This is a genomic window from Shewanella sp. MF05913 (genome assembly GCF_059758095.1).
Genome location: NZ_JCAYNT010000008.1, coordinates 57,672 through 173,014 on the forward strand (window position 1 = coordinate 57,672; position 115,343 = coordinate 173,014).

Sequence of the window (115,343 nt, forward strand, 5' to 3'; positions counted from 1 at the left end):
GTTTCGTCTGGGTTTTGTGCGTTTGGTGTATTGTTGTCTATCATAACTCTGTCCCCATGGTGAGATGGAAACGGAATGAGCGCGCTACGGTTTCGGTTTCTTTTAAACCAAAACCTAAATCAAGTTTAATCGGCCCGATTGGCGATATCCAATGGACACCACCGCCCACCGCAACCACTGGCTCGAGTTGTCCGGTGTCAAAGGCATTACCTGCATCGACAAAGCTGGCGACGCGCCACGTTGGGGTTAAGTAATACTGATATTCTAGGCTGCCAATAGCTAAATATCGTCCACCAACAACTTGGCGCGATATGCCACCATCGCTGTTTGTGTAGTCAATATAGGGGCCAAGTTCTTGGTAGCTGTAACCGCGAATACTTTGATCTCCACCGGCAAAGTAGCGCAGTGACGGCGGAATAAAACTAATGTCATCTCTACTGGCAATGTTTGCGCCTAAATCGAGGCGTGCGACAAAACGGTGTTTATCAAAAAAGGTTTCAATCCATTTAAACCGTGCTTGAAAACGTGCTAAGCGAATGGTTGAACCCAGTGATGGGTCTGCATATTCCATGCTGTATGTTTGTCGAAAACCCGATTTAGGATCCAAGGTGTTGTCACCGCGAACCGTTTTAGTGAGGTTATAGCCCATTAATAAAAATCGTGGATCGTACTCGGTATCAAGTTGTTCATAAAACTCCCGAATCGACTCAATTGAGTAACCGTATAACCAATTACTTTCAGAGCGTTGTTGACGAGAAAGCCCAATTAAATATTTTTTAGACTCTAATTCGCCCGTATTGTCGAACGAGCGGCTTTCTTCATCATAGTCTTGAGTCACGCCGTAAGTGTCACGTAATATGCCCAATTTAATTTTCAATTGGTCATCTAATGGGTGGCTCAGTGGAATGGTATAGGTTGTTAATATTTTAGGCCTATCTGGTGACCACTCAGCGCTGGTTTCTTGATAATGGCCATAACGGTTAATTTGTGGCGTACGCCACGTGACTCGCACTCGAGGCTCAAAGGTGTCTTCAGTGCTATTGCCAATATCAGCACCTAAGCCGACCTCAATTAAGTGGCTTGGCCTTGGGCTTAACTCCACTTTTATCGGCACCACGCCATCGCTGATTTTATCTATTTGAGGCAATACTTTTATGTTACTAAAGTAGCCTGTATCGAGCAGGTTACGGTTAAATTCAGTAAGTTGTTGTGTGGCATAAGGCGCGTCAGCATCAAACGGGATTAACGCTTCAATAACATCATCATTCAACGTGCTGCCTGCAAAATCAACGTCACCAAATAAGTAACGCTTGCCTGAGTCAAATTGGATATTGATTTGCGCGGTATTAAAGTCGCGGTTAATGCTAATTTCAGATTTAGTGTAGCGACCATCAAAATAACCACGCGCTAACGCTAACGTGACTAATTGAGATTTTAAAGCATCGTAAACACCGTGATTTAGGATATCGCCGGGTTTAATTTTGAGACTGTTTAACCACAATGCAAACCTGTCATCTTGCAGCATATCGCCGCTAAAATTGATGTCGACCCACTGAATGATAACGGGATCCCCTGTGGTGATATTGAGGTTAAGTTTCCAAGGGCCTGATTCGGTTTCTTGTACGTCAATATCAATAATGCCATGGTAATAACCCATGGATTCTAAAGCGTCTTGAGTATTGTCATCAACGGTAAACAAAAAGGCTCTGCGCTGCACGCCAGATTCAGGCAGGGTACCTAAATGGGCGGTAATATTTTTTTCAAGCTTTTTACTGACACCATCAATACGAACGTTAAGCCAACTATTCTCGGCAAGCACAAAGCCTGACATCAATAGGGTCAACGAGAATAACAATAACTGGCTAAATTTAAGTCGTTTAGAGGACAAATTGGGCAAATTTTCCAAAAATAAGGCTAATGATGCTTGTCACCATATCAATATGACTATTGTCGCTATAAAGATGAAAAGTCGCAACAATATGATTGTAATAACATGGATAAATGGTTACAAAGATATACGCCTTTCAAGGACTTGCCGATCATGAATAAATTATATTTAACAATAGCGCTGTGTTTAGGGATGACTTCAGCACAGGTCATAGCACAAGACAACAGCCCTTTTTCGATTGCGATACACGGTGGTGCGGGCACCATTAATGCTGCTGATTTAACGGCTGAACAAGAAAAAGCCATTAGAGATAAGTTAACTCAAGCCATTGATAGTGGCTATGATGTGCTGCAAAACGGTGGCGACAGTATCGAGGCCGTTAAAGCGGCGATTAACATTTTAGAAAACAGCCCATTATTTAATGCCGGTGTTGGTGCGGTATATACCTTTGATGGCGGCCATGAACTTGATGCTTCCATCATGGATGGTAAAACATTAAATGCAGGCGCCGTTGCAGGGGTAAAACACATTAAAAACCCGATTGATTTGGCCATTACCGTCATGCAAAAGTCACCTCATGTCATGCTATACGGTGAGGGCGCGGAAGAGTTCGCCCTGACTCAGCAGTTCAATTTAGTGGCAAACAGTCATTTTGATACACCTCATCGTTATGCCCAACTACTTGATGCTAAAGCCAGTATTATTAAGGCCGAGCAAACTAATGGCGGCGATTATCAAGCGTCAGTAAACCAATTACGCGACAATTATAAATACGGAACTGTAGGTGCTGTTGCTCTGGATAAACAAGGCAATTTAGCCGCAGGCACTTCAACCGGCGGCATGACCGCGAAGCGTTTTGGCCGTATTGGTGATTCACCGGTTATCGGCGCAGGAACCTATGCTGAAAATGGTGTTTGTGCAGTATCGGCGACAGGTCATGGTGAATATTTTATTCGTTACCATGTTGCCGGTGATATCTGTGCCAAAGTGAAATACCAACAACAAGGGATTATTCAAGCTGCAGACGAGGTGATTAATCAAACGTTGGTGAATGCTGGTGGCACCGGTGGTGTGATTGCTATCGACAAGCAAGGTAATATTGCTACGCCATTTAACACCAGTGGTATGTATCGAGCTAGTCGAGTGCATGGCCAAGCCGCAAACGTGATGATTTGGCGAGATAAATAATAGTCAGCAATAACATGACAAATGTGAGTAACATAGCCGACTAACATAATCGTTTAATTTTACTGTCCAGTTAACCAATCTTGACTAAACTTAATGGGTATTGATAACAATCGTACAAATTAAGTTTATTTCGCACGAGAGTCATTTGTGCACTTGGGGGTAATATGGATTCGATAAAAATTAAAGACCACATGGATAGACGTCCAGTTTTATTAACCGCAAATATGTCATTAGCCATTGCTGTAGAGCAGTTACTGGCGAGCAATAAAAGTGGTGCTCCTGTTGTGGATGCAAAAGGGGAGTTAATGGGTTTTCTATCACAGCAAGATTGTTTAGCTGTGATGCTTAAAAGCAGTTACCACTGTGATATGACCAGTACCGTGGCCGATTGCATGAAAAGCCCTGCATTGACGGTTGCACCAGATGACAGCATTTTAGCGTTAGCTGAACAAATGCTTGGTGCTAAACCTAAAATTTATCCTGTAGTGAGCAGTGGTAAAGTGATTGGCACCATTAACCGTACCAATGTACTGAACGCAATGAATACCTATATGCAGCAATGCTACTTATCTCCGGCATAACAATCGTCAAAATCATTATCATTATGCTGTTTTCCTTGCTAGGATCGCTTTTTTTCGATGTAAGCAAGGGAATCAGATTTGAATTCGGACCTTCACCCGCTCTCTAAGGCGTATCTCAATCTTTGTTATCAAACCGATGCGGCTAAAATCCGTCGTCGCTTATTTCGTATTAATAAAGAGGCTGAGTCTGAAAAAAAATCTCAAACCTTAGCCCAGCTTACAGAGGCTGCAAAACAAGCTTACGCTAAAGCGCAGCAACGTTTGCAATCAAGACCTGTCATTAATTACCCAGACGAGCTGCCTGTTTCGCAAAAGCGAGAAGACATTGCCTCTGCTATTGCCAATAACCAGGTGGTGATTGTTGCCGGTGAAACAGGCTCGGGTAAAACCACTCAGTTACCTAAAATTTGCTTAGAATTAGGCTTAGGCACTCGCGGGCTCATTGGTCACACTCAACCGCGCCGTTTAGCTGCCCGAAGTGTTGCAAATCGCGTTGCTGATGAGCTCAACAGCCCACTTGGGGAGGTCGTTGGTTTTAAAGTGCGCTTTGCCGATGCCATTAGTGATAACACTTATATCAAGTTAATGACTGATGGTATTTTATTAGCAGAACTCACCTCAGATCGATTTTTAAATCAGTACGATGCCATCATTATCGATGAAGCCCATGAGCGCAGTCTTAACATTGACTTTATCTTAGGCTACTTAAAACAAGTCCTCAAAAAACGCCCTGATTTAAAAGTCATTATCACCTCGGCGACCATCGATGTAGACCGTTTCTCAAAGCATTTTGATAATGCTCCCGTGATTGAAGTGTCAGGGCGTACCTATGAGGTTGAAACTCGATTCCGACCGCTGGTGCGTGATAATGATGCCGACTTAGATATCAGTGACGGTATATTTTCCGCGGTTGATGAGCTGATTGCTGAAGGCCCCGGCGATATTTTGATTTTCATGAACGGTGAGCGCGAAATTCGTGACACTGCCGATTTACTGCGTAAACAACAATACCGCGACACAGAGATTTTACCGTTATATGCGCGTTTGTCTTACGGCGAGCAGTCAAAAGTGTTTAAAAGCCATATTGGCAGGCGGATTGTGTTAGCCACCAACGTGGCTGAAACGTCATTAACGGTACCCGGTATTCGCTATGTGATTGATCCTGGTACTGCACGAATTAGTCGTTATAGTTACCGCACTAAAGTGCAGCGTTTGCCGATTGAGCCGATTTCTCAAGCCAGTGCTAATCAGCGCCAAGGCCGTTGTGGCCGTGTCGGGCCTGGTATTTGTATTCGTCTTTATGATGAAATGGACTTTATTCAACGTCCTGAGTTTACCGATCCTGAAATTTTGCGCACCAATCTTGCCTCGGTTATTTTACAAATGCTGGCGATTGGATTGGGTGATATTGCCGGTTTTCCGTTTATTCAGCCGCCAGATCAAAAACACATTCGCGATGGTTTTTTACTGCTCGAAGAATTACAAGCCGTTACAAAGCAGCGCAACGATTTAGTGCTTACCCCATTGGGTAAAGATTTAGCCAAAATTCCGCTTGATCCACGCTTAGCCAGAATGGTCATCGAAGCCAATAAATTAGGCTGTTTACATGAGGCGTTAGTGATTACCTCGGGCTTATCCATTCAAGATCCGCGCGAGCGACCCATCGATAAAAAGCAAGCTGCTGATGAGTGTCATCGCCGCTATGCCGATAAAGATTCAGACTTTGTCAGTTGGGTTAAGCTGTGGGATCATGTTAAAGATCAAAAGCATGAGTTGTCGGCCAGTCAGTTTAGAAAACAATGTCGAGATGAATACTTAGCGTATTTACGCGTACGTGAATGGCAAGACTTATACACACAAGTGAAACAAGCTGTCCACGAACTTAAATGGCGTGTGAGTGACAATGTCGCCAGTTATGAGCAATTACATAAAGCCATATTGTCTGGCTTATTAAGCCAGATTGGCTTTAAAGGCGAAAACAACGAGTATTTAGGTGCCCGTAACCGTAAGTTCTTTGTGTTCCCTGGCTCACCTTTAGCTAAAAAGGGCCCTAAATGGATAATGGCAGCCGAGCTCACAGAAACATCACGTTTATTTGCCCGTTGCTGCGCTAAAATAGAACCTGAATGGGCAGAGTCTCTCGCCGCGCATTTAGTGAAGAAGAACTACCTCGAACCGCATTTTGAAGCCAAAGCAGGCAGCGTTGTCGCACTTGAAAATCAAGTGCTATACGGCTTAATTATTGTGAATCGCCGCCGGGTGCAATATGGCCCAATTGATGGCGTTGAAGCTCGCGAGATTTTTGTGCGCAGCGCTTTAGCAGAAGGACAGTTGCAAACCAAAGAAGCGTTTTTTGTTAATAACCAAAAACTGCTTAACGACATCGAATCACTGGAGCATAAATCGCGCCGCCGCGATATTTTGGTCGACGAGCAAGTGCTGGTGGATTTTTATGAACCCCTTATTCCTGCAGGCATTTATAACGCGCCGTTGTTTTTTGCTTGGTGGAAAAAAGCCCGTCAATATACCCCAGATTTATTAGATTACAGCAAAGCGTTATTAATGCAGCGCAACGCCGATCATATTTCAGCGTTGGACTTTCCAGAAGTATGGCATAAAGCCAATTTAGCCTTAACAGTGAGTTATCACTTTGAACCTGGCAATGTCGACGACGGGGTGTCGGTGCATATTCCTGTTGCGTTGATCAATCAAATCGACGACAGCGATTTTGATTGGCTCGTCCCAGGGCTGCGTGAAGAAAAGCTGGTGGCATTGATTAAGTCTTTACCCAAAAACTTACGCCGTAATTTTGTGCCAGCGCCTGATTATGCTCGTGCCTGTTATCAAGCAATGAAACCGTTTGAATTATCAATGCTCGACTCGATGTGCAAACAATTATTGCGTATGAGTGGTGTGCGGATTTCAGCTGACGATTTTGATTTAACCCAAATTACTGAACATCTTAAAATGAATTTTAAGATTGAAGATGATCAAGGTCGCTTAGTGGCTCAAGGGCGAGATTTAGAAACGTTGAAAGGGCAGTTGCAAGGCGTGGTTGCCAAAGCGATACGTAAAGTGGCTGATAAAGGCATTGAGCAGCAAGCTATTACCAGTTGGACATTTGGTGACTTGCCAGTGCAATACCAGCAACGTAAAGGCAACTACGAGGTTAAAGCATATCCGGCCCTTATCGATAACAAAACCGATGTGTCAATTAAGCTATTTGATGATGAGCATGAAGCGAAACGTCATCATCGAGTCGGATTACGTCGGTTATTGCTAATCAATATACCGTCACCCGTTAAACACTTGCAGCAAGCGTTACCCAATAAAGCTAAACTCGCAATGTACTTTAATCCGTTTGGCCAAGTGCAAATATTGATTGAAGATATCATTAATGCGGCTGTGCAACAGTTACTCGATCAAAAGCAGTTAGATATTCGTAATGAGGCGCAATTTGAACAAGCCAAAGATTGGGTGCGCCAAGAACTTAATCCAACGGCTGAGCAAATAGCCTTAAACGTTGAACAGGTGTTAACCATTTACCAGCGGATTAAAAAACGCTTAAAGGGCAAAATTAGTTTAGATATTGCCTTTGCAATGAGTGACATTCAAACGCAACTAGACAGCTTAGTGTATAAAGGATTTGTCGAAGATTGTGGTTGGCAACGCCTAGCTGATGTAGCCAGATACCTCAAAGCGATTGAAAACCGGCTTGAAAAGTTACCCGTAGATCCTACGCGAGACCGTTTGCATATGCACAGTATCAGTAAGGTACAAGAGACACTGACGGCACAACTCGCCAAAGTGCCACGCTCGCAACCAGTGCCTGAGTTGTTAATTGAAGCAAGGTGGATGATAGAAGAGTATCGAGTATCATGTTTTGCTCAAGTATTGGGTACAGCATATCCTATTTCAGAAAAACGTATTCTTAATCATATCAGTCAAGTTTAAGTCGTTATTATGCTCAAAAAAAGCCGATGCACTGCATCGGTTTTTTTGTTTCTCGATGAAAGACTTTCAGTTTTTTCTCTATAAAACACTGTTTTCTGTGTTTTTAAGCCGTTTTTTCATTCAGAACTGAAAGTTTTTCGTAATTTATCGGTGGTTAAGGTTTGAAAGTCGCATGAGTATTGATATACTCTCCGGCAAGAAGAAAGTGATTGTGCTTTTCTCTCTGTTAGGTAAATGTCACCCCCCAGAGACAAAGTAATGTTATCGACACTATGCTACCAGCACGATGTCATTAAGATTAAGTTGTTGAAAAATAAGACAGGCCTTCCCCCTACAAAACGACCTAAAGAAGATTGGAGTTATTATGGAAGTTCATGAATACGAAAATGCTTACTATCAAGTAAAAGATGACGTGTTAGAGTCTTTACCTTCTGACGAAGAATAAGACATTTGAACGAGCATATTAATGCACTGACCTGTGCGTCACCGCATTAAATACTCCGACACCGAATATAAAAATAGCAGCTTAGGCTGCTATTTTTTTGGCTTTTGGCTTTTGGCTATTGGCTATTGGCTATTAGCTATTAGCTATTAGCTATTAGCTATTAGCTATTAGCATAGCGATAAAGTTTAAGCTGGACTTAGTCGTAAAAGACGACTCCACCAAGACCGAGTTAATTTGACTTTCGATGACAATGTCGATTGCAACATCAATTATAGTGTTGATTGTAAAGGGACTATCCAGCTCTGTATTAACGTTCGATTCTGCCTTTTTCCGGTAGAATTTCGACAATTACCCAAGTGCTGCCTTTTTTGTGTAAACGTATTGTGCGGTCATCTACCCATTGTCTACCGCCTTTTAATCCTTCCATCTTAACGACAACGGTAACGTCGTCAGTAAATTTTCGGAAAAAGTCGATATCAATTTCATCGATCGACATAGTGACATCTTTCATTGATAAACCCAGTACATGACGTTGCACTGCTGAAGCAATATGGTAATGTTCCATCACTTCTTTTATGTCGGGTGCGACAAACTGTTTGGCGCTTTCTACATCGTTATCAATATAAATCGCTTGAAAAAAGCCGAGTGACACTTGCTCTGGACTCATTTTGAGTTGCGGCGCATCCTCTGGTGATTGTTCACATGCACTGAGAAAGAAGAGTAATAGTAGGGTAAGGAAAGAAATCGGTTTTATATTTAACATCGGCGAATGACTACTCAATATTTAGATTTATTATATTAACTTAGTATCTCGGTTTATGGCTGGAGTGACAAGCTTAGTGGTTATTTAATTGTTTAAGTGTATAAAAGCTAGGCACTGAGACAATGGGTAAGTGCAGCTCATTGTGATATCTCCTCCTTATATAAATGCTGCCAATAGTGAGTGACTGAGCAATCCGAGTTATTCACTTACTACCTCACTCACATACGCATTCATAAGATGATGGTTTTACTCGCTGCACTTTAATCGATTTGCATTTATACCCATCCGCATCAATAGGTGACATGAGGTGAGTTGTGATTTTGGGTGCAAAAAAAATTAGTATCACTTAAATTAAACGCTGGGCAGTTATATTTTGCGCAGTTAGTCACTATTTCTGTGGCTTAGCGGTACATTTACTTGACGATTCAAACAGCGCGTGTCATATATGAATACATTAGTTAATTAGATCATATTTGATCGCTACGTTAATGCAGTAAACGTGGCCTATTGACCGTGATGCTTGTCGTTGTAGTTTTATAACGAATACAGGCGTCAAAAAAGTTAATGTTATCCACAGAATCTGTGGACAAGTTTGTTGATGACTGTGAGTTGTTATTTTAACTCACTGTAAAATATATTGTTTTTTTTGCGGTTAAAAAGTGCCGCTTCTGTAGTTATGCGTCAATTTCAATCTTAGTTTTAGTTTCCTGTCGCAATGAAAATGACAATAAAAAATTGTAATAAAAAAGCACTGATAATGATCAGTGCTTTTTTTTGCTACATTTTCAGTTACCGCTACTTTTTGCTGTTTTGCGCAGCTTGAATAGCCGTTAATGCGATGGTGTAAACGATATCGTCAACTAATGCGCCACGAGACAAGTCATTTACAGGCTTGGCCATGCCTTGTAGCATTGGGCCAATACTGATCAAGTCTGCACTTCGCTGTACCGCTTTATACGTTGTATTACCGGTATTTAAGTCTGGGAATACAAACACGGTTGCTTTACCCGCCACAGGGCTGTTTGGCGCTTTAGACATTGCCACATTTGGCATTACCGCTGCGTCATACTGTAATGGACCGTCGATGATCAAATCAGGGCGCTTTTCTTTCGCGATTCGAGTCGCTTCACGCACTTTATCCACATCTGAGCCAGTTCCTGAGGTACCTGTAGAGTAGCTAATCATCGCTACACGAGGTTCAATCCCAAATGCTTTTGCTGATTCAGCAGATTGAATAGCGATATCAGCAAGTTGTTCAGCATCTGGATCAGGGTTAATCGCACAGTCACCATAAACCAACACTTGATCTGGCATCAACATGAAGAAAATTGATGACACTAAGCTTGAGCCTGGAGCGGTTTTAATTAACTGCAATGGTGGGCGGATCGTGTGAGCCGTTGTATGTATAGCCCCAGACACAATACCGTCTACTTCATTTTCAGCTAACATCATGGTACCCAGTACCATGTTGTCTTCTAGTTGCTCACGGGCAACCACTTCAGTTAACCCTTTGCTGCGACGCAACTCAAGCATCGGTGCTACGTATTTTTCACGAACGCTTTCTGGTTCTATAATCTCAATGCCGTCACCTAAAACAACATCTTGTTGTGACGCTACACGTAAAATTTCTTCACGGTTACCGATTAATACACAACGAGCAATACCGCGCTCTGCACAAATAGAGGCTGCTTTAATGGTTCTCGGCTCTTCACCTTCAGGTAGCACAATGGTTTTACGTGCTGCACGCGCAAGCTCAGTGAGCTTGTAACGGAAGGCGGGAGGCGACAAACGATGCTCACGTGGAGAGTCTTGAGTCACACTCTCAATCCAGGTTTGATCAATATGGCTAGCCACGTATTCTTGCACACGCTCAATACGCACAGCATCATCAACAGGCACTTCATGATCAAAGCGTTGAATATTAAGCGATGTTTGCCAGGTGTTAGACTCAATTAAAAATACAGGCAAGCCGGTTTCAAAGGCTTGCTCACAGAGCTTCATCACTTCTGGCTCTGGCTGATATCCTCCGGTAAGCAAAAGGGCACCAATTTTTACGCCATTCATTGCGGCAAGACAGGCCGATACGATGACATCTGAACGGTCGCCAGAAGTCACCAGTAACGAGTTGGCTTTAAAGTGCATCAACATGTTTGGAATGCTGCGGGCACAAAATGTCACGCGGCGCATACGGCGAGTGTGCATTTCACCTGCATTAATGATTTTAGCATTTAAGTGTTTAGCTAAATCAGAAGCGCGAGGCGCAATCAGTTCTAAATTGTATGGCACACTGCCTAAAATACGCAGCGGACTTTTACCCGGCAATTGGAACATGCCTGAGCTGTCAGTCGCATGAATTTGTTTATCATCAAATACTTCAGATAAATCTGGGCGTGTACGACCTTCATCATCTACTGGCGCACCAATTTTATTGATGACGGCACCGATAAGACGTTTATTTTTTTGCCCACCCCAAGAGTTGTAAGCAATTTCTAGACGGTTCATTAAACCATTTGGGGTGTCAACACCTGGCGTGGCGATAAAAATCACGTCGGCATCAAGTGCTTTAGCGATTTCATAATTGATGTCGTCAGCAAAAGGGTGGCTACGTGTTGGCACTAAACCTTCAATGATGAGGGTTTCAGTATTGCTTGCACATTCCGCCGCGCGAGCAATAATTTGCTCCATTAATACATCTTGCTGCTCAGAGCGGATTAACGCTTCAGCATGTTCCATGCTGTACGGCTCTAAAGGATTTACTGAAGGCGATGTACTTAAAATAGTGGTTGAACGTTCAGGCCCTTTGTCACCAGAGCGAATTTGTGCAATAGGTTTAAAGAACTGCACTTTAACGCCTTTACGTTCTAAGGCGCGAACCATCCCTAAGCTTAGCGAGGTTAAACCAACGCCAACACCAATGGGAATAAGCATAATATTACGAGACATGAAGACCTCTTAAATATGGGTTAATCAAAAAACAATATCTTGGTTATTTTACGGCTATTAACTTCATAGCATCTTCAGCGATAACCCATTCTTCATTCGTTGGGATTACCATTGCAATCGTACTACCTGCTTTAGTTATCACACCTTGCTGACCAAAACGGGCAGCTTTATTGAGTGTGTCGTCAACGTTAAAGTTGAAGATCTCAAGTAAGTTAAGCACTTTTTCGCGAATAAGATTGGAGTTTTCACCGATGCCGCCTGTAAAGATAATGGCGTCTAGGCGGCCTAATGGCACTGTGTATGATGCAATGTACTTGGCTAAACGGTAACAGAAGATATCTAAGGCTAAAGTAGCGCCTTTATGGCCGTCTTCATAACCTTCTTCGATGCCACGACAATCATTAGTTAGCTCTGAAATACCCAATAAACCACTTTGTTTGTTAAGTAAGTTATTCACTTCATCCAGGGTATAACCCAGTTGCTTCACTAAGTGGAAAATGATTGACGGGTCTAGATCACCACAACGAGTGCCCATGACTAAGCCTTCTAATGGGGTTAAGCCCATTGATGTGTCAACGCTTTTTCCGCCTTTAATCGCCGTCACTGAAGCGCCATTGCCCAAATGAGCACAAATGACATTGGTGTCTTTAATGTCTTTACCTAATACTTTTGCAGCTTCGCGGCTCACAAATAAGTGGCTGGTACCATGCATGCCATAACGGCGGATACCGTGCTCGCGATAGAGCTTGTATGGAAGGGCATACACGTAGGCTTTTTCTGGCATTGATTGGTGGAATGCCGTATCGAACACTGCGACTTGTGGTAGCGCTGGGAACGAGGCAATAGCTGCACGAATACCAATTAAGTGAGCAGGGTTGTGCAAAGGAGCAAGTGAAGCACAATCTTCAATGCCTTGAATCACTTCTGGCGTAATGATGACAGAGCGAGTGAATTTTTCGCCGCCGTGAACGATGCGGTGACCAATGGCTTTAATTTGTGCGGCCAATTGTGGTTGTGTGGCTAAAATTTTATCAACGATAAATTCAACTGCTTCACGGTGAGCGGTAAATGCACCGAGTTTCGCTTCGTTTTTGCCGCCATTAAATTTCCATTTAATGCGTGAATCTTCTAAACCAAAACATTCCGCAAGACCTGAAATTTGTTCATCGCCTGATTGGGCATCAATGATGGCAAATTTTAATGATGAGCTACCGCAGTTGAGCACGAGTACTAATTTGTCTGACATGTTAACGCCTTATAAGTCAATGAAACTAAATGAAATAATAAAATCCATTTTGGCTAAGGTTTATGATCATTCATAAACTTCACACTGAGTGTTCTTACCGAATTGATTGCAACTGCAAAGCGCGACCAATCCAACAGTGTATTTTTGTCAATACACTGTATTATGTTACTGTTAATTCCATGTACTAGGCTGTTTAGGTACCCATATTGAACATGAATTTGATTACGTTATTTGCTGATGGTCGTCGTTATATGAAGACCTGGCCAATGGTGCGACAACTGGGGCTGTATTTCCCTGAATATCGAGTCGTCAAGGCTACCCAATTAGCCATGATAGCGATGCCCGTGCTTGGCATTATTGCTGCTTCGAGCCAGCTGTATGTTTTAGGTTGGAGCTTTTTACCGCAAGCCATCACTGTATTACTTTTTTTTATTAGCTTGCCTATACAAGGTTTGCTGTGGCTTGGATGGCGAGCGCGCCACCCATTACCGTTATCTTTATTCGATTGGGGCAATCAACTCAGTTCAGCATTGACTGAGATGGGTGTTGCTTGCCAACCTCTTGGTGCCAAGGCCTGTTACCTAGACATGGCGACCATTTTAAAACTGGCCTTTGAACGTTTAGACCGACAATATTGGGATGAATTATAAGTCATCTTATACTTAAGTGGTCGCTAATTTAGTGCTGTTGGCCACAATCTTGCTTAATATGTCGCTTTTATGCCACGGTCTAAAAACACTTGCTGTATTTGTTGCATTGTTTGTGCGCTTGGCGCACTCACATTGGCTAACGTGTAATCGTCACCATATGACTGCCACTTGTGTTCACCTAATGCGTGATAAGGCAGTAGTTCTACCTTCTCAACGTTTTGCATTGGCTTAATAAATTCGGCTAATTCAATCGCAGACTCAACATCTTCAGTAAATCCAGCCACTACCACGTAACGTATCCAGGTTTTAATGTTGCGTTTGGCAAGGTATTGAGCAAATTGTAAAGTGCGATGATTACTGACTTTGGTCAAATCGATGTGCTTAGCATCATTCATTTGTTTAATATCAAGCAGGACTAAGTCGGTATTGTCGAGCAGTTCGTCTATGACAGGTTCGTATTTACGCACAAACCCATTGGTGTCTAAACAAGTATGAATACCCTGAGCTTTGCAGGCTTGAAATAGCTCGCTGACAAATTGTGCCTGGAGTATGGCTTCACCACCACTGGCTGTAATGCCGCCGCCACTGGCGTCTAAGAAAGGTTGGTAATCAACCAGCTGGCTCATTATGTCGTCAACTGAAATAAGTTTGCCGCCATCTAGATCCCATGTATCACGATTATGACAATACTGGCAGCGCATTAGGCAACCTTGCATAAAAGCGATATAGCGGATACCCGGTCCATCAACTGTACCGAAAGATTCCACTGAATGTATGCGACCTAACGTCATGGTTATTCCTTAAATGTCGATAAAAAAAAGGCTGTATCGAGAGTGTTGATTCTTCGATACAGCCAATTTTAGCAGAGACTACAGACCTTTAGTGAAAGTACGCGTGATAACATCTTGCTGTTGTTCAGGCGTCAGTGCATTAAAGCGTACTGCGTAACCTGACACACGGATAGTCAATTGTGGATATTTATCTGGGTTCACAATGGCATCTTCAAGCATTTCACGGTTCATCACGTTAACGTTTAAGTGTTGGCCACCTTCACGATTTGGCTTGCTAACAAAATAACCATCCATTAATGAGGCTAAGTTTGTACGGCGACCCATGTCATCTTTACCTAGTGCATTTGGCACGATAGAGAAGGTATAAGAGATACCGTCTTGAGCGTGGGCAAAAGGCAGTTTAGCAACCGATGTTAATGAAGCAATCGCGCCATTTTCATCACGGCCATGCATTGGGTTAGCACCTGGAGCAAATGGCGCACCTGAACGACGACCATCAGGAGTGTTACCGGTTTTCTTACCATAAACTACGTTAGAGGTGATGGTTAAGATTGACTGTGTTGGAATGGCATTGCGATACATTTTCTTATCGCGAATTTTAGCCATAAAGCGTTCAACTAAGTCGCAAGCAATGTCATCTACACGTGGGTCATTATTACCAAATTTTGGATAATCACCTTCGATATCAAAGTCAACTGCAATACCGTCTTCGTCACGAATTGGTTTAACTTTTGCGTATTTAATCGCAGACAATGAGTCAGCTGCAATCGATAAACCGGCAATACCACAGGCCATAGTACGGCGAACATCGCGGTCATGCAGGGCCATTAATGCAGATTCATAAGAGTATTTATCGTGCATAAAGTGAATGGCGTTTAGCGCTGTCACATAGTGAGTTGCTAACCAATCCATTAAGCCGTCTAAGCGTGACATGACATCATCAAACTCAAGTACGTCAGAGGTGATTGCATCTGCTTTTGGTGCAATTTGCAGTTTTAGTTTTTCGTCAACACCACCGTTGATGGCATAAAGCATGGTTTTGGCTAGGTTGGCACGAGCACCAAAGAACTGCATGTGTTTACCGACAATCATAGGGCTCACACAACAAGCGATAGCATAATCGTCAGACTCAAAGTCAGGGCGCATTAGGTCATCGTTTTCATATTGAATAGAGCTGGTGTCAATAGACACTTTGGCACAGTAGCTTTTAAAACCTTGTGGTAATTTTGTTGACCACAATACGGTGATGTTTGGCTCTGGACTTGCCCCCATATTGTATAAGGTGTGTAAGAAACGGAAGCTAGACTTAGTCACTAATGTACGACCATCAATGCCCATACCAGCAATTGATTCTGTTGCCCAAATAGGGTCGCCTGAGAACAATTCATCGTATTCAGGAGTACGTAAGAAACGCACCATACGGAGTTTCATCACGAAATGGTCAACCATTTCTTGTGCTTGTTGTTCTGTTAACAAACCACTTTTGAGGTCACGTTCAATAAACACATCGAGGAAAGTCGATGTGCGACCTAATGACATTGCCGCACCGTTTTGGCTTTTTACTGCAGCAAGGTAGCCAAAATAAGTCCATTGAATGGCTTCTTTGGCATTTTTAGCGGGTACAGAAATATCACAACCGTACTTAGCGGCCATGGTTTTCATTTGGCCTAATGCACGATGTTGCTCTGAAATTTCTTCACGAAGCTGGATAACACTTTGTAAATCATCACCCGCTTCCATTTGAGCTTGTAATGACGCAAATTGGTTGAATTTGTCTTTCATTAGGTAGTCGATACCGTATAACGCGATACGACGGTAATCACCAATAATACGACCGCGGCCGTATGCGTCAGGTAAACCGGTTAAGATACCTGATTTACGACATGCCATGATTTCAGGTGTGTATACATCAAACACACCCTGATTGTGGGTTTTGCGTAATTCTGAATAAGTATATTGCACGTCAGCGTTGAGCTCGCGGCCATAAGCCTGACAAGAACCTTCAACCATGCGAATACCGCCGTTAGGTAACATTGCGCGTTTTAACGGCGCTTCTGTTTGTAAACCGACGATAGTTTCAAGATCTTTGTTGATGTAACCAGCATCGTGCGACGTAATCGTCGACACCATGTCTGTATCGAAATCGACAGGGGCGTGAGTTTGGTTTTCTAACTTGATGCCTTCCATCACTTTATCCCATAAAGATAAAGTCGCATCAGTTGCACCTTCTAAGAATGACTCGTCACCCTCATAAGGAGTGTAGTTTTTCTGGATAAAGTCACGTACGTTAACTTCAGTTTTCCAATCGCCTGCTACGAAACCTTCCCACGCGTTGGCAAATAGTTCGGTTTTATCTGTCATTTACTTAACCCTCTGGTTGTTTAACTACGGATTCGATTGCAAGTGAAACTGGCGTTGTTATCCGTTGAGTATGTACATTCAATGTCTAGGAACATTCGCTAGACTGAGTCGTTTACCGCTTCTGCGACATTCTTGGCAACTTGTGTGCCTAACTCACTTAATGACGCTTCAGATGTAGTAACCGGCTAATGGTTTAAATTGGTAAGACCATTTATCCATGCGTTAATAATAGCACAAGACGTCAGTATTTTCGGCAGAATTCGTTAATGGATTGGTAAAAGTGTTAACTGGTTAACAATCTCGTTTATTATTTGGTGTCAGCCGGACATAAAAAAGCGAAACCAGATTAGTTTCGCTTTTTGATAGTGCTATGCGCTGGTTGAAATTACAACAGCGCAGGGATGCCTTCAATCATGCCCACAGCAAGCATGGCGGCTAAACAAATCACAAATGCAAGCCCAGGGATCACGATACGATCAGCAAATGACAATGTTTTAGGACGCTCTTTATCACCAATTAAGCCATTGTTATCTAATAACATGGTTAATGCCCAGGCTAATACTGGATTGGCAACAAATGCGGCAAAAATACAAATACCTGCAGCTTGGCTGCTAGTGGTATCTTTTACCATTTGTAATCCGGCTTCAAGTAACGGTAAAAATACCCCTACCAGTAACGCAATTGACATCACAGGACGCCACACGGTGATATCCATTGGATAACCCACAATCGCCACAATAATACATAAACTGCCAAGTAAAATTGCACCCGCTGGAATTGGGCGTTTAGCGATAGCGGCTGGGATCATGTATGTCCCCCAAGATGAGGTGATATTACCCCCACCCACAGCGGTCCCGACCATCTGCCTGATTGAACATGTGGTCATAGTGTCATCCACATCCATCAAGACTTTTTCAGCGCCTTTAGGGTAGTTCAGTTCTTGGAAAATACGGTGACCGAGAAAGTCTGGTGACCACATGGCAACCGCTAAAATAGCAAACGGTAACGAGGCAATAAAGTGCGCCATATTCGGTAAGCCTAACATCCAACCGTGTTCGGTAGAGCCCCACCAATACACAGGGTTTAGATTAGGAATACCTGGGGCGGTAGTAAATTGCAGGTCAAGCCCGGCGCCAAGACCAAATGCTAATGCAATGGCGGCAATCGAACATAATGGAATGGCTAACCAACGCTTGCCAAATTTGGCTAACGAGGCGTAGATAATCACGTTGATGACCAAAATAATAAAGGCAACATAACCCAATGAATAATCTAAGCTGTGTTTAGCTTGCAAGCCGCCAGCCCAGTCGAACAAGGAGCCAATTTGGCTTTTTGCCCCCATAAAACCGAGGAAGACTAACAACCCTCCGGCAACCCCGCTACTGGTAAGATTGACCAGTTTTGAGCCGCCTTTAAAGTAACTGAGTATTAATCCAAATATGCCGATTAATATGGCAAGTGCTAGAGGATGCGCACCCGCAAGGGCGATAGTACCAATGAGGGGGATCATGGGGCCGTGGTTACCACCCAGATTGGCGCGTGGATTAATTAAGCCCGAGCTAATAATACAAAAAAGTAAGGCAGGAATGAGCATTTCTACGCGCACAATTTGAATAGCAAATTCGGCACCTAGACTCACATGATCCCACTTTTCACTTAAGCCAGAAGCCCATGCTGCCATTACTGCCGAGTACATAACAGTAATGCCAATGGTACCCGCGATGGCAGGGACTAAATCTTCCCATTCAAAGCGAAAATCACGTCCAGGAAGGTTAAGTCCCCAACGCCTTGGTTTCATTATTTTTAATTCGTTTTCTAAGTAGGCATCACGAGTGGCAAATTCACTGGCTGGGCGGTGAAGTTCGCTGTAACTCGCTTCTGTATCGGTTGTGGCTGAATGACTGGCTTTATCTGACATAATTTCTCATTCTCCGAAAAGAACAGGTTATTTCATCAATTGATGAAGTTGAGTGTGTTCCATTGAAGTGATGGCGGTGTCCATTAGGTCAGCTTGCCAGTGAGCTTAATCAGCTCTAATCACTTTACTCGACTGTGATGCATTGTAATTAAATTGCATCACAGTGATGTCCATATTTACGGCTTAGTTAATGCTTATTTTGTGCTTACACTTTCTTGGTAAGACCAATTTACCTGATGATTTTAGCATAGGCTTGCGTAGTCATCACTTGCTATCAATAAAGTTGATGTTTTGTTTACGCTAAGTGGGAGCTGGTTAACAAGTTGATGGCAAAATTAGATCAATAAATACAGACTAAATCGAGTCAAAAAGTCAAAAAATGTACAGCTTGATACTCAGTATCAATTTTACTGATCGAGTGTGACACTTTTATTTAGCGTAATTGTGGCCCAAATTTAGATGATCACACAGCTTATATTTCGTTTGCAGAGCCAGTAAAGCATCATTAAATAATGCAACATGCTTTTGACTTAGAAACTCAGCGTAGAGGGCTCGCTCGGTCAGATAACGATACATTTAACTTTGATTGGGTTTACTCATTTGATTGGGTTTATAGCAATCCGCATTAATAAGCGAAGGTTTTACCTAATAAAGGGCACAAAAGGGGGAGAGTGGTATTGTTGATTTTTAACGGACAAAGCCATTAATATTAAGTAATGACTTCACGATATTGCAATGTGATTAACCGAGTCGGCTCAAGTGCAACGTGATTCATACAAGGGCTGGATAGCGTTGGTTGCGACAGTAATTTGGTAACTGCAACCTCCTTGATTCAACCTCCTGACACTATTGGGTTTCACAGTGGTAATACTCAAGTCTACTATCAGTATATGAGAGGGGATGATTCACCCGTGGCACATTATTCTCGAGTTAATCTTTTCGCTTCAGCAATGAGGCAATTGCGTAATGGGTTATCGCCTGTGTCTTGACGCCAAATAAACGATAAATGGCGCTTTAAGTTTAGTTCCGGCGTGGTTAATACCACTAATTCCCCTTTGGCGACGTCTTTTTCAACATCTAAATAAGGCAGGCAACTTAAATATACGCCATTTTTGACTAATGCTTTTAATAAGCCGACATGTTCGTATTCTTTCCAAACATTTAATTGAACGATTAATCCGTGAATAGCGGCATCAAAAATGCGTCTTGTGCCGGCTCCAGGCTCTCTTAATACCCATTTTGCTTGTTCTAATTGCGACACACTGGTTTGTTTGTGTTTGGCAAATGGATGATGCGGTGAGGCTACGACCACAAGGTGATCGTCAATCCAGGGCTCTTGGTGTAATCGGCTGTCATCGATACGACCTTCAATAATCCCTAAATCAAATTGGTAATCAAGTACTTCTTTGGCGACGTGGTCACTATTTTCAACGGCTATTTCAATCCTCAGCTCAGGAAAATCATTATCAATTTTACTGATAAGCTTAGGCAATAAATGTTCTGCTGCTGTTTGGCTTGAACACAGTTTAACTGTGCCGCTAATAATATGTTGGTCATGCAGGCCTAAGGCAATTTGTTGTGCATCTTGTAATAACTTTTGTGCTCTTGGGCGCAGCCATTGCCCCCAGTGGCTCATTATTAGCCGATTTCCCTGGCGAATAAATAGCGGCCGTCCTAATAAATGCTCTAGTTGGCTTAACGACATGCTGACTGCAGATTGACTCATCGATAATTTTTTTGCCGCAGCACTAACACTTTCGAAACTGGCGACAGCATCAAAAACAGCGATTTGTTTCAGTGTATAGTGCATAAGTTACCTATTGATTATTCGAGCTTTAAATTTTTATGTTGGTTTATCGTCGTTTATTTTTGTGGTTTGGTACAGTGCTTAATGTTGGTTTTGTGGCGAGGTTAGCAGTAATTTACGTTCACTCAGGATATGGACTGGTGTAAATAGATTATAAATAAAAAAACGGCATCCTAAGATGCCGTTCGAATATCGATCAATAATACGGATTAGCTATCCATATTTAGAACTTGTATGTAGCTGTTGTGTGGAAGTAACGGCCTACGTTGTCATAAGCAGAACTTTCTGCACTAGTCCCTGTTGTGCCGTAAGGTAAGTCACGATTAAATAGGTTATCAATACCAAATTTTAATGAAATACCAGAATCGAAGCTGTAAGACACTGATGCATCGCTGATGTAGTAATCACCATATGCCATCGCGCTGCTTGGATTCGCGTTGTTGTCCAGGCTGTTGTTAGTGTATAAATCTACCGCCTGAATGTAACGGGTTCTCCACGAGTAGTCCCAATTATCGATAGCATAGTTAATGCTCCAGTTAGCTTGCCATTTAGCATAACCTGCAGTTCCGGCAAACTCTTCGAAGGCATCTGGCTCATCTTGGAACAAGAAGTCTTTACGTTTTAATAGACGAGTTGCAACAAGATTTGTGCGAACATCACCATTAAATGCTTCAAAGGTATAACTGATATCAAAGTCGATACCCGCGGCCTCAAGTGCAGAGATATTTAATGATTGCTGTCTAATTTCGGTAATTTCACTGGTGCTTGAATCGCGAGTAATTAACTTACAATACTCATTATCAATACCATTTTTTGAGTCGACGCAGCGGTTAAGAATTTTTTGTGAATCTACAACACTAATGGCATTTTCGATTTCAATGTTCCAATAGTCAGTTGTAATCGATAAACCATCGATAAAGCCTGGCTGATAAACCACGCCTAAGGTGTAACTCTTAGACTCTTCAGCTTCTAATTCTTCATTGCCACTGCTGACACCGTCAAGGGTTTCATCGTCATAATCAGAATCAAAACCCGTTGCCACACCTAAAGCTGTGCAGTTTGCTTGGCGGATTGTTGAATCATTTTGCTCGCCTAAACTGGTTGCACGACAAGGATCTTCTACACTGAAGAAGGTTTGGCTTTCTGCGCCGTAAAGCTCACTGATGTTAGGTGCACGAATGGCTTCAGAGTAAGTAGTACGGACACGAATTTCGTCGTCTACTTCCCAGCTTAAGCCTGTTTTCCACGTTGTTGCATTGCCAATGGTGCTGTAATCAGCAAAACGGATAGCAAGGTCGAGATCTAACTGACGAACCATGGGTACATCAGCAAGTAACGGTAAGGTCATTTCAGCAAATATTTCGCGAACGTTAAACTCACCTTTATCTTCGCCTAGTACGTTAAAGAATGTACCTTCAGCATTATTAGGTTCAAATACTTCACTTTCTTCTTTGCGGTATTCAACACCCGTAGAGAAACCAACATAACCGGCTGGCAATTCAAACAAACCAGAGTTTGTCATGCTGCCGCCTAACACAGTTTGCTTAATAACAGATGTGCCAGTAGACGTGGTATTAATATAATCGATGGCTTCCTGGCTTGGTGCGCCATAACCAAAAATATCAACCGCAACACAACCTGCCGCTCTTGCCGTTTCGTCACGACACACAGCTTCACCATCCACTAAAATCGAATCAAGTGCGTTGCTATAGTTACTATATACAAGGTTGTTTTTATTAATACGTTCAAGATCAGTTTGACCATAAACGGCATAAAGATCGTAGTCCCAATCTTCAAAAACAATACCGTCTAAGCCTAAAACATAACGTTGAGTTTCACGGGTATCATCTTCAATGCGCGCACCTAGGTCAGTCATAAAGCGACGAACATTGATGGTGTCTGTATTATTGTCTCGCATTAGGCTTGCCAGTTCAGGGCTGACAAAGGCGTTATCAATGCTAACGTTGTTCACTGGATTGCTAAAGAAGAATGCAGGCTGACTTTCACCGGTTGACTGACTATTAGCGTATTTAGCTTCAAAATACACATTATGGTCATCGTTCAGTTGATAGTTGGTTTTAAAGTTAACGTTGTAACGCTCAAATTCTGGTTGCAATGTAACAAACTGATTTAAGTTAGTGAAATCACACTCAGCACAACGGATACCATCAACATTTTGACCTAAATACACATCTTTCATTGAACCGTCGGCATTAAAGGTTTTCCAACCATCTAAATCAATCGTACCGGCGTTACTAATGCTGTAATGGCCAGCATTAGGGGTTAGGATTTTGTCTGGGTTAGCCGGGTCGTTATTATCTTCTGTGCGACTTGTATTGGCTAAACTGGCAAAAGAGGTTGACGTTTGATCACGGTCAAATGCACGTAATTGCTCCTGAGAGCTATATTCCACCGCAAAAGCAACGTTACCATCACCTTGTGCAAAGTCTTTACCGTAAGATAACGAAAAGCGATCTTTTTTAAAGTCGCTATCATCGGCCCAGCCTTTAGTGGCTGATACATCTAAACCGTTAACATTTTTCTTTAAAATAAAGTTAACAACACCGGTTACCGCATCTGCACCATAAATTGCCGATGCGCCACCTGTGATCACTTCGACTTTATCAATCCAAACACTTGGGATGGTGTTAACGTCTACAGACGCTGAACCCGCAGAGCTTGATACATGGCGTTTACCATTAACAAGCACCAATGTTCTGGCAGTACCCATGCTTCTTAAATCAAGTATGTTAAGCCCTGACGTGCCAATTGAATTACCTGAATTCGCTAATGAGAAAGTATTACCAAGTGCAGGTAATTGGTTTAGCGCTTCACCAATATTGGTTACACCTGTTGATAATAATTCATCACCGGTAATCACTGTCACAGGCGTTGGTGCAATTGCACCTTCACGAATAATACGTGAACCAGTGACTGAAATACGTTCTACATTTGACGCCGCTGTATCTTCAGCGATGGCATTGATTGATGTGGTGGCAGACAACACGACACCACTCATTAGCGCAATGCGAACCGCATTGGCTAATTTTGAATTAACTTGCATTTTATCACTCCCAGAAATGTTTTTTATTATGATGTAATTAATTGCAGCACTTCGCAGAGTAAGCTGACATCACATTACACGAGCATGGGTATAACGATAAATTCAATAAAAAACAACACTATAAAGATTAGGTATTTAAAAATAAGCGTTAACTCATGTCGTCACTTTAATAAACAAATAATCAACAAGTGAGTGACTAAAATACAAATTTGTCAGGGCGATAATTTACAAAAGCTGAATTTGTTACGGGGTTGTATCGGTTGGGGCGTTTTTGATGGGTTATAGGTGAATGACCAATTTAATCTTGTTGAATATATGTAAAGTAAATTATTTAAAAATTTAGATGAATTTATTTAACGATGTGATTTTTAGATATAAAAATGACGTTAAACAGTCAGATTGAATATTGGATTCAATATATTTTCACTTCGATTAATTTGCTCAAATCAGTGAGTCATAATCACTAAGAGATTCATTTATGCGGTATTTATGCAGAAAATGTCACTATTTATTGCTTATTTAGTGAGTTTTGCGTGTAGACAAGAATGTCACATTAAGTTGAATCTTGGACATGCAATTAACTTTGTATTTTATTGTTTTTCTCTTGTTGATTTAAAAAGTAGAAACAATAGAAGGTTAGCCAAAATAGAAGCAATAAAAAATGCCAACAAGTTCATTGTTGGCATTTTAGGATTGCTTTAGCCTTATTTCAGGCCCAAGTTTTGTATTACTGTACGTTCTCGCTGTCGCTAAATTCGCCAGCAAATAATACTGATGATAAATAACGCTCTGCTGCAGAAGGTAAAATAACCACAATAGTCTTGTCTGCAAATTCAGGTAATGCGGCGATACGGTTGGCTGCCACTACAGCTGCACCAGAAGAAATACCCACTAGGATACCTTCTTCTTTCATTAAACGGCGCGCCATTTCAATTGAATCTTCATTACTCACGGCTTCAACACGGTCGATAATCGACAAATCTAAGTTGCCAGGAATAAAGCCAGCACCAATACCTTGAATTTTATGTGGACCTGGTTGAATCGGTTGTCCTGCTAACGCTTGGGCAATAACAGGTGAATCAACGGGCTCTACTGCAACAGAAGTAATGGTTTTACCTTGCGCTTTTAAGTAGCGGCTCACACCCGTTAACGTACCGCCTGTACCTACACCGGCAACAAATACATCAACTTCACCATCGGTATCGTTCCAGATTTCTGGGCCGGTGGTTTTTTCATGAATTTCTGGGTTAGCAGGGTTACTAAATTGACCCAGCACTAAATATTTTTCTGGCGCTGATTGGCGAATTTCTTCAGCCTTATCGATGGCACCTTTCATGCCTTTGGCGCCTTCAGTCAACACTAAGTTAGCACCTAACGCCTTAAGCAGTTTACGACGCTCTAAACTCATGGTGTTTGGCATGGTTAAGGTGAGCTTGTAACCACGTGCAGCAGCAACATAAGCAAGTGCAATACCTGTGTTACCCGAAGTCGGTTCAATTAACTCGATATCTTTGGTTAGCAGACCTTTCTTTTCAGCATCCCAAATCATGTTCGCGCCAATACGACACTTAACACTGAAGCTTGGGTTGCGTGCTTCTACTTTTGCTAACACTTTGCCATTACTGACACGGTTTAAACGAACTAACGGGGTATTACCTAAAGTGTATGAATTATCTTCGAAAATTTTGCTCATGGATTATTTGCTCCTATGGTTGCATTGTTCAATCATAATCTGCTTGGCAGGATTTAGAAGTGAAAGTTTGTTCTTCTTTATTCCTTTTAGTTATTAGCGTTAATGCTGTTATACTAAAACGACAGTTTTTGGCGGGTTTTCGGGCTTTTCGGCCAAATAAACACCATTCGATGGTCCGACCATCATGCAAATTTAATTTAGTATGACGAAAACAAAATATAAAATACTAGAATAGCTGCAATAAGTTAATTCAGCTCGGTTGAAATGTAACGAGGCAGATGACGAGCGTGATTATTGCGATAGCATTATCATACTTCACTCGCATCATGGGAATGTCTGGTTGCTGATGAGCATTAACTCACTTACTCACTAATAATGGTAGAGCAAAATGAATAAAGTTGTGATTTCTGGCAGTGGTTTATATACCCCTCCTTATAGCGTGTCTAACGATGAATTGGTGACCTGTTACAACAGTTATGTTGATCAATTTAACCAACAGCATGCTGCAGACATTGAAGCAGGCACTACTGCTGCATTGGCTTACTCTTCGAGTGAGTTTATTGAAAAAGCATCAGGTATTAAAAGTCGTTATGTGATGGTAAAAGACGGTATTTTAGATACAGACATCATGATGCCATTGATTGCCGACAAACCTTCTGATGCTTTATCAATGCAAGCTGAAATGGGGATTGCAGCGGCAACACAAGCCTTAGCGCAAGCCAATTTAACCGCAGACGATATTGATTTAGTCATTGTCGCCTGTGCTTATACCCAGCGAGCGTACCCGGCCATTGCGATTGAAATACAACAAGCTATGGGCACTAAAGGCTTTGCGTATGACATGTTAGTGGCGTGTTCGTCTGCGACGTTTGCTATTGTGAATGCGGTTAATGCCATCCGCGGTGGTACGGCTAATCGTGTGTTAGTGATTAATCCTGAGCTGACCTCACCGCAAATTAACTTCCGCGATCGCGATAGCCACTTTATCTTTGGTGATGTGGCGACTGCCTTGGTGGTTGAGCGTGCTGAGCTTTCAACCTCAACAAATGCGTTTAGCGTGTTATCGACTCGTTGTGTTACAGATTACTCCAGCAATATCCGCAGTAACTTCGGTTTTGTTAACCGCTGCGATCCTGCGCAGGCCAACAGCGCTGATAAACTATTTCACCAACAAGGGCGTAAAGTGTTTAAAGAGTTGCTGCCGATGATTTATCAGCACCTTGATTCGCAATTTTCTGATGAACAAATAAAGCCTGAAGAATTTAAGCGTTTATGGCTCCATCAAGCCAACATAAACATGAATTTATTTGTAGTGAAGAAGCTTCTTGGTGATAATGTTGAGCCATCACAAGCACCTATCGTACTTGATGAATATGCTAATACAGCCTCGGCAGGATCAGTGATTGCATTTCATAAATTCAATCAAGATTTTAAAACGGGCGATTTAGGCTTATTGTGCTCATTTGGCGCTGGCTATTCGATAGGCAGTATTGTGCTCGAAAAGTGCTAACTCATTAGTGCACCGATAATAATTAACAAGGTGAAAGTATTGCGAGTATTGATTGTTGAAGACAGCACTACCATATCTAAAATCTTGAAGCATTTAATCGTACAAGATCTTGGTTATCATGTGGACGTTGCGCCAGATATGTCTAGTGCATTGGCGTTATTAGAGCAACATCAATACTTTGTCGTCGTCGCAGACTTAAACCTGCCAGACGCCTCCAATGGTGACATTGTGCGTCTGGTATTAACGTCTTATAAAACGCCTTGTATTGTGCTCACCAGTAATTTAGATGCTCACCAGCGTCGGGAAATTCTCAAGCTTGGTATTGTTGATTATATTCCTAAAGATAATCGATACAGCTATCAATACGTGGTTAAACTTATCGACAGGTTGTATCGCAATCAACAGGTTAAAGTGTTGGTGGTCGATGACTCAGTGGTTAGCCGTAAATTTGTGCGTATGTTGCTTGAACAGCATTTGTTTCAAGTGATTGAAGCAAAGGACGGTGAAGAAGCGTTAACGGTACTTGAGCAAGAGCCTGATATTCAGTTGTTGATTACTGACTACAACATGCCAAAAATTGATGGTGTTGAATTAATATTGCGGGTTCGCGAAAAATATAATCGCGAAGATATCGCGATTATTGGCTTATCGAATGACAACGACGAAAGCTTATCGGCCAAGTTTATTAAAAACGGTGCCGATGATTTCTTGCAAAAACCGTTTGTCCATGAAGAGTTTCATTGCCGGGTACTTAACACTTTAGATTCGCTCGATATGATGCGCAATTTATGGGCTAAGGCTAATCGTGATTATTTAACTCAATCTTACACTCGTCGGTATTTTTTCAGCCAGCATAATAGTAAAGACTCTGATAACGGATTATTGTCGGTGGCATTGTTAGATTTAGATTTTTTCAAAAAAATTAACGATACCCATGGTCATGATGTTGGCGATCAAGTGTTAATTGAATTTGCTCAGCGATTAGAAAATGCTTTTGCAGCAAACTTTACTGTTGCACGTTTTGGTGGTGAAGAGTTTGTGATTGCCTTTAAAGGTTTGGACAGCACTAAAGCCAGTACGTTAGTGAATAAGTTTAGAGAGCAATGCACCACAAGCCCTATATCTACCACGGCGGGGGATTTACAGGTGTCATTCAGTTGCGGCGTATCGACTCGAGATAACGAAACGCTCGATCATGCATTACAACGCGCCGATGAATTACTCTATCAAGCCAAAGCGGCAGGGCGTAACCAGGTGATGAGTCAGTAATACTTATTGTTTAACCCTAAGATACACACACAAACGCCGTTGATCATATTTATCAACGGCGTTTTTGTGTGGCTAATTTATTGGCATGCTTTATAACAACCAGGCGTAACTCAGCTTCATGAAGTAGGTTTTCTCATGTTGCGTTAACGAATCTATGTCATCGTTTGCCACAAATGCGTCAGAATACCCCACATAAAATACACTTTGCGGATTTAACTTATAGCCGTATAGCAATTCGTTGCCTAAGTCTTCGTACAGCTTATCTGGATTTTGGTACAGATATAAATTAGGGTCGCGTTCAATGCGAGTATACACACTGCTTAAGCGGATAAAGCTATTGAGGGTTAATTGCCAATTTAAGCGTACATCACTGAGGTTGGCGGTAAACAAACGGCCATCGGCAACATCTAAGGTTTGGTAACGGTGTGAAAAATCGAGCACTAACGACTCTGTTATCTTCCATTCAATACCCGGATTATACATGTGTACTGTAGCAGGGCGGTTGTTGGCAAAATCGATATCATCACCCAAGTACATATCCAGTTCGAGCTTGAGTGAGCCTACTGGAGTGAAATTGGTGTATAACCAACCTAAGGTTTCTTCAAACAGGGTGGTGTTATCGTTAATATCAATGATGCTCGGGTTATGACGTCTGCCCACTCGTTCGCGCTGAATAATCCCTGTGGCGATATAACTTTGTAAGCCACCTTCAAACTCAATAAACATTTCGGTTTCTTGTTCGAGGCGTTCATTATTTTGGCTATGGGTAATATCCCAGTCTCCGCCCAATTCTATGCGGTTAAAAAAGCTGTTGTCCGGATACCAAATATAACCGCCACCAAACACAAATTTAGCTAAATCAACTTTATCGATAAAGCCTAAATCGGCTCTAAAATCGCTGCCTATTGATTCATAATTAGTAGAGACATACCAGCTTCGACGCTCGTGTTGATAGGCAATGTTGTACATTCTATCATCAAATTTATCGTCTTTATTGGTGCGCAATACTCGCTCGTTAATGGCACAATCACCTATTTCACAGCCATCTAAAGCATCACTACAATCGTCACTACCGCAAAATTGATTGAAAAATTCATCTGGGTATTGTGTTTGCGAGTGAGCATATTGCGCGATAAACGTGTCTTGCTTCGTGGGTTGATATTTAACGTCAACGCTTGCTAAATAGTTATGGTAATCATCCGCTTGCTTTAAGGTGACTAAACCACCAATCGAAAATTGCTTACTTGGGTCAAATCGGTATCGCGTTGCAACGTTATGGCTTTGCTCATTAATGACAGCAATATCGGAGCTTAGGTTACCAGGCACTAAAAATTGGCTTTGAATGTCATTGGCCGCCAACATTGCAAAGGTATGATCGTCAGTTTTGCTGGTGAGCTTTAAACCATAGTCTGGCGAGCCAATATTACGGGTATGCAGTAAATCTAATTGAGTATCAAAATAGTCTTTATTGTCTAAAAAGAACGCGCGTTTCTCTGGGAAAAATAGCGCAAAGGTATTGTTAACATCTAATTGTCCTGCGTCGGCTTCAACTTGTGAGAAATCGGGGTTAATGGTGGCATTAAGTAATGTCGTTGGGGTGATCCCCCAACGTAGGTCAACACCCGCTTCCACGTTGGTATTATCTTGCCACGGGCCTGTTGGTGCAACGTCTCGCTGATGATTTTGGTCTGCCACAAAAGATGGCGTTATTTGGAGATCTTTACCTTGTGTCGCGCCAGCAAGGCCAGAGGCTGTGCCTAATTGGCAAAGCTGGCATGCTACATTACGATCAATTTGATGAGTCGATAATCGATGGGTTTCATTACGAGGATAAAAACGGACTAATTCTATCCCCCACGTTTGTAAAGGGTGGCTGTCATCAAAGTTAAACAAGCGCAGTGGCAGTTGTATTTCAACTTGATAGCCTTGCTCGGTCAATTTACCTTTACTGTACCAAATACCGTCCCAGGCATCACTTTCCTGGCCAGTGAGTTCGTTTTCAATTGAATCACTTTGTACCCCATAGGCATTAATAAAAAATTGATAGGCTAGGCGAGCATTATTAAACGTGTCGAGCTTAATACCGACCATATCGTCGCCCCAGGACTTATCCCGGTCTCTCAGGTTTACCCTGATATTCTCTGGCGATGGATCGTGAGCGATAAAGGCAAAATACAAGCTAGTTTCAGAGGCAAATACTTTGGCATAGGTATTGACTGGGGCGGCAATGTTCTCCCCTGGAGATGTTTCGTATTTTAACATTACCTGTGCTGCTTGCTGCCAAACAGGCTCATTGAAGTCGCCATCGATTTCAACTTCTTGATTGATAGTTGGAATCTCTAAATAAAATTGTTGGCTAGAACCGGCAAAGCAGTCTTGCGATACAGCACCGGACACAACCCCAGACACAATACTGGCAATGAATACACCACGAAAAAAATTAATCACAACCACAGTTTCTCTTTATTGTTATTTTGGCCATTGTCGCAAAAAAGTGGGTTCAGGGTAGGTCTGACATGTAATAAAAATATCAATGAATTGTTACAGAATGTTGGGCAGGCATAAAAAAGCCCGTTCAACAGAACGGGCTCATTGTGGAACATTGCATCAAACCGGCTAAAACGCAGCGATTAACACACTAGTCTGGTGCAATCATTGGGTTTTTATAGGCTTCGCGATATTTGTCTACCCACATTGAGGTTGCACCACAAATGGCCACAGGCATCACAATAAAGTTCACAATCGGGATCATTGAAAACAAAGTGACCGATGCGCCAAAACTATAGCTCGAACCTTTGGTGTTTTTAAGGGCAAACTTCATGTCATCAAAGCTGACTTTATGGTTATCAAATGGGTAATCACAATATTGAATCGCCATCATCCAGGCGGTAAATAAAAACCATAAAATTGGCGCTGCAGTTTGGCCGATCACGGGAACCCAAAATAACACCAAAAATAGCAATGCTCTGGGTAGATAGTACTTAAGCTTTGTCCATTCCCGTCCGAGCACACGCGGTAAGTCTTTAACCATGTCGATAGACGTGCCAGTGTTTAAGTTTTTGCCGGTAAGATGTTGTTCCACTTTTTCAGCGAGTAAGCCATTAAAAGGGGCGGCTAACCAGTTCATTACCGAACTGAATATAAACGACATCACCACTAACATAGTCAGCACTGCCAAGGGCCATAAAAAGAAATGCAACCAACTCAGGTAATCGGGTAATTGGCCATCCATCCAGTCAAAAAGTTGTGTCAGTTGGCCAACAGCAAGATACATCGCTCCAGCAAAAAGCACTAAATTGATCATCAGCGGGATAAACACAAATGAGCGTAACCCTGGCTGTTTAATTAATTGAAAGCCTTGCATAAAATAATTTACACCGCTCTTTTTAACGGTCTGAGTGTTGTTTACCATGTAACTCGCCTATTTTGTGACTCATGACATTGATTTTGACTAGGCAAAGACAATAAAACAAGCGATAAACTGTTTCAAAAGGATAAAAATCGTTACAAAATGCGGCTCAATTGCTAAAGTGAGCTGCTTTTTCCTTTTAATGCGTACCTGAACTGGCAACATGAGATTAAAACAAATAAAACTTGCTGGATTTAAGTCGTTTGTAGACCCAACTAAAATCCCTTTTGATAACGCGTTATCAGCAATTATTGGCCCAAATGGCTGCGGCAAATCCAACGTGATTGATGCTGTGCGTTGGGTGCTGGGAGAAAGTAGCGCTAAAAATCTTCGTGGCGATTCGATGACCGATGTTATTTTCAACGGCTCATCTTCACGCAAGCCTATTTCTGTAGCCGGAGTTGAATTAGTTTTTGAAAACACTCAAGGGCGTTTAGCTGGGCAATATGCGAGTTATCAAGAAATATCAATTAAACGTCAAGTCAATCGCGACAGCGAGTCAACTTACTTTTTAAACGGTCAAAAGTGTCGCCGTAAAGACATTACTGATTTATTTATGGGCACCGGGCTTGGGCCGCGAAGCTATGCGATTATTGAACAGGGAACGATTTCCCGTTTAATCGAATCTAAACCGCAAGAGCTGCGGGTGTTTATCGAAGAAGCAGCCGGTATCTCACGTTATAAAGAACGCCGCCGAGAAACCGAAAATCGCATTCGTCATACGCGTGAAAACTTAGCGCGTTTAAATGACATTAGAGTTGAATTAGGCGCACAACTCGACAAGTTATCACAACAAGCCAAAGCCGCATTACAATACCGCGAACTTAAAAATAGCGAACGTCAACTGCACAGCCAATTACTGGTTATTCGTTATCAAGAGCAACTCGCTCAAACCGATAAACTTGAAGCGGAATTAAGCGGGTTAGAGAGTCAATCTGAACAGCAGCAAAGTACCGCCCAACAGAGTGACACCAGTGTTATGCAACTTAAACAGCAATTGGCTGAGTTAAGCGATGCTGAGCATAAATTAGTTGAGCAATACTATTTAACCGGCAATAACATTACTAAGCTCGAGCAACAGCTTAAGCATCAGCAACAGCAAGACTCGCAGCTGCAACAGCAAATCACGGCTTTGCAACAACAATTAGCCGCAGGTGAGTTGGCTATTGCGAGTTTGAACGACAACTACCAACAGTTAGTTGCACAAGCCGATGCCTTAACTCCGCATTGCGAGCAAGCTCAAGTTGCGCTTGAATTAATTGATGAACAATTATCTGTGGTAGAAGAGGCTTGTGATGATCAGCAATTACAGCTCACACAATATGCTGAAACTCTTGCTGCGAATAAAATGCAATTGGCCTTATCGCAATCAAGCTTAGCGCACCAGCAACAAAGCTTGCAGCAAGACGAAAGCCAAAAAGCGCAACTAACTCAAGAGTTAGCTGCGCTAGAGCAACAAGAAAGTCACTCGCAATTAAGTGATACCCAAACACAACTAAGTCTTGTTGATACGCAGTTAGCTGAAACATTTGCCCTGCAACAACAAGGTGAGCAGCAACTTAGCGCCGCGCAACATGCACTAGAGCTACAAAGAGATACTTACCAAACGCTTAAGCAAACCATGGCTCATCGCCAAGCTCGTTTACAGCTTATTGATGAATTGCTTGCCGGACACACACAATCGTCAGGCCACCAATTGTGGCAAGTGATACAAGTAAAACCTGGCTGGGAAAAAGCCGTTGATATGGTATTGCAGGGATTAAGCCAATTACCGGTTTTATCCGCAGATGAAGCGCCTAGCCAAGCATTGATTGGCTTTGCTCAACAAACCACCCTGAACAATGATGCCTTTACGACAAAGGCTAATTTAGCGCCGTGGCTGTCGTCGGTCATTTGGGCACAAAATCTTGATGAAGCAACGCAACTACTGCCACAAATTAATGATAATCAGTACATTGCCACTCAAGAAGGTTACCTCGTGGGCCACGGTTTTGTATTAAATCACACCCAAGCAGGGCAATCTGCCATCGTACTTAGCCAAGAGCGTGCAGTGTTAAGCAAACAATTGTTAACGTTAGACTCACAGTTGACATCAGCGCAGCAAGCGTTAAGTGAACAGACCCAACAAGCCGCTGAGCAGCAAATACAATTAAGTCAGATACAACAACACTGTCATCAATTGCAAATTAGCCAAACAAAGCTGCAATCGACAGTGGCCAGTGTGCAACAGCAACTCAGCTATAAACAACAAAAACAACAAAAGTGCCATGATACGCTTACCAAGCTTGAGCAAGTCTGTCGTGATAAACAAATGCAAATAGAAGCTTACGAAGCGCAAGTTTTCACTCAAGAAGATGCGTTGTCGACTGCCATTAATCAACATGAAGTCGCGCAATATGCATGGCAAAACAGCCAGGCAAAGCTGAGAGAAACGAAAAGCAAGCGTGCAGAAGCCCTAAGTCAATTAACACAGCAACAAGCTCAGCGACAACAACATGCCACTCAACAAGCGCTTAGCTTGCAACAATTACAACAACAAACTGAAAAACAGACCGAATTATCAAATCAGTACGCTCAGTTACAACAAATGTTGCAAGACAATCAACATCAGCGTGGTGAGCATCAATTAGCACAATTATCCGCTCAATTGACTGACGCACTTGAGCAACAGCAAGCCCTGCAGCGACAATTGCAACAAAATCGTGCTCAGCAAGCCGAGTTGCAAACCAGTGTAGATAGCTCAGTATTGATGCAAAAACAACAGCTTGTAGTGTTACAGGACTTGACTCAAAAGATAAGCGCGTTAAAGTTACGTCGTGAGGGTTTAAAAGGGCAGGCCAATGCACAGCTACAATTGCTGCAAGAGCAACAAATTCAGTTGCAGCAGGTGATTGCCGATATGCCCGAACATGCGAGTGCAAACGTGTGGGCAGAACAGCTAGAAAAGGTTAAACAAAAAGTTGTTCGTTTAGGCGCTATTAACCTTGCGGCAATTGAAGAATTTGAAACCCAGCGTGAACGTAAAGACTATTTAGACAGTCAAGATGATGATTTAAATAAAGGATTGTCTACGCTGGAAGATGCAATCAGAAAAATCGACAAAGAAACGAAAACCCGCTTTAAAGCAACATTTGAAGCGGTAAATCACGATTTAGGGCAATTATTTCCTAAAGTGTTTGGTGGTGGTAAAGCGTATTTGGCGCTCACCGATGATGACTTACTCGAAACGGGGGTCACTATCATGGCCCAACCACCGGGTAAAAAGAATAGCACCATACATTTACTTAGTGGTGGAGAAAAAGCGTTAACCGCTTTATCATTAGTCTTTGCTATTTTTAGACTAAATCCAGCACCTTTTTGTATGTTAGATGAAGTTGATGCACCTTTGGATGACGCTAACGTCGAACGTTTTTGTCGTTTATTGCAAGAAATGTCACAAAGCGTGCAATTTATTTATATCAGTCACAATAAAATAACGATGGAAATGGCTGATCAACTCATTGGCGTTACTATGCATGAACCGGGCGTTTCAAGGATAGTCGCAGTGGACATTGAAGCCGCAGTTGCCTTAGCCGATGCGGTATAAATTAGAAAGACAGGGATACTAATGAAAGATCTACAACTGGTGTTGTTTGTATTAGGCGCGATCGCAATTATTGCGGTGTTAGTGCATGGTTTTTGGTCAATTAGAAAACAACAACCTAAATCAATGAAGCAAAGTCCGATGGCCGGATTTTATAAAAACCAAGCTCAACGTCGTGACACTGAAGGTTTCGATGCGGATGGTATTGGCAAAGTGCGCGTACGCAATGCTGACGAAGTTGAAGCAACGGTGAATAAGCCTATTCTGAAAACAAATTTAAGCCAAAAACCGCTTAACTCACCCCAGATGACTCAAAGTAACACACCGTTACAGGATTCTTTACGCCAACCAGAGCCCGTCGCAGTGACACAACCTGTTCAGCCAACGCTAAATGTTGAAAATGATGCACCAACACCAACACCTACACCTACACCGTCTAGCGTGGCCCAAAGCGTGAACTCAGCCATGAGTTTACCGAAAAAGATTTTTAATACCTCAACCAGCACGGCAAAATTAGAAAGTTATACCGGTAAACCCTTGCCAGCAAAAACAGAACCAGTGAAATCTGCACCTGTTCACGCAGAGCCTGTTAAGCCTCGAGTACAAACGCCAAGTCAATCAGCCGTTAACGCAACAGCTGAACCCGTAACGCAGTCACCTCGCGTTGAGGCTAAGCCTACTGAAGCTGTACAGGTAAAAGCTGAGCCCAAAGCCACGGTAACCGATGAGGCTATTGAACCTACCGACGTATTAGTGCTGCACATTGTGGCAAAGCCGGGTGAGCAAATTCATGGCGCAGAATTATTGCCTAGTTTGTTGTCACTTAACTTTAAGTTTGGCGATATGGATATCTTCCATCGTCATATTGATAATGCAGGGACTGGCAAGGTGTTATTTTCATTAGCCAATATGTTAAAACCTGGCATATTTGACCCAGACAACATGGAGCAATTTGTCACCCAAGGTGTGGTGTTATTTATGACATTACCCGCTTTTGGCGACCCAATGATGAACTTTACCATTATGCTTAACTCGGCCTATCAAATTGCTGATGACCTAGGCGCTGAGTTACTCGATGGCCAACGTCAACCCTGGTCAGATGCCATTAAAAAAGACTATATCAGACGTGTTAACGCCGCATAAATAAGGCGGAATTTGTTGTGTTAACACCGCTTTAAGGCCGCAGCAGCGGCCTTAATTGTTTTACCCCTTTATTGGCATAACATCTCACGCTATGTGATAAAACGACTTTACGTTCAACTTGTATGACGACGGATACTCAAATGCACGCAATTCAAACCGAAATGGATCAACTGACTCAGACCATCAATCAGCACAATATTCGCTATTATGTTGATGATGCCCCCTCGATCCCTGACGCTGAATACGACAGATTAATGCAACGTTTGATCGCGCTTGAACGTGAATATCCGCAATTGACTTTGCCAGATTCGCCTAGCCAACGAGTGGGCGGTGTAGCATTGCAAAAGTTTGCTCAAATTACTCATTTAAAACCCATGCTCAGTTTAGATAATGCCTTTGAGCAAAGCGATTTTGACGCTTTCAATAAACGCATTACCGATAAAGTCGACCAGGTTGACTATGTTTGCGAACCTAAACTAGATGGCTTAGCGGTATCGATTACCTACCGAAACGGCATGCTTGAACGTGCCGCAACACGTGGCGATGGTTCAGTTGGCGAAGATATTACTGAAAACGTACGTACTATTCGTTCTATCCCATTAAAACTACGCGGCGAAGGTTTTCCTGAATTAGTCGAGGTGCGCGGCGAAGTGTTTATGCCTAAAGCCGCATTTGAGGCACTCAACCAACGCCAAATGAGCAAAGGTGATAAAGTCTTTGTTAATCCGCGTAATGCCGCAGCAGGCAGTTTGCGCCAATTAGACAGCAAAATCACCGCGTCACGCGCCTTGGGGTTTTACGCCTATGCGCTTGGGGTTGTTGAAGGTGAATCGCAACAAATGCAAATGACTCACTTTGGCCAGTTAACCCAACTCAAGCAGTGGGGCTTACCGATGAGCTCAGAAGTGAAAGTTTGTGACAGTGTTGAAAAAGTCTTTGCTTATTATCAAGATATTATGACTCGTCGCAGTCAGCTTGACTATGAAATCGATGGCGTCGTGATAAAGGTTAATGACATTACTAAGCAGTTGTCTTTAGGTTTTGTTGCTAAAGCACCACGTTGGGCCATTGCCTATAAATTCCCTGCACAAGAAGAAATGACCTTACTTGAATCAGTTGATTTTCAAGTTGGCAGAACTGGCGCTGTGACACCGGTTGCACGGTTAAAACCGGTGTTTGTCGGTGGCGTAACCGTGTCAAACGCAACATTACACAATGCAGATGAAATTGCCCGTCTTGGGGTCAAAATTGGCGACACAGTCATTATTCGCCGTGCAGGCGACGTTATCCCACAAATTGTCGCGATTGTGTTAGAACAACGTCCTGAAGATGCCAAAGAGATTGTATTTCCGCTGCATTGCCCGGTGTGCCAAAGCATTGTTGAACGTTTAGAAGGAGAAGCGGTTGCGCGTTGCAGTGGCGGCTTATTCTGTGAAGCGCAGCGCAAAGAAGCGATTAAACATTTTGCTTCGCGTAAAGCGCTTAATATTGATGGTATGGGCGATAAGATTGTTGAGCAACTGATTGATAAAGAGCTCGTTAAAACCCCCGCTGACTTATTTTCGCTCACTGCATCGGCTATCACTATGCTTGACCGAATGGCCATGAAGTCGGCCACTAACATTGTTGCCGCCATTAAAGAAGCCAAAGCTACCACGTTGGCGAGATTTTTATACAGTTTGGGCATTCGTGAGGTTGGTGAAGCCACCGCGGCGAACTTAGCTCAACATTTTGCCGACTTTGAACGTATCCGCAGCGCCAATGTTGAACAGCTACTGGAAGTGAGCGATGTCGGTGATATTGTGGCAAAACACATTAGCCAGTTTTTTGCACAACCGCACAATATCGAAGTCATTGAACAATTACTTGCCGCGGGCATTACCTGGCCAGCGATAGAGAAAGCAGATGAATCACAATTAAGCCTTAAAGGCCAAACGTGGGTGTTAACGGGCACTTTGACGCAACTTAACCGTAATGATGCTAAAGCACAGCTACAAGCTTTGGGAGCCAAAGTGGCAGGCAGTGTGTCTAAAAATACCGATTGCGTAGTTGCAGGTGAAGCCGCGGGTTCAAAATTGGCTAAAGCGCAAGAGTTAGGAGTTAAAGTGATCGATGAGCAAGGGTTATTAGACTTACTCAATGCAAGCAATTAATTTACTCAAGATGATCACTGTATTGATGTCTTTGGCTGCCGATAAGAGATTATTGTGAATTTTAGTCATATTACCTGGCTCGATGAGCGCGGACACATTAAGCCGCCATTATTTTTATATTTGATTTTGGTCTTTTTAGCGCGTGGTTGGTGTATCTTTATTGCTTCACTGACTCAATTTAATGACCGTTCAGGTTTAGTGCGTTTGTTTTACCCAGAAAAAAGCGATTTTATTCTGGCATTAATTGCTGGAGTGGGTGCAGTATTACTCTATGGATTAGTGATAGCAGAGCGAAAACGCAGCTGGGTAATGTTAAGGCCCTTATTTAGCCGAAGTATTTGGTTGTTATGGGCTTTACTCATTTTAGATGCGGTATTTTTAATGCAACGGATAGTCCATGACGATTACTTATTTAAAGTGGGTTACTCGCTTGATGCACTTTTTTTATTTTGGTCTGTGATTTATGTACTAAAATCAAAGCGGTTGCATTATTACTTTGCAGATTGGACCTTAGAAGATAACAATGTGGCTCATGCATCGAAAACCGACACTGATACAAACACGTCGTTGTAAGCGATTTAGCAGTGAAATGACGGAGTTATATGTAATGTCAGGACCCAAATATGAGATATAAACGACATAGATAACGACAATGTTAGTGTAATAATGACATTATTACTCAGGCCCGACTTGGCGAATGTGAAAGGAACACGACTTTGGCTAAAGCAGAATTAACACAAATACCTGTTTCTCAAATGGTTATTGGTTTAACCGTTAAGCTGCCTTTGTCGTGGACCAGCCATCCATTTTTCCGCAGTAAAGTGAAATTAGAACAACAAGTACAAATTGAGATGATTAAAGGTCTCGATGTTGATTTTGTTTATGTGATTGCTGGCCATGATTTATTGCCTGTCATTGAAACCCCTATCGAAATAGAGCAACCGCAAGAAGAACCCGTTCAAGAAGTGGATTACCGCCCGCTGGCTAAAAAAAGTATGCGAATTAGCCAACAACGTTTTGTTAAATCGGTCAATGACAGTCGTACAGTGTTTGGAAAAGTGGTGAGCGATCCTGAAGGCACTTATCGTGAAGCGGCAACCTTAGTTGAAGACTTAGTTGAACATTTGTACGAGAGTGAAACCCCGCACTTAACCTTAGTTGGTAGTGGTGAAAAAGACATGAGTGTCACGCAACATGGCATTTCAGTGGCAGTATTGGCCATGATGATTGCCCATACTCTGGAGCTGTCAAAAGCCGAAGTGCGCGACATTGCATTAGGCAGTTTATTTCACGACATCGGTAAGCTTAAAGTGCCAGAAGACATTAGGCGTAAGCGCGGTGAATTAACGGATGTTGAAGCTAACTTTCTCAAAAAACACCCGAACTTTGGTTTTGAAATGTTAAAACGAAGCGGGTTGTTTCCAGATGCGATGCTCGATATTGTTTTGCATCATCATGAGTTTATTGATGGCAGCGGCTATCCCGATGGTTTAAATGAAGTCAAATTGTTAATCACTACCCAAGTCGTGTCATTGGCCAACGATTACGAAACGTTATTGTCCAAATACCACACGCCACAAATAGCACTGGGGATTTTATTTAAAAATCACAGTAGTAAGCACAGTGATAAACTCATTTCGGTATTGGTCAAAATATTAGGCATTTATCCGCCAGGTACCATAGTGCGCTTAACCGATGACAGCATCGCTAAAGTCATGATGACCACCGCTGACGTTAAACAACCGCATGTATGGTCTTGTGATATCACTGGCGGCGAGGCCAGTTTTCGATTTTTAATTAACGAAGATGTGCAGGTTAAAGAAGTCATTAAGTTAGAAGAGTTATCGGAAGGTGCAATTAAAACACTCCAGGCCAATAATTCAATTAGCTTTTATTTTAATCATTTTAATCACTAAAACTGCTCGAGGCTCAATGAATACAATAACCCTTATTGGATGTGGATGGTTTGGGCTTCCTTTGGCAAAGCACCTCATAAACCAAGGTTTTCAGGTTAAAGCCTCAAAACGTCATGTTGATGATTTAGTTTCATTACCGCAAATGGGTATTGAAGGTTATCAGCTAGATTTAGCCAATGTCACCCTTGATGCTAAAGCTTCATCATTGTTTGATGCCGACGCCATTGTGATAAATATTCCTCCTGGGCTACGCCGTGGAGAATCTGACTACATTGCTTATTTAACCGAGCTTAAATCGCTAATGGGTACGAGGCAGTATCAAAAGGTGATATTTATTAGCACTACGGGTGTCTATCCCTCGCTTGACCAAACAGCGAACGAAGATGATGCCAGTGCATTTAATGGCATGAGTGAGACGTTATTACAAGCCGAGTCGATGTTTGCTTCAATGGCTAACAGTTGTATTGTTCGATTCTCTGGCTTGATTGGTCCTAAGCGTCACCCAGGACGTTTCTTTGCCGGTAAATCAGATGTCAGTGGTGCGAATGTCGCGGTTAATTTAGTGCATCTTGAGGATTGTATCGCTGCCGTTAGCTTAATTTTATCAACACAGGATACATTACCAATTTATAATCTAGCGGCGCCAATTCATCCTACTCGTGGTGAGTTTTATGTTGCAGCGGCAAAGCATCTTGGGTTAACTGCGCCAGAATTTAATCAACAATCACAACCGAGTAAAGTGATTGATGGCCAGTTAATTTGTCGTAATTTAGGTTATGTGTATCGTCAACCCAATCCACTCAAAATGCTTGATGCTTGCTAAACAAGCATAGGCTATAATAGCCGGCATATTTTGAATAAAAGGCAATTATTGTGACGACTCAAACTCAAGCGTTTGCATTACTTCCAGGTGATGAATTCGTAGAACTGTACAAAGTATTAAAAGTACAAGGCCTAGTCAATGGCGGCGGCGATGCTAAGCACGTCATTACTGAAGGACAAGTGACCGTTAACGGTGACGTTGATACGCGTAAACGTAAAAAATGCGTTGTTGGCGATATTATTTCGTTTAACGGTGCAAACATTGAAATTGTTGCTGCTCAATAAAGGACAAATACATGCAATTCCCAGATGATGACAACGGCCAAATGCTGGCGGCTATGGCTGAAGCCGGTATTGATTTAACTCAATCACTCGAAGTTGATTTCTTTTTGGTATTTGACGATCAACGTGATGCTGAATCGGCTATCGAAGCGTTAAGCAAAACCGACATGAACGGTGAGCTAGAGCTTAATTTCGACGAAGAAAGCACCAAGTGGGAAGTGATTGTATGCCTTCACATGGTGCCAGAATATGAAGCACTTGTTGCCAAAGAAACCGAATTGAATACTTTTGCACAAGAGTTTGATGGTGTTTCAGACGGTTGGGGCGTTATGCAACATCAACATGGCGACGACGAGTTTGCTGATGATGAAGATGATGATCACGAATGCAGTGAGCATTGCCACCACTAATATAACCGCGTTTTAGCTATTCATTGAGTTATCCCTCATTGAATAAAAAAGCCGTTAATGCCCAGCATTAACGGCTTTTTTATTTTTAACCTGTCAACTCAGCAATCGACTAACCAACTGATGGATTAATGGAAATGGGTTAATACCAACTCCAATAAATAGCTGATCTATTTTACTTGCTAAAACAACCCATTTCTTTGTTGTAAATTTCGCAAATGGAACAACCATTTACATCAATTTACGCCTAGAACTGAATTGTTTTTTAGGCGTAAAATTTAGATCACATACTTAATGGAATTGGTATAACAAGCTATTCTTTGATTTCTTCAACGACTTCTTTGGTTTCTCGGCCAATGGCTTTCACTGTATCGCGTGTGCCGTGCCCAATGGCGGTGGTGACTTTTTTTGTCGTGTGACCTATTTCTTTGCCCGTTTGTTTTAATTCTGCGCATGCTGATAAGCACAGCATAATACTCAATGGGACTAATATTAAGATGACTTTTTTATACATTGTAGTAGCCTGTTATAAATGAGTGCTAAACGTATCATTTGCTTACTTTAACGATAATAATCTTGATGATACAGGGATAAAATTAAGGGGATACCATGGATGTTAATGCCACAAAAATTGGCCAAATTATATTTGTTATCACCGTTATCATGGTATTTTTTACCTTGAGATTTGCCAAGGGCAAAACGACAAACTTACCGTTAATTGGCTTTTATGCCATTTTGCTCAATGTTATTTTTGCGCCAGCAGGTTGGATATATTGCTGGTATTGGTCAACAAAGCCAATGTTGCCTAAAGAATAAACCTCGCGCACTCGTGAGTGGCAAATCCGTAAGGATGTTGCGCTAATATTGACGCAAGTTAACCACGGTTAATGGTTAAATCAGATACATAGCCGTGCTGAGTTGCGACTAAAGCATTTTTTAGCATTTGTGCTGCCTCATCGGCCGTCATAAAACTTGATGTGTCGATGTCCTTACCGCTTGTTGACCAAAAGTCGGTTGCCATTCCGCCAGGATAAACCGCAATCAACTTCATTGGGCTTGATTTTAACTCTAATCTCAATGATTCAACTAAACCTTTTACTGCCCATTTTACAGCGCAGTACGTTGACTCATTGGCTTTGCCCGATTGTGCTGCCGTCGACATTACCACAACCACATTAACCTTATGTTCACGATAACGACTGACGAGTTCGCGTAATACCAAAATGCTTGAGGTCAGGTTGTTGCTAATGAGCTGTTCAATTGCTTGCGGGCTTTGTTGCTCAATTGGGCCAAAGTAACCACTACCCGCGCAATGGATTACCGTTGTTGGTGGTGCTGACAATTGCGAAAATAAATGATGCACATCTTCTGCTATGCATAAGTCTGCGACTTGGGTTACCACATTGGCTTGCTGAGCAGGCGTAAGTTTAGCGGTTACCGCAGCCAGCTTTTGTTCGCTGCGACCGCTAATGAGCAGTGAGCATTCATCTGCTGCATATTGTTGAGTCAGGGCTGCACCTAGGCCACTGCTGGCGCCAGTAATAACAATCATAATAAACCTTATGGCAAATATTCACTAAGCTGGTCACTATACCAATGCAGTGCTAAACCGCAATCATGGCGTGAGTTAAGCCAACGAGAATAAATTACCAGAACGCTTTGTATTTTGACGTTAAAGATTGTCTAATACTGCCTTGCTTATTGTCATACAGACAGTACATTTGTCGCTAATAACGAGAATTTCCATGTTTGAACTCACGCTCCAACTTGCGCTTATTTTATTTGCTGTTGCTTTAATTGCGGGTTTTATTGATTCAATAGCTGGTGGCGGTGGGTTACTCACTATACCTGCCTTAATGTGGGCCGGGTTACCTCCTGCCGCTGCGTTAGGCACCAATAAACTCCAAGCCTGTGGTGGCAGCTTTTTTGCTAGTTTGTACTTTGTCCGCAAAGGCATGGTTGATTTAAGCAGCATTAAGTTATCGTTGGTGTGTGCTTTTGTTGGTGCAGCTATCGGTACTATCTTTGTGCAAATGATTGATGCAAAGCTTCTTGAGTTAGTGCTGCCATTTTTAATCTTAGCGATTGGCTGTTACTTTTTGTTTTCTAAAAAGATCAGTGAGGATGATCGCCAGCAAGTGTTTACGCCTACTATGTTTGCTTTTACTGCTGCGCTAGGTGTTGGCCTTTATGATGGTTTTTTTGGCCCAGGTACCGGTAGCTTTTTTGCCTTAGCATTTGTGTCTCTTGCCGGTTTTGGACTTGCTAAAGCAACGGCTCACGCCAAATTACTAAACTTTGCTACCAACATTGCTTCATTAATTTTCTTTTTAATTGGTGGTCAAGTCGTTATCGTTTTAGGGCTAATTATGCTGGTAGGGCAATCTATTGGCGCAACACTGGGCTCACGTTTAGTGGTCACCAAAGGTGTTAAAATTATTAAGCCGCTGGTGGTGATTATGTCATTGGGCATGAGCATCAAATTGTTGTGGTCACAATATATGTAAATGCACTGTTGTAAGCGGTAAAACGTCAATCTATTTAGCATTAAGCAGTACTTCAAATTAAAGGGATGTCATGCGCATTATTCACACATCTGATTGGCACCTAGGCCAATATTTTTACGGCAAAAGCCGCGCTGCAGAGCATCAAGCATTTATGCACTGGCTCCTAAGTCAAATTGAGCAGCATCAGGTTGATGCGTTGATTATTGCGGGTGATATTTTCGATACTGGCACACCGCCTAGCTATGCCCGTGCGCTCTACAATCAATTTATTGTGCAAATTCAACAAACCGGTTGCCAACTGATTATTTTGGGCGGAAATCATGATTCAGTGTCAACCCTCAATGAGTCAAGACACCTGTTAGCCTGCCTCAACACCACCGTTATCCCCGGGGCATTTGACAGTATAAGTGAGCATGTTATTCCACTTAAAAACCGTCAAGGTGAAGTGGGCGCTATCTTGTGTGGACTGCCTTTTTTACGACCGCGCGACATGGTGCTGAGTGAGTCAGGAGAGTCGTCTATAGACAAGCAGCGCAAACTGGGTGACGCCATTAGTGATTTATATCAGCAGTGTTTTGAGCAAGCCTGTGCATTAAATGCAACGTTAGCAACACCGGTGGCAATAGTGGCAACTGGCCACTTAACCACAGTCGGTGCCAGCACATCTGAGTCGGTACGTGATATCTATATCGGCAGTTTAGATGCTTTTAACGCCTCGCATTTTCCGCCAGCTGATTATATTGCCCTGGGCCACATTCATCGCCCTCAAGTGGTGGCTAAGTCTGAACATATTCGTTATAGCGGTTCACCTATTCCATTAAGTTTTGATGAATTATCGAGTCAACATCAAGGCAATAAATCTGTTTTTCTCGTTGAGTTTACTGATGCCAAACTCAGCACCGTTACGCCATTAATGGTGCCAATGTTTCAAGCTATGCAAGTGCTAAAAGGCGATTTGGCTAGTATTGAGCAGCAGTTATCATTGTTTGATGACAAGCTTACAGGCGAGCAAACGACCTGGTTAAGTATTGAGATATCGCAGCAAGACTACTTATCTGATCTGCAATCGCGCATTGCCGAACTCACTCAAGATAAAGCCGTTGAGGTATTGCAGTTAAAACGTGCCCGCAGTCAACGTCAGCAACATATTAAACAACTTGATAATGAAACCTTATCTGAGCTTAGTGTCAGCCAGGTGTTTGCCCGCAGATTAGCTCAAGAGCAATTTGATAGTGAAGCTCAACAAGCGCAGCTTAGCCGGATTCACAATTGCTTTAATCAAGTGGTCGCCGAGGTTGAATCAGAACGTAATCGTCCTGAAACCTCTGCAAGCCATGTAATGCAAGAATCTACTCACAAACCACACATGACCGCGAACACAATAGATGATGCGCAAGAAGGTGAACAAGCATGAAGATTTTAAGCCTTCGCTTTAAAAACATTAATTCACTGAAAAATGAGTGGAAAATTGATTTCACTCAATCACCTTTTGCCGAAAATGGCTTGTTTGCGATTACTGGCCCAACAGGCTCGGGTAAAACCACCATTTTAGATGCCATTTGTTTAGCGCTTTATCATCGTACACCAAGATTAAATAATATCTCTAAAACCACTAATGAGTTGATGACACGGGGCACAGCAGAATGTTTAGCTGAAGTCGAGTTTGAAGTCAAAGGCGTGGCTTATCGCGCTTTTTGGAGCCAACGTCGCTCGCGTGATAAAGCCGACGGTAATTTGCAAGATGCACAAGTTGAGTTGGCATTATTAAGCGACGGTAAAATCCTCGCCAGCCAAATTAAACGTAAAACCGAATTAGTCGAAGAAATCACTGGCCTTGATTTTGCGCGTTTTACTAAATCGATGATGTTGTCTCAAGGGCAATTTGCGGCGTTTTTAAATGCAGATGCCAATGACAGAGCCGAATTATTAGAAGAGCTGACCGGCACCGAAATTTATGGTTTAATTTCGGCGCGAGTGCACCAACATTTTAGTGAGGCTAAAACCAACTTAAAAGTGTTAGAGGCCAAATTAGGCAGCGTTGAGCTATTAGATGACTCTCAGCGCGCCGCTCAGGAACTGCAAATACAACAACTTAACCAGGCATTAGACACGCAGCAACAGCAGCTAGCGCAATTAAGTGCATTTTTAAGCTGGGCTGATAACAGTGCGCAAGCAAAAAACGCGTTCACACAGGCAAGTGAGCAACATCAGCAAGCACTGTTGCTACAACAACGTCATCTTGCTGAGCTTATTCAATTAGAGCACAGCGAACCTGCTCAGCATATATCGCCTTTGTTTGAACAACAACAAACGGCCCAAGCCAAAGTGGTGAGTTTAACCGCGCAAATGACTTCGCTGACACAACAAACGCAACAAGCTGAGACGGTGTTAACCCGCCATAAACAACAGCAAAGCGCGAGTCAGCAACAGCTTGACGAGGTGACTCAGGCGCACCAAGCCTTACTCACGTTAATTGATCAACAAGTGCAGCCGTTAGACCAACAAATCGCACAGTTGAGTTATCAATTGTCGCAGGTGGTTTCAACTCATCAGCATACTGAGCAACAGCAACAAAACGCGGTTCAACAGCAGCAACAATTACAGGTGCAGCAAGAGTCTCTGACCGTAACTAAACAACAGATTCAACAACAGCTCGATAGCCTGCCACAAGGTGGGGAAGTGGCTAAAAAGTTCGCTGCTTGGCAGAGTCAATATGAGCAGGTACTGCAATTAAACCAGCAACGTGAACACATTACTCAACATGTTGCCAAACAACGGCTCACGATAAACCAAACAGACGCAACCTTAGCCGAGCTTACTCCGCAAATAAGTCAGGCTCAGGCAGCGCTAACCCAAGCAACTTCGCAACACGCAACCAGTCAAGATGCGTTAACCACCTTGCTAGCGGGTCAAGATGAGGCGCAGATTAATGCTGAGTATCAACTATTACTGGAGCAGCAAACTGGCCGCTATCAATTAAGCCAGTTGTTTAACCAGTTTGAGCAGCAACAACAGCAATGCCTAGCGCTAACCCAACAATCCACGCAATGTGAGACAGAACTACAGGCATTAGTGCAAGCGCTAACAAGGGTAAGGGCGCAGTGGAGTGAGAAAAGTCAGCAGGTCAAAGACGTGCAAATGCTGTTGCAGCAAGAACAACAAATTGCCAGTTTGACCTTGGAGCGAGCCAAGTTAATCGCCGGCGAGCCTTGTGCTTTGTGTGGCTCAACGGAGCATCCGTTAGTTGAGCGTTATGAAACGCTTAATGTATCAGCAACCGAGCAGCGAGCGCTGCAATTGCAAACGGAATTAGAGGCAATTAAACAACAGGGTGAGCAGCTTAAAAACCAGCAAACGGCTTTACACGTTAGACTTGAGCATTCACAGCAACAACTAAGCCAGACTCAAACCCAATTACAAGCAACCCATGAGCAATGGCAGCAACAAACACAAGTGTTATCCATCTCGCTGCAATTAGATTTACAATACAAAGACGCATTAACCACTTATATCGCTGAGATTGAACATAAGCAACAGCAACTCGCGTTAACCTTGAGTCAGCTAAGTCAAAGCCAAAAAACCTTACATCAACATCAACAAGTTTGTGTGCAAGCAGAGCAAGCGTTAAGCAAATGGGTTAACCAACAAGGCTTGTTGCAGCAACAACGCAATAATGTGCAGCAAACATTGCAAGAGCACGAGCTACAACTTGATACGCTTAACCAGCAACAAGCAGACACGCTTGAATCCGTTGCCTTGCAAATTAACGCCAGCGGGCTGACAGCGCCGGATATTACGGATGCCACTAAGTGGTTAACGCAGTTACAACAACAACTTGATGCATGGACACAAGCGCAACAGCAAGCGGTTGATAATCAACAGCAGTTAACCATCACCGGTGAAAAACTCACCGCAAGCCAACAGCATATGACAGAAGTTACAACGCAGTTGGCGTCGATAACAGAGCAGGTGTCTCACGCGCAAACTCAGCTGGATAATGTTAAAACACAGCGCCAAGCCGTTTTTGCTGACAAAGTGATAGAAGATGAAAAGTCACGCAGCCAGCATCAGTTAGCACTGCGCCAACAGGCTTTATTGGCGGTGGAACAGCAATTACAACTTGCCGATAAACAACTTGCCAGTTTACAAGCACAGCAGCAAAGCATTATGGCGCAGGCCAATGAAGCCACTGCAGATTACCAACACCTGCTGCAACAGTGGCAGTCAGCACTGCAAGACAGTCCTTTTGCCGATGAAGCGGCGTTTAAACAAGCACGACTCACTCCACAAGAGCGCCAAAGGTTACAACAACTTAAGCAACAACTCGACAATGACATTGTTAAAGCAAGCACAATAGTTGAGCAAGCCAGTCTGCGTCAAACCGAGCTCATGGAACTTGGTGAGCAGCAACAATATAATGCCCAACGTTATAGTGACACAGAGCTACAACATCAAACATTAACTGCACAGCAGCAACAAGATAAACAAACGCTGTGGCGCTTAACTCATGAGCTCGAACAAGATGCAAATAAACGAGCAGGGCAGCAACAACTGCTGATTGAACAAGCTCAAATGCAACAAGATTACGATGACTTAGCCTACTTACATTCGTTAATTGGATCACAAAAAGGCGATAAGTTCCGCAAATTTGCTCAAGGCCTCACTTTGGATCATTTGGTTGCTTTAGCCAATCGTCAACTAGATAGGCTGCAGGGTCGATATTTATTAGAGCGTAAAGAATCCGATGCATTGGAGCTACAAGTGCTCGACACCTGGCAGGGCGACGCTGTGCGTGACACCAGAACCTTGTCTGGCGGCGAAAGCTTTTTAGTCAGCTTAGCCCTTGCGTTAGCACTTTCTGACCTTGTTAGTCATAAAACGAGCATTGACTCACTGTTTTTAGATGAAGGCTTTGGTACGTTGGACAGCCAAACCTTAGATACCGCATTAGATGCACTCGATAACTTAAATGCATCAGGCAAAATGATTGGTGTAATTAGCCATATCGAAGCGATGAAAGAGCGGATCAGCGTGCAGATAAAAGTGAATAAAATGAATGGGCTTGGAATTAGCAAATTACCGAATGAATATGCAGTTAATTGAGTTTGATCTGCTTCAAGCTCCCGTGATAACTGCAATCGAGTTCAAACAAATTATTAAATAAATATCATTTTATATTTGTAATATGATTTTTTTTTGATATAAAAGAGCGTTGATATGCAATTTGAGTGCAAAAGTCCGTGTTTTAAACAGTTTTACCGGACGCCGTAGTATCAAATATTGGGTCATATTGATAACAAAAACGACGTGTAGGCATAGTATTAATCCGTTTAATCTCTGCCTCGCAATAACAATTTGCAGTAAAAGAAAAACAAAAAATATAAAGCGTCATCTTTTAGGGTGGATTAGACATTGCTAACGAGTAAAATTATGGGCTTTCAAAGGCCCGACGTAAGTTCGTTGAACTTACCTAACTTGCACAAGAAGCTATTGCTTGCAAGTGTGTTTGTTGTTGGAGCCGCATTGTTATGGCCCACCCAACAAGAGTTTTCATCACAACGTATTCCAGTGGCAATCGATATCGATTCGTTATTGCCACACATCGCTCTCCAGGATCAATCCCCAGTTGCTGTTCATCAAGTTACCCCTATTCTAGACCGTGTTATCGAAACGGGTGACACCTTAAGTCATTTGTTTCAGCTTGCCGGTATCGACCAACGCACCATGTATAAAGTGCTTGAAGCCGATTTAGAAGTGTTAGCGTTAGATACATTATTGCCCGGTAACCGCATCCAGTTTTGGGATAACGCCAACGGCGAGTTAGAAAAATTAGAATTGTATTTTAATCCAGCACATCAAGTGGTGTTTACCCGTTTTGAAGACGGTAGCTTTGAAGTAAAAGACATCAACATTGATGGCATTTGGCAAAATCGTATTGTCGGTGGTGAAATCAACGGCTCTTTTTATGTTTCTGCAAAAAATGCAGGCTTGAGTGCCGGCGAAATTCAAAAAGTTGAATCACTTTTAAAAGCTAAGTTAAACTTTTCTCGTGAGCTTCGTGCTGGCGACACGTTTTCTGTATTGGTTAATGATCAATTTGTAGAAGGCGAGCCAACAGGCATGACTTCTATTGAAGGCATTCGCATCAATACGGGCCGTCGAGACATTACTGCGTTTCAAAATATTGATGGTAATTTTTACGATATTAATGGCCAAAGCTTAGCTCCAGCATTCCAACGTATTCCTTTAGATCGCAAAGTGCGCTTAAGTTCGCGCTTTAATCCAACACGTAAACATCCCATTACCGGTCGTATTCGTCCTCATAACGGTACTGACTTTGCGACACCGATAGGCACCAAAGTCGTGGCTCCAGGTGAGGGTGTTGTCACTATGGTCACTAAGCATGCGTTTGCCGGTAACTACATTGTGATTGAACATGACAACAAGGTACGTACTCGCTACCTGCATTTGTCGAAGTTTTTAGTCAAAAAAGGTCAACGAGTCACTCGCGGACAGGTTATTGCATTATCGGGTAATACCGGCGCATCTACTGGCCCACATTTACATTATGAGTTCATTGTAAATGGTCGCCCAGTTGATGCCATGAAAGCCAATATTGCAGAAGCAAAAGTGTTGCCTAAAAAGCAATTACAAGAGTTTCAGGCGCTAGTGCGTAGCCGCACTATGATGATGGACCTGGGTTAATGAATCCTCAATAACTCTGCTGTTTATTGGCATGATGAAAACAATATAAAAAATGCAGCCTAAATGCTGCATTTTTTATGACTGTTTGTCACACTGCCGCCATCGGCTCGGTATTGGTATCGACAAAAGCCAGAGTGCGATTTATGTTAGTGCACAAAGAACAAAGAACAAAGCGCAAAGCAAAAGCAGACCCCAAATATAGCGGTAACCCTTGTGGGCTAACATTGTCGCAATAGCAGAACTGTTCTAGTGTGAATATTTCAATACTCGTCCCTAAAGGGCAACGTTAGGTAACACAATGAAACAGAATATTGTTCATATTGCCCTCGTGGTAAAAGATTACGATGACGCAATCGATTTTTATGTAAACAAATTAAATTTTGAGCTCATCGAAGACACTTATCAGCCGGAACAAGATAAACGCTGGGTTGTTGTCGCGCCACCAAACTCACATGGCACTGCGATATTACTGGCTAAGGCTTCAAAGCCAGAACAACAGGATTTTATTGGCAATCAAACTGGCGGCCGTGTGTTCATCTTTTTGAATACCGATGACTTTTGGCGCGATTACAAGCGGATGAAATCGATTGGTATTCACTTTGTGCGTGAGCCGCAAGAACAAGATTACGGTACTGTTGCGGTGTTTGAAGATTTATACGGCAATTTATGGGATTTACTTCAGCTAAACCCCAACCATCCAATGGCAAAAAGGTAGGTATCAACTGATAGCTGCCTGTAACCTGTAATGCTACTCATCCATTGTCATTTCAGATGGCGGGTTTATCCGCTGCATTTATGGCCTAACATTATTTGTATCGGCTTCTGTCCTTGGGTCCATTTCATAAGCCGTTGGGCTGGCCATATCTGTCACAGCGCGAAAGCTTTCTTTGGTTTCGAGCGTTGAAGAGAGTGTGTGGCTACGGCGTCTCAATAACACGATGATAAAAAAGGTGGCGAGGCATATGCTGGTAAAGGCGTATAACCCTTGAGCACCTATTAACCCCATAGCAAGTGATGCGATTGGTGCCCCGATGGCAGACGATAAGCCAAGTGTGATGAGCATGGCACTGCTTATTTCAACAAAGTCTTCTGAGGTCGCGTTGTCGTTAGCGTGAGCTAAGCATATTGCATATAACGTCATACAGGTTCCTCCCCAAAAAAAGGCCGAAATAGCTGCCGGCCAGCCGCCAAAGGTACTGACAACATAGGGAAGACCGATAAATAATAATGACACAAAAGCACCGGCTAGCGCGGTAAACATCAATACACTTCGTCGATCAAAACGGTCAGATAATTTACCTAATGGCACTTGAAAGCAGGCCCCTCCAAGCACGGTAGCGGACAAAAATGCGCCTAATTGAATACTGTCAAAACCATTATCTTTAGCGTAAATAGGGGCCAAAGCCCAAAATGCACCTGTAACGAATCCTGCTACCACGGCGCCAATCAGCGCGACATGAGAGTGTTTCCACACTTTGGCCATACTTAAGGTCACTTGTTTTACGACCGCGGGCGCAGATGAACGAGTCAATGATACTGGGATTATCGCAATGGATATGAATATAGCCGCTAAACCGAATAACATTGATTCACGGGCGCTACCTAAGTTAAATAGCTGCTGACCGCACATGACCATGACTAAATTTAATGTGGTGTAAATAGACAGTATTGAACCTCGATTACTTGCTGTAGATGTACCGTTTAACCAACTTTCGATAATCATATACAAGCCTGAAATGACCACTCCAATCAGGAATCGTAACAACAGCCAGCTATAAAAATTTGGTAATAGCGGGAACACTAAAATGACCACGGAGTAGCATGTTGCGAGCACGGCAAAGCTACGTATATGGCCCACTCGCTTCAGCATGAACGGTGTTGCTAAGCAACCTGAGACAAAACCTAGAAAGTAAGCTGAAGCGGTTAATGCCACTTGCGTGTCGCTGAACCCTAATTCACTCGCTGCAATGGGCAGTAAAGTAAGTAATAAACCATGGCCCAGTAATAGGAAGGCATTCGATATCAGTAAGGCCGAAATTGGGATTAACGCGTTTAACATGTTACTCCAAAGGCTGCTATGGCATATACACTGGTATACGGTGAGCCAATATTTGTAGTATTAAATTCAGGTTTTTCTAAGCGGATTTTAATCCTGTATGTTGCGATGTTGATGCTATTGTTGTGCAACTCGACTATAACTAGCTTACTAATAAGCGACTGCTACTGTTAGATGAGCTTATCAGCATCATTAAGGTTGGAAGATTTATGCCAACTATTGGGATTGCTTTTTATTTAATATTATCAGACGATTAGTTTTTGACTATCACGATGAGATTAACTTAATAGCACCAACTCGGTAGGCATTTAATCAATGTTGCACTTATATAGAACAAACTTGAATATCACAAAGTGCCAAACCAATTAGAGGAAGCGATGAATCTCAATCAAGTGACATTACCTGTGTCGAATATGGATAAGGCGGTGGCGTTTTATCAATTATTGGGGTTTACCTTAATCGTTGATACGCCAGATTATGCGCGCTTTGAATGCCCGATGGGGCAGAGTTCGTTTTCGTTATCATTAGCGCCTGAATCGACGATGAATGGCGCGGTGATTTACTTCGAACATGCTGAGTTAGATAGCTGGGTAGATGACTTGCTAGCAAAAGGCATTGAGTTTGCTCAGTTACCCACAGATGAAGCCTATTTATGGCGTGAGGCGATATTGTTTGACCCGAGTGGCAATAAGCTAAAGCTTTATTGGGCGGGTGAAAATCGTTTAAATCCCCCTTGGCGAGTTAATTCATAAACCGGAGCGAACCGCAGCCAGAGTTTACTATACTGCCTTGTGGTTAGGTGTAATGATGTTATCGTGATGTTAATGAGGGGCTAAGCGATGTGTTGATGCATTAACCCCATCATAATCAGTTATAACTCGATGAAGATATCTTCAAGTGCTAAACGTGCTTTAGGTAGACCGTGATTATAGTCTTCGCCATCCATGTGGTAACCCATTGCTAAGGCCACGTCACATACAAAACCCTCTAATTCCTGTTCAAACTCTTTACCAATTAAGGTGGAATCGACACCTTCCATCGGGGTTGAATCAATCCCTAAACGTGCCAGTACATGCAAAGTATTACCTAAGGCTATGTAGGTTTGTGCTTTAGTCCAGTAGCCGTTATAACCACTTTCATCAGTATTTACCTCTGCAAAGGTAAACCCACCATTAAGCATATTATCAAACATCTCTGCCGGTAAATGGCCTGAGCTGACTTCGATATCCACTACTTTTTTGTATTGTTCTTTAGTAAAACGAGGATTGTAAGCAAATAAAATAATATGTGATGCCGCTTTTGCATGGTGTTGGTTAAATTGATACATGTTGGCATAAGTGTCATGAAAACGCTGCTTGGCTTCATCACTTTCAATAATGATAAATTTCCATGGTTGTGCATTAATTGAAGAGGCAGATAAACGCATTGCTTCTTTTAGCACGTCCATATCTTCAACAGATATACGTTTGCTTGGGTCATATTTTTTTGCAGTATAGCGGTTGTTAAGATCTTGTATGATTTGATGAGACATGTTTTTCTCCACATTAATATTTAAGCACACACTTTGATGTTTTATAAACGAATAGTGATAGCGAACTAAAGCCTGTTGCTTTCTAAGTTGTGTGGATAATAAAGGTCATCACGCCGAATAGACATATTCATATCGTCCAATCATTATGGATAAATAAGTCCACAATAAGCTGTCTTACGACGCAGCAACAAGGGCATTTATAACCAGATGTTAAGCGAAGAAGTCACTCATTAGAGTTAAGTGTGCAAATAAGCGATAGGCGTTAGTGTGAGTGTTATTGTTAGCAGGCAGTTGGTCTTACAAGGTGTGTTCAATACGCGAGGCTTACGCGTAAGGAGATTGCCCCGCTTCTTCGGCGACCAGCCATACTCGCATATCAAACTCATACTGGTGATAATCTGGCAGCATAAAAGTACATAATTGATAGAAGGCCTTATTGTGGTCTTTTTCACGCAGGTGAGCGAGTTCATGCACCACCACCATTTGCAGCAGTTCAAAAGGGATGTGCTTTAAACGTGAGGATATGCGGATTTCATTTTTAGCTTTCACTTTGTTGCCCTGGCGGCGATTGACATAAGAATGCAACCCAAGTGCGTGATGGCTGACATTAATTTTTTCATCAAAAATTACTTTTGCTAATGGATCTGATTGACGCATATAAGTGTTTTTCAACTCGATGGTCATATCATACAAGGCTTTGTCAGTACGGATATCGTGCACGCGCGGGTAGCGACTTAAAAAGTGTGCGCCTAATGCATTGGTATCAACCAATTGTCGTATTTGCTCGACGATATCTGCGCGATAACCACTCAAAAAGCGTAATGCACTAAGTTCACTTTGACGCTGTTTAATGTCGGCGCTGGTGATGAGCTTGCTCATATCTGTTTTGGGCTTTAATGCCTGACTAGCAGCGTTAAGTGGCATTTTGGGCGGAGCTTGGCGGCTTTTGGGTTTGTTGTCTGACATGAGGGCAACTTGGGTGCTAATTAAATGGTGCGAGTCATTAAATGAAATGAGCAGCGAATGATAAAGGCATGATAGTGGCGTTACTGATCAATTTGCAGTAACGCCATAATGTGACAGGCTTACGCTTTACCAAAAATAATGCGGTTATGTTGTACATAAGCCACATCGAATGCGTTTTGTTGTACACGCTTTAAGTCTAACGATTCAAAATCAACCTGCGGTGGATTACGCTTTAACTGTTCTTTAATGGCAACAGGTGAAATAAGGTGTACTGGAAGGTCAGTGATTTGAATTGACGCTTCAAGTTTAAAGCTGGTCGCACTGCCAGCAAACTTTCCTTTTTGTTCACGCTCAATAATCACAATTTGATCGACTCGGTAATCTTCCATTAACTTATGAAAAGCAAAGTGAAATTCACGGATAGATTCTGTTTCGCTAGAGTTTGATACGCTAAATGAGATTTTACGGCATGCTGGCACGTTATAGGTTTCACCTTCATAGGTCAGCATACTGATAATGGCTTCGCCGCCTTTTAATTCTACACCACAAATTTTCATGTTAATCCTTACTGTTTTTACTGCACGTAGGCGTATAGCGAACGTGTCGTTATGCATTGAGTTGCACAAATGGTGATGCGCAACCCTTAATGTTGTTTACTTAAAAGACGTTTATTATCCCAAGTTTAAGATAGTTAGTCTTCTGAGCTGTTGTCTTCTTCAATAATTTGAATGGGTTTGGCTTTACGGCGCATTGGCGCATCACCTACGTCAACACCGGTAATAAAGCGTTTATCACGCTTGGGTGCTGCTTTGGCCTTTTTCGCCACTTTTGCTTTACCGCTCACCGCATCACGTGGTTGTACGCTGTCCGCTTTGCCTGTGGTAGGTTTGTCTTTTAGGCCACTGAACTTAGCTTTCATGCCTTCAATGACAGTCAGATCAAAGTTTTTACGTAAAAATAGCTGCACTTTCTTAAAGCTGTCCCAATCTTTAGGGCCAACAAATGATATCGCATCACCTTTAGCACCAGCACGGCCAGTACGACCGATACGGTGTACGTATTCTTCAGCAAATTTTGGCATGTCAAAGTTAATCACTAATGACACGTTGACTAAATCAAGACCGCGAGACGCGACGTCAGTAGTAACCAATATTTGTGACTGTCCCCGAGCAAACTTGTCCATAATTTGATTACGTGCAGATTGCTTTAAGTCACCGCTCAATGCTGAGGTGGCAAAACCTTCTGCAGCTAATAATGTCGCTAAACGGTCGGTATCAGAGCGTGTTGCTGTAAACACAATCACTTGTTTGTGCTGTTCTTGCTTCAAAATATGCTGCAGCAATGCTTGTTTATGGTCTAAATGGTCTACCAAAATAATGCGCTGTTCAATGTCTTTATGCTCAGAATAAGACTCACCAATGGCAACATGGATCGGTGATTTAAGCAACGTAGCAGCAATTTCGTTAATACTGTCGTGATCTAGCGTGGCAGAGAACATCAACGTTTGTCGACGCTTATGATCGGCAGCATCGTTAATGGCTTTTAACTGCGGGGCAAAACCTAAGTCGAGCATACGGTCTGCTTCATCAAGTACCAGCAGCTCAAGCCCATTTAAAAAGAGGTGACGTTGCTGTAAGTGATCGGCAATACGACCTGGCGTAGCGACAATAAAATGCGGATCGCGAGCCAATGCTTTAGCCTGGTCGTTAAAGTTTTCGCCGCCTAATACACTGATTGCTTTGTATTGGGTGTTGGCCACCAATAAACGCAGTTGACCATATACTTGTTGAGCTAATTCGCGAGTGGGTAACAATACCAATACGCGTGGGTCTTTTTTAGACAAGGCGCGAGTCGAGATAACGCGTTGCATAGCGGGTAATAAAAACGCTAAGGTTTTACCTGAACCCGTTTTAGACGAGGCCATTAAATCTTTACCAGATAAGGCAATGGGCAGTGCTTGCGCTTGAACATCGGTAGGCGTGGTAATGCCAAGGTGCTTTAAACTGTCAAGCAGGCGCTTGTCCAATTGAAAATCGGTAAATTGCAAAGGTAAATCCCCTAAAAAATGATAGCCACGGATTATAGCGGTTTCACTGTGCTATAGCCAACAAGAGTCGCTTTGGTTATGCTATTTTTTGACATCACTCGTTTAGGTTGAAATTTTGATTTTGAACATCAACAAGTGATTCAATGAGTAATGACGTGTGAATAAATTCCTCGCTTGAAAGGATTAACGATGACAAAGCTGACTGTAGGATTAGCATTAGGCAGCGGCGCCGCAAAAGGGTGGGCGCATATTGGGGTCTTAAAAGGCTTAGCCGCATTAGATATTTATCCAGATAAAATTGCCGGTTGCTCAGTGGGCGCATTAGTGGGCGCAGCATACGCAAATGATCATTTAGCCGAACTTGAAACCTGGGTGAGCGGTTTCTCTAGTTGGGATGTGCTCGGATTAATGGATTTAGGTTGGCGTAAAGGCGGCTTAATCAGTGGTGAAAAAGTGTTTGATGTTTTAGCGGGCCGTATTGGCGATCTTAACATTGAACAGCTCAAGCGGCCCTTTGCCGCAGTGGCGACTGATTTATATTCTGGTCAAGAAATTTGGTTTAGAGAAGGAGATTTACGTCATGCCGTGCGAGCATCGTGCTCGATGCCGGGTTTTTTACCACCAGTACAACAAGACCACCGCTGGTTAGTCGACGGTGCGGTGGTTAATCCTGTGCCGGTATCTTTGTGCCGTGCCATGGGCGTCGATATTGTTATTGCAGTTGACTTAAATGGTCATCGCCGCGGCCATATGCACATGTTGCCTGAACAAGTCAAAAGCCGCGTGCCTAAACCTTCTGAACCGATAGAAGAGAAAAAGCAATTAGAATCAGGCTTTATGGATTTGTGGGGCAAAGGCAAAGATTATATGAGCGGCTTGACCGATAAATTTTCACTCGGAGGAGGCAAGTCTCATCCAGGAATGATCGCGGTGATGTCACAGTCGATGGATATTTTAGAGCAGCGCCATAAACGGTCTCGTTTAATGGGTGAGCCACCAGATATTTGCATCGTGCCTGAAGTATTTGATATCGGTACGATGGAGTTTCATCGTGCTAAAGAAGCCATTAAAGCGGGTGAGGCCGCGGTACACGATATTGCCCATTTACTTAAAGCTACGCTAGCAGGACATTAATTTTTTACAGCAGGCCACAGGTTGCGAGGTGGCCTGCCTCTCGCCAATTTAGTGTTTATCTACTCCGCTTAAATGCAGAGTTACTATACCATTTCCATTAATTATGTGACCAATCAGAGTCACTCAGGCTGTTCAGTTTGAGGCGCATTGTTGAAATAATGGTTATTCCCTTCTAAGACAATGCAACAAAGAAATGAACGGTCTGAGTGTCTCCTGCAAGGCGGGTTTCTGTGCCTTCTATGCTGCTTAATAGCATTTTGACGTACGACTGCATGGATGCAGGAGGTAGAGCAACGCAGGAGCAGTTGCCGAGAGCAACTATGCCTACAATTCTATTACTTGCCTAGAAGGCACAGAACTCCCGCTGAATGACCAGATGATTAGTGGAATTGGTATTATACCCATCAGTCTGCTTTCTTATGATCTGGATCAAAGAAGCTTCGCCCGATATAGCGCCTAATACACAGCATATAGTGTTTATTGATACTGCTGCGCCGATATATGGTGTTTGTTGCGGCATTCTGAAAAGGTGGATTGTATGCTTGTTGTGGTGAAAAGGGACGGATGCCGTACTGCGTTTGACGCGAGTCGTATTAAAGATGCGGTAGTGGCTGCAATGGATTCTGCGGGACAAGCAGATCATCAATATGCACTTGAATTGGCTCAAACGGTTCAACTGCAAATGGCTGATAAAGCCCAGGTAGATATTCACGAATTACAAGATGCTGTTGAAGTCTTGTTAATGTCGGGTCCATTTAAATCAGTCGCACGTCATTATATTGAATACCGCCACGACCGTGACAAACACCGTGAAGCACAAAGTAAACTAAATTGTGCTATTCGTGGCTTAGTTGAACAGTCTGACAGTGCCATTTTAAACGAAAATGCCAATAAAGACGCCAAGGTGATTCCCACTCAACGTGACTTGTTAGCCGGTATTGTGGCTAAGCATTACGCCAAAACGCATTTGCTCCCAAAAGATGTGGTCGCCGCCCATGAAAAAGGCGAAATCCATTATCACGATTTAGACTACGCGCCATTTTTCCCGATGTTTAACTGCATGTTGATTGATTTAGCAGGCATGTTAACTCATGGCTTTAAAATGGGTAATGCTGAAATAGACACGCCTAAATCCATTTCGACTGCGACAGCGGTCACGGCGCAAATTATTGCCCAGGTGGCGAGCCATATTTATGGTGGCACAACCATTAATCGCATCGATGAAGTCCTCGCGGAGTTTGTGCAAAAAAGTTATCAAAAACACCTTGCAGTGGCGAAAAAGTGGCAAGTAGCCGATGAAGAAGGTTTTGCGATGACGCAAACCGAGAAAGAATGTCACGATGCCTTCCAGTCTTTAGAGTATGAGGTCAACACCTTACATACCGCTAACGGACAAACACCCTTTGTGACCTTTGGTTTTGGATTAGGGACCTCATGGGAATCGCGGTTAATCCAACAATCGATGCTCACCGTGCGCATGGCTGGCCTTGGAAAAAACCGCAAAACTGCGGTATTCCCTAAATTGGTGTTTGCGATTAAAGATGGCGTTAACCATAAAGCAACTGACATTAATTACGACATTAAAAAAATGGCGCTCACATGTTCAAGTATGCGCATGTACCCCGATATTTTAAATTATGAGCAAGTGGTCAAAGTCACCGGTTCGTTTAAAACTCCAATGGGTTGTCGCTCCTTTTTAGGCGCCTATGAAGAAAACGGGCAGCTGGTGCACGAAGGGCGTAACAACCTCGGCGTGGTGAGTTTAAACTTACCGCGTATTGCCTTAGAGGCTGATAACGATGAGCAACGTTTTTATCAGTTACTTGAAAAACGTTTATTAATCGCCCGTAAAGCGCTCGATACCCGCATTGCCCGTTTAGAAGGCGTTAAAGCCCGTGTTGCACCGATTTTATATATGGAAGGTGCGTGTGGTGTGCGCTTAAAAGCGGATGATGATGTCAGTGAAATTTTTAAAAATGGCCGCGCGTCTATTTCATTAGGCTTTATTGGTTTGCACGAAACCATCAATGCCATTTATGGTGCTGATAAACATGTGTTTGATGATGCTGCACTTCGCGATAAAGCGGTGGCGATTATCAGTAAGCTCAAGCAAGCTACCGAATCCTGGAAACAAGAAACCGGTTATGGTTTTAGCCTATACAGCACCCCAAGCGAAAATCTATGCAGCCGTTTTTGTCAGCTTGATACGGCTCAATTTGGCGTCGTTGCGGGCGTGACCGATAAAGGCTATTACACTAATAGCTTCCATTTAGATGTTGAGAAAAAAGTTAACCCGTTCGATAAAATTGATTTTGAACAGCCTTATCCGGCAATCGCCAATGGTGGGTTTATTTGCTACGGCGAATACCCCAATATGCAACATAACATTGAAGCATTAGAAAACGTGTGGGATTACAGCTACAGCCGAGTGCCTTATTACGGCACCAACACGCCCATTGACGAATGTTACGATTGCGGCTTTATTGGTGAGTTTAATTGTACCAGCAAAGGTTTTGTGTGCCCCAAGTGTGGCAACCATGAGCCTAGCCGTGTGTCGGTGACTCGCCGAGTATGTGGCTATTTAGGCAGCCCTGATGCAAGACCATTTAATTTTGGTAAACAAGAAGAAGTTAAACGCAGAGTGAAACATTTGTAATGCATTACAGTGCTTATCACAGTGTTGATGTAGTCAATGGCGAGGGCACCCGCTGTACGTTATTTGTCAGTGGGTGTGAACATGCGTGTAAAGGGTGTTATAACCAAAACACCTGGCGACCTGATGCTGGCCACCTATATATTCAAGCGCTTGAAGATCAAATTATTGCAGATTTAAATGATAACCGCATAAAGCGTCGAGGCTTAACGTTGAGCGGTGGCGATCCACTGCATCCTGTTAATGTTGAAACCATACTCCAATTAGTTAAACGGGTTAGGCAAGAATGTCCCGATAAAGACATTTGGCTGTGGAGTGGTTATCAGCTCGATGAGTTAAACGAGGCGCAACAAGCTGTCGTTGCAATGGTTGATGTATTGATTGACGGTAAGTTTGAGCAAGAAAATGCTGATCCCGCGCTATTGTGGCGCGGAAGCAGTAATCAGATTGTGCATCGATTTACCCGTGAGTGATCCCGAGCATCTTGCGATAACGTTTTGTCCGTTGTTTGGTTTTAAATTGATCGACCAATAAACTCCACACTGGTGAATCATCGGTTTGTGGTGTGTGTCCCTGGCTCATACGTCTTAATTGACGCTTAATGATAGCCATCGTTGCTAATCCCGCCAACGGCTTACTTTGCCAGTCGACTCTCGGTAACTCTGGCGTAAAGTCGGGCTGAGTTTGCCATGTGTTTACTAAGCTAGGGTAAAATGCCAGTGCACTGGCAATGCCACATAATGCAAAGCCTGCTTCGAGCACTTGCTCGGCAACGGCTTTACGCCGAATGCCTCCGGTTAACATTAATGGAATGGGCGAACTTGCCACTAATTGGCTGGTTAAACTGAGAAAATAAGCTTCGCGGGCGAGGGTTCGTTCGTCAGCGCTTCTGCCTTGCATGGCCGGTGCTTCATAACTGCCGCCAGATAATTCCACCATATCAACTTGATATTGCGCCAGCATAGCAATGACTTTTTCGGCATCGTCAATATCAAAACCGCCTCGTTGAAAGTCAGCTGAATTAAGCTTTACCGCGATGTCAAATTTATCACCACATCGCTGTCTAATCTGTTTAACCACCTCAAGCAGTAACTTAGCTCTATTTTCAAGACTTCCGCCCCATTCATCGCTGCGCTTGTTAGTGAGCGGTGACAAAAATTGTGCGAGTAAATAACCGTGGGCAGCATGGATTTGCACACCATCAAAGCCGGCTTGCTGGGCCAAACTCGCTGTGGTTACAAAGCGGGTAATCACATCATAAATATCATCATGAGTCATGGCTTTAGGCTGTGAAAACATCGATGAATGCTTGCCTAAATCTAATGCGATAGCCGATGGCGCTAAGTTTTTACCGCCCATGGCTTTAAACACTTGTCTGCCAGGGTGGTTTATTTGCATCCACACTCGGGCTTGTTTTTGCTTAGCAATGCTGGCCCACTGTGTAAATGGCGCTATATCACTATTGGCCTCTAACGCGACGCCACCAGGACCTGTCATGGCATAACGGTCAACCATGACATTACCGGTAATCATTAAACCCACGCCACCTTTTGCCCACGCATCGTAAAGTGCAAACAGCGCGCTATCAGGTTGTTGTTTTGCATTGGCAAGATTTTCTTCCATGGCGGCTTTGGCAACACGATTAGGGATGATGCCACCGTTAGGCAAGGTATATGAGTTAACTAAACTGTCGGCCATTAAATATTGTCCTTAATGAAGGGGGAGTAGATTTTCCCTCTTTATTGATTAACCTGAGATCAGGTTGATTAATGCCTGTCATCATAAAGTAATACCCCCATAAACAAAAACACTGCCAAGCACGGTCACGTGCTGGCAGTGTGTTGTGTTAAGTAGTGTTGATTAGATACGGTAGGTTACCGTTAACTTAGCGTTACGTTCTTCGCCAGGTAAACCGCCTAGAAACATGGCTTTGTCGTAATATGACTTGTTAAGTAAGTTATTAATATTGAGCTGAATTTTATACCGTTCAACATCATAGCTGATGGCAGTGTCAAATACGGTGTAACTTGGTACATAACCGTCTGGAATACCAAATGAGCTTGAGTTGGTGCTGCGCTCACCGACATATTCAGCCCCTAAGCTTACCGATATTGGCGCGGGTAAACTCAGTTCTGCTGCATAAGTCACCCAGGCACTTGCCGTAAGGTATGGCACGCCTTTTTGGTGTTGACCATAATCACTGCTATTAGGATTTTGATTGTCGCGAGCATCTTGGTAAACGCCATTAACGTTCACTTTCCACTGTTCATTTAAATTGGCATTTAAATCGAGCTCGACGCCTTTAGTATCTTCACTGCCGTCGTAAAAATAAGGATCTATTGTAGAGGTTACCGCACTGCTATCGTAGTCAGGGTTACTGTAGGCAATATTAGTCCGTGATGATTTAAAAAAGACTAATGAGGCTAATAGTTGATCATCAAACGCTTTGAAACGCACGCCTAAGTCATTACTGACCGATTCTGAGTCTTCGCGGTCGGCTTCATTGCCGGTAACATCGCCCAACACACTGTAGGCTGTACGACCTTTAGAGTGATTAACGAAAATTGAAACATCATCCGTTGGCATATACGTTAAGCCAAGATTGAAGGTAATTCCGTTATCTGTTGTGTCCGCTTCTGGTTGTGGCTCAGCTAAGCTTGAGCTGTAACGGGAATCAACCCCGAGATGTTCATAGGTTTGTTTAATTTCATTAAATGCCACCCCAATACGACTGGTAAAGCCAGCACCAAGGTATCCGACATGTTGTACGCCTAAACCCCATGCTGTGACGGTTTTATTGTAATTACTGGTCAGTAATGGATCGTAATCTTCAAATTCGCCTTCGGCCCAGTTGGGGTTACGAATATCGTAAATGTATGGCAGGGTACCTTGGTAAGATACATCGCCATTGCTGTCTTTTAATACGTAATCGGCATCCCAAATTGAGTATTGTTTGAAGCGAATTGTGCGGTCTTCAAAGTTAGCATTAATCAGTAGTTCGTTTTCGATATTGCCAATGTCAAAGTCGTAACGTAAGTCAGCAAAGTATTGCCAAGATTGTTCATCTGCAGAAACTTTACGATACTCCTGACGACGAGCTGCATAAGGGTATAACACTTCATCTTCAACTAACGGCGCGCGTGGGTCTTGGTTAATGATGCCATTTCGTTCCCAATACACGTAGTTATACGCGCCAGTTTGGCGAGCAAAACTGGTTTCATAATTTCGGTATTGCAATTGTTGGTTTAAAAACAGGTTATCGGTTAAGTAAATGTTGTGAGTCAGTTTGAAACGTAACTCTTCACCTTCGTTATCTTTTGCCATTGGTGAAATTAAGCCATTGTGACCAAAATCGTAAGGTGTTTCACCATCTGATGCACTCAATGAATTAGCCAGTTGTTGACGCTGCTCATCGGTGAGCTGTACGCCACTGCTGGTAGGGTCATTAACCAAATCTTGCCAACTTACCTGGTCTGCCGTTTTACCATCTACAGAAGCCGCATTATAAATCCGGATTGGGTGGCCAATGGAATCTACGGGAATAGAATCGTTTATGTAAGCGGTAGACAGCATGAGGTTTTGATTGTCGTTCAACACAAACTTTAGCGAGCCGTAGACTTCGTCGCGGTCGGTTCCTAAGTCGCGATATCCGTCACTGCGAGCACTTTTGGCTACCACACGATAGGCGACATCGTCAGTGACAGCACCTGTGCTATCAGCCATAAATGAATATGTGTCCCATTGACCCACTTCGGCTTCCATAACATGCTTACTGACAAACTCTGGCTTCTTTTCTATTAAATTCATTACGCCGCCAGCGCTTCCCATTCCGTACAATCCGGTTGCAGGGCCTTTTAACACTTCAACCGAACTGACATTAGTGAGCGAACGGGTAGGGTTAAAGGTGTTGCCAAGTCCTGCGCCGCCATACATGCCGTCATAGGTGTAGTTTGCTCCTAGGCCTCGAATGACGAGGTTGTCACCAATACCGTAGTTGTTACCCGCCTGGGTCACACCACTGATATTACGAATTAAATCTTGCATGTTACTGACGCCTTGGGCATCGATTAATGCTTCGTCAACAATCACTACCGCAGCGGGGGTTTCCATCAGCGACATGTCTGATTTCGTTGCAAGGCCTGAATTCATTACCACTTGGTTTTGGCGACCATATACGGTAATGCGTTCATAATCCTCAGATGATGCTTGAGTTGGAGTATTTGATTCTGTTGGCGTTGAGTCTTGAGCATAAACAGGAAATAAAACACTTTGGCACGCAATAGCCAGTAGAGAGAGTCTTAGCGATGTCATAACGGATACCTTTGATGGAATTGCTGCGAATGATAATGATTATCATAAAGATTGCAATGAGGTTTACACATAAATGTGATAAAAACGTTTGCGAGAACGCGAGACTGCACAATGTTTATCCGGTTTGGTTGTAGAATAAGCACTGGATAAATAAAAAGGGTGTTTTAGGGCGTTGCCTTTTTTTTTAAATCATTGTCTAACATGACCGTTGAGAGGCATAAAGTTGTATATGCAGTGTTTGGTTGTCGCATATTAGGTGGGTTTGGGTATATAATCTGCATCCGAAAAGGTGTTGTAAGGTATACAACTAAGTAGCCTATTCAATAACACACCAAAGTATTTAAGGTAACCAAATGAATTTAAAGCAAGAACTGCAAACATTAAATGATAAGTTAGACAAGTTTCGTCGCAAATTAGCCGCGGCTGAACAACGTGGTGATGCCACGGTTATCATGCAGTTTAAGAAAGAGATCGCCACTGTAACTAAGCGTATTGCCAGCACTAAAGGCCAGCAAACTCGTGAGTTAAGTAAAGAAGGCACAGCGTTAAAAACACTTGGCTTCAAGCGTTCATTAACGAAAGCTGAACAAGCTGACATGGGCAAATTGAATAAGTCTGTTAAAGGTCTGATTGTGGTGCATCCAATGACGGCATTAGGCCGCGAAATGGGCATTAAAGAAGTGACTGGTTTTGCCCCTGCTAAGTTTTAATATTTTCTTTTACAGTTAGTTGTCGTAAGGTTAATTCATGTCGATAAAATATATCGCAACATCTAAATTACCCACTCCTTGGGGTGTTTTTGACATGCACGGTTTTGAAGAAACCGCGACAGGTAAAGAACACGTTGCATTGACATTTGGTCAACTTGATCCCACTCAAGCTATGTTAGGTCGTATTCATTCTGAGTGCTTAACAGGGGATGCATTATTCAGCTTGCGCTGTGATTGTGGTTTTCAATTACAGGCTGCGATGCAGAACATTGCAGAAAAAGGTCAAGGCTTTTTGCTGTACCTTCGCCAAGAAGGTCGTGGTATTGGTTTGTTGAATAAAATCCGTGCTTACGAATTACAAGATGCCGGTGCCAATACCGTTGAAGCCAATGAGCGTTTAGGCTTTGAAGCCGATATGCGTAAGTACGACATGATTTTACCTATGCTAAAAAAAATTGGCGTAGAAAAAGTCAGCCTGATGACCAATAACCCGCGTAAAGTCATGGCGATGCAAAATGCAGGTATTGAAGTCTCTGAACGCATTCCACTGCAAGTGGGTAAAAATCGGTACAACGAGTCATATTTGAAGACCAAATCAACTGAACTTGGTCATATGATGTCTGAATACCATTTCAACGACGAATAAGCAGATCGAACAATAACGATATGGTGATAAATCAAAGGCGACATCATAGTCTTGCGGGTTTATCATCGTGTCGTTTTTTACGTTCAGCTTGGCTTGTTTCTACACTCGTTTTACCTTTTATCTTGACGACTCATCATGCTGTCGCAGAAGAGATAACCTCCGAACCCGATGCTTCACACTACGCTTTCGCCAATTATTTAGGCAGCGGTATTTATCGCACCTCTGGCCAAAGTGCGGCTGTGGTGAATATTCCTTTAGGCTTCGATCTTGAAGAGTCTGACGATCATCTGTTGAAATTACGCTTAACGGCATCATTTGGTTTTTTTGATTATTCTTTTAATGACTTGCCTGGTGGTAGTTTTCCTAAAAGCGTTGGTACGCTAACCCTAACTCCTGGTATTGAATATCATTGGCTGGTGGACGACCAATTGACGTTAGAGTCTTACGTGGATTTGGGATACGGCCATAACTTTTCGACCCATAGTCATGTGGGTATTTACTCTACTGGCTTGTCGAGCCTGTATCGTTTCGGCTCCGCTGAATACAGCCCTGTGTGGGTTAATCGTCTTTACTATGCAGGTTATAAGAGCAATCAAAACGACAGCACTGAAGGTTATTCGGTGCTAAAAACTGGTATTGATTTTGCCTTGAATTACGATTGGCAATGGGATGATATTCGGGTTGAACCGAGAGTGTTTGTTGCAGGGCACTGGTACTTTAACCAACTTAAGTTTGTCACACCAGTCGGTGAAAATGTGCTAACGTCATACACTTATGAAATCGGCTCGACTTTGGCTTTCTCTAAACCGATTAATTTTTCGGCTATTGGCTTAGACAGTGTTGAAATTGATCATATCGGGTTAAGTTATCAAGTCGGCGGCGGTTTAAAAGTATGGCGCTTGATTTTTGAATTCCCGTTATAGGCTATTTCAACGGGTGATGGGCGCTACATTGTTTACAGTGTGATTAATTACACTTTAATTATTTGCGCTGTAAGAGTGTGCATTTAAAGACATCAATAGCCGCAATATAAACAAAAAAGTGCTGAATATTCAGCACTTTTTTGTTTATCGATTATCCGTTGCCCCAAATGTTGGCATTGACAGGTTTACCCGGAGTATCGGTTGATTTGTTGGTTTGCGCTTTAACCGTTTGAGGCTTTTTAGCCGCAGCATGTTGAGGCTTAGACGCGGGCTTGCGAGAGTCATCTTTAGGTGGCGGTAAAGGTAACTTGTTTACTCTAAGGTACAAGTATTCAACTTTGTCACGTGCCCACTGTGTTTTGCGTAAAAACTTTAAACTCGATTTTACACTCGGATTATCTTTAAAACACTGGATGTTGATCCTCGAGCCGAGTTCTTCCCAACCGTATTTTTCAACCAGTTCGGTAACAATAGTTTCCAGCTTTATGCCGTGAAGTGGGTTGTTTGCTTGTGTCATGGGCCGTGAGAGCTAATTAAATTTGCCAATATTATACCTACATTGCTGCCAAAGTGATATCAATGCAAAACGGCAGCCGAGGCTGCCGTTTTGCTGATGATGTAAGTATTACTGTTCGTTTGCTAAATTGATGCTGTCTTCATCGTCTGAATCAATATCACCTTTACCTTTAGTTTTAATAATAATCAGTGCCGCAATAATCGCTGTGGTTACCATGCCAGCAACAGTTGATACTGTCATGGGTAAGCCTGCTCCTAACGTTGATGAGTTAAGCATGAAGCTAATTACCACACAGGTCATAAACATTGCCGGAACAGTACATATCCAGTGGAATTTATTATGACGCAGCAAGTATGCTGCAGCGGTCCACAGCATTAACACTGCCGTGGTTTGGTTAGCGACACCAAAGTAGCGCCAGATAATTCCGAAGTCGACTTGGGTTAATATTGCACCGATGGCAAACAATGGTAGCGCTAGCACTAGGCGTTTAGGCAGTGCAACTTGTTTGATGTTAAAGAACTCAGCCAAGATTAAGCGAGCAGAGCGGAACGCGGTATCACCAGAAGTGATAGGCAGTACAATGACACCGAGGATAGCTAAGAAACCACCAAATGCGCCAAGTAACCCATTTGATGCTTCGTATACTACGTTTGCAGGGTTGCCTGCCATACCCGCATTAAGGCCTTCAACACCACCAAAGAATGACAATGCAATAGCACACCAAATCAGTGCGATAACACCCTCACCAATCATGGCACCAAAAAACACAAAGCGACCGTTTGATTCGTTTTCAACACAACGCGCCATTAATGGAGATTGCGTAGCATGGAATCCTGATACTGCACCACACGCGATGGTGATGAACAGCGCAGGCCATAATGGCATATCGTTAGGATTAAGGTTAGTGAAGAAGTCACCCATTTCAAAACCGGGTAGCATGGTGTGTTCAGTAGACAGCATTAATGCGATGGTTAAGCCAAGAGACATAAACACTAACAGTGCGCCAAAGAAAGGGTAAAAACGGCCAATGATTTTGTCGATTGGAACGATAGTGGCAATCAGGTAGTAGCAGAAAATAATGCCGACAAATATGGTTACATCAAACCCGGTTAATTTACTGAGTAAGCCTGCTGGCGCAGAGATAAATACCACACCGACGAGTAATAATAAGATGATCGCAAACAGATTCATAAAGTGTTTTGCGTTCTTGCCTAAATATTTACCGGCTAGGTTAGGCACTGATTGGCCGTTATTACGAACCGACAGCATGCCTGAAAAGTAATCGTGTACAGCACCTGCAAATATACAACCCAACACAATCCATAACATGGCGGCTGGGCCATATAACGCCCCTAAAATGGGGCCAAAAATAGGGCCTACGCCAGCAATGTTCAACAATTGAATTAAATAGACTTTACCTTTAGACATAGGCACAAAATCGACGCCATCAGTCTGAGTAAAAGCAGGTGTTTGTCGTTGAGTGTTAATGCCGAATACTTTTTCGACAAACGCCCCGTAAATAAAATACCCACCAATGAGTAAACCAACACAGAGTAGAAACCAAGTCATTTTATATCTCCCCATAAATATAGTATGACAAGGTTAATGCATCTTGGTGTTTAATAGGGGCCAAACTCGGTAACAGGTTTAATTGACGGGTTAAGCGGTAAATAATGCGCTTCAAGCGTTTTACCCTTGAGCAAAACGTGTTACCTGTCACGCATCAACATACTATTGAAAGCCTAATAATTGCTTTAATTCTTTAAGATAGCGGCGTGAAACGGGCACTTTAGCGCCACTGTGAGTGGTGACATCTGCTCCTGTGTCGGTTATTTCAATTTCAGAGATAGCATCAGGTGAGAGTAGGTATTGTTTATGGCAGCGAAATAACGCGGTTTTTTCTTCGAGCACTTTAAGTGTTAATTGCGTATGACTAAAACCGTGACGACAATGTACGTGAATACCGCCTACATCACTGACGATAAACTCCACATCAGCTGTGGTAACCACTTTAAGTTTACTGCCGCTGTAACAGGGTAAATGCGCTAATCGCTTAGGTAAGATGGGATCTAAGAGTTGAGGTGCCATATTGGCTCTGACTTTCTCTAATGTTTGATTGAAGCGCTTTTCATCTATGGGTTTTAATAAATAATCAAAAGCATTGTTATCAAATGCCTTTACTGCGTATTCGTCAAAGGCGGTGATAAATACCGCCCGAGGCATTTGCTCAGGATTGAGCATGGCAATTAATTCCATTCCATTTATTCGTGGCATTTGGATATCAACAAAAATCAGGTCGGGTTTTAATCGATTAATGTGCTGTAACGCTTCTATCGCATTACCACATTGCGCTAGGACTTCAATATCAGAGTGTTTCTCCAGAAGATCGGCCACTTCTTGGCGGGCAAAGGGCTCATCGTCAATAATTAAACAGCGGATCATAATGTGGCCTCTTCAAGGGGAATACGCACTTGTACACAAGTGAATTCATCTGTTTTGCAGTGAACCTCGATACCGTATTGTTCACCAAAAAGATTTTGTAATCGTTTATGGACTAAGTTCATGCCTAATCCCTCAGTATTGGTTGAAGGTTGGTATAACCCGGCATTGTCAGTAACACTGAGGAGTAGGTCATTGCCGTCGGTGCTGGCTTCAACATTTATCACGCCTTCGTCTAACAACAATGATGTGCCATGTTTTACTGCATTTTCAATTAATGGTTGTAAGGTAAATGCAGGCATTTTGTGATGATGATAAATGGCGGGAATGTTGATGCTGACATTAAGCTTGTCGATAAACCGCGCATGCTCAATGGCGAGATAAGCATCGATATGTTCTAGCTCATCAGCTAGGGTGACCAAACCCGTGGTGCGAGTAAGGTTGATGCGCAAAAATTGCGATAATTGTTTAATCAGCTTTTTGGCCATGGGTGGGTCACGACTAATAATCGCGCCAATGGTATTTAAGGCATTAAATAAAAAGTGTGGATTAACCTGGGCGTGGAGTAATTTAATTTCGGCTTGCATGAGTAAGTTTTTTTGTTGTTCAAAGCGGCCATATAGAATTTGGTTAGACAGCAGACGTGCAATTCCTTCACCTAGGGTGCGATTGATATTTAAAAATAACTTATTTTTAGGCTCATACAATTTAATGGTACCGACGACTTCGTCGTTGCTGCGCAGTGGGATCACTAAACTTGAGCCAAGATTACAATGATTCGAGATTGAGCAAGTATAGGTAGTGTCTACGCCGTCAGCAAACATGACTTCATTTTGAGCTATGGCATCTAAGGTTATTTGAGACGAAATAGGCGTATTAGGTAAATGATGGTCGGCGCCAATACCGATAAAGGCCAATAATTTATGACGGTCAGTAATGGCAACCGCACCAACACGGGTTTCTTCAATGATGATTTGCGCGACTTTTTGACTGGACTCTTCGTTAAACCCTTTCGATAAAATACCGACACTGCGTTCGGCGATTTTCAGCGCATTAGTTGAAAAGCTCGATGACAATTTATCGAACATGGCTTTTTGATCGCGAACGATACTCATAAACATGGCAGCACCAAGCGAGTTAATGAGTAACATTGGCGGTGCAATAACATAAACCAAAGCCCAGGCTTGATCTAAAGGTTTAGCAATTAATAAAATCAGGCTCATTTGCATCAGTTCAGCACAAAATGTCACCATAAAGACTTTAGACGGTGAATACACCGACTCTGATTTGCCTGCTTTGTTTAAGTAGTAGCTGACTAATCCCGCTGATAGACCTTCAAGGGTTGTGGATATTGCGCAGGCTATATCGGTAAATCCGCCCATAGAATAGCGGTGTAATCCACCGGTGAGACCCACGAAAAAACCGGTCACTGGTCCACCTAATAATCCGCCGAGCACAGCGCCCATGGCTCGAGTATTGGCAATTGCACCGGTAGTTTGCTCACCAAAATAGGTCGCCATAATACAAAAAAGTGAAAACACCACATAAATAAAAACTTTGTGCGGTAGGCGCTTTGAACCCTCAGCAAAAAATTTAAAGAGCGGTGTTTTACTGACTAAGTAGACGATAACGAGGTACACGCACATTTGTTGCGTGAGTAATAAAATCAACGACATGGTATCTCACAAAATAATGGTATTAGAGGGCAGTTGCATACCCGACTAAGGTCGCGGAGCTAAATTAGAATGCGTGAATAATATTACGGAAAACCAAGTGCGGTTAACGTGACGACTTACTCAATATGGTTAATTGGTCGTTGTCATGTTGCTGATAAAATTCATCTATCAGGACTCTGAGAATTTTAGATTTAGCCACTTTGGTGGTTTTGGCAATTTCATCAAGTTGTGAAATGCTTTTTTCGGTGAGAGTAAATGTCGCATGACGATAGATTTTAGTGCTCTTTTTATCGAGACCTTTAAGAAACTGTGCCGTAGTTTGACTCGGTGCTATTTGCCCCGCTGTTTTACCTAATGCATAGTTATTTGCATCTTCAATAAAGTCATCCACAGACACCTTTTGGCGGGTGTCTTTGGGCTTTTTACGCTTGAGATCAGTTAAACTCATAACGATTTTCTGGCGGTATGGCAAAAAGCTCATCGGCAATGGCGCGAATTTCGTCGGCCGCTTTACCTTCGGGTTCGATTTCGAGGACCGACGAGCCGCTTTCTTCGCTGTCATCGTAGATATTACGACTAAAGGTGACCGAGTCTAGCGCGCGTAATCCAAATGATTGCACAACCTCTTTGGCTTCTAAAATACGCTTACCTTGTGACGGTAGTGCAGGGCATTGAGTAATCACAATCGCCGCCACCATTTTAGGATTAACCATTTTACAGGTGCTAAGCATGTCTTCCATGTGCGGCAATGTTTTTAGGTCGCGGCGCTTTGGTCTTAATGGAATTACCACATAAGTTGCCACTGACATAGCTGCACGCATCGCGAGGTTATCTTGGCCGCCACAATCGACAATGACATAGTCAAATCGCTCATCGAGGCTCAACAGATCATTACGAATTTTGCCATAGAGTTGAATACAATTAATGGCTTTTAAGCTGGGGTCATTGTTGCGAGCTTGGATCCAATCTGATGTTGTGCGCTGAGGATCGCAATCTACCATCAACACATTGGCATCGAATTTTTGGGTTATGTAAACCGCAAGGTTTTGCGCTAAACAGCTTTTTCCGCTGCCACCTTTTTCTCCACCAACGAGCAATATCATGTTTCGGTCCTCTATGCTTAACGTCGTATAACGTCGCAAATGGGTGATGCTGGTTATCTATTGAGTATAGAGCAGCCCACTCAGACTGCATGGAATATTCAATGCGTTAAATTAATTGCAGCGCAATATGGTAGCTTTGTGGCGTGCATTCTATACAGCGACACACTTGGCCTTTAATGGTATTTTGCTTAGGCGTGTTTTCGTTGAAGGTAATTGCGATGAGATCACCAAGTTTAAAAGCCGCTTTAAAGTCTAGCAATACGCCTTTTCGGGCTAAATCAATGCAAACCCCATAGTCCAGGCAAGACTCACCTTGGGCGTTTATCCAATCTAAACGTACCCGTTCTGCTTCCATATCAACTCTAAGTGAACCGCGTTTTTCGTCAAATCCTGTTGGCTCTTGGCCCATACTGTCGCTCCTTGAAAATCAAAACACTGAATTAATGGGTGTTGTCTTGCTACGATTAATCTTATTGTTAGCATAATTACTTTGTTAAGCAAGCGCTAAGGCAGAGTTAATGTTCAATAACCTTGGTTTTAATGACGCTATTCTAATTGTCATAATCTTGGTTTTTAGGGTAAGGCATTTTTAACTGACCCCAACGGATCACAATGACAGTACACGCCAATACGATGGTCGATAGCGATATCGCTAAAATGCGCCAGTCTTCCATGCCCTTCATATCTAAAATGAGATAACGCGCTAACGCGACGATGGCAATGTATAACGGCATGCGAATTGGGAGCTTACCCGACTCGATGTAGTTAACTACCATGGCAAGTACTTCGAGGTAAATGAATAGCAAGAGTAAGTCGGCTAATTCAACGGTGCGAATAGCGATCATGTGGAGAATTTCTTCACCGATAGCAAATAAGGTGGCTAGGGCAATAATGAACAGGACTAGATGTTCAAAGCTCTTTAAGGATTTGATGCTTAAGTCTTTCGCTTTATGTAATGGCATAATGGTTATTCTGGACGCAAATGAATATCTATTATCGGTGAGTTTCGATAATTTGCCCAGTGATCTGGCTCAACTTTAGCAAATTCAAAGACAAAAAAACCGCTAATAGCCATAAATGCTATTAGCGGTGTTTAATCATGTTTTGTCGAGGGGAAAGCTTAGCGCTTTAATCCTTCGTTTAGTAACGGACGTATGGTTTTAACCAATTGCGTGGTTACTTTTGGACTACCAGCCACAATATTGCCAGATGTCATGTAGTTGTGAGCACCCATAAAGTCAGTGACGGTGCCGCCAGCTTCACGACAAATTAAGTCGCCTGCTGCTATGTCCCATGGCTTTAGACCAATTTCGAAGAAACCATCTAAACGGCCAGCTGCAACGTAAGCTAGGTCTAATGCTGCAGAACCGGTACGGCGTAAATCGGCACACTGCGGGAATACTTCAGCTAAAATAGCCATGTAAGTGTCAGTGTGCTGACGAGCCTTGAATGGGAAGCCAGTACCAATCATGGTATTGCTAAGGTCGTTAACATTGGTTACACGTAAACGGAAATCGTTTAGCTTAGCGCCTTTACCGCGTACGGCAGAGAACAGTTCTTCGCGAACAGGATCGTAAATAACGGCAACTTCAATTTTGCCTTTATATTGAACTGCGATAGAAACTGCGAAATGAGGAATACCACGAACGAAGTTGTTAGTGCCATCCAAAGGATCAACTATCCAAACGTAATCTTTGTCGGTACCACGGTTTTCACCGTCTTCTTCACCCACGATAGTGTGATCTGGGTAAGATTTACGAATTTGATAAGTAATAGTTGCTTCTGCTTCCTTGTCTACACTAGTCACAAAATCATTAATACCTTTACTGCTAACCTCAACACGGTCAAGTTCAGTATAGGCGCGCATAATAGTTTGGCCCGCAGCGCGTGCAGCGCGTGTGGCAATAGTCAACATTGGATGCATTGCAATCCCCTGGATGTTAAAGAACGAGTAAAATAGCGCCCGCATTATACTTAATCTAGAGATTATATCAAATGCAGATTTTCATATAACGTAATAAACAACGACTGTGTTAATATATGGGCAATATTTTTTGTCAAAAGAAAGTCGTTCATGCTCAGTAATATTCGTGTTGTTTTAGTTGGAACATCTCACCCAGGTAACATTGGCTCTACCGCCAGAGCAATGAAAACCATGGGTTTATCTAATTTATATCTTGCCGAACCGCGTACCGAGCCTGATGGTCAATCTATCGCGCTTGCTGCAGGTGCATCTGATATATTAAAAAATCTCACTACGGTCGACTCTTTACAAGAAGCGATTGCCGATTGCAGTTTAGTGATTGCAACCAGTGCGCGTAGTCGTACATTAGATTGGCCGATGCTAGATCCACGCGAAGCGGGTCTAAAATTGACTCAAGAAAGTCTTACTGGTCCAGTGGCAATTGTATTTGGCCGTGAGAATCACGGGTTAAGTAATGAAGAATTACAACAATGTACTTATCATGTGGCTATTCCTGCCAACCCTGAATACAGCTCACTAAACTTAGCTCAAGCTGTGCAAATCATTTGTTATGAAACTCGAGTTGCACATTTAGCGCAAACCGAAGCTGCGCCTGAAACTGAAGCGTATCCGTTAACGGTTGAGTTAGAACGATTCTTTGTTCATTTAGAGTCAACCTTGTCCAAAACGGGTTTTGTGATCAAAAACCATCCTGGTCAAGTCATGACAAAGTTACGTCGTTTGTATACTCGTGCGCGTATTGAAGCCCCAGAGATGAATATTCTTCGTGGCATTTTGACTTCCATTGACAAGAAAATGGATAAACAAGATTAATCCGTAAGGAACACACCATGGGCGTCATTGCTAGAATTAAAGAAGACATCGAGTCGATTTATCACCGCGATCCTGCGGCAAACAGTACTCTCGAGATTATATTTAACTATCCCGGTATGCACGCAATTTGGATCCATCGTATCAGTCATAAACTTTGGCGAGCTAATTGGCGCTTTACTTCACGATGTTTATCGACCTTTTCACGGTGGTTAACTGGGGTTGAAATTCATCCCGGCGCTACTATAGGTCGACGTTTCTTTATCGACCATGGTATGGGCGTTGTCATTGGTGAAACGGCCGAAATTGGCGACGATTGCACGCTTTATCATAGCGTGACGTTGGGCGGGACGACTTGGCAGCCAGGCAAACGCCATCCGACCTTAGGGAACAACGTAGTTATTGGTGCAGGCGCTAAAATATTAGGGCCTATTACTATGCACGACGGTGCCCGCGTGGGGTCGAATTCTGTGGTTGTAAAAGATGTGGCTGTTGATAATACCGTCGTGGGTATACCTGGTCGTGTGGTGGCTACACCCACTAATCAGTCAAAAGAGAAAACCGAACGTCGCACAGAAATGGCTAAAAAGTATGGTTTTGATGCCTATGCGGTATCACCAGATAATCCCGACCCGGTGGCGAATGCAATAGGCCAAATGCTTGATCACATGCATTTAATGGATTCAAAAGTCCAAGAGTTGTGTCAAGCGATACAGCAAATGGGCGGTGATGTGTGTACCAAAAAGTTGCCAGAATTAACCGTCGATGCGTTTGATGAAGCTGAACGAAATGCAGCAAGTAATCGTAAACAAGATATCGACAAGTTTGATCCAAGTATTTAACGATAGCTAAGTCATTGTAGATTCAGGTCAAATAAATAGCCGATAATGCGATTAATTGCCTCGTCGGCATTGAATCTTACAAGATAAAAAGGTTAAATACCCCAGCGAAAAATTAAACCTTTTTGTTATAAGACATGTCTTAATACCCGACTAGTTTAGTAGGATTAATACTTGACTAAATTAGTCGGGTATGGTGAAATTACTGCATACTTTTTGGGAGCAGTACAAGTTATGAAACTTACATCAAAAGGTCGCTATGCAGTGACAGCTATGCTGGATGTTGCTATTCACTCAGCTACTGGCCCAGTGCCCTTAGCCGATATTTCTGAAAGACAAGGTATCTCTTTGTCTTATCTTGAACAACTCTTCGCTAAGTTACGTAAACATGGTCTAGTGTCGAGTGTTCGCGGACCCGGTGGTGGTTACCGTTTAGGTTTAGAAGCCGTTGATATATCAGTTGGTATGGTCGTGCATGCTGTTGATGAATCTGTAGACGCCACTCGTTGTCAAGGAAAAGGTAACTGCCAAAGCGGTACTCGTTGCCTAACCCATTCGTTATGGGGTGACTTAAGTAAACAAATTTCTGAGTTTTTAGATGGTATTTCGCTTGCGGGCTTAATGCAAAAGCGAGACGTTCAGTTTATCTCGTTAAAGCAAGATGAAATACAAAAGGAACATAGAGTGAGTTTGTAACTCAACTATGTTGATTGAATATAATTATTATTTGTACGTTGTATGTAGCCTCATCTGAGACTGCTAAGTACGGAGTGTGTTATGAAGCTTCCTATCTATTTAGATTATGCCGCAACAACCCCTGTAGATCCGCGTGTCGCAGAAAAAATGATGCAACACATGACAATGGACGGCGTGTTTGGTAATCCAGCATCGCGTTCACATCGTTATGGTTGGCAAGCAGAAGAGGCGGTTGATGTCGCCCGTAATCAAGTTGCTGATTTGATTAATGCTGATCACCGTGAAATCGTATTCACATCAGGTGCGACAGAATCAAGTAACCTTGCGATTAAAGGTATTGCTCATTTTTATCATAAAAAGGGCAAGCACATCATCACCAGCAAAACTGAACATAAGGCAACGTTAGACACTTGCCGTCAGTTAGAGCGTGAAGGTTATGAAGTCACTTACCTTGAGCCAGAAGCCAACGGCATCATCCCAATGGAACGCTTAGAAGCGGCCATGCGTGATGACACGATTTTGGTTAGCATCATGCATGTTAACAACGAAATTGGCGTGGTTCATGATATCAATGCGATTGGTGAGTTATGTCGTTCAAAAGGTATTTTCTTCCACATGGATGCTGCGCAAAGCGCAGGTAAATTACCGATTGATGTGCAAACTACAAAAGTTGATTTGATTTCGATTTCAGGTCACAAGATGTACGGTCCTAAAGGTATCGGCGCGTTATATGTCCGTCGTAAGCCTCGTATTCGTCTTGAATCACAAATGCATGGCGGTGGGCACGAGCGTGGTATGCGCAGTGGTACACTTGCAACGCACCAAATTGTAGGTTTAGGTGAAGCTGCAGCAGTCGCTAAGCTAGATATGGCTGAAGACAGCGCGCGCATAACTCGTCTTCGTGACAAGTTATGGAACGGCATCAAGCACATCGAAGAAACTTATATCAACGGTGATATGGAACAACGCTACAGCGGTATCTTTAACGTGAGCTTCAACTTTGTTGAAGGTGAATCGTTAATGATGGCACTAAAAGACTTAGCGGTTTCTTCAGGTTCTGCCTGTACATCAGCCAGTTTAGAGCCGAGCTACGTATTACGTGCTTTAGGTCTAAACGATGAAATGGCACACAGCTCAATTCGTTTCTCTCTTGGCCGCTTTACTACCGATGAAGAAATTGAACACGCTATCAAAACGATAACTGAATCAATTGATAAGTTACGTGAAATGTCTCCTTTATGGGAGATGTTCAAAGATGGTATTGACCTTAATCAGGTTCAATGGGCACATCATTAATCGTATAACGACAAAGATTTTGGAGCAGTATCATGGCTTATAGCGAAAAAGTAATCGATCATTATGAAAACCCACGTAACGTAGGTTCATTTGACAAAAACGATCCATCAGTAGTCACCGGTATGGTTGGCGCACCTGCATGTGGTGACGTAATGAAGCTGCAACTTAAAATTAATGCTGATGGCATTATTGAAGATGCAAAATTCAAAACCTACGGTTGTGGTAGCGCGATCGCATCAAGCTCGCTTGTCACTGAATGGGTTAAAGGCAAAAGTGTTGACGAAGCAGCAACCATCAAAAATGCTGATATTGCTGAAGAGTTAGCGTTGCCGCCGGTTAAAATTCATTGCTCAATTTTGGCAGAAGATGCCATTAAAGCAGCAATTGAAGAGTATAAAAGCAGACAAGCTAAGTAATACCTGGAGTTAAGATGGCTATTTCAATGACCCCCGCAGCGGCAGACCGAGTTAGATCGTTTCTTGCTAATCGCGGGAAAGGCCTCGGCTTGCGCCTTGGATTGAGAACATCAGGTTGTTCAGGTATGGCATACGTCATTGAGTTCGTTGACGATCTCAATGACGATGATGAGCTTTATACAATCGATGGTGTGAATATCATCATCGATGCTAAGAGCTTTATCTATTTGCAAGGTATTGAACTGGATTTTGTCAAAGAAGGCCTTAATGAAGGTTTCCAGTTCAATAACCCAAATGCAAAAGGCGAGTGTGGTTGCGGTGAGAGTTTTACCGTTTAATTATTCGCCTTTGCCGTTTTATCGAAAACCGTAAGCATGATATCTGCCCATGAATTATTTCGATCTGTTCAATCTAGAACCTGCCTTTGATATCGACACCGCCTTACTTGCAGAGCGCTACCGCGAACTGCAAAGGGCGGTTCATCCCGATAAATTTGCTAACGATACCGAGCAACAAAAATTGCTATCGGTACAGCGTACTTCGCAAGTTAATGATGGCTATCAAACCTTAAAAAATCCCTTACGTCGTGCTGAACATATGTTGAGCTTGCGTGGTATTGAATTAAGCCACGAAACCACCACACTTAAAGATGGTGCATTTTTGATGCAACAGATGGAGTGGCGTGAAGCATTAGAAGACATCCAGCACAGTAATGCACCTCAAGACTTAATTGACGAGTTATACGACTCTTTTGGCGAATTTGAATCGACGCTGTCGACTAAATTAACCTCGTTACTCGCATCGAGTGAAGACGCTGATGCATTATTGGCTGCAGATCAAATTCGTAAGCTAAAGTTTATGGCAAAATTGCAAGATGAATTGGCCCGTATTGAAGATAGCTTACTGGATTAGTGAATCAGTACATTCAAATTTTATGATTAGCATGGCTAATCAATAACACAACAAGTTGGAACACTATGGCACTGTTGCAAATTGCAGAACCTGGCCAAAGCGCCGCACCACACCAACATCGTTTGGCAGTGGGTATCGATCTTGGTACAACAAACTCGTTAGTGGCGACAGTGAGAAGTGGCCTAGCATCGACCTTAGCTGATGATAATGGTCGTCATTCTTTACCGTCGGTCGTGCATTATGGCCAAGATGCGGTACAGGTGGGTTATGATGCGCAAGCTAAATCGGCTGTTGATCCGCAAAATACCATCGTCTCTGTTAAGCGATTTATGGGACGCAGTCTTGCGGATGTGCAATCGGGAGTACATAAACTTCCCTATGTATTGCATGCCAGCGAAAATGGTTTGCCGGTGTTTAGCACGCCAACAGGACATGTTAACCCTGTACAGGTGTCGGCTGAAATTCTAAAGCCTTTAATTGCGCGCGCAGAATCAACATTAGGCGGTGAGTTACAAGGTATCGTGATTACCGTCCCCGCGTATTTTGATGATGCTCAACGTCAAGGCACTAAAGATGCCGCTGAATTATTAGGCGTCAAAGTATTACGTTTATTGAATGAGCCTACCGCAGCAGCTATTGCTTACGGATTAGATTCTAAGCAAGAAGGCGTGATTGCCATTTACGACTTAGGTGGCGGCACGTTTGATATTTCTGTGCTGCGTTTAAATCGCGGTGTTTTTGAAGTACTGGCAACCGGTGGTGATTCTGCACTTGGCGGTGATGACTTTGATCATCTTTTAGTGAGTCACTTACAACAAGTGTGGAATATCACAGAACCCAACAATCAGCTAGCACGTCAATTATTGATTGAAGCTCGCCGAGTGAAAGAAGCACTCACCGATAACGACAGTGTTGAAGCGCAAGTGTTGATTGATAATCAGTCTTTAACCACTTTAGTTGATAAATCATTATTCAATGAAATGATTGGCGCATTAGTGAAAAAGACGATTGGCAGTTGCCGTCGTACGCTTCGTGACGCGGGTGTAAGCGTTGATGAAGTGATTGAAACGGTTATGGTGGGTGGTTCAACGCGTGTACCTTTAGTGCGTGAACAAGTGGAAGCTTTCTTTAAGAAAACACCACTCACCTCTATAGACCCCGACCGTGTTGTGGCGATTGGTGCTGCGATCCAAGCCGATATTTTGGTCGGAAACAAACCTGAATCTGACTTATTATTGTTAGATGTCATTCCATTATCGCTTGGTGTTGAAACCATGGGCGGATTGGTTGAAAAGGTCGTTACACGTAACACGACTATTCCGGTCGCACGCGCACAAGAATTTACCACGTTTAAAGACGGCCAAACGGCGATGGCTTTTCATGTGGTACAGGGTGAGCGTGAATTGGTTGAAGATTGCCGTTCATTAGCGCGTTTTACGCTACATGGTATTCCGGCTATGGCCGCAGGTGCTGCACACATTCGTGTGACTTTCCAAGTGGATGCAGATGGATTACTCAGTGTCACGGCGATGGAGAAATCCACCGAAGTGAAAACCACCATTCAGGTTAAGCCTTCATTTGGTTTGTCTGACACTGAAATAGCAACCATGCTAAAAGATTCAATGAAGTATGCAAAAGATGACATTACTCGTCGTATGCTTGCGGAACAAAAAGTAGAAGCAGCGCGAGTGATAGAGTCATTAAATGCCGCATTAGGCAAAGACGGTGACTTACTTGATGAGCAAGAGCGTAAGCAATTAACAGACGCCATTGCGTTACTTGACGTTACTGCACAGCAAGACGATGTTGATGCCATCGAGAAAGCAATTGCTAGCCTTGATGATAAAACTCAAGATTTTGCGTCTCGACGCATGGATAATTCTATTAGAACGGCGCTAAAAGGGCTGTCGGTCAATAACATATAGGTGAAATAATGCCACAGTTAGTATTTTTACCCCATCAAGAGCTTTGTCCAGACGGCGCAGTACTTGAAGCAGAAGTTGGTGAGACCATTTTAAACGTTGCATTGCGCAATGGTATTCATATAGAACACGCATGTGAAAAATCGTGTGCTTGCACTACATGCCACGTTGTCGTGCGTGAAGGCTTTAATCAACTTGAAGAAAGTGATGAGCTAGAAGACGACATGCTTGATAAAGCTTGGGGTTTAGAACCTGAAAGTCGTTTATCTTGCCAAGCTAAAGTAGTTGATTGTGACATGGTGATTGATATTCCTAAGTACACGGTCAATATGGTTAGCGAAGGCTAAAAATAGTCGTAAATTAACAAGGGTAATGATGATGTCATTACCCTTTTTTGATCTTACCCAACTGAATATACAGTTTAGTGTTGCTGTTTAGGATGAATTTTCGCATCATCACTTTAATCACGTCACCATCAGTACCTTTATTATGCCTGAGACAACCATTTTCCAGCCGAAACAACGACGCAGCCAAGATACCCAACAAAAATTGATTGCTGCATTACATCATTGCTTACAGGATAAATTTTTCGAACACATCAGTATTAAAGATTTAGCAGAACATGCTGGTGTATCAGTGGGCACTTTTTACCGGCGTTTTAAAGATAAAGAGTCACTGCTGCCATTGCTATATCAAGATTTTGGCCATGATCTTGACTTGTGGGTGAGTGAGTTAGAACAACAACACTGCAACGATTTAACTCAAGCATTACAATATATTTGCCAACAGACATGTCAGTTTTTATGTAGCCGACAGAGTATATTCCGTACACTGCACCTCAATTCACGCTTGCATTCTGAGATTATAACGTCAGATAAATTGGTTAATCGTGAGAATATTTACCAACGTATTTCAGCCTTAATATTAAGACACCAATCAGAAATAACGGTGATAGATAAAAGCCAATCTGCTGATTTAGCGGTGTTTATGATGGTGTCGACGTTATTAGATAAAGTATTGTATCCCACCTTAACTCCCGCATTAGCCAGTAAGCTCTCTCTTGATGCGTTTGCTGCCGAACTCCCCAAAGTATTAGTGGCTTATTTAAAGTCTGCTTAAGCGTTAGCTGGCTTTCATTCGGCTCCTTAGCAACAGTTGTTTGCAATATTGATGCGTCTCAAGTACATTATGTGAATTATGATTCGCATAAAAGCGTTTGTGGCGAGGTCGATGTGATTACTGCAACAACAAATAAAATAATAGCAAATAAAGCAATGGCTTAATAAGAAATGTCAGCCATCAATGTTGCGGTTTACTCCTATTAACGAGGCAAAAATGAAACCTTTCCAATTTAGATTGACGGTTCTGAATGTTATTGCTGCAGTATCCGTAGCCAGTATTACTCAGGTATCTGCTGCACAACAGGAACATCAATCTGTGCAGTTTATTAACCATAATAAAAGCAATTCATTGCCTTTTTCTGAAGCAGTTAAGGTTAATCACACTTTGTATTTATCTGGACAGATTGGGCTTGATAACAACACGAAGCAATTGGTTATGGGTGGGGTAGAGGCTGAAACTCTCGCTACGCTTAGTAATATTAAACAGACGTTGATGCAATCAGATTATCAACTGAGTGATGTAGTTAAATGCACTGTGATGTTGGCTGACATCAATGACTTTGGCAAATTCAATCAAGTGTACAGTGCTTTTTTTAAGCCGCCATATCCTGCAAGAAGTACTTTTGCTGTCAGCGGTTTAGCGTTAAATGCCAAGGTGGAAATAGAATGTATCGCAGCTAAGTCATCAGTAATCAAATAATGTTTAGCGAGTATCTACTTAATATATTGACTCAGTCTTTTAAGCAGAACCTCGGTTAAGCGCAGTTTGTCTTTTTATGGCCACATGGATAAGTGGCTACTTTTTTTCTTTTTATTGCAGCATTAAACAGGAATGGGTTATGACTCTTTTATCTTTATCTAAAAAGTACATCGTTGCGAGTGTTGTCAGTGGATTAAGTGTGTTTAGCACCGAGGTAATGGCTGAAACTACTGATACTAGTCATCAGCAAAACCCATATGTCGCTTTTAATCAACCAGTTATTGCGTTAGTGGGTGTCAAACTTATTGATGGCACTGGCGCTAAAATGAAACCCAACCAAACCATAATAATGACAAATGGTGTGATTACTTATGTTGGCGATGCCAGTAACGCTGATATTGCAGAAGGTACTAAGGTGATTAATGGCACTGGTAAAAGTGTTATCCCTGGCCTTGTAATGATGCACGAGCACATGTTTTACCCAACGGGTAATGCTCATTATACTGAAATGCTCTACAGCTTTCCTAAACTGTATTTAGCTGGCGGGGCGACAACGGTAAGAACGGCCGGTACAACAGCGCCCTATGGCGACTTAAACGTGCGTGATGCGATTCAACAAGGCACCACTTTTGGTCCGGACATTGATGTTACCGCGCCATATTTGAATGGACCCGGTTTACCGATTTTAAAACTTAAATCGTTACGTGATGCTGAAAATGCGAAAAAGATGATTGATTATTGGAGCTATGAAGGTGTCACATCATATAAAGCTTACATGCAAATTAGCCCGTCTGAACTTAGCACCGTGATTGATCAAGCGCATCAACGCGATCAAAAAGTCACCGCGCATTTATGTTCTATCACTTATAGAGAGGCCGCTGATTTAGGCATTGATAATTTGGAACACGGCTTTTTTGCGGCAACTGATTTCGTTAAAGATAAAGTCGCAGGAGAGTGCCCAAAAACGGCGCACCAATCTTTAGTCGATTTAGACATAGATTCTCCTGAAGTGGCTAGTCTGATTAAACATTTAGTGGATAAGAAGGTTGCGCTGACTTCAACGCTAACCGTTTATGAAACCTACACAAAAGGTAGGCCTAAAGCTTATCCTCTGGCGTTAGAGGCGTTAATTCCACAACTCAAAACTCATTACGAAAATAACTGGCAAAAAATTTCACAGCAACAAGATGCGACATGGCCAGTCGTGTTTGAGAAAATGCGTAAATTGGAAAAACGGTTTGTTGAAGCCGGCGGTTTATTAATGGCCGGAACCGACCCCACTGGCTTTGGTGGTGTTGTTGCTGGGTTTTCTAACCAGCGCATGGTTGAGTTGTTAGTTGAGTCAGGTTTTAGCATTGAACAAGCGATTAAAATATCGAGCTTAAATGGAGCCAGTTATTTAGGTAGAGATAAATCAATCGGCTCGGTGGAAGTCGGTAAGCGCGCTGACTTAGTGTTAATTAATGGCGACCTTAGCCAAGACACCAGTGCTATTCAGCAAATGCAATATGTGTTTAAGCAAGGTGTAGGGTATGACTCTGTTGCGTTAATTAACGCGACAAAACAGGTCGTTGGAATGCATTAGCTGTAAGCTGCTGGCGCTAAAATAGGCTCAACAATCTGTTTTTGTTGTGCCAGCGGTATGATCTATTTTCAATTGCTTGCGACCTTATTGAGACTTATCTACATCAAGGTTCAGGTTCTAACTTCGCCTTTTAGCCTACAATGATTAAGTGCATTTAAGGTTATTTTTTCGCTAAATTTGAGCGGGTTAATTATTTGTGTCACCAGTCATTGATTTTAAATCAACTCAGCGTATGATGCGCGAAAATTCCTATTTTGGAGCACTCTGTGCGCATCGCAATACTGTCTCAAGGCCCGCAATTATATTCTACTCGTCGCTTAGTCGAAGCTGCTGTCGCCCGCGGACATGAAGTTAAAGTAATCAACCCATTAAAGTGTTATATGAACATCAACATGACTAAACCTAGCATTCATATGGCAGGTAAAGACTTAGGTCATTTTGATGCCGTGATCCCAAGGATTGGCGCTTCGGTTACTTTTTATGGTTCTGCAGTGCTTCGTCAATTAGAAATGATGGGCGTATATGCGGTTAATAGCTCAATTGGTATTGCGCGTTCACGTGACAAGCTTCGTTCAATGCAGTTGTTGTCAAGACAAGGCATTGGTTTACCGATTACTGGCTTTGCTAACAAGCCAAGTGACATTCCTGACTTAATCGATATGGTTGGCGGCGCGCCATTAGTGGTTAAACTGCTTGAAGGCACACAAGGTATTGGCGTGGTACTTGCTGAAACCCGTAAAGCCGCAGAAAGCGTGCTAGAAGCCTTTATGGGCCTTAAAGCCAACATTATGGTGCAAGAATATATTGCTGAAGCCCAAGGTGCTGATATTCGTTGTTTTGTCTTAGGCGATAAAGTCATTGCTGCAATGAAACGCCAGGCAAAACCGGGTGAGTTCCGTTCAAACCTACACCGTGGCGGCAGTGCGACCTTAGTTAAGTTGTCACCACAAGAACGCTCTGTTGCACTGCGTGCAGCGCGTACAATGGGATTAAATGTCGCAGGTGTTGATTTATTGCGTTCTAACCACGGTCCTGTGGTAATGGAAGTGAACTCTTCACCAGGACTTGAAGGGATTGAAGGCGCAACCCAAAAAGATGTTGCTGATGCGATTATCAGTTTTCTTGAAAAAAACGCCGCTAAAGTGAACAAGCAAAGCAAGGAAATTGCCGCTTGTTAATATAAATGACGTAAACAAATGCTCAAATGTTACTGCGGTTGCTGATAAAACTAGGCTTTTTCAGTTTAATTACGTATAATCCGCGCGAATTTTTTAAACTTGCTCACATTAAGGAAGCTAGTTATGGCGATCGAACGCACATTTTCTATTATCAAGCCAGATGCAGTTGCTAAAAACCACATCGGTGCAATTTATAACCGTTTTGAATCAGCGGGTCTTAAGATCATTGCTTCTAAAATGGTACACCTTTCTAAAGAACAAGCTGAAGGCTTCTACGCTGAACACAGCGCACGTCCTTTCTTTGGTGCTTTAGTGTCTTTCATGACTTCTGGTCCAGTAGTGGTTCAAGTGTTAGAAGGCGAAAACGCTGTTCTAGCTAACCGCGAAATCATGGGTGCAACTAACCCAGCTGAAGCTGCTCGTGGCACTTTACGTGCTGATTACGCGGCAAGCATCGACGAAAACGCAGTTCACGGTTCTGATGCAGTTGAATCAGCAGCACGTGAAATTGCTTACTTCTTCAGCGCTGAAGAAGTGTGCCCACGCACTCGTTAATCTTCGCTTGAAAGATAAATAAAAGGAGCTTAGGCTCCTTTTTTATTGCCTGTGATTTGGCTATTGTAACCAGTCAGTAGTCGACATTTTTTGTACAAATTTACTCGATAACATCAAATCGTCATTGTTAGCCATTGTTAGTGATTAATGAGGATTGGTATTGCGAGCATTGAATCCTTAATCAAGATTATAACGAGTTGTTTTGCATGGTGACATCAGCAAGACAAATATCGTCATGCTTAGCACCCAATCAAACAACGCATCAAGTACCACATCAAGGATCTCATCAAGTACAACATTCAACACAACTCAACGCCATACCCACAAATTACCGAGTAGAAAATAGATAGCGAGATATACCGTCAATTATTCTATTTTCCATCAGTACGATTTCTATTTCTCGCAACCCTTTTACAACCCGCAAGAAAGGAATGCCCAGCAGCTTTTGTTGTGCGTTCTCGTTATTTAAAGGGAAATAGCCATGACTGCGCCTCAATCAAAAAATGCTGGACGCATTCTGATTGGTCACTTATTAGACGGATGGGTATCACTCATGCTTGTATGCAGACAGCATCATTTGGCTCTGAATATTGAAATGACTCGCTGTTATATATGACTCGAACCGTTTCAGCGGGTAGGGTGAAGAAGGCTAATAACAAAATACCATTTACTCATTACTTGCCATCAAATGTAAATTTTACGTTAATAAAAAGCGCTGTGTAAATGATTAACTTTCGAGGTTTTACACGTTAATTAGTATGTGTTTTGAGCTAAAAAAAGGGCTTTTAGTTTTGATTATGGTGAACAGTATTTAACATATATTGAATAAAGAATAGCGTATGGAATAGCTTTTAGTGAATTACTGAATAATTAATCAGTAATTATGAGAGAGCATTCTGATTGTTTTTAGTTCAATAAAAAAATAAATTTAAAAATATTACGATTTAATGATTGATACAATATGTGATCGATTGTTGCAAATATGTTTTTTGTGTTTTCTTTCTGTTTTTTTAAGTAAATTTATTTGTATTTTATTGGTGCTGAGTTTGTACTGTTTTTGCGCTATAAAAATAACAACAAAATAACAATAAAAGTATTTTTTTGTATGGTTTTGAATTGTAAGGCTTTTATTAAGTCAAATTAATTATGACTTTTAAGCTGTTTTGCGATGTTGTTCACATGTTGCCCATATTGACTAAAAGTTTTTTATTCATTAATAATGTTTTCAGTAATTGGTTAAACCGATTATTCATAATTAAAAATATAACGACTTGTTTTATTTTATTCCAAGTTATAGGGAGTTATTCATGAGTTCAGTAACATTGACAGCCAAAGCGATCCGTCGCAGTTTATTAGCTGTAGCAGCAACAAGTGTGGCAACGACAGGTTTGTTTTCTTCAGCCGTTATTGCTGCAGACGAACAGAAAGTTGAAAGAATCGAAGTCACCGGTTCACGTATTCAACGCCAAGATATGGAAACAGCGTCACCTGTGACTGTTATTTCTTCAGAGGCTATTCGCGCTGAAGGTTTCACATCAGTTGACCAATTACTGCAAGCACAAACTTCAATGGCGGGTGCTGCGTTAGGTTCTAGTTCAAATAACGGTTCAGACGGTGTCGCTCAAGTTGATTTACGTGGTATGGGTTCACAACGTACGTTAGTGCTATTAAATGGCCGTCGTATGGTTAACTCTGGTTCAGGTGCTGATAGCTCAGTTGATTTGAACTCTATTCCAGTTGCAATGATTTCGCGCGTTGAAATTTTAAAAGATGGCGCATCAGCTGTTTACGGTTCAGATGCGATTGCTGGTGTGGTTAACATCATCACCAAAAAAGATTTCGATGGTTTCCAATTAGACCTTAACGGTAGCACTACCAGCGAAAGCGATGGTGAAACGGGTGAAATCAGTGGTTTATATGGATTTAACACTGACGGTGGAAACTACACGTTTGGTGCAGCTTATTCTAAGCGTGAAAGTGTTATTCAATCAGATCGTAGCTGGACAGAGCCTGGTTATAGCTCATTCTTGCCAACAGGTTCATTAGGCAGCAAAGTTCAAAATGATGCTGGTGAATGGGTTGCCCGTGACACTGGTTACGATTACACCACAAGCAGCTATTACCAAACACCAAACGAGCGTTACAGCTTGTTTGCTAATATGGTTCAAGAATTAGATAACGATTTAGTACTAACTGGTGATGTGCTTTACACCAAGCGTAAGTCTGATCAACAACTTGCTCCACAACCTGCTGACGTAATGTTAAACGTCTGTGGCGCTGATGGTGTTGCTGCTGGCGCATCTTGTATTACGCTGAGCGATGCAATGGTAGCCGGTGGTATCGCAGCAGATGATACTGGTCGTGTTAACTACCGTCGTCGTACAACAGATGCAGGTCCTCGTATTTACTCTCAAGACACTGATACATTCCGTATCTCTGCTGCATTAGCAGGTGAGCTTGATATTAATACTGGTATGAACTGGGATCTTGCTTATACCTACGGTAAAAATAAAGCAGACTCTAGCGTTGATAACTCTATCAATGCAACAAACTTAAAAGAATCAGTATATGCGAATCAAGATGCTTGGTTCAGTGGTGTACCATTAACGGGTGATATCGTTAATGATATTAGCTTTAGTGACAACGCGAATGGCGGCAATGAGCAACACACTGTTTCAGCTGGCTTAAATGGCGATTTGTTTGATGTAAGCGCGGGTACTGTTGCATTTGCTATTGGTGCTGAATACCGTTACGAAAGCGGCTATTACAATCCGGATCCAGTGACAGTTGCTGGTGACAGTACTGCAGCACAACAAGATGCGACCGATGGCGATTACAATGTCATTTCTGTATTCCAGGAAGTGAGCGTACCTTTCACTGACAAGCTTACTGGTGAGTTTGCTTTACGTTACGACGATTACTCAACATTTGGTAAAGCGTCAACGTGGAAAGTCGGTTTAACGTATGAAGCAACCGATGATTTAATGCTTCGTGGTGTTGCTGCGACAGGTTTCCGTGCACCGAGTATTAGTGAGCTTTTTGGTGGTGACACCGGTTCTTATGACTACTTAGATGATCCATGGGGTAACGCTCAAGACCCGCAAATCCTTGTACGTTACACGTCAGATGATGATCTTAAAGCAGAAGAGTCTGACTCATATACTGCTGGTTTAGTTTATTCTCCAAGTTATGTTGACGGTTTATCGTTAACAGTTGATTACTGGCGCTTTAAAGTCACTAACGCTATTACTCGTTTAGATGTTCAAGCGGGTTTAGACGAATGTTTTGCTAATGCATCTGCTGCAGCATGTGAAACGTTCAACATTGGTGCTAACGGCGACTTATCAGAGCTAACTAACTCGTTAACTAACGTAGGCAGTCAAGATACTAGCGGTATAGATTTCAATTTAGCGTATAACTTTGAAGCCTTATCGCTAGATTGGAAAATCAGTAATGACACCACTTACTTGTTGAACTTTGAGCAAGAAGGTAATGATTATACTAACTACATCGACGGTAACTTTGGTGCATATGCTGAAGTGCGTAACAACTTTAGTATTCAAGCTGGCCAAGATAGCTGGAATGTTAACTATTTCAACCGTTACATCGGTGAAATGGACGACTTAAGTTCTGGCGATAAAGTTGATGCTGTTCTTTATCACAACATCGCAGGTACTTATTTTGTTACTGACATGATTACCCTAAGCGCGGGTGTGAAAAACTTAACTGATGAAGAACCATCAAGCGTGTCTAACGGCAGCGATGGCGGTACTGTACCTGAAGTATATGACACCATTGGTCGTCAATACTACGGTGGCGTAACGGTTAAGTTCTAACACGTGCCACAATAATGAGTGCTCAGTAGTGCTCATTTAGCGTGATAAAAAGCCTACAGAAATGTAGGCTTTTTTTGTATTTGTATCTGTATTTGGTATCTGTCGGCTGATAGATGTTTAGTGATTTAACCTAAGCTCTAGCCTATGTTCATTAAGGTATTTCTGTTGGCAATGACTGCAGCGTTGTTCTGTGGGATCTAGCCGTAACCTACTTGCATCGATGTCCATTTCACAGTCTGAACACAGACCATAGAGACCAAGATCGAGTTGGCATAGTGCTGCATCTAGTTTCATTAATTGAGTGAATAGGTCGGTGTTGGCCAATTTTACTTGCGACAGGTAATCGATAATATCCCCGAGTGCCGCTGCGTGAGCGAGTTGATTCGCGTCTGGTGAAATATCCTTGATAATAAGCAATAACTCGTATCTCAACTTGAGTTCAAGTTGTTGTAATTTTTGCAGTATGTCCTGATAGTTATGCAACTGAAATAACCTTTACTGATAATGTCACTAGAAATTCTATTCTAGGCACAAAAAAAGTGTAGGTTATGACGAAGATCAATTCTGAAGTAGATTTTTGCACTCAGGCAGTAAAAGTATACAACCTGAGGCGATAAACATTAGCGTAAAGACTGATGTGCCTGTTGCAGCACCTTCACTATCTCTTCGGTAGTTTTATAAATCCGTAACTCACGAAACAAGGCATCAGCTTCAGGATATTGACGATTCAAGTAGCTAAACCATTGTTTAATACGTGAAGGATAATAATCTGATTTACGGCCACTGAGTTCTTTCTCTGTATAACTCATTAACAGCGTGAGCGTTTGTAACCAGGTATAGGGCGTTGCCCCTGTTTTGATGGTATCGCCTAAATTGGGTAACGAAATCGCACCGCGGCCAATCATCACACTGTCACAACCTGTGACATCCATGCAACGTTGAGCATCTGCGGCATTCCAGATTTCGCCATTGGCGATAACTGGGATAGGTAATCGTTTGCGCACTTCTGTGATGTATTCCCAGTAAGCCGGAGGTTTATAACCGTCTGTTTTGCTGCGGGCATGAATTGCTAACTCAGATGCACCAGCTTCATATACCGCTAAGGCGTTTTCCATAAACAATGATTTATCTTCGTAGCCTAAGCGTATTTTAGCGGTGACGGGTTGCTCGCTTGGCACTGCGTCGCGCATCGCCTTAACAATTTTGTAGATGTTTTCTGGGTATTGCAGTAATACAGCGCCACCTTTACTTTTATTAACCGTTTTAGCCGGGCAACCAAAGTTAGCGTCAACGCCATTAGATCCTAATTCAATTGCCCTAATGGCATTTTCGGCCATCCACTCAGGCTCTTGTCCTAACAATTGCACACGCACCGGGGTGCCAGAGGGCGTTAATCCGTGATTGAGTAATTCAGGGCACAATTTGTAAAAGACTTTCTCTGGCAATAGCTGGTTTACCACTCGTACAAACTCAGTGACTACTAAATCAAATGGGTTAATGGTAGATAAAATATCACGCATATGGTCATCAACCACGCCTTCCATCGGAGCTAAAATAACGCGCACAATACACCTTGCTGAATAAAAAAGTGCGCTATTTTACCGTGTTTATCTGTTGATAACAGCATTAAGCACCACTTTAAGCACTCCGGTTTATCAGTAAGTCCATTTTTTTACTATTTATCATAAAGATAGTCGACGATCTTGCTGGTGTTAAACTATGTTTCCTCTTCTTGTGGTGTTAATTTTGTGTTAAGTTAACATCGTCCTAGCCTGGTTTTTTATTACTTAATGTGAATTTTTTCACATTTTTTTGTTTATTTTGAAATAAAAATAACAGAAGGCAGGTCTCTTTATGCAAGCCGGCAATGATGTTGGTCACCATTACATAATCAAGACACGAGGAAGACAAAAATTATGAACTCAATCAAACAAACTACTGTAGCTGTAGCGTTAGGTGCTGTTGTGATGACTGCTGGTTTTGCTGCTGAAGTACAAGCTAACCCTTTTGGATTTGAACAATTAACTGCTGGCTACCAATTAGATGGTGGTGAAGGTAAGTGCGGCGAAGGCAAGTGCGGCGGCGACATGAAAAAGTCTGCTGAAAAAGCGGCTGAAGGAAAATGCGGTGAAGGCAAGTGCGGCGGCGACATGAAAAAGTCTGCTGAAAAAGCCGTTGAAGGTAAATGTGGCGAAGGCAAATGCGGCGGCGACATGAAAAAGTCTGCTGAAAAAGCCGTTGAAGGTAAATGTGGCGAAGGCAAATGCGGCGGCGACATGAAAAAGTCAGCTGAAAAAGCCGTTGAAGGTAAATGTGGCGAAGGCAAATGCGGTGGCGACATGAAAAAGTCGGCTGAAAAAGCCGTTGAAGGTAAATGTGGCGAAGGCAAGTGCGGCGGCGACATGAAAAAATCTGCTGAAAAAGCGGTAGACGGTGCTGTTAGCAAAGAAATGAAAAAAGTAGTTGAAGTGGTTAAGTAATAACCCAAAAGCAGTCAACATCATTGACGGCAATTATTAGATAATCCTTTGGCTTATCTGAGACAATTAAGGCCTGAGATTCAGGCCTTAATTTTATCTGTTTTTTATCGTTAAAGGACACACACTCTATTATGCATAGCAATACTCATCGCCAAGATCGTGTTGGGTTAGGGCTTCGCCGCGAAATGTTAGCGGAGTTTTGTCAGCATGTTCCTTCAGCAATAGATTTTTTCGAAGTCGCGCCTGAAAACTGGATGACATTAGGTGGTAAATTTGGCCGTCAATTTAAACAATTGACCGAACAACATGCCTTTTTCTGCCATGGTTTGTCGCTATCAATTGGCAGTCCTGCGCCATTAGACACTCAATTCGTCCAAAATATAAAACGTTTTTTAGACAGTCACAGCATTAACGTATATTCAGAACATTTAAGTTATTGCTCGGGAACCGGCCACATGTACGACTTGATGCCGATACCGTTTACCGATGAAGCCGTGATCCACACGGCAAAACGTATCAAGCAAGTAGAAGATATTCTTGAACGTCCTTTTATTCTTGAAAATGTGTCGTTTTATGCCGCGCCTGGGGCGCAAATGAGCGAACAAGCCTTTGTGAATGCGGTATTACAAGAAGCTGACTGCAAATTATTACTCGATGTAAACAACATTTATGTTAATGCAATTAATCATCAATATGATGCCAATGAATTTCTTGCCGCGATGCCAACAGAGCGTATCGCCTATTTGCATATTGCTGGCCATTATGACGAAGACGTTGATTTAAAAGTCGATACCCACGGTGCCGATGTGATTGACCCAGTATGGACATTACTACAACAATGTTATCAATTGCACGGTGTTCACCCGACGTTGCTCGAACGAGATTTTAATATTCCTAAAACCGAGGTTTTACTCAACGAGATAAACCAAATTCATCATTATCAACAAGATGCTCTATTACATAAGTAAAGTCGTTGAGTTAAATCGTGGTTATCGCTGTGATTATTGAGGAAACTGAAATGGGATTTATTGACGTACAGCAACAGTTTATGGATTACATTCGTGATCCCAGCTTACCGTTGCCTGACGGCATTGAAGCACGTCGAATGACAATATACCGAGAGCTGTTTTTTAATAATATTTCAGGCTTTGTCTCCAGTGCCTTTCCGGTATTAAAAAGCTTATATACTGCCGAGCAATGGCAAATGTTAGTGCAACAGTTTTTTGTGAAGCATGATTGTAAAACTCCGATATTCGTAGAAATAGCCGCTGAGTTTCTCGCATTTTTACAACACCAATATACTCCGTCTGAACATGACCCCATCTTTATGCTGCAACTTGCGCATTATGAATGGTTAGAGCTGTGCGCCGCCGTAGCACCTGACACAGCAGAATCGCAATTATTAGACAGTGATAATGTGCAGCACCCATTTTTAAGCTTAGCTGCCAGTGCTAAGGTTGCTCAATATGCCTTTGATGTTCAACATATCAGTGTCGATTACCAGCCTATAGCGCCAACCGCTCAAGCTCACTTTTTTTGCGTTTACCGCGACAGTGAAGATGAAGTGGCATTCTTACAACTTACGCCGTTAAGTGCGCAAGTGTTAGCTTATATTGAAGAAATGGGTCGGGTGCAACAAGCGGTTAATCTTGACCATATTATCAGTTGGCTCAGTGGGCATTATCCGCAAATGTCGACGGATGCTTTATTATCTGGTTGCTTACCTTTATTGCAGCAACTCGCACAGAAGGGAATTGTGGTTGCGGCCAATTAGCTAAGTAGACTTAGTAATTTTAAGGTTTTTATTTTGTGAAGATGCGTCTAAAATAAGCCACTTTTTGTGATCGGCTTCACGTCAACATTGAGCTAATTAACTCACTTGTTAATGGCATTATTAAATGATTGAAGTAAGACATTGCAGTAAAAATATCACTTTAATCTAGGAATTATCATGAGTCAGCCGTTTAAAGACCCGTTTAACATTGTTTATTTTATTGGTTTTATTTTGGTTTTATTAATTCCAACATTGCCAGCAAGTCTTTCATGGTTAAAAGTGTCTGGATTAATTTAACGCTTATTTCAGAATAATCTGTCATGATATTGCCTTACTAAACCACTCTGATAGAGTGGTTTTTTGTTTATGGCGAGGGTGGTTATGGCGCTAAAACGCGGCTTTTTTTTGATTATTGGTTTATGCAGCCTAGTATTAGGCCTAATGGGCATTTTGTTACCATTACTGCCAACCGTGCCCTTTATTTTATTATCGGCATTTTGCTTTGCTCGTTCAAATGACCGTTTACACCATTGGTTAATCACACACCCTTGGTTTGCCGAAGGGATCCATCAATGGCAATCAAAAAAGGCGTTGAGTCGACCATTAAAGCGTAAAGCCATGATATTGAGCAGCCTAAGCTTTTGTATTAGCATCGTAATTGTGCCACTCGTGTGGGTTAAAATGATGTTGTTTAGTATGATGCTCGTGTTGTTGTTTTTTTTGTGGCGGATCCCAGAGTTAGAATAATAAATCGTCAGTTAATGCATGACAGTTGCAACTGAGATTAAACGGGCATAAGATCACTTAAGTATTTTTACCAGAGTCCACCAATCACGTGGACTTTTTTATTGCGTAATCACTTTTAAACTAGAGTTAACTAATTATGATGAACCAAGACAGTTTAGCGCTTATCAAGAACAGCATTAAAACCATTCCTGATTATCCAAAGCCAGGCATTATGTTCCGTGATGTCACCAGCTTGTTAGAAAGCGCTGAAGCGTACAAAGCAACGATTGCCATTTTAGTTGCTCACTACCAATCAAAAGGTTTTACTAAAGTGGTTGGCACAGAAGCGCGTGGCTTTTTATTTGGTGCACCTTTAGCACTTGAACTTGGCGTTGGATTTGTGCCTGTGCGTAAGCCTGGTAAATTACCGCGCGAAACCATAAGCCAAACTTATGAATTAGAATACGGTAAAGACACTTTAGAAATTCATACCGATGCGATTAACGCAAACGATAAAGTGCTAGTGATTGATGATTTATTAGCCACCGGCGGCACAATCGAAGCAACGGTTAAGCTTATTCGTGAACTGGGTGGTGAAGTTTCCCATGCTGCATTTGTTATTTCATTGCCTGAAATTGGTGGCGAAAAGCGCCTACAAGGTTTAGGGATTGAAGTATTAAGCTTGTGTGAGTTTGACGGCGAATAATAAGTTTAAAATAACTGCTAATTTATTAAGCAGTTAACTGCATTAACGTCCATCAAATGCCCGCTCAACAATAGCATGCCAGCCCTTGGCATGTTATTGTTATCCCCTTTAATGGGATTGACTCCCGATAGCTCTCTGTGGGGAATTTCATGTCTTATCAAGTGCTCGCCCGCAAATGGCGTCCAGCAAAATTTGAACAAATGGTTGGTCAGTCCCATGTGCTCATGGCACTCACTAATGCATTAAGTCTGCAACGTCTTCATCACGCTTATTTGTTTACCGGAACCCGTGGGGTCGGTAAAACCAGCTTGGCACGACTTTTTGCCAAAGGGTTAAACTGTGAAACCGGCGTCACCGCTAATCCTTGCGGTGAATGTTCAAGTTGTATTGAAATTGCTCAAGGCCGTTTTGTCGATTTAATTGAGGTCGATGCAGCGTCGCGCACCAAAGTGGATGATACCCGCGAATTACTCGACAATGTGCAATATCGTCCATCTCGTGGCCGGTTTAAAGTCTACCTCATAGACGAAGTCCACATGCTGTCGCGCAGCAGTTTTAATGCCTTGTTAAAAACCTTAGAAGAACCCCCTGAACATGTAAAATTTTTGCTGGCGACCACTGATCCACATAAATTACCGGTAACGGTATTGTCTCGTTGTCTGCAATTTAATTTAAAGAGTCTGTCGCAACAAGAGATTTGCAAGCAACTCGAGTACGTGATTACTCAAGAGCAATTGCCTTTTGAACCTCAAGCATTAAATGTATTGGCTAAGGCGGCTAATGGCAGTATGCGAGATGCATTGAGTTTAACCGACCAGGCCATTGCATTTGGTAGCGGGCAGGTGATGCTTGAGCAAGTACAAACCATGTTAGGTAGTATTGATGAGCAGCATGTCATTGCGCTATTAAAAACCTTATGTGATGCCGATGTGGCGCCTTTGATGCAAATGGTGGCAAAAGTATTAGCGTTTGGCGCTGATGCTGAAGAAGTGTTGCGAAGTCTACTCGAGTTACTGCATCAAATTACCTTGACTCAGTTTGCTCCTGCAGCGGCTCAACAGTCTCTGTTCAGTGAGCAAATTCTAGCGTTTGCCCAGCAATTATCGCCAGAGCAAGTGCAATTGTATTATCAAATGTTACTGAATGGCCGTAAAGATTTAGCGTTTGCGCCAGATCCAAAATCAGGGCTGGAAATGGCCTTACTGCGTGCGGTGGCTTTCACGCCTGAAAAGCAAGTCAAACGTTGGGTAACAACTACGCCAGCGGTAATTGATTTAGCACAAACGCACGAGGTCACAGATACAAGCCCAAAGCCTAAAGATTCAGTATCCGTTAGCCAGGCAACGCAAAGTGAAGCTCCAGCATCAATGCCATCGGATGTGACACAAGCCAATGTAAGCCAAGTCTTGGCAACCCCACTGGATACTGAATTAACCTCGGCAGAATCGAACGATGCTGCTTCGCCTGATGATGACACAACGCAAAGTGAGTTAAGCGATGATGAACTCGATAATGTGCTTAGCGATGTCGATGAGGCACTCACTGATGCTGCATTAATAGCAGAACAACATGTGCTGTTGAGTCAAGCTGAGAGCTTTGGCTTTAATGATAAATCACCCACTAAAACGATGCCACAACCCCCGGCTCTAGATACGAAAGAGCCTGAGCCCGTTACGACAGATATTGAGCGCAATGACCTTGCTGCTGATGGTCATCAAGATTCAAATGTTCAATCTACACATCAAGACGGTTTGGATTCCATCAGTGACACCACAGAGCTTAGCGACGTTTTAGGCGTTTCTGTTGATAACGCAGCCAATGATTCACTTGATAGCACTTCAAATATCTCATCAGACGATTCTTTTGATGGCTATTCGTTTAGTGATTACGATCAAGACAGTGATTATCAACCTGCTGACCAAGACGATTATATGACATTTTCTGCTCAGTCTGAGTCTTCGTTCCAGTCAGAGTCCCTGTATCAATCTCAGCCCTTGCATGAGTCATTTGAACAAACGAATACACTGAGTGTATCTGCAGAAGCGCCATCTGCAGATACTTCATCGCCTGAAACACCGATAGAAGCTGAGTTAAAATCAGAGGTTGAAACAGCTGCAAACCAAGAAGATGCGTTAGATTTTCTTAATGTGGTACTGGCCAGCCGCGATTCGTTAATTGCTGATGTCGGCGCGCTGCAACAAAAAGAAGCGGAAGCTGCCAAAGTGCCCGTTGCCGGTAAGTTAGCTAGCATAAGTAAAGTACCTACTGCACCGAAACGCTTTGCGACAACAGCTGAATCATCTCTTGAACCTTCGACAGACTCATCACTTGAGTCATCACTTGATATGTCGGTAAAGGATGCGCCGATTGAGCCGCATAACGCAAGCCAGGTAGAGGCCAATCCAGAGTCTGCCTCTGAGCCTGCCTCAGAGTCAGCCACTATCTCTGTAAAAACGCCTGATGATGTGCCAAGTGGTCAACATGCTATAAATAAAAGTGCAAATGCCGATACTCAATACGATAGGCCGCCGTGGGTAGAGCCAGCAGTTGATGAGTCATTTAATACGTTTGCCGATTTTGCTCAGCAAAAGACAACACAATCTGCCCAAGCAGGCTCTGCAGCAAAAGAGCCAACCTCGAGTGCGCTAACGGCATCAAAGTCGACTATTACCGCTGAGTCATTAGCTAAATCTGACGCACTCCAAGCGTCAACCGCAATGGTGCCTTTTGCCCCACACAGTATTGAGGGTAATGAGCTTGATTTGCATTGGTATAAAGTGATGACTAATGTGTCTGTAGGCGGTCGAGTAAGGCAGTTGGGCGTAAACTCAGTGTGTCAGGCACAAACTAATCCACTGGTGTTGGTATTAAAACCAGATCAAAAACACCTTTCTGCACCCATTGCGATAGATCAATTGCAAGTTGCGTTAACGGATTATTTGCAGCAACCAACCGAAGTTCAAATTCAAATTGGTATTGTCCCCAAACGGGAAACACCGTTAGAATTACGTAAACGATTTCATCGCGAATTGATTGCTCAAGCTGAGCAGTCAATTTTGCAAGATGATAATACTCAGTGGATGATCCAACGATTATCTGCGCAATTAGACAGTGATAGTATTGAGTATCCGCCTGAGCAATTGGCGCAAATTGCCCATGATATTGCTCAAATAACGGCTCAATCATGATCAATAACGGGTAATTTAGGTTGAATGAACATATCTTCATCTCAAAAATGCTCAGCCTAGATTGCCAATCGATTTTATTTCAGTAAGATTAGCGTCATTATGGCGACGTGCTAACAATCCTAATTAGAGAGAGACAAACTATGTTTGGTGGAAAAGGCGGTATGGGCAATTTAATGAAACAAGCCCAAATGATGCAAGACAAAATGGCAAAAGTGCAAGAAGAGATCGCACGCACAGAAATGACGGGTGAAGCGGGTGCTGGCTTGGTTAAAGTAACCATGACAGGTAACCACAGCGTGCGTAAAGTTGAAATCGACCCAAGCTTAATGGAAGATGACAAAGAAATGCTCGAAGACTTGATTGCTGCGGCATGTAATGATGCAGCACGTCGTTTAGAAGAAAATCAAAAAACTAAAATGGCCGAAGTGACTGGTGGCATGCAATTGCCTCCTGGAATGAAAATGCCGTTTTAATCGTTGTTGTTAACAACAAACAAAAAAAGCTCAAGCATTATGCTTGAGCTTTTTTGTTTGCGCGTCAGAGTCAGCTTTACCAATTACCAATTACCAATCACCAATGCGTATTGCTAACACATTATCACGACGATTAAACCGCATTCGCATGTTTCACCTTTGGTTTATCAAAGTTAACTCCAAGTATAAAATATTTGACATATAGTTGTGATGTATTACGCTATGTTAAGTTAAATATTTTATACATTAAGTTCGTTGAGGTTAACATGGGTAATAAGCAGAAGTTGATTCAATGGTTACAAGAGACCAGTTTTAGAGAAGTGACGTTATCGGTCGATTTTTTAGTGACAGCGTACATTAGTTACTTTTACCTAAGTCAGTTGCTTAATGCCACACCAGAGCAACTCGCCTCCATAGAATGGCTCTCTACTGTGCTACTTGAGGTGATTGTTTACTCCATTGTTTTGATGGTCGTCAGTTATATCGTATTGGCGTTCATCAGCGACGATGAATTATCTCGGCCGATGGATGTGAGAGAAAAGCAGATTAATTTGGTGGGCTACAAATACAGCGCCATCATTTTACAAGTCGGGGTGGTTTTAGCCTTATTTCAATATAATATCGCCGCCCAAGATTTCGAGTTTATGCAATCAAGCGTGCCGCATTTACCGTTACACATTTTAGTTGGATCTTTCTTAGTGGCGGAATTAGCACATTATGGTGTGCAGTTGTACAAGGGCCGTTCTGGAGATATTTATGAGTAAGCCTGATGACAATAAAATCGGGATTTCGAACTCAATTCGCACCCTACGGTTTTTAAATAATGAAATGACTCAAAAGCAATTAGCGGAACACATTGGTGTTACTCGGCAAACAGTGATGGCAATTGAATCGAATAAATACTCGCCGACACTTGAGGTGGCGTTTAAAATCGCAGAAGTGTTCAACTTACCGTTAGATAAAGTATTTAGTTACCGTTCGGGTAAATAACTCGATGATCAAATATGCTCCTTAAAGGATTAACCTTTGCATTCACGCTCAGCTCAGACAATAATCGCACAGCATTGTCGTTCAGTGAATGTGTTTTGGGCAGTGTCGATGGTATTACAATTAGATCAGTCATTAAGGTATTCACAATTTTATGAAGTTTAGTCCCTTGCTCGATGAGTTAATTCAATCTTTACGTGGTTTGCCAGGCGTAGGCCCTAAATCTGCGCAGCGTATGGCATTTCAGTTGTTAGAACGTGAACGTAAAGTGGGGTTGAAATTAGCCGAGTCATTACAAAAAGCCATGTCTGAAGTAGGGCATTGTCAAAGTTGTCGAACCTTTACTGAGCAAGATCTATGTCCTATTTGTGCAAGTCACCGCCGTGTCAATGCCGGTATCATTTGTGTGGTTGAAACACCTGCAGATGTGCTCGCCATTGAAGCCGGTGGTCATTTTACAGGGCGTTACTTTGTGTTACTAGGGCATTTATCGCCACTTGATGGTGTCGGCCCAGAAGAGCTAGGCCTGGCACTGTTAGAACGTCATTTAGCGTCAGACGATGTCAGCGAACTTATTTTAGCCACCAATCCCACGGTAGAAGGGGATGCGACAGCCCACTTTATTGCTGACATGGCAAGACGTCACAAAGTGATTATTAGCCGTATCGCACACGGTGTACCGGTAGGCGGCGAACTTGAGTATGTCGACAGCACCACGCTAGCCTTGTCATTTAATGGCCGTATTCCGCTTTAATCGCTCATATCTGTGTAACGGTTCATAAAATCCTATGTTTGCCTGCCAATCACTGATTGGCAGGAATTTCCCGTCAATATTGTCTCTCCAGCGAACAGACTGTAATCAATTTTTATTCACAAAATGTTTTTAGAGTCGATAAACATGGATTGTTGCGGAAATATTGAGCAATAAAATCCAACAGCCCTTGAAAACAGTTTAAAGCCCCCCATTTCTTGGTTAACGAAGATTTTTACACGAGTGCATCGTTCGACTCGTTTTGTATTAACGTAACACCAAGGGAAATTATTCATGTCTCAACAAGAAACTCATGGCTTTCAAACCGAAGTAAAACAACTATTGCATTTGATGATCCACTCTTTGTATTCCAATAAAGAGATTTTCTTACGTGAATTAGTCTCAAATGCAGCCGATGCAGCAGACAAATTACGCTACCTTGCACTCACCGACGATGCGTTATACGAAGGTGATGGCGAATTACGCGTACGAGTGAGTACGGATAAAGAAAAAGGCACGGTTACTATTTCTGATAACGGTATCGGTATGACCCGCGACGGCGTTATCGAGCATTTAGGTACCATTGCTAAATCAGGCACAAAAGACTTTTTTAACAACTTGTCTGGTGAAGCATCAAAAGACTCACAGTTAATTGGCCAATTTGGTGTCGGTTTCTACTCTGCATTTATCGTGGCGAAAAAAGTCGTTGTGCGCACTCGTGCTGCCGGCCATGCGGTAAACGAAGCCGTATTGTGGGAATCAGAAGGTGAAGGTTCATTTAACGTTGAAACCGTCACTAAAAACACTCGAGGCACCGAAATCACGTTACATCTTCGTGATGAAGAAACTGAGTTTGCAGATGAATTCCGTTTACGCTCAATTATTTCTAAATACTCAGACCATATCTCTATTCCGGTAGAAATGTTTGAAGCGGGCCAACCAGAGTCAGAAGGTGAAGACGGCGAAAAAATTGCTGCCACTGAAGGCACTTGGAAGCCAATGAACAAAGCCACTGCGCTTTGGACACGTAATAAAGCTGATATTACTGATGAAGAATATCAAGAATTTTATAAGCATATTTCACACGATTATGCCGATGCCCTTAAATGGTCTCACAACCGTGTTGAAGGTAAGCAAGAATACACCAGCTTAGTTTACATTCCAGCTAAAGCACCGTGGGACATGTTTAACCGTGACCATAAACACGGCTTAAAACTGTTTGTGCAACGAGTGTTTGTGATGGATGATGCTGAGCAGTTCATGCCAACGTATTTACGTTTTGTAAAAGGCTTAATTGACTCAAAAGATTTACCGCTAAACGTATCGCGTGAAATCTTGCAAGACAACCAAGTGACCAAAAATTTACGTCAAGCGTTAACCAAACGTGTACTTGGTATGCTTGAAAAGCTAGCTGAAAATGATGCCGAGAAATACCAATCATTTTGGGCTGAATTTGGCCAAGTATTAAAAGAAGGCCCTGCAGAAGATTTTGCTAACAAAGAACGTATTGCTGGCTTACTGCGTTTTGCTTCTACTCACGACAATTCAGCAGCGACTACCGTATCGTTAGACGCCTACATCGAGCGCATGAAAGAAGGCCAAGATAAAATCTATTTTATCGTTGCCGACAGCCATGACGCCGCAGTAAATAGCCCGCACTTAGAATTGTTACGCAAAAAAGGCATTGAAGTGCTACTGATGTCAGAGCGTATTGACGAGTGGTTAATTAATCACTTAACTGAGTTTAAAGGTAAAAAACTTCATTCGGTTACCAAAGGCGATCTTGAATTAGGTTCACTAGAAGATGAAGCTGATAAAGAAGCTCAAGATAAAGTGGCAGAAGAAGCTAAAGGGTTAGTTGAACGTATTAAAGCGGCATTAGCAGACAAAGTGTCTGATGTGAAAGTAACCTCACGTTTAACTGACACCCCAGCGTGTGTAGTGACTGGTGACGGTGAGATGTCGACTCAAATGATTAAATTGATGCAAGCTGCAGGGCAACCTGTACCAGAGTCAAAACCGACATTTGAAATTAACCCAAGCCATCCATTGGTTGAGCGTTTAAATAACGAAGCCGACGAACAGTTATTTGCTGATTGGTCTAACTTGTTATTACAACAAGCGTTACTGTCAGAGAAGGGCAGCTTGTCCGACCCGTCTGCGTTTATTAAGCTCACAAACCAGATGTTAATGGCCAGCTTTAAATAAGCAAACCTAAAGCAGTAAAAGCGGACAGTAGTCCGCTTTTGTTTTTGGATGATACCGGGGGCTCCATGGACTACCTGATTAATTTAACCAAAGAAAACATCCAGCAAGTTGTCGATACCTCAATGGAAAAAATGGTGGTATTAGCATTTTGGGCGCAACCTCAGCCTGAAAGTGTACAGATGCTGCAAACGTTAGAGCAGATAGCACAAGCTCAGGCGGGTCGATTTATTTTGGCTAAAGTCGATTGTGAAGCTGAAATCGAAATTGCGAATTATTTCCAAATTCAAAACTTACCGACCACATTGGTGCTAGACAAAGGTCGCCCAATCGATGGTTTTGCCGGCGTACAAACTGAGCAACAGGTGAATGATTTACTCGACAAACATTTGCCACCGTTATGGGTTCAGGAGTTTGATGCGATTAAGCAACTGTTAGCAGAGGGAGAACTGACGCCAGAAGAGTTGACTCAACTCGCTATAAAGCTTAAATCCGTGTATGCCAATGCGCAGCAAGCTGCTGAAGTGGGCTTAGTAATGGCAGACGTTGCCTTACAGCAGGGGTTGTTAGCCGATGCAAAAGCGTTATTAGCTCACATTGGTTTAGCGGATCAAGACAGTTATTATCAGAATCTAATGGCCAAATTAGCCTTAGCTGAAGATGCGGCTGATACTCCCGAGATCCGCCAGTTACAACAAAGTGTGACAGAACAACCTGATAATTTAGACGCGGTTGTTTCGTTGGCAAAAGCATTAAATATAGCGCATCGAAATGAAGAAGCGCTTGAGCTGCTGTTTGCTATTTTGCAAAAAGACTTAGGCGCATTAGACGGTAAAGTTAAACAAGCCTTTATGGATATACTCACTGCGATAGGACAGGGCAATGCGTTAGCCAATCAATATCGCCGTAAATTGTATACCTTACTGTATTAAACATGCCTTAGCGTTTTTGTTACAAACCTTATTAGATTTAGGTCTAATGTCATAACAAAAGCGCTATTAAAAGTGCGGTATATGTGCGAAAATCGCCGCCCTAAAAAGAACATAAACTTAAAAGAGGACTTTTGAGATGCGCATTATTTTATTGGGTGCCCCAGGTGCCGGTAAAGGTACCCAAGCTCAGTTCATTATGGAACAGTATGGTATCCCACAAATCTCAACCGGTGACATGTTGCGTGCAGCCGTTAAAGCTGGCACTCCATTAGGTTTAGAAGCCAAGAAAGTCATGGATTCAGGTCAATTAGTGTCTGACGACCTTATTATTGGTCTTGTGAAAGAGCGTATTGCTCAAGATGATTGTGTAAAAGGTTTCCTACTTGACGGTTTCCCTCGCACAATTCCTCAAGCAGATGCAATGGCTGAAAATGGCATTGAGATTGACCACGTGATTGAAATTGACGTGCCTGACGAAGAAATCGTTAAGCGCATGAGTGGTCGTCGTGTTCACTCTGGTTCTGGCCGTGTTTATCATGTTGTGTTTAATCCACCTAAAGTGGAAGGCAAAGATGATGTAACGGGTGAAGAGCTTGCTATTCGTCCAGACGACGAAGAAAGCACAGTTCGTAAGCGTTTAGGCATTTACCACGAGCAAACTAAACCATTAGTAGATTACTATGGCAAAGTGGCTGCAGAAGGTCGCACTCAGTACAACAAGTTTGACGGTACTCAGTCAGTGACTAAAGTGAGTGAGCAGTTAGCCAACGTATTAAAGTAAATACGATGTTAATGCGTAATAAAAACCTGCTGATGCAGGTTTTTTTATGTCTAAAAATTGTTCCACTAATGTCTCCCTATTCTGCGTAAGGTCAAACTGTGAGAAACAAGCGCAACAATTACTGCGCTTTAAGTTAAAATTAATATAATGTTATCGTTGATATATGGTAAAATCTGCCGCCATTTTCGCAGAGGGCGACTTTTCAACGTTGAACGTCGTCATAGGCAATTAACATCACACTGGCATGGATGCTAAGCTATGAGAGCCCAATATGAAGTTTCCCGGTCAACGTAAGTCAAAGCACTATTTTCCCGTAAACAGTCGTGATCCTTTATTGGCTCAACTTACCCAGCAACCACAGCCATTTTCGACTTACATTTGTGGCATTGATCAGACACTTGTCGATATTGAAGCCAAAGTCGAAGACGAATTACTTGAGCGCTATGGTTTACCTAAAGGTAACTCTACCCTCATTAACGACGAACAAGCGCATAATCTGTATCACGAGCTTAAATCAAATGAGATGATCAGTGACGAGTTTGCTGGTGGTACCATCGGAAACACAGTACATAACTATTCTATTTTAGCCGACGACCGTTCAGTTTTATTTGGCGTAATGAGCCAAAAAGTCATGGTTGGCAGTTATGCATATCGTTACTTATGTAACACGTCATCGAAAGTCGATTTAAACTATTTACAGCCTGTTGATGGTCCTATTGGTCGTTGTTTTACCTTGATTTCTGATTGTGGTGAACGCACATTTGCTATCAGCAAAGGCTCAATGGATAAACTGACGCCTGAGTTTATTAACAAAGACGTTATCCAAGGCAGTTCGGCATTAGTTTTAACCGCTTATTTGATGCGTGCCAGTGACGGTGATGGCATCACAGATGCTGCGATGACAGCCATTGAATATGCAAAAGAAGCGGAAGTGCCTGTCGTGCTAACCTTAGGCACACGCTTCTTAATTCAAGAAGATCCTAAATGGTGGCAAGACTTTATTAACGATCATGTGACCATTTTGGCCATGAACGAAGATGAAGGTGAGGCGCTAACCGGCTTTAAAGACCCGCTATTGGCCAGTGAAGCTGCGCTTGAGTGGTGTGACTTGGTATTAACTACCGCAGGGCCGATTGGTCTTTATACCGCTGGATACGCAGAAGACAGTGCTAAACGTGAAACCAGTCATTTACTGTTACCGGGCGCAATCCCTGAATTTAACCGCTATGAGTTCTCTCGGCCTATGCTGAAAGAAGATTGTGAAACACCGATTAAGGTGTACGCGCACATTTCTCCTTACATGGGCGGCCCAGAGCTTATTCGTAATACCAATGGCGCGGGTGATGGTGCGTTGTCGGCTTTACTTCATGACTTGTCTGCCAATACCTTCCATAAAACCAACGTACCAGGGTCAAGCAAGCACAAACGTGATGGCTTATGTTATTCGTCATTTTCACAAGTGTGCAAGTACGCTAACCGTGTTGCATATGAGGTGTTAGCACAGCATAGCCCGCGTTTATCGCGTGGTTTGCCTGAGCGTGAAGACAGTTTAGAAGAGTCATACTGGGAGCGTTAATTTCGCTTTAGTTAAAAAAAACGATAATGCATCATCATTATCGTTTTTTTTTGCTTGGAATTTAATAGAATAACCTCAGTTCAGGTACAATCTAAACTTACCCGTTCATTAACAGCAATTAGCATCAGCTAGTAAAGTAAGCAATCAGGAGCGTCACGTGAAAGGACAAATCTTAAGAGAGATGCATGTACTTAAGGCTATTGAGCCTGAGTTTGAAGTTCAGCGCCGAGTTGCATTTATCAAAGCAAAACTTAAAGAGTCGCATAGCCATAATGTGGTGTTAGGCATTAGTGGTGGGGTTGATTCTTCATTAGCGGGTCGTTTATGTCAGTTAGCTGTTGATAGCTTAAACACAGAGCAGAGTGATATTGTCTACCAATTTATTGCAGTGCGATTGCCTTATCAAATTCAAAAAGATGAAGATGAAGCGCAGTTAGCCTGTCAGTTTATTCAGCCTTCAAAGCAAGTCACTGTGAACATTGCTGACGGAGTATTAGGCGTTCACCATGCCACACTCGCGGGGTTAGTTGAGGCTGGTATGACATTACCAGAAGAAAACAAAGTCGATTTTGCTAAAGGTAATGTCAAAGCCAGAATGCGAATGGTTGCTCAGTATAATATTGCCGGTTTAGTGAGTGGTTTGGTGGTTGGCACCGATCATAGCGCAGAAAATATTACCGGTTTTTATACTAAATTTGGTGATGGTGCATGTGATTTAGCGCCACTTTTTGGCTTAAATAAACGCCAAGTGCGCAAGCTTGCTGCATTTTTAGGTGCTCCTGCGTTATTAGTTAACAAAGCACCCACAGCAGATTTAGAAGACAATAAACCACAGTTAGAAGATGAAGTGGCACTGGGATTAACCTACGATCAAATTGATGACTTTTTGGAAGGCAAAGATGTGCCTAAGTCAGTAGAAGATAAATTAGTTGGAATTTACAAACGCACGCAGCATAAACGCCAACCAATTCCAACGATTTACGATTAATCAGCTGTTTATCGCAAGTTGCATTCTTGTGTGCTCAATTAAGGCATTAGAATATTGTCGGTAATCTAAATATGGCGTCAGTAAACATGTGTGCTGACGCTGTATTTTATTATCCTCATCAATGGCTTGCCAAAGGTTAGTTTCTTCTGTATTCGCATTTGACTCAGTATCTGTAATGCTTAGCCCTAGCCGTTGTTGAGTCTCTTTGCCACATACAATATGCCAGCAGTCTTTTGTGAAGTGCTCTGGTACTGACTGCGCTAGTAATAAGAGCTCTGGAACGGTATTTGGCATCACAATGCGTAATTGGCAAGTTAAGCGGGGAAGCGACTGCGGACTCGTTTGTGTCGTTATCTGTATGAATTTGTCATCATGAAATAAGTTATCTCTGATGCATTTCCATGCCGTACCTTTGTTTGCGGTGATATCCACTTGTAAGCAGCATATCTTAGCCATAATGGTAACAATTTTTCGCCAATGATTTCCATTTAGGGCAATTAATTGTGCAATAGCATCGGGTTGTGTTGCCTGCCAATCGGCTGGCAATATTGGCGGAGTCGGTAGATAAAAAATGATGTCAGCTATTTGCGGGCCTAGCATCATTGTTGCTTGGTTACTCTGCATGAAATGTCTACAACCTCCGGCTTCTCGTTATTTAAAAAAGTCTGTAGTTATTTAAAAAAGTCTATAGCGATATAAATGCGTAATGGTCAACCATTTGCTGTAAAAACAACCTTGAAAGTTAAACGAGCCTAGCGTTTATCGCGTTTGTCATACGCGCTGTACTGAGTTTAATGATAAAATCTATAATAAGCTTAATCAGCAATGTATCAGAATATTGATTGACGATACATCAGCATGTTACTGAGCTCATCGTATTAATGGTTTGGTATTTAACGCGTGTGGCGGGCTTATCAAATGAATTGTTTGCTAGCACATCATCGCAGATTGGATATTCATTTATTCACTTGTTAATCTCATTAGGTTAACGAATTTTATGACTTAAGGTAGAGAATGCGCGCCATTGTAATAGGCTCGACCAAACACCTGTTATTTGCTGCTTTTTATGGTGCAATCGGGATTAGTGTTGCCATTCTGTTCACCGCTGTATGGCTGTTAAACGATCGGCCCAATTTATCAATATGGCATACCACGCATCTCACATCAGAATATCATCAACAGTCAGGCCTAGCTGATTTTAATCAATATCTTAAATTAGAAGATAAGCTGTTTGCTGAGGTTGAGCGCAAAATATATCGTCAATACCAACCACAGTTAGCCTCACCACTGAATCGTTATGAGCGCCACAGTTTGTCTGATCCCGCCTTGTGGAAACAAAACTGGAACCGCTCTTTTGAGTGGCAAAACCCCCAAGCTGAATTTGGTTTATTGCTGATCCACGGTATGTCAGATTCACCTTATGTGATGTCGCATATCGCGCAACATTATCAACACCAAGCGCATATTGTGGGATTAAGATTGCCTGGTCATGGCACCGTACCTTCAGGACTCACAGACATTACCTGGCCAGATTTAGCGGGCGCGGTATCTCTTGCCGCAACACATTTGGCTGCCCAATTACCCGGTAAACCCATTTATGTTGCCGGTTTTTCTACTGGCGCAGCTTTAGCATTAAACCATGAGCTTGAAAATATTAACCTTAATAAGCCGACAGACTTTGCGGGAATGATATTTCTCTCTCCCGCAATTGGTTTGGCGCCTATTGCAGCAGGGGCATATTGGCAAGCTAAATTGGGACGAGTATTAGGCCAAGATAAACTGTACTGGAATAGTATTCAAACTGAGTACGATCCATTTCGATATCAATCTTTTGCCGTCAATGCGGGGGACGTGGTCTACCGATTAACATTACGCAATCAAACGTTACTGGCTGGGTTAACGGATAAGCAATACAAGGCCATAGCACCGATATTAACGTTTCAGTCAGTGGTCGATGATACCGTGTCGTCTTTATCTGTGGTTGAAAAACTTTATCAACACTTGCCAGCATCTAAAGGGCATGAATTAGTGCTATTCGATGTCAATCGCAAACACAGCCATAATCAATTATTAATGCATGACCCTTTAGCACCGTTTGCGCCTTTTTGGCTTACGACGCCATTACCTTATCGTTTGAGTTTGCTTGAAAATGATATGCAACACGATAATCATGTACAAGTGCGAGAACTGGCAAAGAACACGAATTCAACGGATGTACAGGCACTGACATTAACCTGGCCTAAAGAAGTGTATTCATTGTCTCATGTGGCATTAACCTTTCCCATAGAAGACACTTTGTATGGCCCATTAGCCAGTGAAGAGTCAGATAAAATACAAATAGGTCGGGGAATATACCAGGGCGAGAGGGGAATTTTTAGTGTCACCGCTGCAGATATGTTACGTCAAAAATGGAATCCATTTTACCCGTATATGATGAATAGAATGGACGGGTTTATTCAACCCCGTCCATAACGTTATATCAGTTTATTCAGTGATAATATCGATGACGGTCTTATTGCGTCCATCTTGTTTTGCTTGATAGAGATTGTCGTCTGCAATTTTTATCCACTTGTCTAACTCATCTGCGTAGTCGGGATTGGCTGTAATGGCTCCTATACTTACCGTGATATGAAAAGATCGTTTGTCCTCTGGCGATATCATCTCAAACTCAGCTAAAGCCTCCCTAAAGCTGTTTAAATGATGTTGTATGTGCAGGGCGTTGGTGAGTGGTAAAATGAGTAAAAATTCTTCACCGCCATATCGAGAAACAATATCAATGTCGCGTTTAAAGTATTTTTGCAGTAACTGGGCAAAAATACGTAAACACTCATCACCGGCTAAATGGCCGTAGTTGTCATTAACCTGTTTAAACAGATCCAAATCCAATACTGCCACGGTAATGGCTTGTTCACTTCGTATACAAAATTCCAATAATTCGGTAAATTTACGTTCAGCGTAACGGCGGTTGTATAAACCCGTTAGTGGATCTCGGTCAACGAGCTCTTTGAGCTTACGGTTAGCCGTCTCTAGCTCTTCCGTACGCCTTGCCACGGTCTCTTCTAGTTCCACTTGATGGTCGATTAATTGCTGCTTACTGGCGGCTAATCGTTGATATAAACTGAATACTTCTTTTGGCGAATTCTCATCAATGCTTTGAACCTTATTGATGCCTAATGTCGATGGACTAAATTGGCTGGCAACGGCTTCTAAAGGCACTGTGAGTAGTGCACTGAGTTTTCTTGATATGTAAAAAGTCCCCATTAACGATATCAGTAGCATGATAAAACTACTGAACATTTGCTCTTCAGCCAGTTTTAGCAAAGGAGAGAATTCTTTTAAGATATATACAGTCCAGCCGTTATCCAGTGTTTGGTGGGCATAGATATATTCTGGCACTATCGATTTAGGACGCTCAATATTGAGTAGCTCTAGACTCGTACGATATACCCCATCATTTATCACAAAATTAAATTTCGATAACGATGTTAACCCGAGTTTTTCAGAAGCATAAATAATTTGGTTTTGTTCATCCACCATAACTACTGATTCATCGTCGGCATACTCACTCGTTTGATCTACATGTGAAAAGTGATTTAAATCTAAAGATCCTTCAACAATTCCAGCAGTAGTGGTGTGCTGTTCATTGGTATAAAAAGGCGCGCTCATAGCAATGATTGAATCATTACCAAAACCTCGTCCCAGAAATACCGATGAAACAAATAAGCGATGGTTGTAAAACGATTCGATAAAATAGTCGCGGTCTTTAATGGTAATTTTTTGCGTGTTACTTTGAGCTAATAAACGAGACACTGGGCTTGCCGCAACGATTTCAGCTTGAGGATTGGCAATCAACATGCTAATAAAACCCGGATAACTATTGTGTAAATTAGATAAAACCGGTTGCCAGTGCAACGGATCGTCAGCGGCAATCGTTAATTGGTTTGCAGCGTTGGCAATAACCGTTTTGTGGTTGTTGATGTAATTTTGAGCGGATGTTGCTAAGTGAGACACTGCATCATTGATGTTTTCTTTTAACATCGCTTGTTGACGCTCTAAGAAGTAAAAATTAAAAATTAGCGCAGAGAACAGTAAGGTGAGGGTGACCATGAGGGTGAAAAAGTAAGTGAGCTGTGCACTTAATAAGCGGCGATGACGATCTTTTACCTTGTCTTTAAAGAACCACAGTTTAGGTATGGCTAAAATAAGTAACGAGGCAATGCTGGTATAAACCAAGCCATTAACACCTTGCTTCGCAATAATAAAACCTAAATGCGATGACGGTATGTCCATAATAAAGGTGACATACAAATACACTAAAGGTGCACCGATAATTAACCAATAAGCTGCGTCTGCATACAAAGCATAAATATCACGTCGTCTGGCGTAACCTAAAAATAATGCCTCAAGTCCAAAGAATAAATACACATGAGGACTGTCCCAGATAATCATTAACCCTGTCGATGCGAGCATCGCTGTCACAAATGCATACCAAGGCCCTAGTAAGACAGCGGCTATTACGGTGACAGTGTTACCTAATACAAATTGCACATTGGCAAAAAACTGAATTGGATAACAATTAATTAACAAACCTACGATACCTAAGGCAATAGAAAAAAGCAGATGTTGTTGGTTAATCTTGGGAAGCTTCAAAAAGAGGTCCTTATTGATTTTATTATAAAAAGCGTCTTGCTATTCAACACTTATCTCAAGAAACCGTTGAGATTTCAATGTAAAACCAGATTTTTTATCATCAAATTGTATTTTAAATGTTTTTAAAATATTGATTTATGTTGTTTTTTAAAGCCAATTTTGTTCGACCTTGGTCTAACTCAGTTTAATTGGTTTGTTATTTTTTTACAAAAAATATTTCATTAACTTTCTGATAAATAGTGTTTTTATGTCTAACTCGTTCCTTAAGGATATTCGAATACGACTAAGGTCTTGATTGTGGTGTTGCTCTGAGTTGCTAAATTAACAATGACTTTACAAAAACTAACACAGGGGAGTCGCAATGAGTTTTGAAAATAACGAAAAGGCAGCGGGATACTGGCGCGAAAATTTACGCTTAGTACTTAGCTTGCTTGCAATTTGGGCTGCAGTGTCATTTGGCTGCGGTATTTTATTAGTTGATATATTAAACGAATTCACCTTCATGGGATTCAAACTGGGGTTCTGGTTTGCGCAGCAGGGTGCAATGTATGTATTCGTGGCGCTGATTTTTGTTTATGTAGCGAAAGCTAATGCATTAGACAAAAAATACAATGTTCAGGAAGACTAAGGGGCACTACGATGGATGTTCAAACACTCACATATTTAATTGTCGGCGCAACTTTCGCGTTGTACATCGGGATCGCCATTTGGTCTCGTGCAGGTTCTACTAAAGAGTTTTATGTTGCTGGTGGCGGTGTTCACCCTGTGATGAACGGCATGGCAACGGCGGCAGACTGGATGTCTGCGGCATCATTTATTTCACTGGCAGGTATTGTGTCGTTTGTTGGTTATGACGGTTCAGTATATTTAATGGGCTGGACAGGCGGTTACGTACTATTAGCATTATGTATGGCACCTTATTTACGTAAATTTGGTAAGTTTACGGTTCCAGACTTTATTGGTGACCGTTATTACTCGCAAACCGCGCGTACGGTTGCAGTAATATGTGCCATCTTTATCTGTTTTACTTATATCGCAGGTCAAATGCGAGGCGTAGGTGTGGTGTTCTCCCGCTTCTTAGAAGTTGAGGTGGAAACCGGCGTATATATAGGTATGGCAGTGGTGTTCTTTTATGCTGTATTAGGCGGCATGAAAGGGATTACTTACACTCAGGTTGCGCAGTATTGTGTGTTAATTTTTGCCTTCATGGTGCCAGCAATCTTTATTTCGGTGATGATGACAGGTCATATTTTACCGCAAATAGGCTTTGGCGCTGAGTTAGTCGACGCAGCGGGTAATGGCACTGGGGTGTACTTACTCGATAAACTTGACGGCTTATCAGCAGAACTTGGTTTCTCCCAATACACCGAAGGTTCTAAAGACATGATCGATGTGTTCTTTATTACAGGTGCATTAATGTTTGGTACTGCTGGTTTACCACACGTTATCGTGCGCTTCTTTACTGTACCTCGAGTAAAGGATGCACGAATCTCTGCGGGTTGGGCATTAGTGTTTATCGCAATTATGTATACGACTGTGCCTGCTTTATCTGCATTCTCACGAGTG

General features: G+C 42.4%; 95 protein-coding genes (2 of these 95 cut by a window edge). 60 read left to right on the forward strand and 35 right to left on the reverse strand.

Features of this window, described 5'->3' with window-relative positions; genetic code table 11:
• Both tamB and AC19MV_RS11500 read right to left on the reverse strand, forming a co-directional pair.
• Window positions 1-44: the 5' end (the start) of an autotransporter assembly complex protein TamB gene (tamB, locus tag AC19MV_RS11495; RefSeq protein WP_498307676.1), read on the reverse strand. The gene continues 3,823 nt to the left of window position 1, outside the view; the window shows 44 of its 3,867 coding nt (coding positions 1-44); it begins with the start codon at window positions 42-44; its stop codon lies off the left edge, out of view.
• A complete protein-coding gene (locus AC19MV_RS11500; RefSeq protein WP_432402831.1) occupies window positions 41-1,831 on the reverse strand; it encodes an autotransporter assembly complex protein TamA in 1,791 nt (596 codons plus the stop codon). Before AC19MV_RS11500 ends, tamB begins: the two co-directional genes overlap by 4 nt.
• Window positions 1,832-2,080: 249 nt before the next feature.
• On the opposite strand from AC19MV_RS11500, the gene AC19MV_RS11505 reads away from it, so the two are divergent.
• The 3 genes from AC19MV_RS11505 (at window position 2,081) to hrpA (ending at window position 7,611) form a co-directional block, all read left to right on the forward strand.
• A complete protein-coding gene (locus AC19MV_RS11505) occupies window positions 2,081-3,076 on the forward strand; it encodes an isoaspartyl peptidase/L-asparaginase family protein (RefSeq protein WP_498307788.1) in 996 nt (331 codons plus the stop codon).
• Between the two features lie 164 nt (window positions 3,077-3,240).
• The gene (locus AC19MV_RS11510; protein WP_432402649.1) at window positions 3,241-3,657 is read left to right on the forward strand and encodes a CBS domain-containing protein; all 417 of its coding nucleotides are present in this window, start codon (window positions 3,241-3,243) and stop codon (window positions 3,655-3,657) included.
• 78 nt (window positions 3,658-3,735) lie between these two features.
• On the forward strand, window positions 3,736-7,611 hold the full coding sequence (gene hrpA, locus AC19MV_RS11515) for an ATP-dependent RNA helicase HrpA (protein WP_498307678.1): 3,876 nt from the start codon (window positions 3,736-3,738) through the stop codon (window positions 7,609-7,611).
• 752 nt (window positions 7,612-8,363) lie between these two features.
• Here hrpA and AC19MV_RS11520 read toward each other — a convergent pair.
• The 3 genes from AC19MV_RS11520 to ackA form a co-directional block, all read right to left on the reverse strand.
• Window positions 8,364-8,810 carry a hypothetical protein gene (locus AC19MV_RS11520; RefSeq protein WP_498307790.1) on the reverse strand — a complete coding sequence of 149 codons (447 nt, stop codon included), beginning with the start codon at window positions 8,808-8,810 and terminating at the stop codon, window positions 8,364-8,366.
• An 804-nt stretch (window positions 8,811-9,614) separates the two neighbouring features.
• Window positions 9,615-11,762: a phosphate acetyltransferase gene (gene pta, locus AC19MV_RS11525; RefSeq protein WP_498307680.1), complete on the reverse strand. Its 2,148-nt coding sequence runs from the start codon at window positions 11,760-11,762 to the stop codon at window positions 9,615-9,617.
• Window positions 11,763-11,805: 43 nt separating this feature from the next.
• Window positions 11,806-13,008, reverse strand: a complete 1,203-nt coding sequence (gene ackA, locus AC19MV_RS11530; RefSeq protein WP_498307682.1) for an acetate kinase — start codon at window positions 13,006-13,008, stop codon at window positions 11,806-11,808.
• Between the two features lie 212 nt (window positions 13,009-13,220).
• On the opposite strand from ackA, the gene yfbV reads away from it, so the two are divergent.
• Complete coding sequence (gene yfbV / locus AC19MV_RS11535) at window positions 13,221-13,658, forward strand: terminus macrodomain insulation protein YfbV (RefSeq protein ID WP_498307683.1); 438 nt, start codon at window positions 13,221-13,223, stop codon at window positions 13,656-13,658.
• Window positions 13,659-13,711: 53 nt separating this feature from the next.
• Here the strand turns inward: yfbV and pflA are convergent, their stop codons facing one another.
• The 6 genes from pflA to cysK all read right to left on the reverse strand — a co-directional run bounded on the left by pflA (window position 13,712) and on the right by cysK (window position 25,292).
• On the reverse strand, window positions 13,712-14,449 hold the full coding sequence (gene pflA, locus AC19MV_RS11540) for a pyruvate formate lyase 1-activating protein (protein ID WP_432402659.1): 738 nt from the start codon (window positions 14,447-14,449) through the stop codon (window positions 13,712-13,714).
• Window positions 14,450-14,527: 78 nt separating this feature from the next.
• Window positions 14,528-16,810 (reverse strand): formate C-acetyltransferase, encoded by a 2,283-nt coding sequence (gene pflB, locus AC19MV_RS11545; protein ID WP_498307685.1) that lies wholly within the window; start codon window positions 16,808-16,810, stop codon window positions 14,528-14,530.
• Window positions 16,811-17,195: 385 nt separating this feature from the next.
• Window positions 17,196-18,728: a DUF3360 family protein gene (locus AC19MV_RS11550; RefSeq protein ID WP_498307687.1), complete on the reverse strand. Its 1,533-nt coding sequence runs from the start codon at window positions 18,726-18,728 to the stop codon at window positions 17,196-17,198.
• Between the two features lie 919 nt (window positions 18,729-19,647).
• The gene (locus AC19MV_RS11555) at window positions 19,648-20,538 is read right to left on the reverse strand and encodes a LysR substrate-binding domain-containing protein (protein ID WP_432402665.1); all 891 of its coding nucleotides are present in this window, start codon (window positions 20,536-20,538) and stop codon (window positions 19,648-19,650) included.
• A 220-nt stretch (window positions 20,539-20,758) separates the two neighbouring features.
• A complete protein-coding gene (locus AC19MV_RS11560; protein ID WP_498307688.1) occupies window positions 20,759-23,599 on the reverse strand; it encodes a TonB-dependent receptor domain-containing protein in 2,841 nt (946 codons plus the stop codon).
• 727 nt (window positions 23,600-24,326) lie between these two features.
• Complete coding sequence (gene cysK, locus AC19MV_RS11565; RefSeq protein WP_432402669.1) at window positions 24,327-25,292, reverse strand: cysteine synthase A; 966 nt, start codon at window positions 25,290-25,292, stop codon at window positions 24,327-24,329.
• 388 nt (window positions 25,293-25,680) lie between these two features.
• Between cysK and AC19MV_RS11570 the strand changes: the two genes are divergently transcribed.
• Together AC19MV_RS11570 and AC19MV_RS11575 are read left to right on the forward strand one after the other, a co-directional pair.
• The gene (locus tag AC19MV_RS11570; RefSeq protein ID WP_498307690.1) at window positions 25,681-26,802 is read left to right on the forward strand and encodes a beta-ketoacyl-ACP synthase III; all 1,122 of its coding nucleotides are present in this window, start codon (window positions 25,681-25,683) and stop codon (window positions 26,800-26,802) included.
• A gap of 39 nt (window positions 26,803-26,841) precedes the next feature.
• Entirely contained in the window at window positions 26,842-28,071 is a 1,230-nt protein-coding gene (locus AC19MV_RS11575; protein WP_498307692.1) for a GGDEF domain-containing response regulator, read from the forward strand.
• A gap of 90 nt (window positions 28,072-28,161) precedes the next feature.
• Here AC19MV_RS11575 and AC19MV_RS11580 read toward each other — a convergent pair whose 3' ends face one another.
• Window positions 28,162-30,525, reverse strand: coding sequence for a carbohydrate binding family 9 domain-containing protein (locus AC19MV_RS11580; protein ID WP_498307693.1), 2,364 nt, complete (start codon window positions 30,523-30,525; stop codon window positions 28,162-28,164).
• A 184-nt stretch (window positions 30,526-30,709) separates the two neighbouring features.
• On the reverse strand, window positions 30,710-31,483 hold the full coding sequence (gene cysZ / locus AC19MV_RS11585) for a sulfate transporter CysZ (RefSeq protein WP_432402675.1): 774 nt from the start codon (window positions 31,481-31,483) through the stop codon (window positions 30,710-30,712).
• Between the two features lie 160 nt (window positions 31,484-31,643).
• Between cysZ and smc the strand changes: the two genes are divergently transcribed.
• From smc to AC19MV_RS11625, 8 genes are all read left to right on the forward strand, one after another.
• Complete coding sequence (gene smc / locus AC19MV_RS11590; RefSeq protein ID WP_498307694.1) at window positions 31,644-35,066, forward strand: chromosome segregation protein SMC; 3,423 nt, start codon at window positions 31,644-31,646, stop codon at window positions 35,064-35,066.
• Window positions 35,067-35,087: 21 nt separating this feature from the next.
• Complete coding sequence (zipA, locus tag AC19MV_RS11595) at window positions 35,088-36,206, forward strand: cell division protein ZipA (RefSeq protein ID WP_498307696.1); 1,119 nt, start codon at window positions 35,088-35,090, stop codon at window positions 36,204-36,206.
• Between the two features lie 140 nt (window positions 36,207-36,346).
• Window positions 36,347-38,359 (forward strand): NAD-dependent DNA ligase LigA, encoded by a 2,013-nt coding sequence (ligA, locus tag AC19MV_RS11600; RefSeq protein WP_498307697.1) that lies wholly within the window; start codon window positions 36,347-36,349, stop codon window positions 38,357-38,359.
• A gap of 54 nt (window positions 38,360-38,413) precedes the next feature.
• Window positions 38,414-38,932, forward strand: a complete 519-nt coding sequence (locus AC19MV_RS11605) for a DUF2919 domain-containing protein (protein WP_498307698.1) — start codon at window positions 38,414-38,416, stop codon at window positions 38,930-38,932.
• 143 nt (window positions 38,933-39,075) lie between these two features.
• A complete protein-coding gene (locus AC19MV_RS11610) occupies window positions 39,076-40,275 on the forward strand; it encodes an HD-GYP domain-containing protein (RefSeq protein WP_498307700.1) in 1,200 nt (399 codons plus the stop codon).
• Window positions 40,276-40,291: 16 nt separating this feature from the next.
• Complete coding sequence (locus AC19MV_RS11615) at window positions 40,292-41,098, forward strand: NAD(P)H-binding protein (RefSeq protein ID WP_498307701.1); 807 nt, start codon at window positions 40,292-40,294, stop codon at window positions 41,096-41,098.
• Window positions 41,099-41,148: 50 nt separating this feature from the next.
• Entirely contained in the window at window positions 41,149-41,382 is a 234-nt protein-coding gene (locus AC19MV_RS11620) for an RNA-binding S4 domain-containing protein (protein ID WP_432402690.1), read from the forward strand.
• Window positions 41,383-41,393: 11 nt separating this feature from the next.
• Window positions 41,394-41,789 carry a ribonuclease E inhibitor RraB gene (locus tag AC19MV_RS11625; protein ID WP_498307703.1) on the forward strand — a complete coding sequence of 132 codons (396 nt, stop codon included), beginning with the start codon at window positions 41,394-41,396 and terminating at the stop codon, window positions 41,787-41,789.
• Window positions 41,790-42,099: 310 nt separating this feature from the next.
• Here the strand turns inward: AC19MV_RS11625 and AC19MV_RS11630 are convergent, their stop codons facing one another.
• Window positions 42,100-42,300, reverse strand: a complete 201-nt coding sequence (locus tag AC19MV_RS11630; protein WP_432385170.1) for a hypothetical protein — start codon at window positions 42,298-42,300, stop codon at window positions 42,100-42,102.
• Window positions 42,301-42,395: 95 nt separating this feature from the next.
• On the opposite strand from AC19MV_RS11630, the gene AC19MV_RS11635 reads away from it, so the two are divergent.
• A complete protein-coding gene (locus AC19MV_RS11635; RefSeq protein WP_432402694.1) occupies window positions 42,396-42,602 on the forward strand; it encodes a hypothetical protein in 207 nt (68 codons plus the stop codon).
• A gap of 58 nt (window positions 42,603-42,660) precedes the next feature.
• Here the strand turns inward: AC19MV_RS11635 and AC19MV_RS11640 are convergent, their stop codons facing one another.
• A complete protein-coding gene (locus AC19MV_RS11640) occupies window positions 42,661-43,338 on the reverse strand; it encodes an SDR family NAD(P)-dependent oxidoreductase (protein WP_498307704.1) in 678 nt (225 codons plus the stop codon).
• Window positions 43,339-43,531: 193 nt separating this feature from the next.
• Here AC19MV_RS11640 and AC19MV_RS11645 point away from each other — a divergent pair, with 193 nt between their 5' ends.
• The 5 genes from AC19MV_RS11645 to AC19MV_RS11665 all read left to right on the forward strand — a co-directional run bounded on the left by AC19MV_RS11645 (window position 43,532) and on the right by AC19MV_RS11665 (window position 51,713).
• Entirely contained in the window at window positions 43,532-44,293 is a 762-nt protein-coding gene (locus tag AC19MV_RS11645; protein WP_432402698.1) for a TSUP family transporter, read from the forward strand.
• 70 nt (window positions 44,294-44,363) lie between these two features.
• A complete protein-coding gene (gene sbcD / locus AC19MV_RS11650; RefSeq protein WP_498307705.1) occupies window positions 44,364-45,707 on the forward strand; it encodes an exonuclease subunit SbcD in 1,344 nt (447 codons plus the stop codon).
• Window positions 45,704-49,396, forward strand: coding sequence for an AAA family ATPase (locus tag AC19MV_RS11655; protein WP_498307707.1), 3,693 nt, complete (start codon window positions 45,704-45,706; stop codon window positions 49,394-49,396). Before sbcD ends, AC19MV_RS11655 begins: the two co-directional genes overlap by 4 nt.
• Window positions 49,397-49,723: 327 nt before the next feature.
• The gene (locus AC19MV_RS11660; protein WP_498307709.1) at window positions 49,724-50,998 is read left to right on the forward strand and encodes a peptidoglycan DD-metalloendopeptidase family protein; all 1,275 of its coding nucleotides are present in this window, start codon (window positions 49,724-49,726) and stop codon (window positions 50,996-50,998) included.
• 298 nt (window positions 50,999-51,296) lie between these two features.
• Window positions 51,297-51,713, forward strand: coding sequence for a VOC family protein (locus AC19MV_RS11665; protein WP_498307711.1), 417 nt, complete (start codon window positions 51,297-51,299; stop codon window positions 51,711-51,713).
• 78 nt (window positions 51,714-51,791) lie between these two features.
• Here the strand turns inward: AC19MV_RS11665 and AC19MV_RS11670 are convergent, their stop codons facing one another.
• Window positions 51,792-53,057, reverse strand: coding sequence for an MFS transporter (locus tag AC19MV_RS11670; protein WP_498307712.1), 1,266 nt, complete (start codon window positions 53,055-53,057; stop codon window positions 51,792-51,794).
• Between the two features lie 374 nt (window positions 53,058-53,431).
• Here AC19MV_RS11670 and AC19MV_RS11675 point away from each other — a divergent pair, with 374 nt between their 5' ends.
• Window positions 53,432-53,806 (forward strand): VOC family protein, encoded by a 375-nt coding sequence (locus AC19MV_RS11675; protein ID WP_498307714.1) that lies wholly within the window; start codon window positions 53,432-53,434, stop codon window positions 53,804-53,806.
• Between the two features lie 119 nt (window positions 53,807-53,925).
• On the opposite strand, the gene AC19MV_RS11680 is transcribed toward AC19MV_RS11675, so the two are convergent.
• The 4 genes from AC19MV_RS11680 to AC19MV_RS11695 all read right to left on the reverse strand — a co-directional run bounded on the left by AC19MV_RS11680 (window position 53,926) and on the right by AC19MV_RS11695 (window position 57,598).
• On the reverse strand, window positions 53,926-54,585 hold the full coding sequence (locus AC19MV_RS11680) for a nitroreductase family protein (protein ID WP_498307716.1): 660 nt from the start codon (window positions 54,583-54,585) through the stop codon (window positions 53,926-53,928).
• 324 nt (window positions 54,586-54,909) lie between these two features.
• Complete coding sequence (locus tag AC19MV_RS11685) at window positions 54,910-55,464, reverse strand: YgjP-like metallopeptidase domain-containing protein (protein ID WP_432402839.1); 555 nt, start codon at window positions 55,462-55,464, stop codon at window positions 54,910-54,912.
• Window positions 55,465-55,670: 206 nt separating this feature from the next.
• Window positions 55,671-56,108, reverse strand: coding sequence for a DUF3010 family protein (locus AC19MV_RS11690; RefSeq protein ID WP_432402718.1), 438 nt, complete (start codon window positions 56,106-56,108; stop codon window positions 55,671-55,673).
• Window positions 56,109-56,242: 134 nt separating this feature from the next.
• Window positions 56,243-57,598, reverse strand: coding sequence for a DEAD/DEAH box helicase (locus AC19MV_RS11695; protein ID WP_498307718.1), 1,356 nt, complete (start codon window positions 57,596-57,598; stop codon window positions 56,243-56,245).
• 189 nt (window positions 57,599-57,787) lie between these two features.
• On the opposite strand from AC19MV_RS11695, the gene rssA reads away from it, so the two are divergent.
• The 3 genes from rssA to nrdG all read left to right on the forward strand — a co-directional run bounded on the left by rssA (window position 57,788) and on the right by nrdG (window position 61,858).
• Window positions 57,788-58,732, forward strand: coding sequence for a patatin-like phospholipase RssA (gene rssA, locus AC19MV_RS11700; RefSeq protein ID WP_432402722.1), 945 nt, complete (start codon window positions 57,788-57,790; stop codon window positions 58,730-58,732).
• A 538-nt stretch (window positions 58,733-59,270) separates the two neighbouring features.
• Complete coding sequence (gene nrdD, locus AC19MV_RS11705) at window positions 59,271-61,388, forward strand: anaerobic ribonucleoside-triphosphate reductase (RefSeq protein ID WP_498307720.1); 2,118 nt, start codon at window positions 59,271-59,273, stop codon at window positions 61,386-61,388.
• Window positions 61,388-61,858: an anaerobic ribonucleoside-triphosphate reductase-activating protein gene (gene nrdG / locus AC19MV_RS11710; RefSeq protein ID WP_498307722.1), complete on the forward strand. Its 471-nt coding sequence runs from the start codon at window positions 61,388-61,390 to the stop codon at window positions 61,856-61,858. The genes nrdD and nrdG overlap by 1 nt, the downstream gene beginning before the upstream one ends.
• On the opposite strand, the gene AC19MV_RS11715 is transcribed toward nrdG, so the two are convergent.
• The gene (locus AC19MV_RS11715; protein WP_498307724.1) at window positions 61,845-63,083 is read right to left on the reverse strand and encodes an NADH:flavin oxidoreductase/NADH oxidase family protein; all 1,239 of its coding nucleotides are present in this window, start codon (window positions 63,081-63,083) and stop codon (window positions 61,845-61,847) included. The genes nrdG and AC19MV_RS11715 overlap by 14 nt on opposite strands.
• A 162-nt stretch (window positions 63,084-63,245) precedes the next feature.
• The gene (locus tag AC19MV_RS11720) at window positions 63,246-65,696 is read right to left on the reverse strand and encodes a TonB-dependent receptor (RefSeq protein WP_498307726.1); all 2,451 of its coding nucleotides are present in this window, start codon (window positions 65,694-65,696) and stop codon (window positions 63,246-63,248) included.
• A gap of 353 nt (window positions 65,697-66,049) precedes the next feature.
• On the opposite strand from AC19MV_RS11720, the gene AC19MV_RS11725 reads away from it, so the two are divergent.
• The 3 genes from AC19MV_RS11725 to AC19MV_RS11735 are packed head-to-tail and all read left to right on the forward strand — an operon-like array spanning window position 66,050 to window position 67,975.
• Window positions 66,050-66,406, forward strand: coding sequence for a YibL family ribosome-associated protein (locus tag AC19MV_RS11725; RefSeq protein WP_432402732.1), 357 nt, complete (start codon window positions 66,050-66,052; stop codon window positions 66,404-66,406).
• A 37-nt stretch (window positions 66,407-66,443) separates the two neighbouring features.
• On the forward strand, window positions 66,444-67,052 hold the full coding sequence (gene ribA / locus AC19MV_RS11730; RefSeq protein ID WP_432402734.1) for a GTP cyclohydrolase II: 609 nt from the start codon (window positions 66,444-66,446) through the stop codon (window positions 67,050-67,052).
• Window positions 67,053-67,072: 20 nt separating this feature from the next.
• Window positions 67,073-67,975: a hypothetical protein gene (locus AC19MV_RS11735; RefSeq protein WP_498307727.1), complete on the forward strand. Its 903-nt coding sequence runs from the start codon at window positions 67,073-67,075 to the stop codon at window positions 67,973-67,975.
• A gap of 151 nt (window positions 67,976-68,126) precedes the next feature.
• Here AC19MV_RS11735 and AC19MV_RS11740 read toward each other — a convergent pair whose 3' ends face one another.
• The 9 genes from AC19MV_RS11740 to suhB all read right to left on the reverse strand — a co-directional run bounded on the left by AC19MV_RS11740 (window position 68,127) and on the right by suhB (window position 75,634).
• Window positions 68,127-68,492 carry a VF530 family protein gene (locus AC19MV_RS11740; protein ID WP_498307729.1) on the reverse strand — a complete coding sequence of 122 codons (366 nt, stop codon included), beginning with the start codon at window positions 68,490-68,492 and terminating at the stop codon, window positions 68,127-68,129.
• Window positions 68,493-68,600: 108 nt separating this feature from the next.
• Complete coding sequence (locus tag AC19MV_RS11745; RefSeq protein WP_432402740.1) at window positions 68,601-70,061, reverse strand: carbon starvation CstA family protein; 1,461 nt, start codon at window positions 70,059-70,061, stop codon at window positions 68,601-68,603.
• Between the two features lie 162 nt (window positions 70,062-70,223).
• Window positions 70,224-70,934: a two-component system response regulator BtsR gene (gene btsR / locus AC19MV_RS11750; protein WP_498307731.1), complete on the reverse strand. Its 711-nt coding sequence runs from the start codon at window positions 70,932-70,934 to the stop codon at window positions 70,224-70,226.
• Window positions 70,931-72,607 carry a LytS/YhcK type 5TM receptor domain-containing protein gene (locus AC19MV_RS11755; RefSeq protein WP_498307733.1) on the reverse strand — a complete coding sequence of 559 codons (1,677 nt, stop codon included), beginning with the start codon at window positions 72,605-72,607 and terminating at the stop codon, window positions 70,931-70,933. Before AC19MV_RS11755 ends, btsR begins: the two co-directional genes overlap by 4 nt.
• A gap of 103 nt (window positions 72,608-72,710) precedes the next feature.
• Window positions 72,711-73,055 (reverse strand): replication protein RepA, encoded by a 345-nt coding sequence (locus AC19MV_RS11760; protein ID WP_498307734.1) that lies wholly within the window; start codon window positions 73,053-73,055, stop codon window positions 72,711-72,713.
• Complete coding sequence (locus tag AC19MV_RS11765) at window positions 73,042-73,710, reverse strand: AAA family ATPase (protein WP_498307736.1); 669 nt, start codon at window positions 73,708-73,710, stop codon at window positions 73,042-73,044. The genes AC19MV_RS11760 and AC19MV_RS11765 overlap by 14 nt, the downstream gene beginning before the upstream one ends.
• Window positions 73,711-73,816: 106 nt before the next feature.
• Complete coding sequence (locus AC19MV_RS11770) at window positions 73,817-74,119, reverse strand: PilZ domain-containing protein (RefSeq protein WP_432402748.1); 303 nt, start codon at window positions 74,117-74,119, stop codon at window positions 73,817-73,819.
• A gap of 142 nt (window positions 74,120-74,261) precedes the next feature.
• Entirely contained in the window at window positions 74,262-74,672 is a 411-nt protein-coding gene (locus AC19MV_RS11775; protein WP_498307738.1) for a phosphate-starvation-inducible protein PsiE, read from the reverse strand.
• 158 nt (window positions 74,673-74,830) lie between these two features.
• Window positions 74,831-75,634 (reverse strand): inositol-1-monophosphatase, encoded by an 804-nt coding sequence (gene suhB / locus AC19MV_RS11780; protein ID WP_432402752.1) that lies wholly within the window; start codon window positions 75,632-75,634, stop codon window positions 74,831-74,833.
• 150 nt (window positions 75,635-75,784) lie between these two features.
• Here suhB and trmJ point away from each other — a divergent pair, with 150 nt between their 5' ends.
• The 15 genes from trmJ to AC19MV_RS11855 all read left to right on the forward strand — a co-directional run bounded on the left by trmJ (window position 75,785) and on the right by AC19MV_RS11855 (window position 91,560).
• Window positions 75,785-76,507: a tRNA (cytosine(32)/uridine(32)-2'-O)-methyltransferase TrmJ gene (gene trmJ, locus AC19MV_RS11785; protein WP_498307739.1), complete on the forward strand. Its 723-nt coding sequence runs from the start codon at window positions 75,785-75,787 to the stop codon at window positions 76,505-76,507.
• Window positions 76,508-76,524: 17 nt separating this feature from the next.
• The gene (gene cysE / locus AC19MV_RS11790; protein ID WP_432402757.1) at window positions 76,525-77,346 is read left to right on the forward strand and encodes a serine O-acetyltransferase; all 822 of its coding nucleotides are present in this window, start codon (window positions 76,525-76,527) and stop codon (window positions 77,344-77,346) included.
• A gap of 231 nt (window positions 77,347-77,577) precedes the next feature.
• On the forward strand, window positions 77,578-78,039 hold the full coding sequence (iscR, locus tag AC19MV_RS11795; RefSeq protein WP_432402759.1) for a Fe-S cluster assembly transcriptional regulator IscR: 462 nt from the start codon (window positions 77,578-77,580) through the stop codon (window positions 78,037-78,039).
• A gap of 81 nt (window positions 78,040-78,120) precedes the next feature.
• Window positions 78,121-79,335 (forward strand): IscS subfamily cysteine desulfurase, encoded by a 1,215-nt coding sequence (locus AC19MV_RS11800; protein WP_432402761.1) that lies wholly within the window; start codon window positions 78,121-78,123, stop codon window positions 79,333-79,335.
• Between the two features lie 32 nt (window positions 79,336-79,367).
• Window positions 79,368-79,751, forward strand: a complete 384-nt coding sequence (iscU, locus tag AC19MV_RS11805; RefSeq protein ID WP_011637877.1) for a Fe-S cluster assembly scaffold IscU — start codon at window positions 79,368-79,370, stop codon at window positions 79,749-79,751.
• A gap of 14 nt (window positions 79,752-79,765) precedes the next feature.
• The gene (iscA, locus tag AC19MV_RS11810) at window positions 79,766-80,089 is read left to right on the forward strand and encodes an iron-sulfur cluster assembly protein IscA (RefSeq protein WP_432402763.1); all 324 of its coding nucleotides are present in this window, start codon (window positions 79,766-79,768) and stop codon (window positions 80,087-80,089) included.
• Between the two features lie 49 nt (window positions 80,090-80,138).
• Complete coding sequence (hscB, locus tag AC19MV_RS11815; RefSeq protein ID WP_432402765.1) at window positions 80,139-80,663, forward strand: co-chaperone HscB; 525 nt, start codon at window positions 80,139-80,141, stop codon at window positions 80,661-80,663.
• Between the two features lie 65 nt (window positions 80,664-80,728).
• The gene (gene hscA / locus AC19MV_RS11820) at window positions 80,729-82,588 is read left to right on the forward strand and encodes a Fe-S protein assembly chaperone HscA (RefSeq protein WP_498307741.1); all 1,860 of its coding nucleotides are present in this window, start codon (window positions 80,729-80,731) and stop codon (window positions 82,586-82,588) included.
• An 8-nt stretch (window positions 82,589-82,596) separates the two neighbouring features.
• A complete protein-coding gene (gene fdx / locus AC19MV_RS11825; protein WP_432402769.1) occupies window positions 82,597-82,932 on the forward strand; it encodes an ISC system 2Fe-2S type ferredoxin in 336 nt (111 codons plus the stop codon).
• 142 nt (window positions 82,933-83,074) lie between these two features.
• On the forward strand, window positions 83,075-83,704 hold the full coding sequence (locus AC19MV_RS11830; RefSeq protein ID WP_498307743.1) for a TetR/AcrR family transcriptional regulator: 630 nt from the start codon (window positions 83,075-83,077) through the stop codon (window positions 83,702-83,704).
• 216 nt (window positions 83,705-83,920) lie between these two features.
• Window positions 83,921-84,406, forward strand: coding sequence for a RidA family protein (locus tag AC19MV_RS11835; RefSeq protein WP_498307745.1), 486 nt, complete (start codon window positions 83,921-83,923; stop codon window positions 84,404-84,406).
• Between the two features lie 139 nt (window positions 84,407-84,545).
• Entirely contained in the window at window positions 84,546-85,991 is a 1,446-nt protein-coding gene (locus tag AC19MV_RS11840; protein WP_498307747.1) for an amidohydrolase family protein, read from the forward strand.
• A gap of 266 nt (window positions 85,992-86,257) precedes the next feature.
• A complete protein-coding gene (rimK, locus tag AC19MV_RS11845; protein ID WP_498307748.1) occupies window positions 86,258-87,169 on the forward strand; it encodes a 30S ribosomal protein S6--L-glutamate ligase in 912 nt (303 codons plus the stop codon).
• Window positions 87,170-87,292: 123 nt separating this feature from the next.
• Entirely contained in the window at window positions 87,293-87,724 is a 432-nt protein-coding gene (ndk, locus tag AC19MV_RS11850; protein ID WP_432402781.1) for a nucleoside-diphosphate kinase, read from the forward strand.
• 1,307 nt (window positions 87,725-89,031) lie between these two features.
• Window positions 89,032-91,560 carry a TonB-dependent receptor plug domain-containing protein gene (locus AC19MV_RS11855; RefSeq protein WP_498307750.1) on the forward strand — a complete coding sequence of 843 codons (2,529 nt, stop codon included), beginning with the start codon at window positions 89,032-89,034 and terminating at the stop codon, window positions 91,558-91,560.
• Window positions 91,561-91,677: 117 nt separating this feature from the next.
• Here AC19MV_RS11855 and AC19MV_RS11860 read toward each other — a convergent pair whose 3' ends face one another.
• On the reverse strand, window positions 91,678-92,043 hold the full coding sequence (locus AC19MV_RS11860) for a TraR/DksA family transcriptional regulator (RefSeq protein WP_498307752.1): 366 nt from the start codon (window positions 92,041-92,043) through the stop codon (window positions 91,678-91,680).
• Window positions 92,044-92,180: 137 nt separating this feature from the next.
• Window positions 92,181-93,125, reverse strand: a complete 945-nt coding sequence (dusC, locus tag AC19MV_RS11865) for a tRNA dihydrouridine(16) synthase DusC (protein ID WP_498307754.1) — start codon at window positions 93,123-93,125, stop codon at window positions 92,181-92,183.
• 351 nt (window positions 93,126-93,476) lie between these two features.
• Between dusC and AC19MV_RS11870 the strand changes: the two genes are divergently transcribed.
• From AC19MV_RS11870 to nadE, 15 genes are all read left to right on the forward strand, one after another.
• Window positions 93,477-94,040: an HvfA family oxazolone/thioamide-modified RiPP metallophore gene (locus tag AC19MV_RS11870; protein ID WP_498307755.1), complete on the forward strand. Its 564-nt coding sequence runs from the start codon at window positions 93,477-93,479 to the stop codon at window positions 94,038-94,040.
• A 131-nt stretch (window positions 94,041-94,171) separates the two neighbouring features.
• Window positions 94,172-95,008, forward strand: coding sequence for an HvfB family MNIO-type RiPP peptide maturase (locus AC19MV_RS11875; protein ID WP_498307756.1), 837 nt, complete (start codon window positions 94,172-94,174; stop codon window positions 95,006-95,008).
• 50 nt (window positions 95,009-95,058) lie between these two features.
• On the forward strand, window positions 95,059-95,814 hold the full coding sequence (locus tag AC19MV_RS11880; RefSeq protein WP_498307758.1) for an HvfC family RiPP maturation protein: 756 nt from the start codon (window positions 95,059-95,061) through the stop codon (window positions 95,812-95,814).
• Window positions 95,815-96,195: 381 nt separating this feature from the next.
• A complete protein-coding gene (locus tag AC19MV_RS11885; protein WP_498307760.1) occupies window positions 96,196-96,561 on the forward strand; it encodes a YbaN family protein in 366 nt (121 codons plus the stop codon).
• A 133-nt stretch (window positions 96,562-96,694) separates the two neighbouring features.
• Window positions 96,695-97,246 (forward strand): adenine phosphoribosyltransferase, encoded by a 552-nt coding sequence (gene apt / locus AC19MV_RS11890; RefSeq protein ID WP_432402841.1) that lies wholly within the window; start codon window positions 96,695-96,697, stop codon window positions 97,244-97,246.
• Window positions 97,247-97,395: 149 nt separating this feature from the next.
• Window positions 97,396-100,434 (forward strand): DNA polymerase III subunit gamma/tau, encoded by a 3,039-nt coding sequence (gene dnaX, locus AC19MV_RS11895; RefSeq protein WP_498307762.1) that lies wholly within the window; start codon window positions 97,396-97,398, stop codon window positions 100,432-100,434.
• A 140-nt stretch (window positions 100,435-100,574) separates the two neighbouring features.
• A complete protein-coding gene (locus tag AC19MV_RS11900; protein ID WP_160054287.1) occupies window positions 100,575-100,907 on the forward strand; it encodes a YbaB/EbfC family nucleoid-associated protein in 333 nt (110 codons plus the stop codon).
• 266 nt (window positions 100,908-101,173) lie between these two features.
• Window positions 101,174-101,671, forward strand: coding sequence for a hypothetical protein (locus AC19MV_RS11905; protein ID WP_498307763.1), 498 nt, complete (start codon window positions 101,174-101,176; stop codon window positions 101,669-101,671).
• Window positions 101,664-101,897 (forward strand): helix-turn-helix transcriptional regulator, encoded by a 234-nt coding sequence (locus AC19MV_RS11910; RefSeq protein WP_498307765.1) that lies wholly within the window; start codon window positions 101,664-101,666, stop codon window positions 101,895-101,897. The genes AC19MV_RS11905 and AC19MV_RS11910 overlap by 8 nt, the downstream gene beginning before the upstream one ends.
• 151 nt (window positions 101,898-102,048) lie before the next feature.
• Entirely contained in the window at window positions 102,049-102,648 is a 600-nt protein-coding gene (gene recR, locus AC19MV_RS11915) for a recombination mediator RecR (protein ID WP_498307767.1), read from the forward strand.
• 291 nt (window positions 102,649-102,939) lie between these two features.
• Complete coding sequence (gene htpG, locus AC19MV_RS11920) at window positions 102,940-104,853, forward strand: molecular chaperone HtpG (RefSeq protein WP_498307769.1); 1,914 nt, start codon at window positions 102,940-102,942, stop codon at window positions 104,851-104,853.
• A gap of 65 nt (window positions 104,854-104,918) precedes the next feature.
• Window positions 104,919-105,782 (forward strand): co-chaperone YbbN, encoded by an 864-nt coding sequence (locus AC19MV_RS11925; protein ID WP_498307771.1) that lies wholly within the window; start codon window positions 104,919-104,921, stop codon window positions 105,780-105,782.
• A gap of 136 nt (window positions 105,783-105,918) precedes the next feature.
• Entirely contained in the window at window positions 105,919-106,563 is a 645-nt protein-coding gene (gene adk, locus AC19MV_RS11930; RefSeq protein ID WP_498307772.1) for an adenylate kinase, read from the forward strand.
• Between the two features lie 271 nt (window positions 106,564-106,834).
• Window positions 106,835-108,139, forward strand: coding sequence for an inosine/guanosine kinase (locus AC19MV_RS11935; RefSeq protein WP_432402809.1), 1,305 nt, complete (start codon window positions 106,835-106,837; stop codon window positions 108,137-108,139).
• 157 nt (window positions 108,140-108,296) lie between these two features.
• On the forward strand, window positions 108,297-109,127 hold the full coding sequence (gene nadE / locus AC19MV_RS11940; protein WP_498307774.1) for an NAD(+) synthase: 831 nt from the start codon (window positions 108,297-108,299) through the stop codon (window positions 109,125-109,127).
• Here the strand turns inward: nadE and AC19MV_RS11945 are convergent, their stop codons facing one another.
• The gene (locus AC19MV_RS11945; RefSeq protein WP_498307776.1) at window positions 109,128-109,751 is read right to left on the reverse strand and encodes a DUF6942 family protein; all 624 of its coding nucleotides are present in this window, start codon (window positions 109,749-109,751) and stop codon (window positions 109,128-109,130) included. It lies immediately after the preceding gene.
• Between the two features lie 390 nt (window positions 109,752-110,141).
• Here AC19MV_RS11945 and AC19MV_RS11950 point away from each other — a divergent pair, with 390 nt between their 5' ends.
• Complete coding sequence (locus AC19MV_RS11950) at window positions 110,142-111,599, forward strand: alpha/beta hydrolase (RefSeq protein ID WP_498307778.1); 1,458 nt, start codon at window positions 110,142-110,144, stop codon at window positions 111,597-111,599.
• A gap of 12 nt (window positions 111,600-111,611) precedes the next feature.
• Here AC19MV_RS11950 and AC19MV_RS11955 read toward each other — a convergent pair whose 3' ends face one another.
• A complete protein-coding gene (locus AC19MV_RS11955; RefSeq protein WP_498307779.1) occupies window positions 111,612-113,777 on the reverse strand; it encodes a diguanylate cyclase in 2,166 nt (721 codons plus the stop codon).
• 361 nt (window positions 113,778-114,138) lie between these two features.
• Here AC19MV_RS11955 and AC19MV_RS11960 point away from each other — a divergent pair, with 361 nt between their 5' ends.
• Together AC19MV_RS11960 and AC19MV_RS11965 are read left to right on the forward strand one after the other, a co-directional pair.
• Window positions 114,139-114,405, forward strand: a complete 267-nt coding sequence (locus tag AC19MV_RS11960) for a DUF4212 domain-containing protein (protein ID WP_188957018.1) — start codon at window positions 114,139-114,141, stop codon at window positions 114,403-114,405.
• A gap of 11 nt (window positions 114,406-114,416) precedes the next feature.
• Window positions 114,417-115,343: the 5' portion of a sodium:solute symporter family protein gene (locus AC19MV_RS11965; protein WP_498307781.1), read on the forward strand. Its footprint extends 792 nt past the window's final position; only the first 927 of its 1,719 coding nucleotides appear in the window; the start codon lies at window positions 114,417-114,419; the stop codon falls past the right edge of the window.

What these genes read in the sequence shown, in the direction of transcription:
- AC19MV_RS11500 (WP_432402831.1), bottom strand. Translation starts at nt 1,831, where the DNA reads ATGTCAGGCTTTGTGCTTGCCGAGAATAGTTGGCTTAACGTTCGTATT.
- AC19MV_RS11505 (WP_498307788.1), top strand. Translation starts at nt 2,081, where the DNA reads ATGACTTCAGCACAGGTCATAGCACAAGACAACAGCCCTTTTTCGATT.
- AC19MV_RS11510 (WP_432402649.1), top strand. Translation starts at nt 3,241, where the DNA reads ATGGATTCGATAAAAATTAAAGACCACATGGATAGACGTCCAGTTTTA.
- pta (WP_498307680.1), bottom strand. Translation starts at nt 11,762, where the DNA reads ATGTCTCGTAATATTATGCTTATTCCCATTGGTGTTGGCGTTGGTTTA.
- ackA (WP_498307682.1), bottom strand. Translation starts at nt 13,008, where the DNA reads ATGTCAGACAAATTAGTACTCGTGCTCAACTGCGGTAGCTCATCATTA.
- yfbV (WP_498307683.1), top strand. Translation starts at nt 13,221, where the DNA reads ATGAATTTGATTACGTTATTTGCTGATGGTCGTCGTTATATGAAGACC.
- pflA (WP_432402659.1), bottom strand. Translation starts at nt 14,449, where the DNA reads ATGACGTTAGGTCGCATACATTCAGTGGAATCTTTCGGTACAGTTGAT.
- pflB (WP_498307685.1), bottom strand. Translation starts at nt 16,810, where the DNA reads ATGACAGATAAAACCGAACTATTTGCCAACGCGTGGGAAGGTTTCGTA.
- AC19MV_RS11550 (WP_498307687.1), bottom strand. Translation starts at nt 18,728, where the DNA reads ATGTCAGATAAAGCCAGTCATTCAGCCACAACCGATACAGAAGCGAGT.
- AC19MV_RS11555 (WP_432402665.1), bottom strand. Translation starts at nt 20,538, where the DNA reads ATGCACTATACACTGAAACAAATCGCTGTTTTTGATGCTGTCGCCAGT.
- AC19MV_RS11560 (WP_498307688.1), bottom strand. Translation starts at nt 23,599, where the DNA reads ATGCAAGTTAATTCAAAATTAGCCAATGCGGTTCGCATTGCGCTAATG.
- cysK (WP_432402669.1), bottom strand. Translation starts at nt 25,292, where the DNA reads ATGAGCAAAATTTTCGAAGATAATTCATACACTTTAGGTAATACCCCG.
- AC19MV_RS11570 (WP_498307690.1), top strand. Translation starts at nt 25,681, where the DNA reads ATGAATAAAGTTGTGATTTCTGGCAGTGGTTTATATACCCCTCCTTAT.
- cysZ (WP_432402675.1), bottom strand. Translation starts at nt 31,483, where the DNA reads ATGGTAAACAACACTCAGACCGTTAAAAAGAGCGGTGTAAATTATTTT.
- smc (WP_498307694.1), top strand. Translation starts at nt 31,644, where the DNA reads ATGAGATTAAAACAAATAAAACTTGCTGGATTTAAGTCGTTTGTAGAC.
- zipA (WP_498307696.1), top strand. Translation starts at nt 35,088, where the DNA reads ATGAAAGATCTACAACTGGTGTTGTTTGTATTAGGCGCGATCGCAATT.
- ligA (WP_498307697.1), top strand. Translation starts at nt 36,347, where the DNA reads ATGCACGCAATTCAAACCGAAATGGATCAACTGACTCAGACCATCAAT.
- AC19MV_RS11615 (WP_498307701.1), top strand. Translation starts at nt 40,292, where the DNA reads ATGAATACAATAACCCTTATTGGATGTGGATGGTTTGGGCTTCCTTTG.
- AC19MV_RS11625 (WP_498307703.1), top strand. Translation starts at nt 41,394, where the DNA reads ATGCAATTCCCAGATGATGACAACGGCCAAATGCTGGCGGCTATGGCT.
- AC19MV_RS11630 (WP_432385170.1), bottom strand. Translation starts at nt 42,300, where the DNA reads ATGTATAAAAAAGTCATCTTAATATTAGTCCCATTGAGTATTATGCTG.
- AC19MV_RS11635 (WP_432402694.1), top strand. Translation starts at nt 42,396, where the DNA reads ATGGATGTTAATGCCACAAAAATTGGCCAAATTATATTTGTTATCACC.
- AC19MV_RS11640 (WP_498307704.1), bottom strand. Translation starts at nt 43,338, where the DNA reads ATGATTGTTATTACTGGCGCCAGCAGTGGCCTAGGTGCAGCCCTGACT.
- AC19MV_RS11645 (WP_432402698.1), top strand. Translation starts at nt 43,532, where the DNA reads ATGTTTGAACTCACGCTCCAACTTGCGCTTATTTTATTTGCTGTTGCT.
- sbcD (WP_498307705.1), top strand. Translation starts at nt 44,364, where the DNA reads ATGCGCATTATTCACACATCTGATTGGCACCTAGGCCAATATTTTTAC.
- AC19MV_RS11655 (WP_498307707.1), top strand. Translation starts at nt 45,704, where the DNA reads ATGAAGATTTTAAGCCTTCGCTTTAAAAACATTAATTCACTGAAAAAT.
- AC19MV_RS11660 (WP_498307709.1), top strand. Translation starts at nt 49,724, where the DNA reads ATGGGCTTTCAAAGGCCCGACGTAAGTTCGTTGAACTTACCTAACTTG.
- AC19MV_RS11665 (WP_498307711.1), top strand. Translation starts at nt 51,297, where the DNA reads ATGAAACAGAATATTGTTCATATTGCCCTCGTGGTAAAAGATTACGAT.
- AC19MV_RS11670 (WP_498307712.1), bottom strand. Translation starts at nt 53,057, where the DNA reads ATGTTAAACGCGTTAATCCCAATTTCGGCCTTACTGATATCGAATGCC.
- AC19MV_RS11675 (WP_498307714.1), top strand. Translation starts at nt 53,432, where the DNA reads ATGAATCTCAATCAAGTGACATTACCTGTGTCGAATATGGATAAGGCG.
- AC19MV_RS11680 (WP_498307716.1), bottom strand. Translation starts at nt 54,585, where the DNA reads ATGTCTCATCAAATCATACAAGATCTTAACAACCGCTATACTGCAAAA.
- AC19MV_RS11685 (WP_432402839.1), bottom strand. Translation starts at nt 55,464, where the DNA reads ATGAGCAAGCTCATCACCAGCGCCGACATTAAACAGCGTCAAAGTGAA.
- AC19MV_RS11690 (WP_432402718.1), bottom strand. Translation starts at nt 56,108, where the DNA reads ATGAAAATTTGTGGTGTAGAATTAAAAGGCGGCGAAGCCATTATCAGT.
- rssA (WP_432402722.1), top strand. Translation starts at nt 57,788, where the DNA reads ATGACAAAGCTGACTGTAGGATTAGCATTAGGCAGCGGCGCCGCAAAA.
- nrdD (WP_498307720.1), top strand. Translation starts at nt 59,271, where the DNA reads ATGCTTGTTGTGGTGAAAAGGGACGGATGCCGTACTGCGTTTGACGCG.
- nrdG (WP_498307722.1), top strand. Translation starts at nt 61,388, where the DNA reads ATGCATTACAGTGCTTATCACAGTGTTGATGTAGTCAATGGCGAGGGC.
- AC19MV_RS11715 (WP_498307724.1), bottom strand. Translation starts at nt 63,083, where the DNA reads ATGGCCGACAGTTTAGTTAACTCATATACCTTGCCTAACGGTGGCATC.
- AC19MV_RS11720 (WP_498307726.1), bottom strand. Translation starts at nt 65,696, where the DNA reads ATGACATCGCTAAGACTCTCTCTACTGGCTATTGCGTGCCAAAGTGTT.
- AC19MV_RS11725 (WP_432402732.1), top strand. Translation starts at nt 66,050, where the DNA reads ATGAATTTAAAGCAAGAACTGCAAACATTAAATGATAAGTTAGACAAG.
- ribA (WP_432402734.1), top strand. Translation starts at nt 66,444, where the DNA reads ATGTCGATAAAATATATCGCAACATCTAAATTACCCACTCCTTGGGGT.
- AC19MV_RS11735 (WP_498307727.1), top strand. Translation starts at nt 67,073, where the DNA reads ATGGTGATAAATCAAAGGCGACATCATAGTCTTGCGGGTTTATCATCG.
- AC19MV_RS11740 (WP_498307729.1), bottom strand. Translation starts at nt 68,492, where the DNA reads ATGACACAAGCAAACAACCCACTTCACGGCATAAAGCTGGAAACTATT.
- AC19MV_RS11745 (WP_432402740.1), bottom strand. Translation starts at nt 70,061, where the DNA reads ATGACTTGGTTTCTACTCTGTGTTGGTTTACTCATTGGTGGGTATTTT.
- btsR (WP_498307731.1), bottom strand. Translation starts at nt 70,934, where the DNA reads ATGATCCGCTGTTTAATTATTGACGATGAGCCCTTTGCCCGCCAAGAA.
- AC19MV_RS11755 (WP_498307733.1), bottom strand. Translation starts at nt 72,607, where the DNA reads ATGTCGTTGATTTTATTACTCACGCAACAAATGTGCGTGTACCTCGTT.
- AC19MV_RS11760 (WP_498307734.1), bottom strand. Translation starts at nt 73,055, where the DNA reads ATGAGTTTAACTGATCTCAAGCGTAAAAAGCCCAAAGACACCCGCCAA.
- AC19MV_RS11765 (WP_498307736.1), bottom strand. Translation starts at nt 73,710, where the DNA reads ATGATATTGCTCGTTGGTGGAGAAAAAGGTGGCAGCGGAAAAAGCTGT.
- AC19MV_RS11770 (WP_432402748.1), bottom strand. Translation starts at nt 74,119, where the DNA reads ATGGGCCAAGAGCCAACAGGATTTGACGAAAAACGCGGTTCACTTAGA.
- AC19MV_RS11775 (WP_498307738.1), bottom strand. Translation starts at nt 74,672, where the DNA reads ATGCCATTACATAAAGCGAAAGACTTAAGCATCAAATCCTTAAAGAGC.
- suhB (WP_432402752.1), bottom strand. Translation starts at nt 75,634, where the DNA reads ATGCATCCAATGTTGACTATTGCCACACGCGCTGCACGCGCTGCGGGC.
- trmJ (WP_498307739.1), top strand. Translation starts at nt 75,785, where the DNA reads ATGCTCAGTAATATTCGTGTTGTTTTAGTTGGAACATCTCACCCAGGT.
- cysE (WP_432402757.1), top strand. Translation starts at nt 76,525, where the DNA reads ATGGGCGTCATTGCTAGAATTAAAGAAGACATCGAGTCGATTTATCAC.
- iscR (WP_432402759.1), top strand. Translation starts at nt 77,578, where the DNA reads ATGAAACTTACATCAAAAGGTCGCTATGCAGTGACAGCTATGCTGGAT.
- AC19MV_RS11800 (WP_432402761.1), top strand. Translation starts at nt 78,121, where the DNA reads ATGAAGCTTCCTATCTATTTAGATTATGCCGCAACAACCCCTGTAGAT.
- iscU (WP_011637877.1), top strand. Translation starts at nt 79,368, where the DNA reads ATGGCTTATAGCGAAAAAGTAATCGATCATTATGAAAACCCACGTAAC.
- iscA (WP_432402763.1), top strand. Translation starts at nt 79,766, where the DNA reads ATGGCTATTTCAATGACCCCCGCAGCGGCAGACCGAGTTAGATCGTTT.
- hscB (WP_432402765.1), top strand. Translation starts at nt 80,139, where the DNA reads ATGAATTATTTCGATCTGTTCAATCTAGAACCTGCCTTTGATATCGAC.
- hscA (WP_498307741.1), top strand. Translation starts at nt 80,729, where the DNA reads ATGGCACTGTTGCAAATTGCAGAACCTGGCCAAAGCGCCGCACCACAC.
- fdx (WP_432402769.1), top strand. Translation starts at nt 82,597, where the DNA reads ATGCCACAGTTAGTATTTTTACCCCATCAAGAGCTTTGTCCAGACGGC.
- AC19MV_RS11830 (WP_498307743.1), top strand. Translation starts at nt 83,075, where the DNA reads ATGCCTGAGACAACCATTTTCCAGCCGAAACAACGACGCAGCCAAGAT.
- AC19MV_RS11835 (WP_498307745.1), top strand. Translation starts at nt 83,921, where the DNA reads ATGAAACCTTTCCAATTTAGATTGACGGTTCTGAATGTTATTGCTGCA.
- AC19MV_RS11840 (WP_498307747.1), top strand. Translation starts at nt 84,546, where the DNA reads ATGACTCTTTTATCTTTATCTAAAAAGTACATCGTTGCGAGTGTTGTC.
- ndk (WP_432402781.1), top strand. Translation starts at nt 87,293, where the DNA reads ATGGCGATCGAACGCACATTTTCTATTATCAAGCCAGATGCAGTTGCT.
- AC19MV_RS11855 (WP_498307750.1), top strand. Translation starts at nt 89,032, where the DNA reads ATGAGTTCAGTAACATTGACAGCCAAAGCGATCCGTCGCAGTTTATTA.
- AC19MV_RS11870 (WP_498307755.1), top strand. Translation starts at nt 93,477, where the DNA reads ATGAACTCAATCAAACAAACTACTGTAGCTGTAGCGTTAGGTGCTGTT.
- AC19MV_RS11875 (WP_498307756.1), top strand. Translation starts at nt 94,172, where the DNA reads ATGCATAGCAATACTCATCGCCAAGATCGTGTTGGGTTAGGGCTTCGC.
- AC19MV_RS11880 (WP_498307758.1), top strand. Translation starts at nt 95,059, where the DNA reads ATGGGATTTATTGACGTACAGCAACAGTTTATGGATTACATTCGTGAT.
- AC19MV_RS11885 (WP_498307760.1), top strand. Translation starts at nt 96,196, where the DNA reads ATGGCGCTAAAACGCGGCTTTTTTTTGATTATTGGTTTATGCAGCCTA.
- dnaX (WP_498307762.1), top strand. Translation starts at nt 97,396, where the DNA reads ATGTCTTATCAAGTGCTCGCCCGCAAATGGCGTCCAGCAAAATTTGAA.
- AC19MV_RS11900 (WP_160054287.1), top strand. Translation starts at nt 100,575, where the DNA reads ATGTTTGGTGGAAAAGGCGGTATGGGCAATTTAATGAAACAAGCCCAA.
- AC19MV_RS11905 (WP_498307763.1), top strand. Translation starts at nt 101,174, where the DNA reads ATGGGTAATAAGCAGAAGTTGATTCAATGGTTACAAGAGACCAGTTTT.
- AC19MV_RS11910 (WP_498307765.1), top strand. Translation starts at nt 101,664, where the DNA reads ATGAGTAAGCCTGATGACAATAAAATCGGGATTTCGAACTCAATTCGC.
- recR (WP_498307767.1), top strand. Translation starts at nt 102,049, where the DNA reads ATGAAGTTTAGTCCCTTGCTCGATGAGTTAATTCAATCTTTACGTGGT.
- htpG (WP_498307769.1), top strand. Translation starts at nt 102,940, where the DNA reads ATGTCTCAACAAGAAACTCATGGCTTTCAAACCGAAGTAAAACAACTA.
- AC19MV_RS11925 (WP_498307771.1), top strand. Translation starts at nt 104,919, where the DNA reads ATGGACTACCTGATTAATTTAACCAAAGAAAACATCCAGCAAGTTGTC.
- adk (WP_498307772.1), top strand. Translation starts at nt 105,919, where the DNA reads ATGCGCATTATTTTATTGGGTGCCCCAGGTGCCGGTAAAGGTACCCAA.
- AC19MV_RS11935 (WP_432402809.1), top strand. Translation starts at nt 106,835, where the DNA reads ATGAAGTTTCCCGGTCAACGTAAGTCAAAGCACTATTTTCCCGTAAAC.
- AC19MV_RS11945 (WP_498307776.1), bottom strand. Translation starts at nt 109,751, where the DNA reads ATGCAGAGTAACCAAGCAACAATGATGCTAGGCCCGCAAATAGCTGAC.
- AC19MV_RS11950 (WP_498307778.1), top strand. Translation starts at nt 110,142, where the DNA reads ATGCGCGCCATTGTAATAGGCTCGACCAAACACCTGTTATTTGCTGCT.
- AC19MV_RS11960 (WP_188957018.1), top strand. Translation starts at nt 114,139, where the DNA reads ATGAGTTTTGAAAATAACGAAAAGGCAGCGGGATACTGGCGCGAAAAT.